The 113,803-nt window shown below is 66.0% G+C and carries 115 protein-coding genes and 1 pseudogene (1 of these 116 cut by a window edge); 78 read left to right on the forward strand and 38 right to left on the reverse strand.

Annotation, left to right across the window (positions count from 1 at the left end; all coding sequences use genetic code 11):
* The first annotated feature begins 147 nt into the window (after positions 1–147).
* The 5 genes from rplJ (at position 148) to ACGFK1_RS05665 (ending at position 5,417) form a co-directional block, all read left to right on the forward strand.
* On the forward strand, positions 148–720 hold the full coding sequence (rplJ, locus tag ACGFK1_RS05645) for a 50S ribosomal protein L10 (protein WP_393426900.1): 573 nt from the start codon (positions 148–150) through the stop codon (positions 718–720).
* 44 nt (positions 721–764) lie between these two features.
* Positions 765–1,157 (forward strand): 50S ribosomal protein L7/L12, encoded by a 393-nt coding sequence (rplL, locus tag ACGFK1_RS05650; RefSeq protein WP_067804221.1) that lies wholly within the window; start codon positions 765–767, stop codon positions 1,155–1,157.
* A gap of 226 nt (positions 1,158–1,383) precedes the next feature.
* Entirely contained in the window at positions 1,384–2,463 is a 1,080-nt protein-coding gene (locus ACGFK1_RS05655) for an ABC transporter ATP-binding protein (RefSeq protein WP_393426903.1), read from the forward strand.
* Positions 2,464–2,466: 3 nt separating this feature from the next.
* Positions 2,467–4,647, forward strand: coding sequence for a molybdopterin-dependent oxidoreductase (locus ACGFK1_RS05660; protein ID WP_393426906.1), 2,181 nt, complete (start codon positions 2,467–2,469; stop codon positions 4,645–4,647).
* 2 nt (positions 4,648–4,649) lie between these two features.
* Positions 4,650–5,417: an SDR family NAD(P)-dependent oxidoreductase gene (locus ACGFK1_RS05665; RefSeq protein WP_393426909.1), complete on the forward strand. Its 768-nt coding sequence runs from the start codon at positions 4,650–4,652 to the stop codon at positions 5,415–5,417.
* A gap of 3 nt (positions 5,418–5,420) precedes the next feature.
* Here ACGFK1_RS05665 and ACGFK1_RS05670 read toward each other — a convergent pair whose 3' ends face one another.
* A complete protein-coding gene (locus tag ACGFK1_RS05670; protein WP_393426912.1) occupies positions 5,421–8,873 on the reverse strand; it encodes a protein kinase in 3,453 nt (1,150 codons plus the stop codon).
* A gap of 162 nt (positions 8,874–9,035) precedes the next feature.
* Here ACGFK1_RS05670 and ACGFK1_RS05675 point away from each other — a divergent pair, with 162 nt between their 5' ends.
* From ACGFK1_RS05675 to ACGFK1_RS05695, 5 genes are all read left to right on the forward strand, one after another.
* Entirely contained in the window at positions 9,036–10,724 is a 1,689-nt protein-coding gene (locus ACGFK1_RS05675) for an alpha/beta hydrolase (RefSeq protein ID WP_393426915.1), read from the forward strand.
* An 80-nt stretch (positions 10,725–10,804) separates the two neighbouring features.
* On the forward strand, positions 10,805–12,496 hold the full coding sequence (locus ACGFK1_RS05680) for an alpha/beta hydrolase (protein WP_393426918.1): 1,692 nt from the start codon (positions 10,805–10,807) through the stop codon (positions 12,494–12,496).
* Positions 12,497–12,876: 380 nt separating this feature from the next.
* Positions 12,877–16,362, forward strand: a complete 3,486-nt coding sequence (locus ACGFK1_RS05685; protein ID WP_393426921.1) for a DNA-directed RNA polymerase subunit beta — start codon at positions 12,877–12,879, stop codon at positions 16,360–16,362.
* 62 nt (positions 16,363–16,424) lie between these two features.
* On the forward strand, positions 16,425–20,378 hold the full coding sequence (locus ACGFK1_RS05690) for a DNA-directed RNA polymerase subunit beta' (RefSeq protein ID WP_393426924.1): 3,954 nt from the start codon (positions 16,425–16,427) through the stop codon (positions 20,376–20,378).
* 107 nt (positions 20,379–20,485) lie between these two features.
* Positions 20,486–21,451: a calcium/sodium antiporter gene (locus tag ACGFK1_RS05695; RefSeq protein WP_393426927.1), complete on the forward strand. Its 966-nt coding sequence runs from the start codon at positions 20,486–20,488 to the stop codon at positions 21,449–21,451.
* 12 nt (positions 21,452–21,463) lie between these two features.
* On the opposite strand, the gene ACGFK1_RS05700 is transcribed toward ACGFK1_RS05695, so the two are convergent.
* Together ACGFK1_RS05700 and ACGFK1_RS05705 are read right to left on the reverse strand one after the other, a co-directional pair.
* Positions 21,464–22,402, reverse strand: coding sequence for an NmrA family NAD(P)-binding protein (locus ACGFK1_RS05700; protein WP_393426930.1), 939 nt, complete (start codon positions 22,400–22,402; stop codon positions 21,464–21,466).
* 16 nt (positions 22,403–22,418) lie between these two features.
* The gene (locus tag ACGFK1_RS05705) at positions 22,419–23,399 is read right to left on the reverse strand and encodes a zinc-dependent alcohol dehydrogenase family protein (protein WP_393426932.1); all 981 of its coding nucleotides are present in this window, start codon (positions 23,397–23,399) and stop codon (positions 22,419–22,421) included.
* Positions 23,400–23,512: 113 nt separating this feature from the next.
* On the opposite strand from ACGFK1_RS05705, the gene ACGFK1_RS05710 reads away from it, so the two are divergent.
* The 7 genes from ACGFK1_RS05710 (at position 23,513) to ACGFK1_RS05740 (ending at position 30,268) form a co-directional block, all read left to right on the forward strand.
* Positions 23,513–24,088, forward strand: a complete 576-nt coding sequence (locus tag ACGFK1_RS05710) for a TetR/AcrR family transcriptional regulator (RefSeq protein WP_393426935.1) — start codon at positions 23,513–23,515, stop codon at positions 24,086–24,088.
* Between the two features lie 59 nt (positions 24,089–24,147).
* Positions 24,148–24,900 (forward strand): deoxyribonuclease IV, encoded by a 753-nt coding sequence (locus ACGFK1_RS05715; protein ID WP_393426938.1) that lies wholly within the window; start codon positions 24,148–24,150, stop codon positions 24,898–24,900.
* A gap of 78 nt (positions 24,901–24,978) precedes the next feature.
* Entirely contained in the window at positions 24,979–26,088 is a 1,110-nt protein-coding gene (locus ACGFK1_RS05720) for a phosphatase PAP2 family protein (RefSeq protein ID WP_393426941.1), read from the forward strand.
* 9 nt (positions 26,089–26,097) lie between these two features.
* Positions 26,098–27,726, forward strand: coding sequence for an acyl-CoA dehydrogenase family protein (locus ACGFK1_RS05725; protein ID WP_393426944.1), 1,629 nt, complete (start codon positions 26,098–26,100; stop codon positions 27,724–27,726).
* A gap of 88 nt (positions 27,727–27,814) precedes the next feature.
* On the forward strand, positions 27,815–28,753 hold the full coding sequence (locus ACGFK1_RS05730; RefSeq protein WP_393426947.1) for a crotonase/enoyl-CoA hydratase family protein: 939 nt from the start codon (positions 27,815–27,817) through the stop codon (positions 28,751–28,753).
* 4 nt (positions 28,754–28,757) lie between these two features.
* A complete protein-coding gene (locus tag ACGFK1_RS05735) occupies positions 28,758–29,489 on the forward strand; it encodes a PaaX family transcriptional regulator C-terminal domain-containing protein (protein ID WP_393426949.1) in 732 nt (243 codons plus the stop codon).
* On the forward strand, positions 29,486–30,268 hold the full coding sequence (locus tag ACGFK1_RS05740; protein WP_393426952.1) for a crotonase/enoyl-CoA hydratase family protein: 783 nt from the start codon (positions 29,486–29,488) through the stop codon (positions 30,266–30,268). Before ACGFK1_RS05735 ends, ACGFK1_RS05740 begins: the two co-directional genes overlap by 4 nt.
* Positions 30,269–30,282: 14 nt before the next feature.
* Here the strand turns inward: ACGFK1_RS05740 and ACGFK1_RS05745 are convergent, their stop codons facing one another.
* Positions 30,283–30,687 (reverse strand): DUF3060 domain-containing protein, encoded by a 405-nt coding sequence (locus ACGFK1_RS05745; protein WP_393426955.1) that lies wholly within the window; start codon positions 30,685–30,687, stop codon positions 30,283–30,285.
* A 1-nt stretch (position 30,688) separates the two neighbouring features.
* A complete protein-coding gene (locus tag ACGFK1_RS05750; RefSeq protein WP_393426957.1) occupies positions 30,689–31,063 on the reverse strand; it encodes a DUF3060 domain-containing protein in 375 nt (124 codons plus the stop codon).
* Between the two features lie 87 nt (positions 31,064–31,150).
* On the opposite strand from ACGFK1_RS05750, the gene ACGFK1_RS05755 reads away from it, so the two are divergent.
* The 9 genes from ACGFK1_RS05755 to ACGFK1_RS05795 all read left to right on the forward strand — a co-directional run bounded on the left by ACGFK1_RS05755 (position 31,151) and on the right by ACGFK1_RS05795 (position 39,456).
* The gene (locus ACGFK1_RS05755; RefSeq protein WP_393426960.1) at positions 31,151–31,693 is read left to right on the forward strand and encodes a DUF3558 domain-containing protein; all 543 of its coding nucleotides are present in this window, start codon (positions 31,151–31,153) and stop codon (positions 31,691–31,693) included.
* A 2-nt stretch (positions 31,694–31,695) separates the two neighbouring features.
* A complete protein-coding gene (locus tag ACGFK1_RS05760; protein WP_393426963.1) occupies positions 31,696–32,232 on the forward strand; it encodes a DUF3558 domain-containing protein in 537 nt (178 codons plus the stop codon).
* A gap of 58 nt (positions 32,233–32,290) precedes the next feature.
* On the forward strand, positions 32,291–32,878 hold the full coding sequence (locus ACGFK1_RS05765; RefSeq protein ID WP_393426966.1) for a TetR/AcrR family transcriptional regulator: 588 nt from the start codon (positions 32,291–32,293) through the stop codon (positions 32,876–32,878).
* Between the two features lie 412 nt (positions 32,879–33,290).
* A complete protein-coding gene (rpsL, locus tag ACGFK1_RS05770) occupies positions 33,291–33,665 on the forward strand; it encodes a 30S ribosomal protein S12 (protein WP_007167812.1) in 375 nt (124 codons plus the stop codon).
* Entirely contained in the window at positions 33,665–34,135 is a 471-nt protein-coding gene (gene rpsG, locus ACGFK1_RS05775) for a 30S ribosomal protein S7 (protein ID WP_066986953.1), read from the forward strand. The genes rpsL and rpsG overlap by 1 nt, the downstream gene beginning before the upstream one ends.
* A gap of 72 nt (positions 34,136–34,207) precedes the next feature.
* On the forward strand, positions 34,208–36,313 hold the full coding sequence (gene fusA / locus ACGFK1_RS05780; RefSeq protein WP_393426976.1) for an elongation factor G: 2,106 nt from the start codon (positions 34,208–34,210) through the stop codon (positions 36,311–36,313).
* A gap of 89 nt (positions 36,314–36,402) precedes the next feature.
* On the forward strand, positions 36,403–37,593 hold the full coding sequence (gene tuf, locus ACGFK1_RS05785) for an elongation factor Tu (RefSeq protein ID WP_393426979.1): 1,191 nt from the start codon (positions 36,403–36,405) through the stop codon (positions 37,591–37,593).
* Between the two features lie 127 nt (positions 37,594–37,720).
* Positions 37,721–38,488: a hypothetical protein gene (locus tag ACGFK1_RS05790; RefSeq protein WP_393426982.1), complete on the forward strand. Its 768-nt coding sequence runs from the start codon at positions 37,721–37,723 to the stop codon at positions 38,486–38,488.
* A gap of 32 nt (positions 38,489–38,520) precedes the next feature.
* Complete coding sequence (locus ACGFK1_RS05795; RefSeq protein ID WP_393426985.1) at positions 38,521–39,456, forward strand: cutinase family protein; 936 nt, start codon at positions 38,521–38,523, stop codon at positions 39,454–39,456.
* 239 nt (positions 39,457–39,695) lie between these two features.
* Here ACGFK1_RS05795 and ACGFK1_RS05800 read toward each other — a convergent pair whose 3' ends face one another.
* The 3 genes and pseudogenes from ACGFK1_RS05800 to ACGFK1_RS05810 form a co-directional block, all read right to left on the reverse strand.
* Positions 39,696–39,983 (reverse strand): hypothetical protein, encoded by a 288-nt coding sequence (locus tag ACGFK1_RS05800; RefSeq protein WP_393427899.1) that lies wholly within the window; start codon positions 39,981–39,983, stop codon positions 39,696–39,698.
* A gap of 189 nt (positions 39,984–40,172) precedes the next feature.
* Positions 40,173–40,391: a hypothetical protein gene (locus tag ACGFK1_RS05805; protein ID WP_393427900.1), complete on the reverse strand. Its 219-nt coding sequence runs from the start codon at positions 40,389–40,391 to the stop codon at positions 40,173–40,175.
* Positions 40,392–40,395: 4 nt separating this feature from the next.
* Positions 40,396–40,515: pseudogene (locus ACGFK1_RS05810) on the reverse strand (hypothetical protein); the annotation flags it as partial.
* A gap of 133 nt (positions 40,516–40,648) precedes the next feature.
* On the opposite strand from ACGFK1_RS05810, the gene ACGFK1_RS05815 reads away from it, so the two are divergent.
* From ACGFK1_RS05815 to ACGFK1_RS05830, 4 genes are all read left to right on the forward strand, one after another.
* Complete coding sequence (locus ACGFK1_RS05815) at positions 40,649–41,482, forward strand: SHOCT domain-containing protein (protein WP_393426988.1); 834 nt, start codon at positions 40,649–40,651, stop codon at positions 41,480–41,482.
* Between the two features lie 49 nt (positions 41,483–41,531).
* Positions 41,532–42,974, forward strand: a complete 1,443-nt coding sequence (locus tag ACGFK1_RS05820) for a basic amino acid/polyamine antiporter (RefSeq protein ID WP_393426991.1) — start codon at positions 41,532–41,534, stop codon at positions 42,972–42,974.
* A gap of 26 nt (positions 42,975–43,000) precedes the next feature.
* Positions 43,001–44,242 carry an arginine deiminase gene (locus tag ACGFK1_RS05825; protein ID WP_393426994.1) on the forward strand — a complete coding sequence of 414 codons (1,242 nt, stop codon included), beginning with the start codon at positions 43,001–43,003 and terminating at the stop codon, positions 44,240–44,242.
* An 87-nt stretch (positions 44,243–44,329) separates the two neighbouring features.
* The gene (locus tag ACGFK1_RS05830; RefSeq protein ID WP_393427861.1) at positions 44,330–45,163 is read left to right on the forward strand and encodes a mycofactocin-coupled SDR family oxidoreductase; all 834 of its coding nucleotides are present in this window, start codon (positions 44,330–44,332) and stop codon (positions 45,161–45,163) included.
* 51 nt (positions 45,164–45,214) lie between these two features.
* Here ACGFK1_RS05830 and ACGFK1_RS05835 read toward each other — a convergent pair whose 3' ends face one another.
* Genes ACGFK1_RS05835 through ddaH form a run of 4 tightly spaced genes read right to left on the reverse strand, consistent with a single transcriptional unit; the run spans position 45,215 to position 49,705 of the window.
* Entirely contained in the window at positions 45,215–46,096 is an 882-nt protein-coding gene (locus ACGFK1_RS05835) for a universal stress protein (RefSeq protein WP_393426997.1), read from the reverse strand.
* Positions 46,093–47,628: an amino acid permease gene (locus ACGFK1_RS05840; protein ID WP_393427000.1), complete on the reverse strand. Its 1,536-nt coding sequence runs from the start codon at positions 47,626–47,628 to the stop codon at positions 46,093–46,095. Before ACGFK1_RS05840 ends, ACGFK1_RS05835 begins: the two co-directional genes overlap by 4 nt.
* A gap of 17 nt (positions 47,629–47,645) precedes the next feature.
* On the reverse strand, positions 47,646–48,920 hold the full coding sequence (gene rocD, locus ACGFK1_RS05845; protein WP_393427002.1) for an ornithine--oxo-acid transaminase: 1,275 nt from the start codon (positions 48,918–48,920) through the stop codon (positions 47,646–47,648).
* Positions 48,893–49,705, reverse strand: coding sequence for a dimethylargininase (gene ddaH, locus ACGFK1_RS05850; protein ID WP_393427005.1), 813 nt, complete (start codon positions 49,703–49,705; stop codon positions 48,893–48,895). The genes rocD and ddaH overlap by 28 nt, the downstream gene beginning before the upstream one ends.
* 116 nt (positions 49,706–49,821) lie before the next feature.
* Between ddaH and ACGFK1_RS05855 the strand changes: the two genes are divergently transcribed.
* Together ACGFK1_RS05855 and ACGFK1_RS05860 are read left to right on the forward strand one after the other, a co-directional pair.
* A complete protein-coding gene (locus ACGFK1_RS05855) occupies positions 49,822–50,268 on the forward strand; it encodes an Lrp/AsnC family transcriptional regulator (RefSeq protein WP_393427007.1) in 447 nt (148 codons plus the stop codon).
* Between the two features lie 157 nt (positions 50,269–50,425).
* Positions 50,426–51,601, forward strand: a complete 1,176-nt coding sequence (locus ACGFK1_RS05860) for an NAD(P)/FAD-dependent oxidoreductase (RefSeq protein ID WP_393427010.1) — start codon at positions 50,426–50,428, stop codon at positions 51,599–51,601.
* Here ACGFK1_RS05860 and ACGFK1_RS05865 read toward each other — a convergent pair.
* From ACGFK1_RS05865 to mftR, 3 genes are read right to left on the reverse strand one after another with little or no spacing between them, the layout of a single operon-like run.
* The gene (locus ACGFK1_RS05865) at positions 51,598–52,890 is read right to left on the reverse strand and encodes a VOC family protein (protein ID WP_393427013.1); all 1,293 of its coding nucleotides are present in this window, start codon (positions 52,888–52,890) and stop codon (positions 51,598–51,600) included. The two genes, ACGFK1_RS05860 and ACGFK1_RS05865, sit on opposite strands and share 4 nt — an antisense overlap.
* Positions 52,887–53,408 (reverse strand): RNA polymerase sigma factor, encoded by a 522-nt coding sequence (locus ACGFK1_RS05870; RefSeq protein WP_393427016.1) that lies wholly within the window; start codon positions 53,406–53,408, stop codon positions 52,887–52,889. Before ACGFK1_RS05870 ends, ACGFK1_RS05865 begins: the two co-directional genes overlap by 4 nt.
* A 43-nt stretch (positions 53,409–53,451) precedes the next feature.
* Positions 53,452–54,102, reverse strand: a complete 651-nt coding sequence (gene mftR / locus ACGFK1_RS05875; protein WP_393427019.1) for a mycofactocin system transcriptional regulator — start codon at positions 54,100–54,102, stop codon at positions 53,452–53,454.
* Between the two features lie 65 nt (positions 54,103–54,167).
* Here mftR and mftA point away from each other — a divergent pair, with 65 nt between their 5' ends.
* The 7 genes from mftA (at position 54,168) to mftG (ending at position 60,667) form a co-directional block, all read left to right on the forward strand.
* Positions 54,168–54,260, forward strand: coding sequence for a mycofactocin precursor MftA (mftA, locus tag ACGFK1_RS05880; RefSeq protein WP_192722083.1), 93 nt, complete (start codon positions 54,168–54,170; stop codon positions 54,258–54,260).
* Positions 54,245–54,550: a mycofactocin biosynthesis chaperone MftB gene (gene mftB, locus ACGFK1_RS05885; RefSeq protein WP_393427023.1), complete on the forward strand. Its 306-nt coding sequence runs from the start codon at positions 54,245–54,247 to the stop codon at positions 54,548–54,550. Before mftA ends, mftB begins: the two co-directional genes overlap by 16 nt.
* A complete protein-coding gene (gene mftC, locus ACGFK1_RS05890) occupies positions 54,547–55,716 on the forward strand; it encodes a mycofactocin radical SAM maturase (protein WP_393427026.1) in 1,170 nt (389 codons plus the stop codon). Before mftB ends, mftC begins: the two co-directional genes overlap by 4 nt.
* A gap of 3 nt (positions 55,717–55,719) precedes the next feature.
* Positions 55,720–56,913: a pre-mycofactocin synthase MftD gene (gene mftD / locus ACGFK1_RS05895; RefSeq protein WP_393427029.1), complete on the forward strand. Its 1,194-nt coding sequence runs from the start codon at positions 55,720–55,722 to the stop codon at positions 56,911–56,913.
* A gap of 136 nt (positions 56,914–57,049) precedes the next feature.
* Positions 57,050–57,793, forward strand: coding sequence for a mycofactocin biosynthesis peptidyl-dipeptidase MftE (mftE, locus tag ACGFK1_RS05900; protein WP_393427032.1), 744 nt, complete (start codon positions 57,050–57,052; stop codon positions 57,791–57,793).
* Positions 57,790–59,202 carry a mycofactocin biosynthesis glycosyltransferase MftF gene (gene mftF / locus ACGFK1_RS05905; protein ID WP_393427035.1) on the forward strand — a complete coding sequence of 471 codons (1,413 nt, stop codon included), beginning with the start codon at positions 57,790–57,792 and terminating at the stop codon, positions 59,200–59,202. The genes mftE and mftF overlap by 4 nt, the downstream gene beginning before the upstream one ends.
* A 7-nt stretch (positions 59,203–59,209) precedes the next feature.
* Positions 59,210–60,667 (forward strand): mycofactocin system GMC family oxidoreductase MftG, encoded by a 1,458-nt coding sequence (gene mftG / locus ACGFK1_RS05910; RefSeq protein WP_393427038.1) that lies wholly within the window; start codon positions 59,210–59,212, stop codon positions 60,665–60,667.
* Here mftG and ACGFK1_RS05915 read toward each other — a convergent pair.
* Positions 60,648–62,219 carry an MFS transporter gene (locus tag ACGFK1_RS05915; protein ID WP_393427041.1) on the reverse strand — a complete coding sequence of 524 codons (1,572 nt, stop codon included), beginning with the start codon at positions 62,217–62,219 and terminating at the stop codon, positions 60,648–60,650. The two genes, mftG and ACGFK1_RS05915, sit on opposite strands and share 20 nt — an antisense overlap.
* Positions 62,220–62,314: 95 nt before the next feature.
* Between ACGFK1_RS05915 and ACGFK1_RS05920 the strand changes: the two genes are divergently transcribed.
* Positions 62,315–62,944, forward strand: coding sequence for a TetR/AcrR family transcriptional regulator (locus tag ACGFK1_RS05920; RefSeq protein ID WP_393427044.1), 630 nt, complete (start codon positions 62,315–62,317; stop codon positions 62,942–62,944).
* Here ACGFK1_RS05920 and ACGFK1_RS05925 read toward each other — a convergent pair.
* Complete coding sequence (locus ACGFK1_RS05925) at positions 62,929–64,179, reverse strand: cytochrome P450 (RefSeq protein WP_393427047.1); 1,251 nt, start codon at positions 64,177–64,179, stop codon at positions 62,929–62,931. The two genes, ACGFK1_RS05920 and ACGFK1_RS05925, sit on opposite strands and share 16 nt — an antisense overlap.
* Positions 64,180–64,346: 167 nt before the next feature.
* Here ACGFK1_RS05925 and ACGFK1_RS05930 point away from each other — a divergent pair, with 167 nt between their 5' ends.
* The 13 genes from ACGFK1_RS05930 to rpsQ all read left to right on the forward strand — a co-directional run bounded on the left by ACGFK1_RS05930 (position 64,347) and on the right by rpsQ (position 72,307).
* On the forward strand, positions 64,347–65,879 hold the full coding sequence (locus tag ACGFK1_RS05930) for a carboxylesterase/lipase family protein (protein WP_393427862.1): 1,533 nt from the start codon (positions 64,347–64,349) through the stop codon (positions 65,877–65,879).
* 5 nt (positions 65,880–65,884) lie between these two features.
* Positions 65,885–66,241 (forward strand): YybH family protein, encoded by a 357-nt coding sequence (locus ACGFK1_RS05935; protein ID WP_393427050.1) that lies wholly within the window; start codon positions 65,885–65,887, stop codon positions 66,239–66,241.
* Positions 66,242–66,757: 516 nt separating this feature from the next.
* A complete protein-coding gene (gene rpsJ / locus ACGFK1_RS05940) occupies positions 66,758–67,063 on the forward strand; it encodes a 30S ribosomal protein S10 (protein WP_003883485.1) in 306 nt (101 codons plus the stop codon).
* A gap of 14 nt (positions 67,064–67,077) precedes the next feature.
* Positions 67,078–67,731 (forward strand): 50S ribosomal protein L3, encoded by a 654-nt coding sequence (rplC, locus tag ACGFK1_RS05945; protein ID WP_101948332.1) that lies wholly within the window; start codon positions 67,078–67,080, stop codon positions 67,729–67,731.
* A complete protein-coding gene (gene rplD, locus ACGFK1_RS05950) occupies positions 67,731–68,387 on the forward strand; it encodes a 50S ribosomal protein L4 (RefSeq protein WP_393427079.1) in 657 nt (218 codons plus the stop codon). The genes rplC and rplD overlap by 1 nt, the downstream gene beginning before the upstream one ends.
* A complete protein-coding gene (rplW, locus tag ACGFK1_RS05955; RefSeq protein ID WP_393427082.1) occupies positions 68,387–68,689 on the forward strand; it encodes a 50S ribosomal protein L23 in 303 nt (100 codons plus the stop codon). The genes rplD and rplW overlap by 1 nt, the downstream gene beginning before the upstream one ends.
* 39 nt (positions 68,690–68,728) lie before the next feature.
* Positions 68,729–69,571 carry a 50S ribosomal protein L2 gene (rplB, locus tag ACGFK1_RS05960; protein WP_393427085.1) on the forward strand — a complete coding sequence of 281 codons (843 nt, stop codon included), beginning with the start codon at positions 68,729–68,731 and terminating at the stop codon, positions 69,569–69,571.
* 11 nt (positions 69,572–69,582) lie between these two features.
* Positions 69,583–69,864, forward strand: coding sequence for a 30S ribosomal protein S19 (gene rpsS, locus ACGFK1_RS05965; RefSeq protein WP_010908582.1), 282 nt, complete (start codon positions 69,583–69,585; stop codon positions 69,862–69,864).
* 31 nt (positions 69,865–69,895) lie between these two features.
* Positions 69,896–70,456, forward strand: coding sequence for a 50S ribosomal protein L22 (gene rplV, locus ACGFK1_RS05970; RefSeq protein ID WP_393427089.1), 561 nt, complete (start codon positions 69,896–69,898; stop codon positions 70,454–70,456).
* Positions 70,456–71,343 (forward strand): 30S ribosomal protein S3, encoded by an 888-nt coding sequence (rpsC, locus tag ACGFK1_RS05975; protein WP_393427092.1) that lies wholly within the window; start codon positions 70,456–70,458, stop codon positions 71,341–71,343. Before rplV ends, rpsC begins: the two co-directional genes overlap by 1 nt.
* A 3-nt stretch (positions 71,344–71,346) precedes the next feature.
* Positions 71,347–71,763 (forward strand): 50S ribosomal protein L16, encoded by a 417-nt coding sequence (gene rplP, locus ACGFK1_RS05980; protein ID WP_067804081.1) that lies wholly within the window; start codon positions 71,347–71,349, stop codon positions 71,761–71,763.
* A complete protein-coding gene (gene rpmC / locus ACGFK1_RS05985; RefSeq protein WP_067804078.1) occupies positions 71,763–71,996 on the forward strand; it encodes a 50S ribosomal protein L29 in 234 nt (77 codons plus the stop codon). The genes rplP and rpmC overlap by 1 nt, the downstream gene beginning before the upstream one ends.
* Before the next feature lie 2 nt (positions 71,997–71,998).
* Positions 71,999–72,307, forward strand: a complete 309-nt coding sequence (gene rpsQ / locus ACGFK1_RS05990; RefSeq protein ID WP_393427096.1) for a 30S ribosomal protein S17 — start codon at positions 71,999–72,001, stop codon at positions 72,305–72,307.
* 57 nt (positions 72,308–72,364) lie between these two features.
* Here rpsQ and zwf read toward each other — a convergent pair whose 3' ends face one another.
* The 4 genes from zwf to ACGFK1_RS06010 form a co-directional block, all read right to left on the reverse strand.
* Positions 72,365–73,870 carry a glucose-6-phosphate dehydrogenase gene (gene zwf, locus ACGFK1_RS05995; protein ID WP_393427099.1) on the reverse strand — a complete coding sequence of 502 codons (1,506 nt, stop codon included), beginning with the start codon at positions 73,868–73,870 and terminating at the stop codon, positions 72,365–72,367.
* Between the two features lie 49 nt (positions 73,871–73,919).
* On the reverse strand, positions 73,920–74,408 hold the full coding sequence (locus tag ACGFK1_RS06000; protein WP_393427102.1) for a nitroreductase/quinone reductase family protein: 489 nt from the start codon (positions 74,406–74,408) through the stop codon (positions 73,920–73,922).
* A 13-nt stretch (positions 74,409–74,421) separates the two neighbouring features.
* Entirely contained in the window at positions 74,422–74,742 is a 321-nt protein-coding gene (locus tag ACGFK1_RS06005; protein WP_393427104.1) for an antibiotic biosynthesis monooxygenase family protein, read from the reverse strand.
* A 63-nt stretch (positions 74,743–74,805) separates the two neighbouring features.
* Positions 74,806–75,510, reverse strand: a complete 705-nt coding sequence (locus tag ACGFK1_RS06010) for a TetR/AcrR family transcriptional regulator (protein ID WP_393427107.1) — start codon at positions 75,508–75,510, stop codon at positions 74,806–74,808.
* 56 nt (positions 75,511–75,566) lie between these two features.
* Between ACGFK1_RS06010 and ACGFK1_RS06015 the strand changes: the two genes are divergently transcribed.
* From ACGFK1_RS06015 to rplO, 14 genes are all read left to right on the forward strand, one after another.
* Complete coding sequence (locus ACGFK1_RS06015; RefSeq protein ID WP_393427110.1) at positions 75,567–76,226, forward strand: DUF2306 domain-containing protein; 660 nt, start codon at positions 75,567–75,569, stop codon at positions 76,224–76,226.
* Positions 76,227–76,235: 9 nt separating this feature from the next.
* The gene (locus ACGFK1_RS06020; RefSeq protein WP_393427113.1) at positions 76,236–78,587 is read left to right on the forward strand and encodes an arylsulfatase; all 2,352 of its coding nucleotides are present in this window, start codon (positions 76,236–76,238) and stop codon (positions 78,585–78,587) included.
* The gene (locus ACGFK1_RS06025; protein WP_393427116.1) at positions 78,587–79,276 is read left to right on the forward strand and encodes a hypothetical protein; all 690 of its coding nucleotides are present in this window, start codon (positions 78,587–78,589) and stop codon (positions 79,274–79,276) included. Before ACGFK1_RS06020 ends, ACGFK1_RS06025 begins: the two co-directional genes overlap by 1 nt.
* Before the next feature lie 47 nt (positions 79,277–79,323).
* Positions 79,324–80,169, forward strand: a complete 846-nt coding sequence (locus ACGFK1_RS06030; protein WP_393427863.1) for a formylglycine-generating enzyme family protein — start codon at positions 79,324–79,326, stop codon at positions 80,167–80,169.
* A 246-nt stretch (positions 80,170–80,415) separates the two neighbouring features.
* Positions 80,416–80,784 carry a 50S ribosomal protein L14 gene (gene rplN / locus ACGFK1_RS06035; protein WP_015305035.1) on the forward strand — a complete coding sequence of 123 codons (369 nt, stop codon included), beginning with the start codon at positions 80,416–80,418 and terminating at the stop codon, positions 80,782–80,784.
* Positions 80,785–81,102: a 50S ribosomal protein L24 gene (rplX, locus tag ACGFK1_RS06040; protein ID WP_393427120.1), complete on the forward strand. Its 318-nt coding sequence runs from the start codon at positions 80,785–80,787 to the stop codon at positions 81,100–81,102.
* Positions 81,102–81,665 (forward strand): 50S ribosomal protein L5, encoded by a 564-nt coding sequence (rplE, locus tag ACGFK1_RS06045; protein WP_393427123.1) that lies wholly within the window; start codon positions 81,102–81,104, stop codon positions 81,663–81,665. Before rplX ends, rplE begins: the two co-directional genes overlap by 1 nt.
* Before the next feature lie 4 nt (positions 81,666–81,669).
* Entirely contained in the window at positions 81,670–81,855 is a 186-nt protein-coding gene (locus ACGFK1_RS06050; protein WP_067804051.1) for a type Z 30S ribosomal protein S14, read from the forward strand.
* Between the two features lie 140 nt (positions 81,856–81,995).
* Positions 81,996–82,394, forward strand: a complete 399-nt coding sequence (gene rpsH / locus ACGFK1_RS06055; protein WP_393427127.1) for a 30S ribosomal protein S8 — start codon at positions 81,996–81,998, stop codon at positions 82,392–82,394.
* Between the two features lie 13 nt (positions 82,395–82,407).
* Entirely contained in the window at positions 82,408–82,947 is a 540-nt protein-coding gene (gene rplF, locus ACGFK1_RS06060; RefSeq protein WP_393427130.1) for a 50S ribosomal protein L6, read from the forward strand.
* Positions 82,948–82,985: 38 nt separating this feature from the next.
* A complete protein-coding gene (rplR, locus tag ACGFK1_RS06065; RefSeq protein WP_393427864.1) occupies positions 82,986–83,354 on the forward strand; it encodes a 50S ribosomal protein L18 in 369 nt (122 codons plus the stop codon).
* Between the two features lie 25 nt (positions 83,355–83,379).
* A complete protein-coding gene (gene rpsE / locus ACGFK1_RS06070; RefSeq protein WP_393427133.1) occupies positions 83,380–84,045 on the forward strand; it encodes a 30S ribosomal protein S5 in 666 nt (221 codons plus the stop codon).
* Between the two features lie 2 nt (positions 84,046–84,047).
* Positions 84,048–84,227: a 50S ribosomal protein L30 gene (gene rpmD / locus ACGFK1_RS06075; protein ID WP_067804035.1), complete on the forward strand. Its 180-nt coding sequence runs from the start codon at positions 84,048–84,050 to the stop codon at positions 84,225–84,227.
* 2 nt (positions 84,228–84,229) lie between these two features.
* Positions 84,230–84,670: a 50S ribosomal protein L15 gene (gene rplO / locus ACGFK1_RS06080; protein WP_393427137.1), complete on the forward strand. Its 441-nt coding sequence runs from the start codon at positions 84,230–84,232 to the stop codon at positions 84,668–84,670.
* Positions 84,671–84,716: 46 nt separating this feature from the next.
* On the opposite strand, the gene ACGFK1_RS06085 is transcribed toward rplO, so the two are convergent.
* Positions 84,717–85,058, reverse strand: coding sequence for a PE-PGRS family protein (locus tag ACGFK1_RS06085; RefSeq protein ID WP_232004649.1), 342 nt, complete (start codon positions 85,056–85,058; stop codon positions 84,717–84,719).
* Positions 85,059–85,123: 65 nt separating this feature from the next.
* Entirely contained in the window at positions 85,124–86,056 is a 933-nt protein-coding gene (locus ACGFK1_RS06090; protein WP_393427140.1) for an LLM class flavin-dependent oxidoreductase, read from the reverse strand.
* A 95-nt stretch (positions 86,057–86,151) separates the two neighbouring features.
* On the opposite strand from ACGFK1_RS06090, the gene sppA reads away from it, so the two are divergent.
* Entirely contained in the window at positions 86,152–87,948 is a 1,797-nt protein-coding gene (gene sppA, locus ACGFK1_RS06095) for a signal peptide peptidase SppA (protein WP_393427143.1), read from the forward strand.
* Positions 87,949–88,120: 172 nt separating this feature from the next.
* Positions 88,121–89,497, forward strand: a complete 1,377-nt coding sequence (locus ACGFK1_RS06100; protein WP_393427146.1) for an MFS transporter — start codon at positions 88,121–88,123, stop codon at positions 89,495–89,497.
* 54 nt (positions 89,498–89,551) lie between these two features.
* On the opposite strand, the gene ACGFK1_RS06105 is transcribed toward ACGFK1_RS06100, so the two are convergent.
* A complete protein-coding gene (locus tag ACGFK1_RS06105; RefSeq protein WP_393427149.1) occupies positions 89,552–90,808 on the reverse strand; it encodes an aspartate aminotransferase family protein in 1,257 nt (418 codons plus the stop codon).
* A 90-nt stretch (positions 90,809–90,898) separates the two neighbouring features.
* Here ACGFK1_RS06105 and ACGFK1_RS06110 point away from each other — a divergent pair, with 90 nt between their 5' ends.
* Positions 90,899–92,365: an NAD-dependent succinate-semialdehyde dehydrogenase gene (locus ACGFK1_RS06110; RefSeq protein WP_393427152.1), complete on the forward strand. Its 1,467-nt coding sequence runs from the start codon at positions 90,899–90,901 to the stop codon at positions 92,363–92,365.
* 4 nt (positions 92,366–92,369) lie between these two features.
* On the opposite strand, the gene ACGFK1_RS06115 is transcribed toward ACGFK1_RS06110, so the two are convergent.
* Together ACGFK1_RS06115 and ACGFK1_RS06120 are read right to left on the reverse strand one after the other, a co-directional pair.
* On the reverse strand, positions 92,370–93,050 hold the full coding sequence (locus ACGFK1_RS06115; protein ID WP_393427155.1) for a GntR family transcriptional regulator: 681 nt from the start codon (positions 93,048–93,050) through the stop codon (positions 92,370–92,372).
* On the reverse strand, positions 93,047–93,766 hold the full coding sequence (locus ACGFK1_RS06120; RefSeq protein ID WP_393427158.1) for a maleate cis-trans isomerase: 720 nt from the start codon (positions 93,764–93,766) through the stop codon (positions 93,047–93,049). Before ACGFK1_RS06120 ends, ACGFK1_RS06115 begins: the two co-directional genes overlap by 4 nt.
* Positions 93,767–93,813: 47 nt before the next feature.
* Between ACGFK1_RS06120 and ACGFK1_RS06125 the strand changes: the two genes are divergently transcribed.
* Positions 93,814–96,681, forward strand: a complete 2,868-nt coding sequence (locus tag ACGFK1_RS06125) for an FAD-binding and (Fe-S)-binding domain-containing protein (RefSeq protein WP_393427161.1) — start codon at positions 93,814–93,816, stop codon at positions 96,679–96,681.
* Here the strand turns inward: ACGFK1_RS06125 and ACGFK1_RS06130 are convergent.
* From ACGFK1_RS06130 to ACGFK1_RS06145, 4 genes are read right to left on the reverse strand one after another with little or no spacing between them, the layout of a single operon-like run.
* Positions 96,664–97,842 (reverse strand): M20 family metallopeptidase, encoded by a 1,179-nt coding sequence (locus tag ACGFK1_RS06130; protein WP_393427164.1) that lies wholly within the window; start codon positions 97,840–97,842, stop codon positions 96,664–96,666. The genes ACGFK1_RS06125 and ACGFK1_RS06130 overlap by 18 nt on opposite strands.
* Positions 97,843–97,847: 5 nt before the next feature.
* Positions 97,848–99,047 (reverse strand): PLP-dependent aminotransferase family protein, encoded by a 1,200-nt coding sequence (locus ACGFK1_RS06135; protein ID WP_393427167.1) that lies wholly within the window; start codon positions 99,045–99,047, stop codon positions 97,848–97,850.
* A 4-nt stretch (positions 99,048–99,051) separates the two neighbouring features.
* A complete protein-coding gene (locus tag ACGFK1_RS06140) occupies positions 99,052–100,221 on the reverse strand; it encodes a M24 family metallopeptidase (RefSeq protein WP_393427170.1) in 1,170 nt (389 codons plus the stop codon).
* On the reverse strand, positions 100,218–100,940 hold the full coding sequence (locus ACGFK1_RS06145) for an Asp/Glu racemase (protein ID WP_393427173.1): 723 nt from the start codon (positions 100,938–100,940) through the stop codon (positions 100,218–100,220). Before ACGFK1_RS06145 ends, ACGFK1_RS06140 begins: the two co-directional genes overlap by 4 nt.
* 86 nt (positions 100,941–101,026) lie before the next feature.
* On the opposite strand from ACGFK1_RS06145, the gene ACGFK1_RS06150 reads away from it, so the two are divergent.
* Genes ACGFK1_RS06150 through ACGFK1_RS06170 form a run of 5 tightly spaced genes read left to right on the forward strand, consistent with a single transcriptional unit; the run spans position 101,027 to position 105,929 of the window.
* Positions 101,027–102,001 (forward strand): D-2-hydroxyacid dehydrogenase, encoded by a 975-nt coding sequence (locus ACGFK1_RS06150; RefSeq protein WP_393427176.1) that lies wholly within the window; start codon positions 101,027–101,029, stop codon positions 101,999–102,001.
* A complete protein-coding gene (locus ACGFK1_RS06155) occupies positions 101,998–103,410 on the forward strand; it encodes an amidase (protein WP_393427179.1) in 1,413 nt (470 codons plus the stop codon). The genes ACGFK1_RS06150 and ACGFK1_RS06155 overlap by 4 nt, the downstream gene beginning before the upstream one ends.
* Positions 103,407–103,907, forward strand: a complete 501-nt coding sequence (locus ACGFK1_RS06160) for a DUF3830 family protein (RefSeq protein ID WP_393427182.1) — start codon at positions 103,407–103,409, stop codon at positions 103,905–103,907. The genes ACGFK1_RS06155 and ACGFK1_RS06160 overlap by 4 nt, the downstream gene beginning before the upstream one ends.
* A 49-nt stretch (positions 103,908–103,956) precedes the next feature.
* Positions 103,957–104,721, forward strand: coding sequence for an SDR family NAD(P)-dependent oxidoreductase (locus ACGFK1_RS06165; RefSeq protein ID WP_393427185.1), 765 nt, complete (start codon positions 103,957–103,959; stop codon positions 104,719–104,721).
* On the forward strand, positions 104,718–105,929 hold the full coding sequence (locus ACGFK1_RS06170; protein ID WP_393427188.1) for a zinc-binding dehydrogenase: 1,212 nt from the start codon (positions 104,718–104,720) through the stop codon (positions 105,927–105,929). Before ACGFK1_RS06165 ends, ACGFK1_RS06170 begins: the two co-directional genes overlap by 4 nt.
* 25 nt (positions 105,930–105,954) lie before the next feature.
* Here ACGFK1_RS06170 and ACGFK1_RS06175 read toward each other — a convergent pair whose 3' ends face one another.
* Positions 105,955–106,800 (reverse strand): helix-turn-helix transcriptional regulator, encoded by an 846-nt coding sequence (locus tag ACGFK1_RS06175; RefSeq protein WP_393427191.1) that lies wholly within the window; start codon positions 106,798–106,800, stop codon positions 105,955–105,957.
* Positions 106,801–106,874: 74 nt separating this feature from the next.
* Between ACGFK1_RS06175 and ACGFK1_RS06180 the strand changes: the two genes are divergently transcribed.
* A complete protein-coding gene (locus ACGFK1_RS06180; RefSeq protein ID WP_393427194.1) occupies positions 106,875–107,549 on the forward strand; it encodes a class I SAM-dependent methyltransferase in 675 nt (224 codons plus the stop codon).
* On the opposite strand, the gene ACGFK1_RS06185 is transcribed toward ACGFK1_RS06180, so the two are convergent.
* The 4 genes from ACGFK1_RS06185 to ACGFK1_RS06200 form a co-directional block, all read right to left on the reverse strand.
* Entirely contained in the window at positions 107,546–107,704 is a 159-nt protein-coding gene (locus ACGFK1_RS06185; RefSeq protein WP_393427197.1) for a hypothetical protein, read from the reverse strand. The two genes, ACGFK1_RS06180 and ACGFK1_RS06185, sit on opposite strands and share 4 nt — an antisense overlap.
* Entirely contained in the window at positions 107,701–107,973 is a 273-nt protein-coding gene (locus ACGFK1_RS06190) for a hypothetical protein (protein ID WP_393427200.1), read from the reverse strand. The genes ACGFK1_RS06185 and ACGFK1_RS06190 overlap by 4 nt, the downstream gene beginning before the upstream one ends.
* 152 nt (positions 107,974–108,125) lie before the next feature.
* A complete protein-coding gene (locus ACGFK1_RS06195) occupies positions 108,126–108,782 on the reverse strand; it encodes an L-fuculose-phosphate aldolase (RefSeq protein WP_393427203.1) in 657 nt (218 codons plus the stop codon).
* Complete coding sequence (locus ACGFK1_RS06200; protein ID WP_393427206.1) at positions 108,779–109,753, reverse strand: NAD(P)-dependent oxidoreductase; 975 nt, start codon at positions 109,751–109,753, stop codon at positions 108,779–108,781. The genes ACGFK1_RS06195 and ACGFK1_RS06200 overlap by 4 nt, the downstream gene beginning before the upstream one ends.
* 30 nt (positions 109,754–109,783) lie before the next feature.
* Here ACGFK1_RS06200 and ACGFK1_RS06205 point away from each other — a divergent pair, with 30 nt between their 5' ends.
* Complete coding sequence (locus ACGFK1_RS06205; protein ID WP_393427209.1) at positions 109,784–111,109, forward strand: FGGY-family carbohydrate kinase; 1,326 nt, start codon at positions 109,784–109,786, stop codon at positions 111,107–111,109.
* 1 nt (position 111,110) lies between these two features.
* On the opposite strand, the gene ACGFK1_RS06210 is transcribed toward ACGFK1_RS06205, so the two are convergent.
* The 3 genes from ACGFK1_RS06210 to ACGFK1_RS06220 all read right to left on the reverse strand — a co-directional run.
* The gene (locus ACGFK1_RS06210; RefSeq protein WP_393427212.1) at positions 111,111–112,010 is read right to left on the reverse strand and encodes a class I SAM-dependent methyltransferase; all 900 of its coding nucleotides are present in this window, start codon (positions 112,008–112,010) and stop codon (positions 111,111–111,113) included.
* Between the two features lie 69 nt (positions 112,011–112,079).
* Positions 112,080–112,979, reverse strand: a complete 900-nt coding sequence (locus tag ACGFK1_RS06215) for a class I SAM-dependent methyltransferase (RefSeq protein ID WP_393427215.1) — start codon at positions 112,977–112,979, stop codon at positions 112,080–112,082.
* 8 nt (positions 112,980–112,987) lie between these two features.
* Positions 112,988–113,803, reverse strand: the 3' portion of a protein-coding gene (locus ACGFK1_RS06220) for a class I SAM-dependent methyltransferase (protein ID WP_393427218.1). It continues 87 nt past the right edge of the window; 816 of the gene's 903 nt are visible here — the last part of the coding sequence; the start codon falls outside the window, past its right edge; the stop codon is at positions 112,988–112,990.

Genomic DNA, 113,803 nt, shown 5'->3' on the forward strand with positions numbered 1-113,803 from the left:
GTCCGGGATTTCCCGGCGGCCCACGCAGGAGGACGAGGCTAGTGCTATTGGTGCGCCCCGACCTGTCTGCGTCGGGGCGTTCGTCGTTTCCTGGCCACCTCCGGTCTCAGGCGGGACAACCCGATACCCACCACGAGGAGGCAATGCATGGCCAAGGCTGACAAGGCCACCGCGGTCGCCGACATCGCCGAGCAGTTCAAGGACTCGACGGCCACCCTGGTCACCGAGTACCGCGGGCTGACCGTCGCCAACCTCAAAGACCTGCGCCGCTCGCTCGGTGACTCCGCTACCTACACGGTTGCCAAGAACACGCTGGTCAAGCGTGCCGCGGCGGAAGCGGGCATCGACGGGCTCGACGAACTGTTCGTCGGTCCGACCGCGATCGCGTTCGTCAAGGGCGAGGCCGTCGACGCCGCCAAGGCGCTGAAGACCTTCGCCAAGGACAACAAGGCGCTGGTCATCAAGGGCGGCTACATGGACGGCCGCGCGCTGTCCGTTTCCGAGGTCGAGGAGATCGCCGACCTGGAGTCGCGTGAGGTGCTGTTGGCCAAGCTGGCCGGCGCGATGAAGGCGAACCTGTCGAAGGCGGCTGGCCTGTTCACCGCCCAGCAGGCGCAGGCAGCCCGGCTGTTCGCGGCGCTGCAAGAGAAGAAGGCCGCCGAGGCGCCCGCCGAAGCCGCACCCGAGAGCACGGCGCCGTCCGACGACGCTGCCGAATAGACCGACCACCAACCCATACGTAAGTAAGTAAGGAAGGACCAATCATGGCCAAGCTGTCCACCGATGACCTGCTCGATGCGTTCAAGGAGCTGACGCTGCTCGAGCTTTCTGAGTTCGTCAAGAAGTTCGAGGAGACCTTCGATGTCACCGCCGCCGCGCCGGTCGCCGTCGCGGCCGCCGCTCCCGCCGCCGGTGGCGCTGCCGCCGAGGCCGCCGAGGAGCAGTCGGAGTTCGACGTCATCCTCGAGGGTGCCGGCGACAAGAAGATCGGCGTCATCAAGGTTGTCCGCGAGATCGTTTCCGGCCTTGGCCTCAAGGAGGCCAAGGACCTGGTCGACAGCGCTCCCAAGCCGCTGCTCGAGAAGGTCGCCAAGGAGGCTGCCGAGGAGGCGAAGGCCAAGCTCGAGGCCGCTGGCGCGACGGTCACCGTCAAGTAGGGCAAACCCCGTCGGCTGAACCGACGAAAACCGTCAGATGTGGGGCGGATCTGGCAAACAGGTCCGCCCCACATCCGTGTTCAGGCCACATCTAGTGTTTGTCTAGGGACGGTCACAATGTGACGACAGACGAGTGTCGTGGTCAAAAGGCGTAAGCTACAGTGACTCAAGCCACAGGCCGGAGCCGTGTGGCTGGGCGGCTGGATACTTGGCGGAAGGATTGCGCGTGGGCATCGGAATTCAAGTTGAGGGACTCACCAAGTCCTTCGGAGCCCAGCGAATTTGGGAAGACGTCACGATGGAGATTCCGGCCGGTGAGGTCAGCGTCCTCCTCGGGCCGTCGGGTACCGGTAAGTCCGTGTTCTTGAAGTCCCTGATCGGCCTGCTGCGTCCGGAACGCGGCAAGATCATCGTCGACGGCACCAACATCATCGAGTGCTCGGCCAAGGAGCTTTACGAGATCCGCACGCTGTTCGGCGTCATGTTTCAGGACGGCGCGCTGTTCGGCTCGATGAGCCTGTACGACAACACCGCTTTCCCCTTGCGTGAGCACACCAAGAAGAAGGAAAGCGAAATCCGCAACATCGTCATGGAGAAGCTCGAGCTGGTCGGCTTGGGCGGTGACGAGAACAAGTTCCCCGGCGAGATCTCCGGCGGTATGCGCAAGCGCGCCGGCCTGGCCCGCTCGCTGGTGCTCGACCCGCAGATCATCCTCTGCGACGAGCCGGACTCGGGTCTGGATCCGGTGCGTACGGCGTATCTGAGCCAGCTGTTGATCGACATCAATGCGCAGATCGACTGCACGATTCTGATCGTCACGCACAACATCAACATCGCCCGCACAGTCCCGGACAACATGGGCATGCTGTTCCGCAAGCACCTGGTCATGTTCGGTCCCCGCGAGGTGCTGCTGACCAGTGACGAGCCCGTCGTCCGGCAGTTCCTCAACGGCCGCCGCATCGGCCCGATCGGGATGTCCGAGGAGAAGGACGAGTCGACGATGGCCGAAGAGCAGGCCATGGTCGACGCCGGCCATCACGACGGCGGTGTCGAGGAGATCGAGGGCGTGCCGCCGCAGATCCAGGCGACACCCGGTATGCCGGAACGTCAGGCCGTGGCCCGCAGGCAGGCACGGGTGCGCGAGCTGATGAACACCCTGCCGCCCAAGGCGCAGGAGGCGATCCGCGACGACCTCGAGGGCACCCACAAATACTCGACGTCCGAGTTCGGCAACGAGCCGACGGCGCGGCACCGCAACATCGACGACGACGCTCCCACCGGCGCGATTCCGCGGGTCGAGAGGTAACCGTTGACGGCAGAGCAACGAACCACGTTCTGCCGTATCTGCGAGCCGCTGTGCGGCATGATCGCGACCGTCGACGACGGCCGGTTGGTGGCGCTGCGCCCCGACAAGGACCACCCGCTCTCCGCCGGATTCGCCTGCCAGAAGGGCATCGCGTTCACCGACGTCGTCAATGATCCCGACCGCGTCACGACGCCGCTGCGCCGAAAGCCCGGCGGCGGCTTCGAACCCGTCACCTGGGACGAGGCGATGACCGACATCGCCGCCAGGCTGACCGACATCCACAGCAGGCACGGCGCGGGCAGCATCGGCTGGTATTACGGTAATCCCGGGGCGTTCAGCTATTCGCACACCCTGGGCCTGAACGTGTTCATGCTCGCCTTCGGCTCTCGACTCCATGTCTTCACGGCAGGATCGCAGGACGTCAACAACCGCTTCGTGGCCAGTCAGATGTTGTACGGCTCTCCGCTGGCGCTGCCGGTGCCCGACATCCTGCGCACGGATCTGCTCGTGGTCATCGGCGCGAATCCGGTTGTCTCGCACGGCAGCGTGCTGACAGTGCCGCGGATCAAGGACCGAATGCACGACATCGTCAAGCGCGGCGGCCGGGTCGTCGTGATCGATCCGCGCAAGACTGAGACCGCGGCGCAGTTCGAGTGGTTGGGCATCGTTCCCGACGGCGACGCCTTCCTGCTGCTGTCGCTGCTACATGTGCTGTTCGACGAGAATCTCGTCGACCGCGCGGCGCTGGACCGGCAGGCCGACGGGGTGGCGTGGCTCGAGCAGTTGGCCGCAGAGTTCAGTCCCGAGGCCACCGCATCGCGCACCGGCATCGACCCCGACACCGCACGCTCACTGGCCCGCGATCTGGCCAGCACGCCGCGGGCCGCGGTGTACGGCCGAGTCGGCACCAGCACCGGCGAAAGCGGCACGCTCACAACGTATTTGCTCGATGCGGTGAATCTGGCCGCAGGCAACATGGACCGTCCGGGTGGCAGCATGTTCGGCACCTTCGGTATGCCGGGGGAGCGGTGGGCGATGAAGGCCGTTGGCGCGCTGCTGCGAACGATGTACACCCGCAGGCGGTCGCGGATCGGTGGCTTCCCTTCGGTGCTGCTGTCCGAACCTGCCGGCGTGATGGCCAAGGAGATCACCACGCCGGGCCGCGGCCAGGTACGGGCATTGTTCGTCAGCGCAGGCAATCCCGTGCTGTCGGTGCCCAACGGCAACGAACTGGAGACAGCGCTGGAGTCCTTGGAGTTGATGGTCGGGATCGACCTCTACGTCAACGAGACACTTGCGCATTGTGATTACGTGTTGCCCGCCGCGACGATGTACGAACGCGACGACTTCCCGCTGCCGTTCCAGACGTTGCAGCCGACACCGTTCCGCCAGGCCACCGAGGCCGTCGTCGCCCCGGTGGGGCAGGCCCGCACCGAATGGCAGGTGATCGATGACCTGACCCAACGGATGTGGCGTCGCACCCCGGGCTTGGTTGCGATGGCCGCAGCACGAAAAGTGTTGGCGCTGTTCGGTGTTCAACTCGCACCCAGGCTGCTGGTGGACATCGTCATCCGGCTTGGCGAAGGTGGGGACCTCTTCGGGCTGCGCCGTGGTGGGCTGACCTTCACCAGGCTGGCGGCCGAGTATCCGCACGGCAAGGTGCTGGCGCGCAACCTGCGCGACGGCATGCTGCGCAGGGTTGTCGTGTACCGCGGTTCTCGGGTGCGACTGCAGCACGACGCGATCGCAACTGAGGTCGCGGCGCTGTCGAGCAGACGGGTCCCTGACGGCTATCCCATGCGACTGATCGGTATGCGCGAAACACGTTCGGAGAACTCGTGGATGCACAACTCGCCGCTGCTGATGCGCGGCGAGCGCACCCAGGCGGCGCGCATGCACGTCGACGACGCCGTCGCGGCCGACATCGCCGACGGCGACCGGGTGCGGATCGCGTCGCCGCACGGCGAGATCGAACTGCCCGTCGTCGTCACCAAGGACATCGTCGCGGGCGTCGTCGCCGTACCCCACGGCTGGGGCCACAAGGGCACCGGCGGCTGGCAGCTCGCCAACGGTGCGGGCGGCGCCAACGTCAATCAGCTGATGTCCAGCGCGCCAGAGGATTTGGAGAAGCTCGCGGGTATGGCCCGGCTGACCGGCGTCCCGGTGCGGGTCGATCGCGCGTAGCCATGGCCGCCGGACGTCTTGACGGAAAATCCACGGTGGTCACGGGTGCGGCGTTCGGCATCGGCCGGGCGACCGCCGAGGCCTTCGCCCGCGAGGGCGCACGCCTGGTGGTGACCGATCTTCAGGAGCGGCCGCTGCTGGCCCTCGCCGACGAGTTGCGCGGCCACGGCGCGGAAGTCGAGACGGTCGTCGGGGATGTCTCGGTCGAGGCGGATGCGCGGCGGATGATCGGCGCCGCGGTCGATCGCTTCGGCCGCCTCGACGTGGTGGTCGCCAACGCGGGAATCATCCCGCTGGGGGACGTGACCGAGATGACGAGCGCCGACTGGGACAACGTGATGGCCGTCGACGGCCGCGGCATGTTCCTCACCTGTAAGTTCACCATCGAGGCGATGACAGCAGCGGGCGGTGGCGCCATCGTCTGCCTTTCGTCGATTTCCGGAGTGGCCGGGCAGAAGCGGCAGGCGGCCTACGGCCCCGCCAAGTTCGTCGCCGCCGGGCTGACCAAACATCTGGCGGTCGAATGGGCCGACCGCGGTATCAGGGTCAACGCCGTTGCCCCCGGGACGATCCGCACCGAGCGCGTCAAGCAACTCCGTGACGAACCGGGCGGCGCGCAATATCTCGCGCAGATCGAGCGGATGCACCCGATGGGCCGCATCGGCGAGCCAGCAGAGGTCGCCAGCGCCATTGTCTTCCTGGCCTCCGACGACGCCTCGTTCATCACTGGCGTGGTGCTGCCGGTCGACGGCGGGTACCTCGCGCAGTAACTGTCAGATGCGTTGGGCGACAGCTGCTTCGACGGCCCGGTCGAGGAAGTCCGGTGGGACGTCCTGCCATTCGGTCCGCCACCGGCCGGACCGCTGATCGGTCTGCAGTTCGGACAGCGTGGTCGCTACGTACGGGCCGCCGTCGACCAGGTAGCGCAGCATCCGCAACTGTGCGCACTGCGCAGCGACGGCCGCGATGGTGGCCTTCGCTTCGTCGACGCGGCCCGCCGCCGACAAGCTCGCACCCAGCAGGCGGCGCGCGCGCAGCAGCGCCTGCGGCCGGTTGGGTGATGACGTCCGATCGACCCACTCCTGCGCCCACCGGCAGGCCCGCTGCTTGGAGTCCTGATCGTCGGCGGCCATCAGTACCCGGATCGCAGACGCCTCTTCGAACTGGACGGTGATCTCGTCGATGGCGTCGACGGGCCGGCGGCGGTGCTCGTAGGAGGTTGGCGGCCACGGGTCGGCGTCGGGCAGCGGCGCAAGGCCGAGTCGGGTGCGCTCGTGTTCGGCCATCGCCCGCAGTCGGGGTAGCGAAAGCGTCCGCGCGATACGGACGGCCTCGTCCAGACGTTGCGCCGCCGCGTGCCGGTCACCTTGTAGCGTCTTGATCCTGGCCGCGATGACGTAGCGCGCGATCTTGAAGTCGACCGAGCCGCCCTCGGGGCCGAGTTTGTAGCCTTCCTCCAGCAGCCGGTCGGCTTCCTCGAGATCGCCACGCTCGTAGAGCAATTCGCCGAGCGCCGAGCTCGCCAACCGCGCCGTGTAGGAATGACTTCCGCCGGACCGTTTCGCGATCTTGAGCGCCTTGCGGAAACAGGCTTCCGCGGTGGGAATGTCGAGCATCAACCGGTGCGCGAGCCCGGTGTAGCACAGGCCGTGAACCAGGTTGAAACTGTCGCCCTTACGCTCGGCGTACGGCGCGGCCCACGCCTGGATCCGGTTCACTTCGTCGAGGTTGTAGTGATATGCCGCGGCGAAGGTCGAGACGGTGGCGGCCACGCCGACGGCGAAGGGGCGCTGACTGTCTCGTCGCGCCAAGCACGGCGCGATGTGCTCGTCGATGCCGGCAAGCCGGTCGGAGCGCAGATCGGCCACCCCGCGCACCACACCGGCCTCCGCCCGCAGATCCGCGATCTCGTCGTCACCGAAGCCGGACTTGGTCAGCCCGGCATCCATCAGTTCGAGTGCCTGGTTGGCCGCAGGCACCCGGTGCAGCACGATGTTGGCCCATGCCAGCGCGAGCTGCAGCCGCGGATCGGTTCGCACGACGGCGGCAGGCAGCTTGCCGACCAACCCGATCAGCGTCGACATCTGTGATTTCGCCACCAGATCGATGCCGTCGTTTTCGACCAGCTGCACCGCCCGCGCATCGTCACCGGCCGCCAGCGCGTGATCGACTGCCTCACTGACCAAGTGGTGCTCGGCGAACCACGTCGACGCCACCTGGTGCAGGCGGGCCATCCGTCTCGGATCATCGCGACCCAGTCGGTGCCGCAGGAAGTCACCGAACAGCTGGTGGTAGCGGAACCATTGGTCGTCGAGCCGACGCAGGAACAGGTCTCGCTCCTCGACTTGCTCCAGCATCGCTTGCCCGTCCGGCACGCCGGACAACGCCGCCGCCAGGTCCCCGCAGATCCGCTCGGTGACCGACGTGGCGAGCAGGAAGTCGAGCATCGACGGTTCGAGGGTGTCGAGCACGTTTTCGGCGAGGAACTCGCTGATCGCGTGGTGGCGGCCGGTCATCGTGCCGATCAGTTGGACCGGATCGTCGCGGCCGCGCAGCGACAGCGTCGCCAGCTGCAGCGCGGCGACCCAGCCGTCGGTCTTCGCCGTGAGTTCCTCGACGTCGGTGCGGTCGAGATCCAGCCCACCAAGCTCGATCAGGAAGTTCTCCGATTCGGTCACGTCGAAACGCAGTGCGGTGGCGTCGATTTCGACCAGCTCGTCCTTCATCCGCATCCGGCTCATGGGCAGGCCGCTCTGACTGCGGCTGGTTACCACGACGGACAGGTCATCGGGGGCGTAGACGAGCAGATACAGCAGGGCCGCGATGGTGGCCGGGTCGGTGACCCTGTGCCAGTCGTCGATCACCAGTGTCATCGGGGTGCCGCCCTGATGGATCTCGTTGATCAGCGAGGTCAGCACGTAGCGTTCGGCTTCGTCGCCGTGCTCTTCCAGCACTTCGCCCAATTCGCTTGCCAGCGTTGGCGTTACCGTGCGGATGGCCTCGATCAGATGTGACAGGAACCAGACCACGTTGTTGTCGTCATGGTCCACGGTCAGCCATGCCACGGCCACGCCCTCGGCGGCCAGTTGCTTGGCCCACTGTGCGGCCAGTGTGCTCTTGCCGAAGCCGGTCGGGCCGTGGATCACCGTGAGCTTCTTGTGCCGGCCGGCCCGCAACACGTCGATCAGCCGGGCCCGTTGAACCAACTCCTTCGTCGACACCGGCAGCTGAAACCGGGTGGCCGGTGCGGGCGGGGTCAGTGCGCGCGCCGGATAGCTCGGCGTGCGCGGCGACCGCGCCGGGTTGTACCGGATGGTCGGGGCGGGTGCAGGCACCGGCATGTCGTCGACGGGTAAGCCGTGTCGCCGCTGCACCTCTCGCAACTGCTCCCCGAAGGCTTCGGCTGTCGGAGGTCGGTCCTCGATCTTCCGCGACATGGCCTGCTCGATCACCGCGCATACGTCGATGGGCAGACCGGAGTCACGCAGGCTCGGCATCGGGTGTCGGGTGATCCGGAGGAACTGGGCGACCATCTGCTCGCCCTTGCGGCGCTCGAACACCGCGTGACCCGTGCCCGCGCAGAACAAGGTCGCGGCCAAGCTGTACACATCGGAGGTGGCATCGGGTTGCTCGCCGAGCAGCACCTCCGGCGCCGTGTACGCCGGCGATCCCATCACCGCGCCGTCACCGGTCTGGAATCCGCCGACGATGCGGGCGATTCCGAAATCCGTCAGCGCCGGTTCGCCGTACTCGCTGAGCAGAATGTTGGCGGGTTTGACGTCGCGGTGCAGGGTTTCGCGCCGGTGGGCGGTTTCCAGTGCACCCGCGACCTTCACGCCGAGGTGCAGTGCGTCGGCCCACCCCAGCGGTCCGTTGTCGTGGATCTTGTCCTCCAGCGAACCGTGCGGGTGGTACTGCATCACGATGAACGGCCTGCCGGTGGCGGTGGTCCCGACCTGGAAGATGGTCACGATGTGCGGATGCCCGGACAGCTTGCCCATCGCGACCTGTTCGCGCACGAACCGCTCCAGGTTGTCGGACTCGAGATCTGCGGTGAGCACCTTGACCGCGACGATGCGATCGAGTTCGGGCTGACTGCACCGGTAAACGACGCCGAACCCGCCGCGGCCGATCTCCTGGGGATCGGAGAAACCGGCAGCCGTCAACTCCGCCGGCACTCCGGCGTGCACATCCCCCTGCGTCGGCAGCGGGTCGCTGGTGACCATCGGTCGTCTCGGTATCGCCGGCGCCATGACGTCGCCATGGCCTCTGAGCTGAGCATAAACCGATCCGACCCGGCCCGAACGCGGATGAGTGTCGGCCGATGGCCCAACCGGATCTCGAATAAACGGGCCCGTCACCTGACAACACCCGTTACCTTTTGCGCGGTGAAGCAGTTCTGGGCGTGGTTGGTCGCGGTGATGATCAGCGCAGGGGTGGTTGCGGCAATGGCCGCGGGCGCCGGCGTGGCGTCCGCCGACGACACGACTGGTTCGGACGCCGCGGGGACCACATCGTCGGAGTCGACGAAACCGAAAGAGAGCGAAGCGGGTTCGGATACCTCCAGCGGCAGCCTCAAATCGGACCCGGTAGCGGAGAAGCCGAAGAAGGACGACGAAGCGCCCGACGTTACCGAGCACGGCGATGACCCAGAGCCCATCGACGAGTCGTCGGCGCCACGGTCCGGGGCAAAGTCGCCAGCCAACAAGAAGGCGACAGAATCCGGCGCCGCGAAGAAATCGGTGCGGAAGCCGGCCAAGCCGACGGCTGCCGAAAAGGCGGCGCAGGAACCGGCGATCGAGAAGGCCGAGACCGAGGAGCCGGCCGTGGTGGCCGGGCCCGCGGCCGACGAGGCGCCCGCTGTCGTGCCGGTCGCGCGCATCGAGCCGAAGACCCGCGCGCCCGCGACCAGCGCGGTGGCGCTGGCGGCACCGGTCGCCGCGCAGATCACCTCGACCGCGGACGCTTCGCCGCTGTCCGGGCTGATCAGCGCGATCGGCACGATCGTGTTCAACCTGTACGGCGCCGCGATCCGGCTGTTCGGCGGGCCACCGATCCTTCCGGTGAACAGCACAGTCACGGTGCGCAGTTCGACGCTGCGGCTCGACTGCGGGTGCGGCCGCGACGACTCGATGGAAGTGCCCGCCGACTGGTATGTGCCTGACACCGCCACGCCGCCGACGCGACTGATCTATCTGCAGCACGGCTTCCTCGCCGCGGGGCCGTGGTACAGCCACACCGCCGCCACCCTCGCCGAGCAGACCAACAGCATTGTGGTCACGCCGTCGATCACGTCGAACTTCTTCGCGTCCGACGCCTGCTGGCTCGGTGCGCCGCCGATGCAGGAAGCGGTGGCGAATCTGTTCGAGGTCGACAACACCGCGCTGGCCGACAGCGCGCTCGCGGCCGGCTATACCGGCCCGATTCCGGATCGGGTCGTGCTTGTCGGTCACTCCCTCGGAGGTGGGCTCGTCGCAGGGACCGCCGGCTCCATGGTCGACAACGAGACCATCGACCCGCTGGCCGGGGTGGTGATGCTCGACGGCGTCGGCCTCGACGATTCGATGGCGGCGTCGCTTGACAAAGTCCCCGACGACATTCCGATCTATCAACTCGCCGCGCCCAGGTACTTCTGGAACCAGTTCGGCGTCGGTACCGACGCCCTGCTGCAGGCGCGGCCGGGCGAATTCATCGGCGTCACACTGGTCGGCGGGTCACACGTCGATTCGATGCGTGGCGGCAACCCGCTCATCCAGTTCTCGCAACAACTCGTCTCGGGGTTCTCCAAGCCCAAGAACGTGGCGGCGGCCCAGATCCTGATGGTCGGCTGGGTCAATGACATGTTCGCTGGAAATTGGGAAGAAGGCGTTTATCTCGACCGCGGCGAACGGTTGGTCCTCGACACACCGGCGGGGCGGGCCACGTTGGTCGACCTGCCCAACTCGCTCACCAAGCCGTTCATCTTGAACCCGCTGCAGGTATTCGTGCCGCTGGGAGATGTTTTTTTCACCTTCGAGCCGACCTGCGCCGCGCGGTCGGTGCCCGCCACCAACTGTCCGGGATCGCTGGCCGCGTGACAACCTAAGCGCTTCGGATAAACAGTCCGGTGCGGCCGCCGCGTGGGCTAGAGTTTGCTGAGGTCGCGACGGGAGACAGCATGATCGATCGGTTGTTGCCCTGGATGGCGGCGGGCATTCTCGGTGCGGGTCTGCTGACGGCGACGGTGGCCGGGGCGGGTATCGCGGTTGCCGACGACGCGACGACGTCGGGCGCCACCAAGCAGACGTCCGCTGAGCCATCGAATCCGACTGTGAGGCAACGGGATTCGAAAACGGACAGCACGAAGAAGCCTCGCAGGAACCACGTCGAAAAGGCACGTGGCGGCGACCAACCGTCCACGAAGCCCGCCGACGATGACAACTCGTCGGCCGGCGCAGCCCATGGTGCGAGCGCGGACCCAACGCCCGACCCGACATCGACCGACCAGGCGACACCCAAGAAGAAGCGCGATAACGACGCCACCGAATTACAGAAGTCCAAGAAGTCAGATCAGCGGGACAGGCCCGCTGCTGTCGCGGCAGACGCGAAGAAGACACTCGACAACGCCGATGCCGAGGTTGCCGACACTCCTGCGCAGGAGGCGTCGACGGTGTTGACCGCCGCAGCGGCCGTGCCGGTGCAGACAACTGTCGCAGAGCCGACGGCCAAGCAATCGCCGGTTTCGACGACACCCGTGGCGGCGCCGACCCAGCCCACCCTCACGTCCGGGATCACGAACGTGATCAACGCCGTCGGCAACCTGGTCTTCAACGTGCTGGCGCTGGTGACCAATCTGGCCGCCGGACCGCCGGTCCTCCCGCCGGGCAGCACGGTCACCGTACGTCGCTCGACACTCGACGTCGGTGGCAAAACGGTGACCGCGGACTGGTACTTCCCGAACGAGTCCGAGCCGGCGACCGGGCTCATCTATTTACAGCACGGCGCCTTCGCCGTCGGTTCCATGTACAGCTACACCGCGGCGGACCTCGCCGAGCAGACGAACAGCATCGTCGTCGCTCCCACGATGTCGACCAACGGATACGCACCCGACGGCATGTGGCTGGGTGGCGCCCCGCTGCAAATGGCCGTTGCCGACCTGTTCGAAGGGGACCGCGATGCGTTGACGGCGAGCGCAAGTGCCGCCGCCGGCCATCCGGTGACGCTGCCCCAGCAGTTCGTGCTCGCCGGACACTCCCTCGGCGGCGGCTTCGTCACCGCCACTGCGGCCGATCTCGCCGGCGACAAGGCGGCCCAAGATCTGGCCGGTGTCATCCTGTTCGACCCCGTGGCACCCGCAGGTCAAGACGGCGTGCTGGCCACGGCCTTTGGGGACCTGCCCGACGACCTGCCGGTATTGCTCATCGGTTCACCCCCATCCTCCTGGAACGAGTTGGGGGCGGCGGCCAACGCCTTGGTGGCCGCACGGCCGGGCGAATTCGTCGGGGTGATCCTGGACGGCGGCTCACACGGAGACGCCTCGCAGGGTGGGAATCCCCTGATCCAGCTGATATTGAAGGTGGCCACCGGCGTGCCTAGGGCGGAGAACGTCGCGGCCGCCCAGACACTCGCTTCGGGCTGGATCAGCGACATGTTCGCGGGCACGCAACACGGCGCCTACGCCGCGCCCGGCGACGTGTTTGACATCGACACTCCCGCGGGAACCGCGACGGCGTACGCGCTGCCCGACACCTACCATCGGCCGTCGCCTTTCCAGGTGCTGCTGTCTGCACTCGTCGATTTCTTCACGGCGTCAATGGGCAACGGCACGTCGACCGGCGTCGCCGACGTCCCCGCGCAAAGCCGGATTTAACGGAAAACTCCACACCAACACGGCGTTATCTCTTGACGGAAGGAGGCAAACGAGCCAATCTGTTGGGCAGCAATGTATGGATGGGTTAGAGGTATCGAGTCGCCAGCCAGCGCCCGGTGACTTCTGCATGCAGTGGTTGAGGAATATGCCGTCCTGCGGTACTGTTGGACGTTGCGCTGGCTGCATCCTGCCCACCTAAACCCGCACCTGACACCGATGTCCTAGCCTGAGCCCCGCTCAGTGATCTAGTCGCGTGCCGTTTGTTCGGGAGTTTGTGGTCGTGAGAGGCCAGCCGAACCGACGCAGATAGCGACCAAGGACAGGCCACTCAATCCCTTGTGGTCACCGAACCGTCGCATGAGGTGCTGGAAGGATGCATCTTGGCAGGGTCCCGCCAATCCAAGTCAGCTGTAGCTAATCCCAATAACTCCGTCCCAGGCGCACCAAACCGAGTCTCTTTCGCAAAGCTCCGTGAACCACTTGAGGTTCCAGGGCTGCTCGACATCCAGACCGAGTCCTTCGACTGGTTGGTCGGCTCGGACTCCTGGCGCGAGAAGGCCAAGGCGCGCGGGGACGTCAGCCCCGTCGGCGGCCTCGAAGAGGTGCTGGCGGAGTTGTCGCCGATCGAGGACTTCTCCGGCTCGATGTCGCTGTCGTTCTCCGATCCGCGCTTCGACGAGGTGAAGGCCCCGGTCGACGAGTGCAAAGACAAGGACATGACGTACGCGGCTCCGCTGTTCGTCACGGCCGAGTTCATCAACAACAACACCGGTGAGATCAAGAGCCAGACGGTCTTCATGGGCGACTTCCCGATGATGACCGAGAAGGGCACCTTCATCATCAACGGCACCGAGCGTGTCGTCGTGTCTCAGCTGGTCCGCTCGCCCGGTGTGTACTTCGACGAGACCATCGACAAGTCCACCGAGAAGACGCTGCACAGCGTCAAGGTGATCCCCGGCCGCGGTGCGTGGCTGGAGTTCGACGTCGACAAGCGCGACACCGTCGGTGTCCGCATCGACCGCAAGCGCCGTCAGCCGGTCACCGTGCTGCTCAAGGCGCTCGGCTGGACCAACGAGCAGATCACGGAGCGGTTCGGCTTCTCCGAGATCATGATGGGCACGCTGGAGAAGGACAACACCGCAGGCACCGACGAGGCGCTGCTGGACATCTACCGCAAGCTGCGGCCGGGCGAACCGCCCACCAAGGAGTCTGCGCAGACCCTGCTGGAGAACCTGTTCTTCAAGGAGAAGCGCTACGACCTGGCCAGGGTGGGTCGCTACAAGGTCAACAAGAAGCTCGGCCTGAACACCGACAAGCCCATCACGTCGTCGACGCTCACTGAAGAGGACGTCGTCGCCACCATCGAGTACCTGGTGCGCCTGCACGAAGGTCAGACCACGATGACCGTCCCCGGCGGCGTCGAGGTCCCGGTGGAGACCGACGACATCGACCACTTCGGCAATCGTCGCCTGCGTACCGTCGGCGAGCTGATCCAGAACCAGATCCGGGTCGGCCTTTCGCGTATGGAACGCGTCGTGCGCGAGCGGATGACCACTCAGGACGTCGAGGCGATCACGCCGCAGACCTTGATCAACATCCGTCCCGTCGTGGCGGCCATCAAGGAGTTCTTCGGCACCAGCCAGCTGAGCCAGTTCATGGACCAGAACAACCCGCTGTCGGGTCTGACCCACAAGCGTCGCCTGTCGGCGCTGGGCCCGGGCGGTCTGTCCCGTGAGCGCGCCGGCCTGGAGGTCCGCGACGTGCACTCGAGCCACTACGGCCGGATGTGCCCGATCGAGACGCCGGAAGGCCCGAACATCGGCCTTATCGGTTCGTTGGCGACGTACGCGCGGGTGAACCCGTTCGGGTTCATCGAGACGCCATACCGCAAGGTGGTCGACGGTGTGATCACCGACCAGATCGACTATCTGACTGCCGACGAGGAGGACCGCCACGTCGTGGCGCAGGCCAACTCGCCGACCGACGCTTCAGGCCGATTCGTCGAGGATCGCGTGCTGGTGCGCCGGAAGGGTGGCGAGGTCGAGTTCGTCTCGGCGACCGAGGTCGACTACATGGACGTCTCGCCGCGCCAGATGGTGTCGGTCGCGACGGCGATGATTCCGTTCCTCGAGCACGACGACGCCAACCGTGCCCTGATGGGTGCCAACATGCAGCGCCAGGCGGTTCCGCTGGTGCGCAGCGAGGCCCCGCTGGTCGGCACCGGTATGGAGTTGCGCGCCGCGATCGACGCGGGCGATGTCGTGGTCGCCGACAAGGCAGGCGTCATCGAAGAGGTGTCCGCCGACTACGTCACCGTGATGGCCGACGACGGCACCCGGCACACCTACCGGATGCGCAAGTTCGCCCGGTCCAACCACGGCACCTGCGCCAACCAGCGTCCGATCGTGGACGCCGGGCAGCGTGTCGAGGCGGGCCAGGTCATCGCCGACGGCCCCTGCACCGAGAACGGTGAGATGGCGCTCGGCAAGAACCTGCTCGTGGCGATCATGCCGTGGGAGGGCCACAACTACGAGGACGCGATCATCCTGTCCAACCGCCTGGTTGAGGAGGACGTGCTCACCTCGATTCACATCGAGGAGCACGAGATCGATGCCCGCGACACCAAGCTGGGCGCCGAGGAGATCACCAGGGACATCCCGAACGTCTCCGATGAGGTGCTGGCCGATCTCGACGAGCGCGGCATCGTCCGCATCGGTGCCGAGGTCCGCGACGGCGACATCCTGGTCGGCAAGGTCACCCCGAAGGGTGAGACCGAGCTGACCCCTGAGGAGCGGCTGCTCCGCGCGATCTTCGGTGAGAAGGCCCGCGAGGTCCGCGACACGTCGCTGAAGGTGCCGCACGGTGAGTCCGGCAAGGTCATCGGCATCCGGGTGTTCTCCCGCGAGGACGACGACGAGCTGCCGGCCGGCGTCAACGAGTTGGTGCGCGTCTACGTCGCGCAGAAGCGCAAGATCTCCGACGGCGACAAGCTGGCCGGACGCCACGGCAACAAGGGCGTCATCGGCAAGATCCTGCCCGTCGAGGACATGCCGTTCCTTCCCGACGGCACGCCGGTCGACATCATCCTGAACACCCACGGTGTGCCGCGACGGATGAACATCGGCCAGATCTTGGAGACCCACCTCGGGTGGGCCGCCAAGGCCGGCTGGAAGATCGACGGTTCGCCGGAGTGGGCTGCCAACCTGCCCGAGGAGATGCTGGAGGTCGAGCCGAACAGCATCGTCTCGACGCCGGTGTTCGACGGTGCGCGCGAAGCCGAGCTTCAGGGTCTGCTGGCGTCGACGTTGCCGAGCCGCGACGGCGAGACGCTGGTCGACGAGGACGGCAAGGCGAAGCTGTTCGACGGTCGCAGTGGCGAGCCGTTCCCGTACCCGGTGACGGTTGGCTACATGTACATCCTCAAGCTGCACCACCTGGTGGACGACAAGATCCACGCCCGCTCCACTGGCCCGTACTCGATGATCACCCAGCAGCCGCTGGGCGGTAAGGCGCAGTTCGGTGGCCAGCGGTTCGGGGAGATGGAGTGCTGGGCCATGCAGGCCTACGGCGCGGCGTACACGCTGCAGGAGCTGTTGACCATCAAGTCCGACGACACCGTCGGCCGGGTCAAGGTGTACGAGGCGATCGTCAAGGGCGAGAACATCCCCGAGCCGGGCATTCCGGAGTCGTTCAAGGTGCTTCTCAAGGAGTTGCAGTCGCTGTGCCTGAACGTCGAGGTGCTGTCTTCGGATGGTGCCGCGATCGAGATGCGTGACGGCGACGACGAGGACCTGGAGCGCGCTGCCGCGAACCTGGGAATCAACCTGTCGCGCAACGAATCTGCGTCTGTTGAGGATCTTGCTTGATTTTGGGTGAACTCCTCCTTGCTGTTATTGGTTTCTAATCCCGAAAGGGGAAAGGGAGTTACGTGCTAGACGTCAACTTCTTCGATGAGCTCCGGATCGGTCTTGCCACCGCCGACGACATCCGTAACTGGTCGTTCGGTGAGGTCAAGAAGCCGGAAACCATCAACTACCGCACACTGAAGCCGGAGAAGGACGGCCTGTTCTGCGAGAAGATCTTCGGACCGACTCGCGACTGGGAGTGCTACTGCGGCAAGTACAAGCGCGTCCGCTTCAAGGGCATCATCTGCGAGCGCTGCGGCGTCGAGGTGACGCGTGCCAAGGTGCGTCGCGAGCGGATGGGTCACATCGAGCTGGCCGCGCCGGTCACCCACATCTGGTACTTCAAGGGCGTTCCGTCGCGCCTGGGTTACCTGCTGGACCTGGCGCCGAAGGATCTCGAGAAGATCATCTACTTCGCCGCGTACGTGATCACGTCCGTGGACGAGGAGATGCGCCACAACGAGCTGTCCACGCTCGAGGCCGAGATGGCCGTGGAGCGCAAGGCCGTTGAGGATCAGCGCGACGCCGACCTGGAGGCTCGGGCGCAGAAGCTCGAAGCCGACATGAAGGAGCTCGAGGACGAGGGCGCCAAGTCCGACGTCAAGCGCAAGGTGCGTGACGGCGGCGAGCGCGAGATGCGTCAGCTCCGCGACCGGGCCCAGCGCGAGCTGGACCGGCTCGAGGAGATCTGGAACACCTTCACCAAGCTGGCTCCCAAGCAGCTGATCGTCGACGAGGTGCTCTACCGCGAGCTCGTCGACCGCTACGGCGAGTACTTCACCGGCGCCATGGGCGCGGAGTCGATCAAGAAGCTCATCGAGACCTTCGACATCGACGCCGAGGCCGAGTCGCTGCGCGACACCATCCGTAACGGCAAGGGCCAGAAGAAGCTTCGTGCTCTCAAGCGGCTCAAGGTCGTCGCGGCCTTCCAGCAGTCGAGCAACTCGCCGCTGGGCATGGTGCTCGACGCGGTTCCGGTGATCCCGCCGGAGCTTCGCCCCATGGTGCAGCTCGACGGTGGCCGCTTCGCCACCAGCGACCTCAACGACCTGTACCGCCGCGTCATCAACCGCAACAACCGGCTCAAGAGGCTGATCGACCTCGGCGCGCCCGAGATCATCGTCAACAACGAGAAGCGCATGCTTCAGGAGTCGGTGGACGCGCTGTTCGACAACGGCCGTCGCGGCCGTCCGGTCACCGGGCCGGGCAACCGTCCGCTGAAGTCGCTGTCCGATCTGCTGAAGGGAAAGCAGGGCCGGTTCCGTCAGAACCTGCTCGGCAAGCGTGTCGACTACTCCGGCCGTTCGGTCATCGTGGTCGGCCCGCAGCTCAAGCTGCACCAGTGCGGTCTGCCCAAGCTGATGGCGCTCGAGCTGTTCAAGCCGTTCGTGATGAAGCGTCTTGTCGATTTGAACCACGCGCAGAACATCAAGAGCGCCAAGCGGATGGTGGAGCGTCAGCGTCCGCAGGTGTGGGATGTGCTGGAAGAGGTCATCGGCGAGCACCCGGTGCTGCTGAACCGCGCACCGACGCTGCACCGCCTGGGCATCCAGGCCTTCGAGCCGCAGCTGGTGGAGGGCAAGGCAATTCAGCTGCACCCGCTGGTGTGTGAAGCGTTCAACGCCGACTTCGACGGTGACCAGATGGCCGTGCACCTTCCGCTGAGTGCGGAGGCGCAGGCCGAGGCTCGCATCTTGATGCTGTCCTCGAACAACATCCTGTCGCCTGCGTCGGGTCGTCCGCTGGCCATGCCGCGTCTGGACATGGTGACCGGGTTGTACTACCTGACCACCATGATCGACGGCGACACCGGCGAATTCACCCCTGCCGCAAAGGATCAGCCGGAGACGGGCGTGTACAGCTCGCCCGCCGAGGCCATCATGGCGATGGACCGCGGCGCGCTTTCGGTGCGCTCCAAGATCCGGGTGCGGCTGACCCAGTTGCGTCCGCCCGCCGACATCGAGGCCGAGTTGTTCGGCGACGAGGGTTGGAAGCCGGGTGACGCGTGGACTGCCGAGACCACGCTGGGCCGGGTGCTGTTCAACGAGTTGCTCCCGGTTGGGTATCCGTTCGTCAACGAGCAGATGCACAAGAAGGTGCAGGCCCGGATCGTCAACGATCTTGCCGAGCGCTACCCGATGATCGTGGTCGCGCAGACCGTCGACAAGCTGAAGGACGCCGGCTTCTACTGGGCCACCCGTTCGGGTGTCACGGTCTCGATGGCCGACGTCATCGTGCCGCCGGAGAAGCAGGAGATCCTCGAGCGCTACGAGGCCGAAGCCGACCGGATCGAAAAGCAGTACCAGCGTGGTGCTCTCAACCATGAGGAGCGCAACGGTGAGCTGGTGAAGATCTGGCAGAAGGCCACCGAAGAGGTCGGTGAGGCGCTGCGGTCGCACTACCCGGCAGACAACCCGATCATCACGATCGTGGACTCCGGCGCGACGGGTAACTTCACCCAGACGCGAACGCTCGCAGGCATGAAGGGTCTGGTGACCAACCCGAAGGGTGAGTTCATCCCGCGCCCGATCAAGTCCTCGTTCCGTGAGGGCCTGACGGTGCTGGAGTACTTCATCAACACCCACGGCGCCCGAAAGGGTCTGGCGGACACCGCACTTCGTACCGCCGACTCGGGCTACCTGACCCGTCGTCTCGTCGACGTGTCGCAGGACGTCATCGTTCGCGAGACCGACTGCGAGACCGAGCGCGGCATCACGGTCACCCTGGCCGAGTTGGGCGCCGACGGATTGGTGCGCGATCAGCACATCGAGACGTCTGCCTACGCGCGCACGTTGGCCACCGATGCCGTCGACGCCAAGGGCAACGTGATCGTCGAGCGTGGTCACGACCTGGGTGACCCGGCCATCGAGGCACTGCTGGCCGCGGGCATTACCGACGTCAAGGTCCGCTCCGTGCTGACCTGCGCCACGGGCACCGGTGTGTGCGCGATGTGCTACGGCCGTTCGATGGCGACGGGCAAGCTCGTCGACATCGGCGAGGCGGTCGGCATCGTCGCCGCGCAGTCCATCGGTGAGCCCGGCACGCAGCTGACCATGCGTACGTTCCACCAGGGTGGCGTCACCGGCGGTGGCGACATCGTCGGTGGTCTGCCGCGCGTGCAGGAACTGTTCGAGGCCCGCGTGCCGCGCGACAAGGCGCCGATCGCCGACGTCACCGGTCGGGTGCGCCTCGAAGAGGGCGAACGCTTCTACAAGATCACCATCGTCCCCGACGATGGCGGCGAAGAAGTGGTGTACGACAAGCTGTCTCGTCGTCAGCGCCTGAAGGTGTTCAAGCACGAGGACGGCACCGAGCGGCTGCTGTCCGACGGCGACCACGTCGAGGTCGGCCAGCAGTTGATGGAAGGCTCCGCGGACCCGCACGAGGTGCTGCGTGTCCAGGGCCCCCGCGAGGTGCAGATCCACCTCGTCAAGGAGGTTCAGGAGGTCTACCGCGCTCAGGGCGTGTCGATCCACGACAAGCACATCGAGGTGATCGTCCGGCAGATGCTGCGTCGCGTCACGATCATCGACTCGGGCTCGACGGAGTTCCTGCCCGGCTCGCTGACCGAACGTGGCGAGTTCGAGACCGAGAACCGTCGGGTGGTTGCCGAGGGCGGTGAGCCCGCGGCGGGTCGTCCGGTGCTGATGGGTATCACGAAGGCGTCGCTGGCCACCGACTCGTGGCTGTCGGCGGCGTCGTTCCAGGAGACCACTCGCGTGCTGACCGATGCGGCGATCAACTGCCGCAGCGACAAGCTGCAGGGTCTGAAGGAGAACGTGATCATCGGCAAGTTGATCCCGGCAGGCACCGGCATCAACCGCTACCGCAACATCCAGGTGCAGCCGACCGAAGAGGCGCGGGCCGCCGCGTACACGATCCCGTCCTACGAGGATCAGTACTACAGCCCCGACTTCGGCCAGGCCACCGGTGCCGCGGTGCCGTTGGACGACTACGGCTACTCGGACTATCGGTAAGCAATACGAAGAAGCCCCCGCCTCGTGCGGGGGCTTTTTCGTTGGCGAGTGTGGACTTATGACACGTCCGCGCGCGAAATGCGTGATATAAGTCCACACTCGACGAGGTGTGGGCGAATGCGGCGTGGTTCCTTGTGGGGTTGGCCGCGCTGGTCGTCGGCGCGGAGACAATGGTGCGCGGCGGCGCACGTGTCGCCGCGCGCTTCGGCATCAGCCCGATCGTCATCGGCCTGACCGTGGTGTCGATCGGCACGAGTATGCCCGAGCTTGCCGTGGGCGTGGTCGCGGCGCTCGAAGACAACGGTGCGCTGGCGGTCGGCAACATCACGGGTACCAACGTCGTCAACCTGTTGCTCGTGCTCGGGCTGAGTGCGTTGCTCGTGCCGCTGAGCCTGCAGATCCGCACGCTGCGGTTCGAGTTGCCGGTGATAGCCGCCGCGGCCGCGCTGCTGTGGCTGCTGGCGGCCGACGGTGTGCTTTCGCGATTCGACGGCCTCGTGATGACTGTCGGCGCGGTCGTCTACACGATCGCGGTGGTGCGGGCCGCCCGGCGGGAGAGTCGCATTGCCACAACCGAATTCATCGAGGCCTATCCGACATCGAGGCCGGCGCAACGCACCGGGTTACACGTCGGCATGACGGTGGTAGGCATTGTGATCATCGTGTTGGGCGCCGAACGACTTGTCGACGCGGCCGTCGGCCTCGCACGCGGGTTCGGGGTATCGGATGCGTTGATCGGGCTCACAGTGGTCGCCATCGGGACCTCCGCTCCCGAGTCGGCCACCACCGTGGTGTCCACACTGCGCGGTGAGCGTGACATCGCCGTCGGAAATCTACTCGGCAGCAGCATCTACAACATTCTGTTGATCCTCGGCGTCACCTGCCTGGTGCCTGCGCACGGTCTGACGCTGCCACGTGAAATGGTGCGCGTCGACATCCCGATCATGGTGGCGGTTGCCTTCGTCTGCGTTCCGCTTTTCGTATCGGGACGGCGGGTCAACCGTTTCGAGGGCGGCGCGATGGTGTGTGGGTATGTGGCGTTCCTGGTTTTCCTGCTCGTGACGCAGATGTGACGGCCAAGGCCGCTAGATGGGTTGACGTTCGCGAGCTTTGAAGCTGTCGAGGTTGGCTTCGAGGAACTCGCGCATGGTGACCGGCTCGCGGCCGATGAGCGCGGCGAGCGCGTCAGGATCGGCGGGCAGCGTACGCCCAGCCGTCGCAACCGTGTGCCCGACAGCGGATATGTGTTGTGCCATGGCGACATTGACCACGTCTTGGCCGGCCGACCGGGCCAACTGCTCGAGGTCGTAGCGCCATTGCTCCTGCGTGACGGGTTGGAAGCGAACACGCGCACCGGTGAGTTCGGTGAGCAAGTCGGTGATGTCACCATGGCTGTACGACTGGGACCCCTTCGCGTAGTAAACGGATTCGGCGAATCGCTCGGGATGCAGCAGCGCCGCAAGCCCCAACTCGGCGGCGTCGCGGCCACTGATCCATGCGACTTCGCCGGGGCCGAACGAGTTGCGGATGAGCCCGTGCTCTCGAATGGAATTGCCGTGCAGGACGGCGAGATTCTCGTGGAACAACGCCGCGACGCGCAGGATCCGCAGATCGAGGCCTGCCCACTGCAGAATCTCCTCCGCCAGCCACTGCGCGCGACCCAGACCGCTGAGGCTCGTGGGTTGGGCTGGACCCATCGACATCACGACCGTGCGGGGTTGCCATCCCAACTCACGGACGGCCGAGGCGTAGTTGGCCGCCGCCGGGATGACGCCGGCGTCGATCGGATACGTGAAGTACGCGAGGTCTACATCGGCCAACGCGGGCAACAGCATTCGGCGGTCGTGCAGATCCCCGATGACGATCTCGGCACCGAGCCCGGCGAGCCGGTCGGTGCGCTCGCTGAGGGTCCGTGCCAGTACCCGCACCGGTTGGCCGTGCTCTCGCAGCCGCCGCACCAAGTACTCGCCTGTGTTGCCGTGGCGCCCCGTCGCGCCGGTTAACAGAATCGGGTTGTCTGCCATGTATCTCGTCTCCGTGTCAGTCGAACGTGAACAGAACCTTGCCGCCCCGTTGGGTGGTTTGGGCGTGCTCGAAGGCCTTGCGGTAGTCACTCAGCTGATAAGTCGCCTCAACCGGCACCGTCAGCGCGCCATCGGCCACCAAACCGGTGAGATAGGAAAGCGTCTCGACCACTTCGTGTCGCGGCGCTTGCGCGTACCAGTTGCCGAGCCAGAAGCCGGTGAAGTGAACCTCTTTGGTGAAGAGGGCGGCCGACGACGGCCCGGTCGGCGCGGCTGTCAACGAGCCATACGTCACGGCGGTGCCGCCGAACTTCAGCGCGCCGATCAGATCGGAGGCCAGGGTGCCGCCGAGCGGATCCAGGACCAGCCCGAGTTGTCGGCCGTCGAGTTCGCGGTCGATGTCGGCGGCCAGCGTCGGACCACTGACGAGGACGACGTCGCCGCCGGCGCGGCGGATTTCGGCTGCGGCCTCATCACGGCGCACCACGTTCAGTGTCTTCAGTCCGCGCCGCTTGGCCAGCGCCACCACCAGGCGACCGACGGCCGAGTTGGCCGCGGTTTGTCCGACCCAGTCGCCGACCTTCAGATCGGCGCGCTCCAGCAGCAGATGCGCGGTGGGCGGGTTGATGGTCACCATCGCCAACTGCAGCGGATCGGCGTCGGGTGCCTCGACGACGTCGTTCTCGTTGACCACGACCTGCTCCGACCAGGTGCCGTATTCGTATGTGGGAAGCAGGATCACCCGCTTACCGATGATGCCGCTGTCGACTTCGGTTCCGGCGGCCGTCACGATGCCGACGCCCTCCGCGCCGACGGTCGCAGGCAGGTGCGGGCGTACGAGGTATCTGCCTTCGATGAGCAGTAGATCGGAAGGGTTGATGGCGGCGGCCTCCAGACGGACCGATACTTCGCCGGGCCCAGGCGCCGCTTCGCTGCTGTCCGCTAGGTGGACGGATTTGTCGGGCTGCCCGAACTCGGTCAGGACAAGATGGCGCATAGGACCCTCCCTGCTTGGATGCCACGCTCAAAGTACACCGATCGGTATCCATAGTGCTAGACCGAGTGTATTTACCCATATTTGGGAATGTACCGATCGGTATACTTACGGCCATGACCAGCGAGGCCTCGACGCGCGGCGGGGGTAGGGGAGCGCGGGAGCGTCTGGCGTCTGCCGCCGCCAAGCTGTTCTATCGCAACGGCATCAACGCCACCGGAGTCGAGGCGGTCATCCAACACGCGAACGTGTCGAAAAGGACCCTCTATCAACATTTCTCGAGTAAGACCGAGCTCGTCGAAAACTATTTGCGGGCACTTGACGAGTCGGGCACACCGATGGAGCGCCCACTGGGCCGTTCGGACCTGAGCCCCCGCGAGCGATTGTTGGCCATCTTCGACGTGCCGCCGCTGGAACGATTCCGTGGCTGCCCGTTCCACAACGCCGCGGTCGAGTCGGCGGGCGCGTGGGCCACCATCGACGATTTGGTCCGCGCGCACAAGCGGCGGTTCACCGAGCGGCTGATCGCGGTGGCCGACGAAGCCGGCGCCCGCGACCCCTACGCGCTCGGCAACCAGTTGATGGTCCTGTTCGAAGGCGCGACGGCATTGGCGACGTCGCTCAACGACACCGCCGCGCTGCTGCACGCTCGATCGGCGGCCGCGCAATTGATCGACGACGCCCTTCGGTGAGGTCACCCTCGACCCAAGTGGGCCCCGCCGACGTCGGACGTCCTCACTAGACTCGAACCGTGCTTATCGGTTCGCATGTTCACGGAGATGACCCCTTGGCCGACGCCGCGGCCGACGGTGCGGAAGTGGTGCAGTTCTTCCTCGGCAACCCGCAGAGCTGGAAGAAGCCCAAACCGCGCGAGGACGCCGAAGTCTTGAAGGCATCGAGCATGCCGTTATACGTTCATGCGCCCTACCTGATCAACGTGGCCTCGGCCAACAACCGGGTGCGCATCCCGTCGCGCAAGATCCTGCAGGCCACCTGTGATGCGGCCTCCCAGATCAACGCGACCGCGGTGATCGTGCACGGCGGGCATGCCGACGACAACGACTGGGAGGCGGGCTTCGAGCGCTGGCGCAAGGCGCTGGACTATCTCGAAACGGATGTGCCGGTTTATCTGGAGAACACCGCGGGCGGTGACCATGCGATGGCCAGGCACTTCGATACCATCGCCCGGCTCTGGGACCACATCGGCGACAAGGGCATCGGCTTCTGCCTCGACACCTGCCACGCATGGGCCGCAGGCGAAAAACTCATCGACGCGGTCGAGCGAATCATGAGCATCACCGGCCGAATCGACCTGGTGCACTGCAATGACTCTCGCGACGCCGCCGGTTCGGGCGCCGACCGGCACGCGAACTTCGGCTCCGGACAGATCGATCCTGAGCTGTTGGTCGCAGTCGTCAAGGCCGCCGACGCACCGGTCATCTGCGAAACCGCTGACGAGGGACGCAAGGACGACATCGCGTTTCTGCGCGAACACCTGGACTGATTGTTTCCAAAGGCACGTTTCGGTTACCGAACGGTCACCTAACCTGCGGTGTCGTCTTGGTGAACTACGCTCGATTGAGTGTCGGCAGTCGATGACTCGCCAATTGACTTGGTCCGCCCACAGGAAGCGGACCGTTCGCGCAACCGCCGGCTGACCATCCTCCGCCGCACCGCCGTTGCGGCATGGGCCGTCTTCATCGTCTATCGAACGATCACAACGGGTTTCGCGTTCAACCGCGAACTGGTGCTGCTCTACATCTGCACCGGTCTGCTGGCAGCCAGCATCGGTCAGGGCCGTCGCATGCTGCTGGTCATCCGCGACTGGCTGCCATTCGCGCTGGTGCTCGTCGCGTATGACCTGAGCAGGGGAGCGGCGACGCTGCTCGGACGGCCAACGATGTGGCACTGGCAGGTCGATGCGGATCGCTGGCTGTTCTTCGGGACCGTGCCGACGGTGTGGCTGCAGGAGCGCCTCAAGCAGCCCTTGCCGCCCTGGTGGGAGATCGTGATCAGCACGGTCTACATGTCGTTCTTCATCCTTCCGTACATCGTCGCCGCGGTGCTGTGGCTACGTGACCGCGATGAATGGAAGGCGTTCGTCCGCTTGTTCGTCGGGTTGTCGTTCACGGCGCTGCTGATCTATGCGCTGCTGCCCGCGGCGCCGCCGTGGGCGGCGGCCAGGTGCACCGCATCCGACGTCGACGGCGGGCCGGCAGGGCCCCAGTGCATGTTCCGCCCGGCCCGAGGCGTTCCCGACGGAGGGCTGCTCGGCGCGATGCACACGACGCAGAACGGCGCCAACGATTGGGTCGAGCGAATCGTCGGCCGAGGCTGGGGCAAGCTCAACCTGCAGACGGCCAGCGCGTTGATCGACCAGGGCCAGGCCAGCGTCAACCTGGTGGCGGCGATTCCGTCGCTGCACGCCGGTTTGACCGCCGCGATCGCGGCGTTCCTGTGGACCAGAGTCGCGCGCACGTGGCGTCTACTTCTCGTGGCCTACGTCCTGGTGATGGCGTTCACGCTGGTGTACACCGCCGAGCACTATGTGGTCGACATCCTGCTCGGCTGGCTGCTGGCCGCCGTGGTGGTGGCCCTGCTGCGGTGGTACGAATCGTGGCGAAGACGGTCGGCCGACGGGCCCCCCGCCGATGAGTGTTACAACTCTTGTGCGACTGTCGTGAAACTGTAATATGAAGGCATGCCAGACACGCACGTCGTCACCAACCAGGTCCCGACCCTGGAGAACCACAACCCCGCGACATCACCGGTCCTCACCGAAGCGCTGATCCGCGAGGGCGGCGAGTGGGGCCTCGAGGAAGTCACCGAGCTCGGGGCGCTCTCCGGCAGCACGCAGGCGGTGCGGTGGGGCGAACTGGCCGACCGCAACCAGCCGATCCTGCACACCCATGACGGCTACGGTTACCGCGTCGACGAGGTCGAGTTCGACCCCGCGTACCACGAACTGATGGGGGCGGCGATTCGCCATGGCCTGCACGGTGCGCCGTGGGCCGACGAGCGGCCGGGCGCCCATGTCGTGCGCGCCGCCAAGATGTCGGCGTGGACGCCGGAACCCGGCCACGTATGCCCGATCTCGATGACGTACGCCGTCGTGCCCGCGCTGCGCCACAACCCGGAACTGGCCGCGGTGTACGAACCACTGCTCACCAGTCGCGAATACGACCCCGAGTTGAAGGTGCCCGCCACCAAGGTGGGCATCACCGCGGGCATGTCGATGACCGAGAAGCAGGGCGGATCCGACGTGCGCGCCGGCACCACGCAGGCCACGCCGAATGGCGACGGCAGCTACTCGCTGCGCGGGCACAAGTGGTTCACGTCGGCGCCGATGTGCGACATCTTCCTGGTACTGGCGCAAGCTCCCGGCGGCCTTTCGTGCTTCTTCCTGCCGCGGATCCTGCCCGACGGCAGCCGCAACCGGATGTTCCTGCAGCGGCTCAAGGACAAGCTCGGCAACCACGCAAACGCCTCCAGCGAGGTCGAATACGACGGCGCCACTGCATGGCTCGTCGGCGAGGAGGGCCGCGGCGTGCCGACCATCATCGAGATGGTCAACCTCACCCGACTCGACTGCACGCTGGGCAGCGCCACCAGCATGCGCAGCGGCCTGACCCGCGCCATCCACCACACGCAACATCGAAAGGTGTTCGGCGAGTACCTGATTGACCAGCCGTTGATGCGTAATGTGCTGGCCGACCTCGCGGTAGAGGCGGAGGCCGCGACCATCGTCGCGATGCGGATGGCGGGTGCCACCGACGCCGCGGTGCGAGGCGATCAACGCGAGACGCTGCTGCGTCGCATCGGCCTGGCGGCCAGCAAGTACTGGGTGTGCAAGCGCGCCACCCCGCATGCCGCCGAAGCGATGGAATGCCTCGGCGGAAACGGCTACGTCGAAGAGTCCGGCATGCCGCGCCTGTACCGGGAGGCGCCGTTGATGGGAATCTGGGAGGGCTCCGGCAACGTCAGCGCGCTGGACACGTTGCGCGCCATGGCAACTCGGCCCGAGTGCGTGGACGTGCTGTTCGACGAGCTGGCCAGGACAGCAGGGCAGGATCCGCGCCTGGATGCTCATGCGGCCGCGCTGAAGCCCGCCTTGGCTGATCTCGAGACAATTCAATACCGCGCCCGCAAGATCGCCGAGGACATCAGCCTGGCGCTGCAGGGCTCGCTGCTGGTGCGCCACGGCCACCCCGCCGTCGCGGAGGCGTTTTTGGCCACCCGGATGGGCGGGGCGTGGGGCGGCGCGTTCGGGACCATGCCGACGGGGCTGGATCTCGCGCCGATCCTCGAGCGTGCGATGGTCAAGGGATGATTTCTCTCGGCGAGCAGACGCAAAACTGCCTCTTTTTCGGGATTTTTGGGCAGGTTTGCGTCTGCTCGCGAGGGAAGAGGACCACGCTATGACGCACGCCATCAGGCCGGTCGATTTCGACAACTTGAAGACTATGACCTACGAGGTCACCGATCGGGTTGCGCGCATCACCTTCAACCGGCCCGAGAAGGGCAACGCGATAGTCGCCGACACACCGCTGGAACTGTCGGCGCTCGTCGAACGCGCCGACCTGGACCCCAACGTGCACGTGATCCTGGTTTCCGGTCGCGGCGAAGGCTTTTGCGCGGGATTCGACCTGTCGGCGTACGCCGAGGGCTCGTCGTCGGCGGGCGGCGGCAGCCCGTACAAGGACACCGTGCTTTCCGGTAAGACGCAAGCGATCAACCATCTGCCCGATCAGCCATGGGACCCGATGATCGACTACCAGATGATGAGTCGATTCGTCCGCGGCTTCTCCAGTTTGATGCACGCCGACAAACCCACGGTCGTGAAGATCCACGGTTACTGCGTCGCAGGCGGCACCGACATCGCATTGCACGCCGACCAGGTCATCGCGGCCGCAGACGCCAAGATCGGCTATCCGCCGACACGCGTCTGGGGTGTGCCAGCGGCGGGCATGTGGGCGCATCGTCTCGGCGATCAGCGGGCCAAACGCCTTCTGCTGACCGGTGATAGCATCACCGGCGCGCAGGCCGCCGAATGGGGACTCGCGGTCGAGGCGCCGGATCCGAAACACCTCGACGAGCGCACGGAGCGACTGGTCGAACGCATCGCGGCGGTCCCGATCAACCAGCTCATCATGGTCAAGCTGGCGATGAACTCGGCGCTGTACAACCAGGGCACGGCCAACAGCGCGATGATCTCCACGGTCTTCGACGGCATCGCTCGGCACACGCCCGAGGGACACGCGTTCGTCGCGCAGTCCCGTGCGCACGGATTCAGGGAGGCGGTCCGCCAGCGCGACGAACCGTTCGGCGATCACGGCCGGAAGGCGTCGGGAGTCTAAGGCGATGCCCAGCCTTTCGCGGATGACGGCCCGGTCGGTGGTATTGAGCGTGCTGCTCGGCGCGCACCCGGCCTGGGCTACCGCGAGCGAGCTCATCAGGCTGACAGCTGATTTCGACATCCGCGAGCCGACGGTGCGGGTCGCGTTGACCAGGATGGTGAGCGCCGGTGACCTGGTGCGATCCCAGGATGGTTACCGGTTGTCCGATCGACTGCTGGCGCGCCAACGCCGCCAGGACGACGCGATCAATCCGCGGCCGCGCACCTGGGACGGTACCTGGACCACGCTGGTGATCACCAGCATCGGCATCGACGCCAAAACCCGCGCGACGCTGCGGACCACACTGCAGGACAAGCGGTTTGCCGAACTGCGGGAGGGGGTCTGGCTGCGGCCCAACAATCTGGACATCGAGTTGGGAGCCGAGGTGCTGGACCGGGTGCGGGTGCTGCAGTCTCGCGATGACGCACCCGCCGAGCTTGCCGCCCAGTTGTGGGACCTTCCGCGATGGGTGCGCATCGGCAGGGAGCTGTTGGACGAAATGGCAGGCACCGCGGACATTCCCGGCCGATTCGTCGCTGCGGCCGCCATGGTGCGTCACCTGCTGACGGATCCGGTGCTACCCCAGGAGCTCTTGCCTCAACACTGGCCCGGTCACGCCCTGCGGACGGCCTACATGAATTTCGCCGCCGAACTGGTCGCGCGGCGCGACGGTATCGAATTGATGGAGGCGACGTGACGAGTGGTGCGGCGGGCTCAGGTGGCGTACGGGTCGAACGCAGTGGGCCCGTCACCACGGTGATCATGAACCGGCCGGAGGCGCGTAACGCCGTCAACGGCGCCGCCGCGGCAGAGTTGTACGAGGCGTTCAACGCGTTCGACAGGGACGATTCGGCGTCGGTCGCGGTGCTGTGGGGTGACAACGGAACATTCTGCGCCGGAGCCGATCTCAAGGCGATGGGCACGCCAGAGGCCAACCAGGTGCATCGAACCGGCCCGGGTCCGATGGGTCCGAGCCGGATGGTGCTGTCGAAGCCGGTGATCGCCGCGGTGAGCGGCTACGCCGTCGCGGGCGGGCTCGAGTTGGCGATCTGGTGTGACTTGCGTGTCGTCGAGGAGGACGCCGTCTTCGGCGTGTTCTGCCGGCGGTGGGGCGTGCCACTGATCGACGGGGGAACAGTTCGACTGCCGCGACTGATCGGCCACAGCAGGGCGATGGACATGATCCTCACAGGCCGCGCAGTGGATGCGCAGGAGGCCTTGGTGATGGGTCTCGCCAACCGCGTGGTGCCCAAAGGTGAAGCGCGCCAACGCGCCGAGGAGCTCGCCGCCGAACTCGCCAACTTGCCCCAGCAGTGCATGCGGTCCGACCGGCTGTCGGCATTGAACCAATGGGGTTCCTCAGAAGCAGACGCCATGGATTTCGAATTCGCAAGCATCTCGCGCGTGGCGGCCGAATCCTTAGCCGGCGCAGCACGATTCGCAGATGGCGCCGGACGGCACGGCGCGAAAGCCTAGCCTTATCAGCCTTCTCAGCCCTTGCTGATCTTGTTGTTCGACCCCGTGTCGTTGATCTTCGGGTCGCCGTCGGAGTAGGTGACGATGTTGTTGAGGCCGACGACGGACAACTCCTTGTCGACCTTCTCGAAGGTGATCTTGTTGTCGGCGCCGCCGATGTTCACGTTGGCGCAGGTGCCTTTGACCGTCAGGGTGTTGTTCGAGCCCCCGACGTTCAGCGACTTTCCGTCGGCGCAGTCGAGTTCGCCGGTGGTCCCGAATGACCCGTAGTTGATGGTGTTGCCGATCTCGACCTGCGCGCCCGATGAGCCCGCGGTCGCCGTCGGTGAGGTGGTGTCCTTGCTTTCCGACCCGCAGGCCGTCAGGCCGAATGCGGCCGCGGCGAAAGCGCAACAGGCGATGACGGGCGCGACGCGCATGTCAGGCAGGCACCCGATCGATGCGGTTGACCATGCCCAGTTCCCGGCCGCGGTCCCACACGACCGGATCCCCGCTCTTGTAGAACACTGTCTGCTCGCTGCCGTACACGATCACGTTGTCGACGATGTTGTCGGCGATGACGACGTTCGAGGAACCTTGCATCGTCACCGCCCAGCAGCTGCCGAGTGCGTAGATGGTGTTGGACGTGCCGTTGACGAACAGCGTCGACTGATTGCAGTCGATGGTCTGGTTGATGCCCTGTCCGGTGATGTGCGTGTCGTTCGCTGCTTGGGCCGCTGGCGCGCCGAGGCCGACCGCGACCGGGAACGTCAGCGCACATGCCGCCAGTGACCGACCCACCACCTTCGATGTCATGCACGGAGCCTACGACGGGCGTCGGCGCTCGGGACAGTGGTTCGCATGAGTCGCCTTCGTTGACGCTGCTGGGTAGCGTGATGGCCGATGCGTTGGCGTGCCCGTTATTTTGCCGCGGTCGCCGTTGCCGCGGTCACAGCGGTGGTGGCCGTCGCGGGGTGTTCGCAGACCGTCAACGGAAGCGCGCTTCGGGCGCACGCCGACGTGCCTGATCCCAACCGCAGCTACGGGTATGTCGACGACCGGTGCGGCCTGTTGGTCGACGGTTCCATTCAGCAGACGCTCGGCGCCGACCACATCGTGCGGCCGTACAGCGGAGCGGTCTGCCAGTACGTGCTCGCGCGCGGATCGAGAATCGTCGACGTCACGTTCTCGTGGTACGAGACCGGCACCCTCGACCGCGAACGGGCGCTGGCCTTACAGCGCGGCGCCACCCTCACCGACAAGGTCGTCGAACGGCATCAGGCATTCCTTGCCCGTCGCGACACCGTCGGGGCAGCGTGCTCGGCCACCGCGGCGGCAGGCACCGGGGTGCTCAGTTGGTGGGTCCAGTTCCGCGGCGAACACAGCGGCGACCCGTGCACGGACGCCGAAAAACTGCTCACCGCCACGCTGCAGTCGGACTTGTGATCGTGACCGCTGGAAGGCAGTTCTCGGCGTGCGTTGCCGCGCTAGCCGTCGCGGCGCTGGCGGTCGGTTGCGGTCCGGCGGATCCGCCCGCGGCGTCCGCCCCGCCATCGGCACCGCCGCCCAGCGGTGGGTTCCGCAGCGCGGACTGCAACGGCGTCACCGACGCCGACGTCACCAAGGCCGTCGGCTCCTCGATGTTCACCAAGGCGGTGGTCAGCGATGCCGGATGCTTCTGGCAGGAGAACACCGTGCTCGGCACCTTCGGCCAGGGCATGGGCATTTCGACGTGGTGGTATCGCGGCAGTGACATGGACACCGAGCGGACGCTGGAGCAGCAGGCGGGTCGCACGCTGACCGAGTTGTCCGTCGACGGCAACAAGGGTTTCAAGGCCTACGACGACAACGCCTGCAGTATCTATGTCGCCAAAGGCGGCGATGTCATCACCTGGTCGATCCAGACGATGAATCCGGCGATGCTGCCCGATCTGTGCACGATCACTGGCCAACTCGCCGAGCTCAGTCAAGAGCGCGTCAACTGAACCCCGGGAAACTAGAGGTGTTAGTTTTGCCTGATCAGTTCGACGGAAGGATGGCGGCATGGCGGCTCCGCAGGCAGCGAGCGGCCGACGCCACGCCCGGCTCAGCCGCGACTCGATCGTCAACGCAGCGCTGACGTTCCTCGACCGTGAGGGCTGGGACGCGCTGACCATCAACGCGCTGGCCACCCAGTTGGGCACCAAGGGCCCGTCGCTGTACAACCACGTCCAGAGCCTGGAGGATCTGCGTCGCTCGGTGCGGATGCGGGTGGTCGGCGACATCATCGAGATGCTCAACACCGTCGGCGAGGGTCGGACCCGCGATGATGCGGTGACGGTGATGGCCAGCGCCTACCGCAGCTACGCCCATCACCATCCTGGCCGCTATTCGGCGTTCACCCGGATGCCGCTGGGCGGGGACGATCCGGAGTTCACCGACGCGACGAGGGCGGCCGCCGCCCCGGTCATCTCGGTGCTGGCCTCCTACGGCCTGGACGGCGAGGCGGCGTTCTACGCAGCGCTCGAGTTCTGGTCGGCGATGCACGGGTTCGTGCTACTGGAGATGACCGGCGCGATGAGCGGGATCGACACGGACGCCGTGTTCACCGACATGGTGATGCGGTTGGCGGCAGGCATGGAAAGGCGATGAGCGCTTGCGCGAAGAGCGAAAGGCAACGATGAGCGCTTGCGCGAAGAGCGAAAGGCAACGATGAGCGCTTGCGCGAAGAGCGCTTGTGCGAAGAGGCGCGTAGGGCAGGGGACCTGACCTGCGGTTAGGTGGTCTAGCGGTATTGGTCCGCTTCTCGCGCGAGCGCCCGTCGGCGGTTTGGATGGGCTGCGCCAATCCTGGTATCGTGGACGATCGTGCCTGGCAGATAAGGCGCTTGTCGACGTGAAACTCACAAGCATGCCTGCACGCCGGGCCAATTCGCGTGTCCACGAAGCCTAGAGAAAATCTACGCGGCGGGCGCATGCGACACACCCGATCGCGGGGTACGTGAACGGGACATAACAGCAGTACAGAGACTTAAAGAAGAAGAAGCAACACAGAAAGCCGGTAGATGCCAACCATTCAGCAGCTGGTCCGCAAGGGTCGCCGCGACAAGATCGCCAAGGTCAAGACCGCGGCCCTCAAGGGCAGCCCGCAGCGTCGCGGAGTGTGCACCCGCGTGTACACCACCACCCCGAAGAAGCCGAACTCGGCGCTTCGCAAGGTCGCGCGCGTCAAGCTGACCAGCCAGGTTGAGGTCACCGCCTACATCCCCGGCGAGGGGCACAACCTGCAGGAGCACTCGATGGTGCTGGTGCGCGGCGGTCGTGTGAAGGACCTGCCAGGTGTGCGTTACAAGATCATCCGCGGTTCGCTCGACACCCAGGGTGTGAAGAACCGCAAGCAAGCCCGCAGCCGCTACGGCGCCAAGAAGGAGAAGAGCTGATGCCGCGCAAGGGCCCCGCACCCAAGCGTCCGTTGGTCAACGATCCTGTCTACGGGTCGCAGTTGGTCACCCAACTGGTCAACAAAGTTCTCCTGCAAGGGAAGAAATCGCTGGCCGAACGCATTGTTTATGGTGCGCTCGAACAGGCTCGGGACAAGACCGGCACCGATCCTGTGGTCACGTTGAAGCGCGCTCTCGACAACGTCAAGCCCGCACTCGAGGTCCGCAGCCGCCGCGTCGGCGGTGCGACCTACCAGGTTCCCGTCGAGGTGCGCGCCGACCGTTCCACCACGCTGGCCCTGCGTTGGCTGGTCAGCTTCTCGCGGCAGCGCCGGGAGAAGACCATGGTCGAGCGCCTGGCGAACGAGATCCTCGACGCCAGCAACGGCCTGGGCGCCTCCGTCAAGCGGCGTGAGGACACCCACAAGATGGCCGAGGCAAACCGCGCCTTCGCGCACTACCGCTGGTGATTCAGTCGCCCGCGGCAATGCAGCCGCTGGCGTAAAGACAACAGCAACGATCAAGCGAAAGAGAAGACTTCTGTGGCACAGAAGGACGTGCTTACCGACCTGAGCAAGGTCCGCAACTTCGGCATCATGGCCCACATCGATGCCGGCAAGACCACCACGACCGAGCGCATCCTCTACTACACCGGCATCACGTACAAGATCGGTGAAGTCCACGACGGCGCCGCCACCATGGACTGGATGGAGCAGGAGCAGGAGCGTGGTATCACCATCACCTCCGCTGCGACGACGACGTTCTGGAAAGACAACCAGCTCAACATCATCGACACCCCGGGACACGTGGACTTCACCGTCGAGGTGGAGCGCAACCTGCGCGTGCTCGACGGAGCCGTTGCCGTGTTCGACGGCAAGGAGGGCGTCGAGCCGCAGTCCGAGCAGGTGTGGCGCCAGGCCGACAAGTACGACGTCCCACGCATCTGCTTCGTCAACAAGATGGACAAGATCGGCGCCGACTTCTACTTCTCCGTGCGCACCATGGAGGAACGCCTTGGCGCCAACGCGGTTCCGATCCAGTTGCCGATCGGTGCAGAGGGCGACTTCGAGGGCATCGTTGACCTGGTCGAGATGAACGCCAAGGTGTGGCGGGGCGAGACCAAGCTCGGTGAGACCTACGAGACCATCGAGATCCCGGCCGATCTGCAGGAGCAGGCCGACGAGTACCGCACCAAGCTGCTCGAGACGGTGGCCGAGACCGATGAGGCGCTGCTGGAGAAGTACCTTGGCGGAGAAGAGCTTTCGATCGAGGAGATCAAGGGCGCAATTCGCAAGCTGACGATTGCCAGCGAGATCTATCCCGTGCTGTGCGGCAGCGCATTCAAGAACAAAGGCGTGCAGCCGATGCTCGATGCGGTTGTCGACTACCTGCCGTCGCCGCTGGACGTGCCGGCTGCCACCGGTCATCTGCCGGGCAAGGAGGACGACGAGGTGGTGCGTCACGCCACCACCGACGAGCCGTTCGCGGCGCTGGCGTTCAAGATCGCCACGCACCCGTTCTTCGGCAAGCTGACCTACATCCGGGTGTACTCGGGCACGGTCGATTCCGGCTCGCAGGTCATCAACGCGACCAAGGGCAAGAAGGAGCGGCTCGGCAAGCTGTTCCAGATGCACTCCAACAAGGAGAACCCGGTTGAGAGGGCCTCAGCGGGGCACATCTACGCGGTCATCGGCCTGAAGGACACCACTACCGGTGACACCCTGTCGGATTCGAACCAGCAGGTTGTGCTCGAGTCGATGACCTTCCCGGATCCGGTGATCGAGGTGGCCATCGAGCCCAAGACCAAGAGCGACCAGGAGAAGCTGGGCACCGCGATCCAGAAACTGGCCGAGGAGGACCCGACCTTCAAGGTGCACCTGGACCAGGAGACCGGCCAGACCGTCATCGGCGGCATGGGCGAGCTTCACCTGGACATCCTGGTGGACCGCATGAAGCGCGAATTCAAGGTCGAGGCCAACGTCGGCAAGCCGCAGGTGGCCTACAAGGAAACCATCAAGCGGCCGGTGCAGAACGTTGAGTACACCCACAAGAAGCAGACGGGTGGTTCTGGTCAGTTCGCGAAGGTCATCATCAACCTCGACCCCTTCACCGGCGAGGACGGTGCCACCTACGAGTTCGAGAACAAGGTCACCGGTGGCCGTATCCCGCGCGAGTACATCCCGTCGGTGGATGCCGGTGCGCAGGACGCCATGCAGTACGGCGTGCTCGCCGGCTACCCGCTGGTGAACTTGAAGGTGACACTGCTCGACGGTGCCTACCACGAGGTCGACTCGTCGGAGATGGCGTTCAAGGTCGCCGGCTCGCAGGTCCTGAAAAAGGCTGCGGGACAAGCACAACCGGTGATCCTGGAGCCGATCATGGCCGTCGAGGTGACCACGCCCGAGGACTACATGGGCGATGTGATCGGCGACCTGAACTCCCGCCGTGGTCAGATCCAGGCCATGGAGGAGCGGGCAGGTGCACGCGTCGTCAAGGCGCATGTGCCGCTGTCGGAGATGTTCGGCTACGTCGGAGACCTTCGGTCGAAGACCCAGGGCCGGGCGAACTACTCCATGGTGTTCGACTCGTACGCCGAAGTTCCAGCGAACGTGTCGAAGGAGATCATCGCAAAGGCGACAGGTCAGTAATCTGACCCGTCGTCACCGCGGCGAACCACAACTGCAAAGATCAACACTGCTTTACAACAAGCACCAACACAGTCCAGGAGGACAACACAGTGGCGAAGGCGAAGTTCGAGCGGACGAAGCCGCACGTCAACATCGGGACCATTGGTCACGTTGACCACGGCAAGACGACGCTGACCGCAGCAATCACCAAGGTTCTGCACGACAAGTACCCGGAGTTGAACGAGTCGCGCGCATTCGACCAGATCGACAATGCGCCTGAGGAGCGTCAGCGCGGCATCACGATCAATATCTCCCACGTGGAGTACCAGACCGAGAAGCGTCACTACGCGCACGTCGACGCCCCCGGTCACGCCGACTACATCAAGAACATGATCACCGGTGCCGCCCAGATGGACGGCGCCATCCTGGTGGTTGCCGCGACCGATGGCCCGATGCCGCAGACCCGCGAGCACGTGCTGCTGGCTCGCCAGGTCGGTGTGCCCTACATCCTGGTCGCCCTGAACAAGGCCGACGCGGTCGACGACGAGGAGCTCATCGAGCTCGTCGAGATGGAGGTCCGCGAGCTGCTGGCCGCCCAGGAGTTCGACGAGGAGGCTCCGGTCATCCGCGTTTCGGCGCTCAAGGCGCTCGAGGGTGACGAGAAGTGGGTCAAGTCCGTCGAGGAGCTGATGGACGCCGTCGACGAGTCGATCCCGGACCCGGTTCGCGAGACCGACAAGCCGTTCCTGATGCCCGTCGAGGATGTCTTCACGATCACCGGCCGCGGCACCGTGGTCACCGGTCGTGTCGAGCGCGGCGTGATCAACGTGAACGAGGAAGTCGAGATCGTCGGCATCCGCCCCGACACCACCAAGACCACGGTCACCGGTGTCGAGATGTTCCGCAAGCTGCTCGACCAGGGTCAGGCCGGTGACAACGTCGGTCTGCTGCTGCGCGGTATCAAGCGTGAGGACGTCGAGCGCGGCCAGGTCGTCGTGAAGCCCGGCACCACCACGCCGCACACCGACTTCGAGGGTCAGGTCTACATCCTGTCCAAGGACGAGGGTGGCCGGCACACGCCGTTCTTCAACAACTACCGTCCGCAGTTCTACTTCCGCACCACCGACGTGACGGGTGTGGTGACACTGCCGGAGGGCACCGAGATGGTGATGCCCGGTGACAACACCGACATCTCCGTCAAGCTGATCCAGCCCGTCGCCATGGACGAGGGCCTGCGCTTCGCGATCCGCGAGGGCGGCCGTACCGTCGGCGCCGGCCGGGTCACGAAGATCATCAAGTGATCTGAGATTCTGCTGCGAAGCGGCGCTCACCTTCGGGTGGGCGCCGCTTTCGTATGCGCACATGCTGACCGCCGGAGACGGGTGCGCCACCTTACTGGACATCGTGAGTTAACAACTGAGCCTCGGCGTGGCCACGGTCGTCAACGCCGCTCCGGCACTCGCAGGAGCAGCGGTCGGTGGCAGCGGCGTGAGCACGGCCGTAGAAGCGGGTGTCCCGATCGGTGGGTTGGCGGTCGGAGGCGCGGCGGTCAATCCGGCCGTCGGCGTCAATCCGGCGCTTGGTGGCATCGGAGGCCTCGGTGCCGCTCTCGGTGGTCCGAACCTCAACGGAGCGACCGCAGGTGGGTCGGCGATTCCGGTCGCGGTCGGTGGCATAGCGACCGAGGTGGCGGCGGCCGTCGACGCGGCCAACCTGGGGCCGACGGGCAACGTCGCTGCGGGCGGCCCGAATTCCGCCGGCGGCGGCACCACTGGAACGGCCACTGGCGGTGGGGCGACGACCGACCAGGACGGCGGCAATGCGAGCGCCCTCGGCGGCGCAGGCGGCGACGCCAGAAGCGGCAGTGTCACCAGCGGCAGGTCCACCGGTAGCGCCACCAGCGGGCGCGCAACCGGCGGCACGGCCATCGGTGGCAATGCCACCACCAGCGTGTCAGGCGTCGGATCCGGCAATCTGTCGAACAACCACTTGAGCACGAACACCTCGAGCGGCAACGGCAACTCCGGCAGCACCAGCACCGGCGGGACCAACGACGGCAGCAGCAACAGCGGCGGGGAGCCGACAAGAAAGGGATCCATAGTCCGCGCTGGGCCGTCGACCGTACCGTCGGCGGCCCACCGCCCCATCTGGGGGCGTGTAACGAACGCGGCGAACGAGGCGATGAATTGCGCGTAGGCCCTGGCAGGGGCCGAGAAGGGTTGGGGTTCATGTTTCGTCGTGTCACGACTGTTGCCTGCGCCACCGCGGTCGCCGGTGCTGCGTTCGTCGGTCTGTCGACTGCCGCCGCCTCCGCGGATCCCGCGTGCCCCGACGTGCACTGGATCGGCGCCGCCGGATCCGGCGAACGCACGGGTACCGACCTGACCACCTACAACGGCATGGGCAGAGTGGTCAACGAATCGCTCAATGACCTGTCGACGCGACTCCAACACGACGGCCGGACCATGACCGCTGAGGCGGTCGATTATCCGGCGGTGCCGGTGCCCGACGAGAACGGTGGCGTCGGTGCCTGGCTCGGCTTCATGGGCAGTGTCGACACTGGCGCGAAGGCGCTCGGCGACCAGTACGCGAGTTTCGTCGCGCAGTGCCCAGCCTCGAAAGTCGTGCTGGCCGGCTACTCGCAGGGCGCGATGGTCGTCCACCGGAACCTGCAGGCGCTGACCGCAAGCCCGAACTTGGCAGCGGTGCTGCTGATCGCCGACGGCGACCGCCGACCGGACGACCCGACCCTCAACTTGGGCACCGCCAGCGGCATCCCGGAGCGCGGCAAGGGTGTCGCGCAGGATTGGCCGATTCTCGCGCATGCACCCGCACCGCTGGCACCAGAAATCGGCGCCCGCACCATCAGCGTCTGCAATTTGAACGACGCGGTCTGCGACTACACCGAAGACGCCGACGACTCGGCACCGGCATACGCCCGGCGGGTCGCGGTGCACACCAGCTATGGAGTCGGTCAGACCCAGGACCTGCCGTGGACCGGTCCGCTGTACTTCCTGCTCGGGCCTGCCCCTCAACCGGCGACTTCTGTTGTCCCGGATACTCGCGCGGTCAACAACACCACCACCCCGGCGGGCAGCAACAGCGCCGCGAGTACCACCACGATGGCGTCGACGGCGCCTGCTGGCGACATCCCTGCGCGCTGAAGCATTTCGAGCACCGTTCCTGACACCGCGACGCCGACTCCGCCAGCGTCACCAAAGCGGTGAGCGTCACGCCTGCGGCCTCACCCGCGCGCTCAGGTCGCACGACCGCCTGGGTTGCGACCGCCGCGAACGCATAGGCCAGTCAACGTCACGGCCGCGGCAACCGTCGTCACGCCCATCACGACTACCGGTGGCCTGTTCGCAGCGAGCCGCCCGGCCAGCACACCGCCCAGCGCGGCTCACACAGACGGCCCGAGGAACGCGAAACCCGCGGTCAGCGGATCGAGTCCGCGCATCTGTTGCAGATACATCGTTGACAAGAAGATCGTCACGCCGTAGGCGATGTTGGCCACGGTGCCCGCGACGACAAGGGTGGTGAACCGCGCAGTGCGCATGAGCGACAGATCGACCAGTGGCCACCGAACCCGGGTCTCGACGACAACGAACACGACCAGCGCCGCAACAGCACAACCGAAGGCCACGATCGTCGACGCCGACAGCCAACCCCACGTCGGAGCTCCGATCAAATGTCAACGTGAACAAGCCGATTCCGACGGTGATGAGCGCCAACCCGGCAAGATCGATACGACGCGGCGCCGCCTCGTCGAAGGATTCGGTGATCGAACGCGAGCCGATCGCCAGCACAACGAAACTCAGCGGCACATTCAGCCAGAAAATCCACCGCCAGCCGGCCGTCTCGGTGAGCAGCCCACCGATCAGCGGACCCGCCGCAGGCCCAAACCCGCTATGCCATAAGCCAACCCGATCGCGTGGCTGGCGCGCGCCGACGGGAAGGCGTTCGTCAGCACGCTCACAGACACCGGAAATATCAGCGCCGCGCCGATTCCCTGCAGCGCGCGGAACGCGATCACCAGCGTCGCGGTGGCGGCCGAAGATGTCGCCGATCCGGCCTGCGGGTACCATGAACGCGCCAAGGGCCAGCATGTAAACGCTGATCACCCATTGCAGATCCGATGCGGTGGTGTTGAGGTCGAGCGCCATTCGCGGCAACGCAAGATTCATGGTGAAGTAATCGATTTGCACGCAGAAGAGCGCCATCGACACCGCCGCGAGGATCCACCGGTAACGCACAGGTGCTTCCGTCGCGGTCACGGCCCGACGATACGGCTCGCAACGACCCGAATGGCGCTAATCTGACACGCGAGGCTGGCAAACGACAGGAGCGTGGCAGATGTTGGCGCGGTACATCAAGTCCCAGATCATGGTGCTCATCTGCGGCGGCCTCGTCGGCCCCATCTTTTTGGCCGTCTACTTCGCCACGGGCCAAAGCGTCTACTTGAAGTGGATGTTCTGGGTCGGGCTGCTGATCACCGCCGCCGACGTGCTCATCGCGTTGGCGCTGGCGAATTTCGGCGCAAAGTCCGCCGCCAAGACTGCGGCCCTCGAACAGAGCGGCGTGCTGGCGCTGGCGCAGGTCGTCGGCATCCATGAGACCGGCACCCGCATCAACGAGCAGCCGTTGGTGAAGATCGACCTGCAGATCTCCGGTCCCGGCATCGCGCCGTTCGCGACCCAGGACCGGGTGATCGCGTCGATCGCTCGGCTGCCGATGATCACCAGCCGCAAGTTGGTCGCACTCGTCGATCCCGCCACCAACGAATACCAAATCGATTGGGAGCGAAGCGCATTGGTGGCCGGTGTGATGCCAGCGAACTTCACGATCGCCGAGGACAACACGACCTACGACCTCAGTGGCCAGGCCGGTCCGCTGATGGAAATCCTGCAGATCCTCAAGGCCAACGGTATCGGGCTCAACAACATGATCGATCTTCGCGCGAACCCTGCGGCCCGCGCGCAGGTGCAGGCCGTGGTCCGGCGTGCTGCCGAACCCCAACAAGCGCCCGCGGCGCAGGCACCCGCGCCTGCCGGGGCGCCCTCGTATGCCGCTGCGCCCGAGCCGACCACGGCGCAGCGCCTTCAGGAACTGGAAACGCTGCGGGCCACCGGTGCCATCTCCGACGACGAGTACAACGCGAAACGTCAGCAGATCCTGTCCGACCTTTAACCGGAATTCGCAATGCGGCCCACCCGCCGTCGCATAGGCTTCTTGCGACGTGACGGCTACGGAGCAACCCGAAAAGGTAACTGAGAAGGTCAGTCTCCCCACACTGACCGCGATGGTCGTCGGCTCGATGGTCGGAGCCGGAGTGTTCCTGCTGCCTCACCGGTTCGGTGTGGTGACCGGCGTCCTCGGTGCGGTCATCGCTTGGACCATCGCGGGCACTGGAATGTTGATGCTTGCCTTCGTGTTTCAGCGGTTGGCGATGCGCAAGCCGAACCTCGACGCGGGCATCTTCGCCTACGCCAAGGCTGGATTCGGCGACTACATCGGCTTCAACTCGGCGATCGGCTACTGGGCGTCGGCCTGCGCGGGTAACACCTTCTACTGGGTGCTGATCACGGCGACCATGAGCGCGCTGGTGCCAGGATTCGGCGACGGCGACACCGTACTCGCGGTGATCGTTTCCGCGGTGGGCGTGTGGCTGTTCGCCCTGCTCGTGATGCGGGGCGTCAAGGACGCCGCGGTGATCAATTACATCGTCACTATTGCCAAGGTCGTGCCGATTCTGGTGTTCATCGTGATCGCGATCGTCGCGTTCCAGGCCGGCACATTTGCCGACAACTTCTGGGGCGACAAGGAATACACCTCTTCCTCGGTGTGGGACCAAGCCGTCGGCACGATGCTGATCACGGTATTCGTGTTTCAAGGCATCGAGGGCGCGAGCGTGTACTCGCGGATGGCGCGCAAGCGAGAGGACGTAGGCCGGGCAACGGTCATCGGTTTTCTGGGTGTTCTCAGCGTCTTCGCGTTGGTGACATTGGTGTCATACGGCGTAATGGGCCAGGGCGAACTGGCCGGTATCAGCCAACCTTCCATGGCGTCCGTCCTCGAATCCGTGGTGGGCCCCTGGGGGTCGATCTTCATCCGTGTCGGTGTCATCGTGTCGGTGCTGGGCGCCTACCTCGCATGGACATTGATGGCCGCCGAGGTTCTGTACATCCCCGCCAAGACCGATGACATGCCGCGATTCCTGGCTCGCAACAACCGGCACGGCGCGCCTGCGACCGCACTCATCATGGCTGGCGGCTTCGTCACTCTGTTGCTCATCGCTCTGTTGTTTTCGGCTGACGCGCTCAACTTCATGCTGGACCTGACCGCCGCGCTGGCGCTGATCCCGTACTTCCTGGCGGCCGCCTACGCGCTGAAGCTGACAATCACTCGGGACACCTACGACGACGGAAAGTCGCTTGTACCAGACATGATCGTCGCCGGTGTGGCGACGGCATACACGGTGTTTCTGGTCTACGCGGCCGGTATGGACAAGCTCTTGTTGTCGTGCATCTTGTACGCACCGGCGGCCGCGCTGTACTTCAAGGCGCGCCGGGAACGCGGACTACGGGTGTTCAGGCCCGCCGAGGCGGTGCTGTTCGTCCTGATCGTCATCGGCGCCATCGCGGGTGTGGTGTCCCTGGCAACTGGGGCGATCGAAATCTAGTGGTGCTGACTGAGGAAGGAACGACGGTGACGAATACCTCTGCGGCCTATGGCGTTCACTCTGAAGTCGGCAAGCTACGCAAGGTCCTGGTGTGCTCACCAGGGCTCGCGCATGAACGGCTCACCCCGACCAATTGTGACGACCTGTTGTTCGACGACGTGCTCTGGGTGCAGAACGCCCGTCGAGACCACTTCGATTTCATCGACAAGATGCGCGAACGCGATGTCGAGGTCGTTGAACTGCACGATGTGCTCACCGAGACGATGCAGGATCCCGCCGCTAAGGCATGGCTGCTCGATCGCAAGATCGTACCGAACGAGGTGGGGCTCGGGCTTGTCGACGACACCCGCGGCTACCTGGACTCACTTGCGCCCCGCCAGCTCGCGGAGCTGCTGATCGGCGGAATGTCGACCCGCGACCTGCCCGCCGAACTGCGGTCGGGTTACCGATCGTTGGCGCGCGAAAGCACCGGTGTCACAGAGTATTTGATGCCGCCGCTGCCCAACACGCTGTACACCAGGGACACCACCTGCTGGATATACGGGGGCCTGACGCTCAACCCGTTGTTCTGGCCTGCGCGACACGACGAGACGCTGCTGATGAAGACGATCTATGAGTTCCATCCCGACTTTGTCGGTTCGAAGGTGTGGTGGGGTGATCCCGAAAAGCAGTGGGGCATGGCCACCTTCGAAGGCGGCGACGTGCTGGTCCCCGGCAACGGTGTGGTCATCATCGGGATGAGCGAACGCACGTCGCGCCAGGCGATCACGCAAGTGGCATCGAGGCTGTTCGCCGAGGAGGCGGCGACGCAGGTGATTGTCGCGGGTATGCCGAAGCTGAGGGCGGCGATGCATCTCGACACCATCTTCACCTTCGCCGACCGCGATGTCGTGACCATCTATCCCGGCATTGTGGATGCGCTTCAGACCTTCACGCTGCACCCCAGTGACAACGACATCAGCGTCGAGGTGGTCGAGGCCACCAAACCGTTCGTCGAAGTCGTGGCCGCCGCGCTCGGCTTCGGCAAGTTACGGGTGGTCGAAACCGGCGGGACCGCGTACGACTCGGAGCGCCAACAGTGGGACAGCGGCAACAACCTGGTCGCCGTCGAACCGGGCGTGGTGTTCGCCTACGACCGCAACACCCATACCAACACGCTGCTGCGCAGGGCGGGGATCGAGGTGGTCACCATCGTGGGCGCCGAACTCGGACGCGGGCGCGGCGGCGGCCATTGCATGACCTGTCCGCTGATCCGGGACCCCGCCTGACAGCCGTACTAGAACACGTTCCAGTTCGCTGTTAGCCTGGTCCGCGGGCTCGTGAAAGGAGCAGCGGTGACAGGAGCGAACGGCGGCCTGGAAGGACGAGTGGCCTTCATCACGGGGGCGGCGCGCGGCCAGGGCCGGGCGCATGCGATTCGGTTGGCCACCGAGGGCGCCGACATCATCGCGATCGACGTCTGCGGCCCGATCTCGGAGACCATCAGCTATCCGCTGGCCACGTCGGACGAATTGGCCGAAACAGTGGCTGCGGTGGAAGCCACCGGCCGTAAGGTGCTGGCCCGCGAGGTCGACATCCGCGACCTGCCCGCGCTACAGCAGGCCGTCGCCGACGGTGTCGAGCAGTTCGGCCGCCTCGATATCGTCGTCCCCAACGCCGGGGTGCTGAGCTGGGGCCGGATGTTCGAGATGTCCGAAGAGCAGTGGGACACCGTCATCGACGTCAACCTCAACGGCACGTGGCGGACCATCAGGGCGGCGGTGCCCGCGATGATCGAAGCGGGCAACGGCGGATCGATCATCGTGGTCAGTTCGTCGGCGGGCCTGAAGGCAACTCCCGGCAACGGACACTACTCGGCGTCGAAGCACGGCTTGGTGGCGCTGACGAACGCGTTGGCGATCGAAGTGGGGGAGTACGGGATTCGAGTCAACTCCATTCATCCGTACTCGATCGACACGCCGATGGTCGAGAAGGAAGCGATGATGGCGATCTTCGCCAAGTATCCGCAGTACCTGCACAGCTTCGCGCCGATGCCTTACCACCCGGTGAATCACGAGGGCAAGAAGGGGTTGCAGGAATTCATGACGGCCGAGGAGGTGTCGGACGTCGTGGCGTGGCTGGCCGGTGACGGCTCCAGGACCATCTCGGGCAGTCAGATCGCCGTCGATCGCGGCACCATGAAGTACTAGCGGTGTTGTAGCGGCCGACTCCTCATCTGGCCGTGCCGGCCAGCATCGTCGTCAGCCGGGCAGCACAAGCACCGGAACAGGGCTGTGCCGCAGGATCTTCGAGCCGCGCGAACCCAGGAACACCCTCGCAATTCCGCCAACGGGCGACGTGCCGATCGCGAGTAGATCACCGTCCTGCCAGTCGGCCGCGTCCAGCGCCTCGTCCCAACCGTTGCCGGTAACCACTTGCAAATCCACATCCGCACCGACCACGCGGTCGGTTTTCAACTGCGCCAGGGTTTCTCGAGCGTGTGACGCCAACTGCTCCAGGATCGACTCTTCGGCGCTCAGCCCGACTTCCGGCGGGTACATGGTGCGGCCGCGTATTGCGAATGTGATGACCCGCATCGGTACGTTGAGCCGCTCACCCAACGCGGCAACGCGTTTGACCACGTGCAAAGTTTCCGGCGTGCCGGGATACGCCGCCGTGATCCTGCTCAGACTGCCGTTTTTTGCGCCACGGTAGCCTCGGGGGGCGATGGCCATGGGCACCGGTGACGAGTGCAGCAGTCGGTCGGCCGTCGATCCGACCACCACCTGGCCGAGACTGCCGCCGGACGCAGAGCCAAGCACGAGTACCTCTGGTGTAAGTTCGGCCGCCGCCTCCAACAGTCCGCCCGACGCGGACCGGTGGGCCACCTTGTGGTAGGCGACGTCGACGCCATCGGCGATGGCACCGATGTACTCCTGGGCCTGCTTGGCCGAGTTGGCGGCCAATTGTTCGGCATATTGCGCATATTCGGCGTCGATGCGGCCCAGCGACGGGGTCATCCACGGTCGCGGTACGACAGTGACGATCACCAGAGTCGTGTTGAGTGTCTTGGCGGCTTCGGCAGCCAAACACAGCGGCGCGCGGCCGCCTTTGCCTGCCAGATAGCCGACCACGACAGTCATTGGTGTTCCTTCGGCGGCGAGACGAAGTGGTGATCCTTCGGCGCATCGACGAACATGACGTCGTCGTCACCCGGCACGGCGGTCGGGATATAGCCGTCTGCCCCACCGGCATTGAGCGCGCTGTGGTGGCGGCCCCAGATCAAGTAGAACAGCAGCACGGCGCCGACACAGCCACCGAATACCAACCACGTCTCCCAACGCAGCCCGGACAGTATCCACACGCACGCGGCGACGGCCAGAACCGGCGTCACGGGATAGCCAGGAACCTTGAACGGCCGCTCCAGATTCGGCTCGCGCACCCGCAGGATGATCACGCCGATCGACACCACGCTGAAGGCGACCAGCGTGCCGATCGATACCGCATCCAGCAGCCAGTTCAACGGGATGAACCCGGCGAGGATCGCCGTGACGACCGCGACGATGATCGTGTTGTTCACCGGGGTCATCGTCCGCGGATTCACCTTGGCGAACATCGAGGGCAGCAGCCCGTCGCGGCCCATCGCGAACAAGATCCGGGTCTGGCCGTACAGCACGACCAGCGTCACGGAAAAGATCGAAATCACCGCGCCCGCAGCCAGAATCGTGCTCGCCCAGGTGCCACCGGTGATGTTCTCGAGAATCACCGACAGCCCGGCTTCGGCCTGCGCGTCCGAACCGAACTCGGCGGCATCCTGGGTGCCGAGGCCTGCGAACGCCACCAGGATGTAGAAGCTGGTGACGATGATGAGCGCGGCGATGATGGCGCGCGGCATGGTCTTCTGCGGATTCTTGACTTCGTCGCCGGCCGTCGATACCGCGTCGAGGCCGATGAACGAGAAGAAGATCATGCTTGCCGCCGCGGTCACACCCGTGAAGCCCTTGTCCCAGAACCCGTGGAAGTGGTCGGCATTGAACGCGGTCAGCGCGATGACGATGAACATCGCCAGCACGCCCAGCTTGATGATCACCATGATGCTGTTGACGAGCGCCGACTCGCTGGCACCGCGGATCAGCAGTAGCGCGCACATGAAGATCAGCAGCACGGCAGGCAGGTTCACGACGCCGGGGGCCGAGTCCCACGGCGCCGCCGTGAGCGCCTGCGGCAACTGCCAGCCGAACAGGTTGTCCATCAACTTGTTGACATAGCCGCTCCAGCCCACGGCGACCGCCGAGATCGAAACGCCGTATTCAAGGAGCAGGCACGCCGCGACACCCATCGCGACGAACTCGCCGAGTGTCGTGTACGCGTAGGAATAGGTCGAGCCCGATACCGGTACCGAGGACGCCATCTCGGCATAACAGAGTGCCGACAGCCCGGCGGCGATCGCGGCGATGAGGAACGAGATGAGCACCGCGGGTCCCGCCTCGGGCACCGCCGCCGACAGCACGAAGAAGATGCCGGTGCCCACCGTCGCGCCAACGCCGAACATCGTCAGCTGGAAGGTGCCGATACTTCGTTTCAGGTGATCGGAGGCGCCGTGTGCGACCGGCGCGCCTGCAACAGGCCTGCGGCGCAGTAGTTGTTCGGAGAGGCTCTGTGATGGAGCGGTCATGGCGCCTCCTGTGGTGCTTACATTGAACTACCGGTCAAGTGTGAACCCGACTCGGCCAAAACATCGGCGAACTGAGCAATCGCCCAATCGATTTCCTCGGCGGTGATGACCAGCGGCGGAGCGAACCGCAGCGTCGACCCATGGGTGTCCTTGACCAATACGAAGCGGTCAGCCAGTCTCTTGCTGATCTGTTTGCCTGTGGCCAGCGACGGATCGATGTCGACGCCCGCCCACAGGCCCTTTCCGCGCACCGCGACCACGCCGTGCCCAATCAGCGCGCGCAGCCGGGTGTGCAGCCGTTCACCGAGTTCGGCTGCGCGGGACTGGAATTCGCCACGCGCCAGCATTCCGACCACAGTCGTCGCGACTGCCGCGGCCAACGGGTTGCCGCCGAAGGTCGAGCCGTGTTCGCCAGGGTGCAGCACCCCGAGGATGTCGCGGTTCGCCACCACCGCCGATACCGGAACCACGCCGCCGCCAAGGGCCTTGCCGAGCAGATACATGTCGGGCACCACTGCCCAGTGGTCGCAGGCGAACGTCCGTCCGGTGCGGGCCAACCCGGACTGGATCTCATCAGCGATCATCAGCACATTGCGCTCGGTGCACAAGGCGCGCACGCGCGGCAGGTAGTCGTCGGGTGGCACGATGATGCCCGCCTCACCCTGGATGGGTTCGATCAGCACCGCGACCGTGTCGTTGTCGATGGCCGCGGCCAGCGAGTCGGCGTCACCGAACGGCACCGCACGAAAGCCGGGCGTGTAGGGGCCGAAGCCGCGGCGCGCGGTCTCGTCATCGGAGAAGCTGATGATGGTGGTGGTGCGGCCGTGGAAGTTGTTGCGAGCGACGACGATATTGCCTTTGTCGGCCGGCACGCCCTTGACGTCGTGACCCCATTTGCGGGCCACCTTGATACCGCTTTCGACGGCCTCGGCGCCGCTGTTCATCGGGAGTACCATCTGCTTGCCGCACAGCGCGGCCAGCGCCTCGCAGAACGGCCCGAGCCGGTCGGAGAAAAAGGCTCGGCTGACCAGGGTCACGGCGTCGAGTTGCGCGTGCGCCGCGGCGACGATCTCTGGGTGGCGATGTCCGAAGTTCACTGCCGAGTACGCGGCAAGGCAGTCCAGGTAGCGGCGGCCTTCCACGTCGGTGATCCATGCGCCTTCGGCGCTGGCGGCCACCACCAGAAGTGGCGAATAGTTATGGGCGACATAGTGATCGTCGAGGGCGATGGCCGCGTCGGTGGCCGTCGCGGAATCCAGGATCGTCACGGATGTACCTCCAGGGTGCAACATTTGACGGAACCCCCACCCTTGAGCAGTTCGGACAGATCGACACCGACAGGCCGGAACCCGGCTGAGCGCAGTTGCTCGGCGAACCCGGTTGCTGCGGAGGGCATCACCACATTCAGTCCGTCGGACACGACGTTCAGACCAAGCACATCGGCGTCGATGTCGGCGACTTCGATTGCGTCGGGAAACAATTCGAGCAGCGTCGTGCGCGCCTCGGCGCTGAACGCCCGCGGGTAGTACGCGATGGTGGTGTCGTCGAGCACGGCCAGCGCAGTGTCGAGATGGTAGAACCGCGGATCGACCAATTCCAGGCTCACGACCGGCATCTGCACGTGCGCCGCGATCTCGGCGTGGGCCTCGGGTTCGGTGCGGAAGCCATACCCCGCCAACACGATCGAGCCGACGACGAGCAGGTCACCTTGGCCTTCATTGACGTGGCGCGTTTCGGCGGGCTGGAAGCCGTGGCGTGTCATCCACTCGGCGTAGGCGGCCGACTCACCTGCGCGCTGCGGGTAGGCGAACCTGGCGACCACGGCCCTGCCGTTCACCAACAGACCGCCGTTGGCGGCGTAGACCATGTCGGGTAGGCCGGGGACCGGCTCGACCAACTCCACCGTGTGGCCGAGTTCCTTGTACGTCTGCCGCAGCGTCTCCCATTGATTCAGCGCGACATGGGTGTCGACGGCTGTCGAGGTGTCCATCCATGGGTTGATGGCGTAGTCGACGGCGAAGAAGGTCGGCGCCGTCATGGCGTAGTGGCGAGGGCGCGCCCTGCGCGAAATCGTCATGATTAAACGGTATGAGTTCGCGATTTTGCAATCAATCGCCGTCCATTGCGTGTTGACCAGCGATCTATTGTGTGAAACTCGAAAGGGCGTCAGTTTGTTGTGCGGAGGTGGTGAGTGTGGAACGGTTGGACGACACCGACGAGCGCATTCTCGCTGAATTGGCCGAGGATGCCCGTGCCACCTACGCCGAAATCGGTCAGCGCGTGAACCTGTCCGCGCCCGCCGTGAAGCGGCGGGTCGACCGCATGCTGGACAACGGGGTCATCCGCGGCTTCACCACTGTCGTGGACCGCAACGCCCTCGGCTGGAACACCGAGGCCTACGTGCAGGTGTTCCGGCACGGCACCATCGCCCCCGACGAGTTGCGGAAGGCATGGATCGACATACCCGAGGTGGTCAGTGCCGCCACGGTCACCGGCACCGCCGACGCGATCCTGCACGTGCTGGCCCGCGATATGCGCCATCTCGAGGAGGCGCTCGAGCGGATCCGCTCCGCAGCCGACGTCGAGCGCAGCGAAAGCATCGTGGTGCTCACCAACATCATCGACAGGATGCGGGGCTAAGAGCTCAATCGCAGGGTGGCGGACACAACGGTACGGGCATCGTGTAAGAACTGCGCATGACTACCCGAGGACGATCCCGCGTGAGGATCGCAGCGAGGACCGGGCGGGGACCGGTGGGCCCACGCCCGCAGGGCAGGGGACGAGGGGGAGTCGAGCTATGAGCATCAGTGGCGGCATCGTGATCATCGGCGGCGGGTTGGCCGCCGCGCGCACCGCCGAGCAGTTGCGCCGCTCGCAGTACACGGGGCCCATCACCATCGTCAGCGACGAGGACCACCTGCCCTACGACCGGCCGCCGCTGTCCAAGGAAGTGCTGCGCGCCGAGACCGATGACGTCACCCTCAAGCCTGCTGAGTTCTACGCCGAGCAGAACATCACGCTGCTACTCGGCAACGGTGCCCGTTCGGTGGACACAGAAGCGAAAACGGTGACGCTCGCCGACGGCAGCACGTTGCCCTATGACGAGGTGGTCATCGCTACGGGGTTGGTGCCCAAGCGGATTCCGTCGTTTCCCGACCTTGCCGGCATCCATGTGCTACGTAACTTCGATGAGAGCCTGAAGCTTCGCAAGGAGGCCGACACCGCCCGCACTGCCGTCGTGGTCGGTGCGGGCTTCATCGGCTGCGAGGTGGCGGCCAGCCTGCGTAAGCTCGGCGTTGACGTCGTCCTGGTGGAGCCGCAACCCGCGCCGTTGGCGTCGGTGCTCGGCGAGCAGATCGGTGAGCTGGTGGCGCGGCTGCACCGCGCTGAGGGTGTCGACGTGCGCTGCGGCGTCGGGGTGGCCGATGTGCGCGGTACCGAGAAGGTCGAGAAAGTCAGGCTCAGCGACGGCGCCGAACTCGATGCGGACATCGTCGTCGTCGGCATCGGCTCACAGCCCGCAACCTCGTGGCTGGAGGGTACCGGCATCGAGGTCGACAACGGTGTCGTCTGCGACGAGAAGGGGCGCGCCAGCGCGCCGCACGTGTGGGCGATCGGCGACGTGGCCTCCTGGCGCCATCCGGTCGGACATCAAGTGCGCGTTGAGCATTGGAGCAATGTCGCCGATCAAGCCCGTGTTCTGGTGCCTGCGATGCTGGGTCAGGATGCGCCGTCGGCTGTCTCGGTGCCGTACTTCTGGAGCGATCAGTACGACGTCAAGATCCAATGTCTCGGCGAACCGGAGGCCACCGACATCGTGCACGTCGTCGAGGACGACGGCCGCAAGTTCCTGGCCTTCTATGAGCGCGACGGTGTGGTCGCGGGTGTCGTCGGCGGCGGCATGCCGGGCAAGGTGATGAAGGTGCGTTCCAAGATCGCCGGTGGCGCGCCGATCGCCGACGTGCTCGGCTAGAACTCGCCGAGGTAGAAGCGCGAGCCCTGGTCGTCGGCGCACTGCGCGGACTTGCCGTACGGCTGCTGCGACGGTTCGTCGATGACGGTGCCGCCCGCCTCGCGAACCCGGGCCACGGCGGCGTCGACGTCGTCGACCGTCCACATCGGCACCGTCACCGCAGCGGCGCTACCGCCTGCGACGCCCGCCATCGGATGGGTCTGCGAAACGCCCCAACCGTCCTCGATGCGGCCGGGCTCGAACGTCCAGTGCAGCACCCGGCTGTAGAACGCCCTGAAGGACGTCGAATCGGGCACCTCGTAGGTGATGTACGAAAGTTCGCCTGGCCCAGAACCATTCAGCGCAGGACGGGGGACCCCAGGGTTCGGTTGGAAGACGGCGAACGAGGCGCCCTGCGAATCGGTGGCACCGCACAGCGTGCCGAAGTCGAACTGCTCGAGTTCGTCGACCGTGCCGCCGCCGTCGACGATCGCCTGCCGAGCGCCCGCGAGGTCGGCCACCGCGTAGGCGCAAAACAGGGTCGGCGCGACGTCGACGGAGTAGATCCCGATGCGCTGCGTGGTGTTGGTGACCTGATGAGTCTGCGGGTCGTAGCTCCAGCCAAGCACGTGGCCGTAGAACGCCGCGGCGCGATCGGCATCCGGTGTCCACACCGACACATAGCCTGCGTCGCCGTGCTGGATCTGCACCGGCACGCCGGTGACCGGCCCACTGAGCATCCATCGATGCCCGAACGGATCGACGATGGTCGCGTTGCGCGCGCCGTGGTTCTCGTAGGGCTCGCGCTGCACCTGCGCCCCACGCTCGCGGGCACGTTCCAGTGTCGCGTCGGTATCAGCGATGTGCAGCATCAGGCTCACTGAAGTGGCTTGCGGAGTTGGCGCTTTCAGCCCCAGTTCGGGGTATTCGTCGGCGAGGTAGAGCACGCCGTCGCCGATGTTCAACTCGGCATGCCCGATGCGGCCGTCCGCCATTTCGAACGGTTCACCGGCGACCGCCGCCTCGAATACGTCGATGTACCAGGCGATGGCCGCCCTGGCATCGGCGACAGACAGGTACGGCAGTGCTGCGGGCCGCGGAGGAGCGGGCTTGACAGCGGGTTCGTTGAGCTCGGCGATGGCGGTGTCGGTGCCGCTCATGACAACTCCTTGCATCTGATCGGGTTGGGCCTCAAAGAAACTCATCGCGGATTCCAGTCGGGCGCGCAGCCGGGCCGCGAACGCCGGATCGGGCGCAACCGGAAGCTCGTCGCCGTGGAGCACAGTCAGCGGATCGTGGCTGTTGTTCATGACTGCCCTCCTTCCGCCTCTGGGTAATGCGATCTGAACGCCCGCCGTGCCCGCACCAACAGCGCCTCGGTGGCGTGCACGGTGCGGCCGATCAGCTCGGCGCACTCTGGCACCGAGCAGTCGTCCATGTAGCGCAGCGCCAATACCGTGCGGTGTTGCTCGGAAAGCCTGGCCAACACGCCTTCGGCGACGATGCGGTCAAGGGCAGCGTCCCAGTCATCGGCCGGGACGGGCTCGGGCAGTTCGGCCACCGGCACGCTGAACCGGTCCTGCCTGCGCCGGTAATGGTCGGCAAGCTTGTGCCGCGCGACGCCGAGCAGCCACGGCACGCTGATCGCCTGCGGCGTCGTCCTGCGCGCGGCATCCACCGCCGCCAGGAACGTCTCGGATGTCAGATCTTCGGCCGTTCCGCGGTCGCCGCAGCGTCTGACGAAGTAGCCGTACACCACCGGCAGCGCATCGTCGTACAACGCCAGCAGGGCATGCGCAGCGTCGGTGCCACTCGGTTCGGCGCTCACACCCGTATCGTCGCCGCGCGGGCGCCAACTCCGACGCGGGAATTCAAGAATTCTTTCCGCGGCCGATGTCGTCGAGCGCGGACAACCCGGCGCTGACGGTATCGAACGCACGGCCAAGCGCCTCCGGCAGCGAAACCGACTCGTCGGCCAGCCAGTTCTCATACGCGGACAGCGCAACGCCGAGCATGGTCCACGCCACCGTCTGCGGCACGATGTCTGCCGCCTTGGCGCCGGTACGCTGCGCGACGAACGTGGCGACGACGGCTCGCCAGCCGGCGTACATTGTCATCGAATATGCCTGCAGGGCAGCGGTTTCCAGGATGACCCGCATCCGTTGTCGGTGCCTTGCGGTCTCCTGCTCGTCGAAGCTGTTGAACGCCAGGAGCGCGGTGCGCAGTGCCTCGCCGATCGGAACACCTGGCTCCAGTTCGTTGAGCAGATCGCGCATGTGGTCCAGGTGGGCATCGAAGTCGCCCCATGGCAACGCGTTCTTCGACGGGTAGTAGCGAAACAGCGTGCGTCGGGCGATACCGGAGGCTTCGGCGACGTCGTCCACGCTCACGTCGTCGAACCCGCGGGCAGCGAACAGATCGATGGCCACGTTGGAGATGTGGTCGGTGGTCGTGGAGCGCCGTCGGCCCACCCGGTGTCCCGAACTCCGCCTCGCCACCACCCCGCCCTTCCATTTCGGCACTCGATGCCATATTCTTGCGATCTCGATCACAATTGTCGACCACTGTGACTGGAAAGGTGCGGTTGATGGAACCGAATCAGCAGGTTGAGGCCGAAGAGCTCGTCACCGAGACGCTGGTCGAAGAGGTGTCGATCGACGGGATGTGCGGGGTCTACTGACCGTGGCGACGCCTGCCGCGGCGTTCGATCCGGATCTGCGCTGGCGCCTGCATCGTCAGGTGGCGGTGCGGCCCGAGTCGTTCGGTGCGCTGCTCTATCACTTCGGCACGCGCAAGCTGTCGTTTCTGAAGAACCGGACGATCGTCGAGGTGGTCAACTCTCTTGACGACCATCCCGACGCTCGTTCGGCGTGCCGGGCTGCGGGGATCGATGACTCGCAACAGGCGCCCTATCTGCACGCGCTCGGCGTACTGGCCGAGTCCAAGATGCTCGTATCGGGAGAAGCATGACGTCTGTCGCGCCTGTGCCGCGCTTGGTCGAACAGTTCGAACGTGGGCTCGACGCGCCGATCTGCCTGACGTGGGAGCTCACCTACGCCTGCAATCTGGCGTGTGTGCACTGCCTGTCCTCGTCGGGTAAACGCGACCCCCGCGAACTGACCACCCAGCAGTGCAAGGACATCATCGACGAGCTCGAGCGGATGCAGGTGTTCTATGTCAACATCGGCGGCGGCGAGCCGACTGTGCGGTCCGACTTCTGGGAGCTCGTCGACTACGCCACCGCGCATCACGTCGGTGTGAAGTTCTCCACCAACGGCGTGCGGATCACCCCCGAGGTGGCAAAGCGGCTTGCCGCAAGCGATTACGTCGATGTGCAGATCTCCCTGGACGGTGCCACCGCTGAGGTCAACGACGCTGTGCGTGGCCGTGGTTCGTTCGCAATGGCCACCCGCGCGCTGCAGAACCTTGCCGATGCCGGTTTCACCGACGCCAAGATTTCGGTTGTCGTCACACGACAGAATGTCGACCAGCTTGACGACTTCGCCGCTCTGGCAGCACGTTACGGCGCGACGCTGCGGATCACTCGGTTGCGTCCGTCCGGCCGCGGCGCCGACGTGTGGGATGAACTGCATCCGACCGCTGAACAACAGGTGCAGCTGTACGACTGGCTGGTCGCCAAGGGTGACCGGGTGCTCACCGGCGACTCGTTCTTCCACCTGTCGGGCCTTGGTGAGCCGGGAGCGCTCGCCGGACTCAACCTCTGCGGCGCCGGCCGGGTGGTCTGTCTGATTGATCCGGTCGGTGACGTGTACGCCTGTCCGTTCGCCATTCATGATCGGTTCTTGGCCGGAAACATCTTGGTGGATGGCGGTTTTCAGAATGTCTGGAAAGACGCGCCGCTGTTCCGCGAGCTGCGTGAGCCGCAGTCGGCGGGTGCGTGCAGCAGCTGCGGGCACTATGACAGCTGCCGGGGCGGCTGCATGGCCGCCAAGTTCTTCACCGGTCTGCCACTCGACGGGCCGGACCCCGAATGCGTGCAGGGCTACGGCGCGCCTGCGCTCGCCCGAGACCGGGTGAAGCCCAAGTCCAGTGTCGACCATTCACGAAGCGCACCGGTGATGTTGAAACTGCTGACCAAACCACCGGCGCGCCTCTGCAACGAAAGTCCGGTGTGAGTCATGGCGCGCGACCAATGGTTCGAAACGGTGGCGTTCTGCCAGCAGGCAGCGAAGAAGCGGCTACCGAAATCGGTGTACAGCTCACTGGTGGCGGCCAGTGAGCGAGGAGTGACGGTCGCCGACAACGTCGACGCGTTCGCCGAGCTCGGTTTCGCGCCTCACGTGATCGGTGCGCTCGAGAAGCGAGATCTCGCCACAACCGTGATGGGACAAGAGATTTCGCTGCCCGTACTGATCTCGCCGACCGGTGTGCAAGCGGTCCATCCAGACGGTGAGGTCGCCGTCGCACGTGCCGCTGCGGCGCGCGGCACCGCGATGGGCCTTTCGTCGTTCGCCAGCAAGCCGATCGAAGAGGTGATCGCCGCCAACCCGAAGTTGTTCTTCCAGGTGTATTGGCTCGGCGGTCGTGACGCGATCGCGGCGCGGGTTCAGCGTGCGCGGGAGGCGGGTGCCGTCGGTCTGATCGTGACCACCGACTGGAGTTTCTCGCACGGCCGGGACTGGGGTAGCCCCAAGATCCCCGAGGAGATGGACCTGCGGACCACCGTGCGCATGCTGCCGGAGGGTTTGACCCGTCCGCGCTGGTTCTACCAGTGGGCCAAGACCATGCGGCCGCCGAACCTGCGGGTGCCCAACCAGGCGGCCAGGGGAGAGGCCGGGCCGCCGTTCTTCGCTGCATACGGCGAGTGGATGGGAACGCCCCCGCCCACCTGGGAGGACATCGCGTGGCTTCGTGAATTGTGGGGTGGGCCGTTCATGCTCAAGGGTGTGATGCGCGTCGATGACGCCAAACGCGCTGTGGACGCTGGGGTTTCGTCGATCTCGGTGTCCAACCACGGTGGTAACAACCTGGACGGCACGCCTGCGTCAATTCGGGCACTGCCTGCGATCGCCGAAGCGGTCGGCGACGAGGTGGAGGTGCTGCTGGACGGCGGTATCCGCCGTGGCAGCGACGTGGTCAAGGCACTGGCGCTCGGTGCGCGGGCCGTCATGATCGGGCGGGCATACCTGTGGGGCCTGGCTGCCAACGGTCAAGCCGGGGTTGAGAACGTGCTCGACGTCCTGCGGGGCGGCATCGATTCGGCACTGATGGGTCTGGGCCGCGCGTCGGTCCACGATCTTGTTGCCGGCGACGTGCTGGTCCCGCCGGAGTTCGCTCGAACGCTCGGTGTCCCCCCGACGTCCGACTCCTGAGCGGGCAAAATCGGTTCGGGGTCAAATGGCCTGGTACAGGCGTGGCGCAGGGGACTGGCGGGGCTGGGCTTCGCCGTCGGGGGAAAATCCACGGAAATCAATTGCTGCGCATGCGCCAACAATTGGCGCACGCCAGTTGAATTCGGCCTACCATCGGCGGGTGGCTTTCCTCACCGAGCTCGCGAACTCAGCGTCGAGGCAGCTTCAGGGCACGTTGCCCGCGTTGATCATCCCGGTCGGTTCGGTGGAACAGCATGGACCCCACCTCCCGCTGGACACCGATACGCGCATCGCCACCGCCGTCGCTCGTTCGGTTGCTGGCCAACTACCCCGAACGGATGAATGCAACTGGGCGTTGGCTCCCGCGATCGGTTACGGGGCGAGCGGAGAGCATCAAGGCTTCGCAGGCACGGTGTCCATCGGCACGTCAGCACTGCGATTGCTGCTGGTGGAGTTCGGCCGTTCCGCCTCGCAATGGGCCTCGCGGCTGGTGTTCGTCAACGGCCACGGCGGAAACGTCGAGGCGCTCGCGGCCGCGGTGGCTTTGCTCCGATACGAGGGTCGCGACGCGGCCTGGTGCTCGTGTACATCGAAGAACGCGGACGCGCACGCGGGCCACACCGAAACCTCTGTAATGCTACATATTTCGCCAGCCGACGTGCGGGCCGAAGAGCTGCTCGCCGGCAACCGCGAGCCGCTGGCTCAGTTGATGCCGCAACTACGGCAGGGCGGTGTCGCTGCCGTCAGCGAACTCGGTGTGCTCGGCGACCCGACGACCGCCACGGCGCAGGAAGGTGAACGGATCCTCACCGAGATGGTGGACGCGTGTTTGCAGCGCATCATCCGGTGGGCGCCGGGCCGCGACGGGATGTTGACATGACAGGGCCGCGCTTGCCCGACGGCTTCGCCGTCCAGGTCGATCGCCGGGTGAAGGTGCTCGGTGAGGGCTCCGCACTTCTCGGCGGCTCACCCACCAGACTGCTGCGGCTCGCGCCGGCCGCGCAGACGATGCTCAACGGCGGCAGGCTAGAGGTCCATGACGCGGTCAGCGCACAACTCGCGCGCACTTTGCTCGACGCGACCGTCGCCCATCCGCGGCCGGCAAGCGGCCCATCGCACCGCGATGTGACAGTGGTTATCCCCGTGCGGAACAACACATCTGGCTTACTGCGCCTGGTCGGCACGCTGCGTGGAATGCGCGTGGTGGTAGTGGACGACGGGTCCATGACGCCGGTGCAGCAGAGCGACTTCGCCGACATGCACTGCGACATCCAAGTGCTGCGACACACCCGCAGCAAGGGGCCCGCCGCGGCGCGTAACACCGGCCTGGCCGCATGCAGCACTGACTTCGTGGCGTTCCTGGACTCTGACGTGGTGCCCCGACGTGGGTGGCTCGAAGCGCTCCTCGGGCACTTCTGTGATCCCGCCGTCGCTCTCGTCGCACCGCGAATCGTGAGCCTGCGACAAGCCGACAACCTGGTCGCGCGTTACGAGGCGGTTCGTTCGTCGCTCGACCTGGGATTGCGTGAGGCTCCGGTGGTGCCCTACGGGACCGTGTCCTATGTGCCGAGCGCTGCCATCATCTGCCGGCGCTCGGTGCTGAAGGAATTGGGCGGCTTCGACGAGACACTCAAGTCAGGTGAAGACGTCGACCTGTGCTGGCGTTTCATCGAAGCAGGTGCCAGGCTGCGCTACGAACCGATCGCGCTCGTCGCGCACGATCACCGCACGCAGGTACGAGACTGGTTCATACGCAAGGCGTTCTATGGTGAATCGGCCGCACCGCTGTCGATCCGACACCCCGGCAAGACGGCGCCGCTGGTGATTTCCGGATGGACGCTGGTGGTGTGGATCCTGCTCGCGATGGGTTCGGGAGTCGGGTACCTGGCGTCGTTGATCGTCGCGGCGATCACCGGCCGTCGCATCGCCAACTCACTGAGCACCGTCGAGACCGAACCAAGGGAAGTCGCGGTGGTCGCCGCGCACGGCCTGTGGTCCGCCGCTTTGCAGTTGGCTTCTGCGATCTGTCGACACTACTGGCCCCTCGCGATGATCGCCGCGCTCCTGTCCCGGCGGTGTCGGCAGGTGGTGCTCGTGGCGGCCGTCATCGACGGCGTCGTCGATTGGATCACCCGCAACGGCAACGTCGATGACGACACCAAGCGGATCAGCCTGCTGACCTACGTCCTGCTCAAGCGCCTTGACGATATCGCCTATGGCGTCGGACTGTGGACCGGGGTGGTCCGCGAACGGCACGCAGGCGCCCTGAAACCGCAGATCCGGACCTGACGCGCCGTTGCACCTGAACTCTTCTGTTCCACGCGTCCACAGCGATGTTCTCGTCATCGGTGCCGGCAGCGCTGGATCCGTTCTCGCCGAGCGCCTTTCCGCCGACGAGCGATGCCGGGTAACCGTTGTCGAAGCCGGCCCTGGACCTTCGGACCCGCAAGTCTCCACCCAGATCAGCGACGGCCTGCGACTGCCGATCGGACACGCCAGTTCGGTGGTGCGCCGCTACCCGACCACCCTGACCGATGCGCCCAAACGCCATGCCCAGATCATGCGCGGAGCGGTGGTCGGCGGATCAGGCGCGGTGAACGGTGGCTATTTCTGTCGGGGGCTGCCGACGGATTTCGACGGCTGGCGGCTTCCCGGCTGGACCTGGTCCGACGTGCTGCCGCACTTCCGCACGATTGAAACCGACCTCGATTTCAACACCGCGTTGCACGGTTCGGAAGGGCCGATCCTCGTTCGACGTGTATCCGAATTCGACGGCTGCACAGCGGCTTTCGTGCAGGCCACGAGTGACGCGGGGTTTCGGTGGCTCCCCGATCTGAACGGTGCTACGGCTGAGGAGTCGTTGCCGACAGGCGTCGGGGCAGTGCCTCTGAACATCAACGGCGGGACCCGAGTCGGCCCAGGTGGTGCCTATCTGAAGCCTGCGATGGGCCGGACGAACCTCACGCTGTTGACCAACACGCGCGCCAGGCGGGTGCGAATGGCCGGCGGCAGGGCCGTCGGTGTGGAGTGTGTCGGACCGGAGGGCGCATTTCAGCTGACCGCTGACCGAGTCGTGCTGTCGGCCGGTGCGATCGGTTCAGCCCAATTGCTGATGCTGTCCGGTGTGGGGTCGCAGCCGGTGCTGCAGGTGGCGGGGATACCGGTGGTCGCAGATCTTCCCGTCGGCCTGGCGTGCGTGGACCATCCGGAACTCGTGCTGCCTGTGCACTGGTCGGGGACCCACGGACTGCCGCCGCTGGAGGCCGTCCTGACCACCGACTGTCTCGAGATCCGGCCTTACACAGCCGGTTTCGGCGCGATGATCAGCGGCCGCAAGAACGATCCCGCCGACCGACCGCACATCGGCGTCGCGTTGATGCAACCGCAGTCCCGTGGCCGTGTTGCGCTGGCCTCCGCCGACCCGGACACGCCACCCGTCATCGAGCATCGCTACGACAGTGAACCGGCAGACGTCGCCAAGCTGGAAACGGGCGCGGAGCTGGCTCGCGAACTAGCAAGGGCCACAGCCAAGGTGGGCCGGTTTTCGTGGTCCACTTCCCAGCATCTGGCGAGAACCGCACCTATGGGCGTCGATGAGGATTCCGTCGTCGACCCGCGGTGCCGAGTCCACGGCATCGACAACTTATGGGTGGTCGACGGATCGGTGCTGCCTGCGATCACCAGCCGGGGACCGCACGCAACGATTGTGATGCTTGGTCACCGCGCGGCCGAGTTCATCGCCGCTGCCGCCTGAGGAACTGGAACTGTTGACCGTCACGGCCCGGCGACCACACGGCGACGAAGGCGGCCGCCACCCACAAGCTGATCGACATCACCAGCAGCGAGAGGTCCATCGACTGTATGAATGCGGACTCTGCGAGATTCGCCAGCCGTGCTCCCTGCGGACCCAGTCGGTCCGCGACGGCCAATGCATTGGCCAGTGACTCGAGCGCCTGATCACGAACCTGTTCGGGAAATCCGGTCAGCCCTGGCGCAAGAACGTTGTGATATTGCGCCGCAAGAACGGAACCAGCGACTGCGATCCCTACGGCGGCGCCGACCTCGCGGGTGGTGTCGTTGACCGCCGAAGCGACGCCCTGCTTCTCGTTGGGCACCGCGTTCATGATCGCCGAAGTCGTTGGCGCGACGCATAACCCGATTCCGGTGCTGGTGATCAACAAGGGCCAAGCGAGATCCAGATAACTCGATCCGGCATCGAGGAAGCGCATGCTGAAAAGCCCGATTCCGATCAGGAACAACCCCGAAGCCACCGCCACCCGCAGTCCGATCTTCGGCAGGTAGAGATGCAGCGTGGCGCCAAGCGCCATGATCGGCACCGCCAACGGCGTGAGAGCGAATGCGGTCTGCAGCGCGCTGTAGCCGAGAATCAACTGCATGAATTGCATTTCGACGAAGAAGAATCCGAAGTTGGCGAAGAAGAGAAAGGTGATGCCGATCGCGCCGACGGCGAAATCGGGTCTGCGGAACAGTCGAACGTCGAGCAGTGGATGTCCACGCCGTAGTTCGACCACCGCGAAGACGGCGGCCAACGCCACCCCTGCACCCATGCAGCCCCACACGATCGGGTGCGTCCAACCGCGCACCGGCGCCTCCACGACTCCGAACACGAACACCGCGACGGCACCGCCGATCAGAGCGGCGCCCACCCAGTCGATTGGTGTCGCGGTCTCGTCTCGCGACGAGGCGATACTGCACGTGCAGATGAACAGAACGACGCTGGCCGCGGTGAAGCCGTAGAAGATCGACTCCCACGAAAAGAACTTCAGTAGCAGCCCGGTGCCCATGAAACCGAAGACGGCGCCCGAGCTTGCGACGCCCGCCCAGATGCCAACGGCCTTGTTGCGCTCGGACTTCGGGAATGCGGCGGTCAATAGTGACAACGTCGCGGGCATGATGAACGCCGCCCCGGCACCCGCGGCCGCCCGCGCCACGATGATTTGGACGGGACTGTCGAAGATGGTCGGTGACAGCGAGGCGATGGCGAAGATGGTCAGCCCCGCCAGCAGCGCGCCGCGCCTGCCGTATCGATCGCCGATAGCGCCGGCGGGCAGCAGCACGCAGGCGAGCACCAAGGTGTAGCCGTCGACAATCCACGTCAGCTGTGTCTGGGTAGCCGAAGTCTGCACCGCGATATCCGGCAACGCGGCATTGAGCGCAACCATCGACGCGATCACCAACAACACGTCGAGGGCGGCGACCGTCAACAGCCAGATGCGCGCGCGGTGGGACAGGGAGGCGACGCTACCGGGGATATCCTGGTCGGATCGAGCGAGGGTGTCGACCATATGGGTCGTCTCCTTTGGTGGAATGTTTTTGAGACTAACAGTCTCGTTACGAGACCGATAGTCTTGTCTTCCCCTTCGGAGGTGTTGTAAACGAGATGACGGCGACAAGCAGTGATCCTCGGCCCGCGCGATCGCGCGCGCGGTTACTCGACGCCGCGACCGCTCTGTTGCGGGCGGGAGGCCCGAGCGCGGTCACGATCGACGCCGTCACCCGTAGCGCCAACGTAGCGAGGGCGACGCTGTATCGCCACTTCGGTAGTGCCAACGATCTTTTGGCGGCGGCGTTCGTGAGCCTGCTGCAGCCCGCGCCGATGCCGCCTGCTGAGGGCACCCTGCGCGATGACCTGATCGCGGTGGTGGTGGGGTGGGCGGACTCCATCGCCGAGGTGCCCGCGATGCTCACCGCGATGACATGGCTTGCGTCAGGGCCGGACGCCGTCTCGACCGATGTGGGTCAAGTCGACTCCGAGGCCGTCGGCACCCTGCGCTCGCGGATCATCCAGTTGTATTCAGCGCCGTTTCAAGCGCTGTTCGACAGCCCGCAGGCCGCCGCGGAACTCGAGGAGGTGGACCTGGTTCAAGCGATCGCGCTGTTGATCGGACCGCTGGTCCTCGGCCGACTCTCCACGTTCGCCGACTTCGACTACCGCCGCTGTGCCGAGGCGGCTGTCGACGGGTTCCTGGCCACCCACACCAAGAAACGGCGAAATCACTTGACCGAGTAGCGAATCGGCAGGTGTTTTAGACCGCCGACGAACGTGGTCGCGGAAAGCTCTGGCTTGCCTGCCAATTCGATGGACTCCAGCCGGGGAATCAGTTCGGTGAAGAGGCTGTTCATTTCCATCCGCGCCAACGCCGCCCCCAGGCAGAAGTGCACACCATAGCCGAATGACACGTGTCGGTTCGGGTCGCGGCCGACGTCGAAGCGGAACGGATCGGAGAACACCTCCTCGTCCCGATTGCCCGAAACGTAAGCCAGGTAGACGGATTCCCCTTTCGCGATCGGCACTCCACGAACGACCGTGTCTCGGGCCGCCGTCCGCATGAATTCCTTGACCGGGGTGGCCCAGCGGATCATTTCCTCGACCGCGGTCGGCATCAGGTCCATGTTCTCCCGCAACCGGTCGAGTTCGCCGGGATTCTCGATCAGCGCAAGCAGCCCTCCTGACATCGCGTCCTTGGTGGTGTCGTGACCGGCGCTCGCGATGATCACGTAGTAGGACAGTGTGTCCATGTCGGACATGTAGTCACCGTCGATGCGGCCGTTGGCGATCGCCGACGCCAGGTCTTCTGTGGGATTGGCCCGGCGCGAGGCCGTCAGCGCCGAGAAGTAATTGAAGAAATCGGCGAGCACGGCCAGCAGGTCCTCCGTCGAACCGCCGCGCTGATGTTCCTCGTCGTCGCCGCCGAACATCTCCTGGGTCAGCTTCATCATGCGGGGGAAGTCGTCCTCGGGCAGGCCGAGGAGCGAAAGTATCACGTACAGAGGGAAGTTGACCGCGACATCCTCGACGAAGTCGCATTCTTGCCCGATGTCGCGCATGGTGTCGACATAGCGCTTCGCCAGTTCATCCACCCGAACCTTCAGGTCCCGCATCGCCTTCGGGCGAAACCAGTCGGCGCCGATGGCGCGGACTTTGCGATGGTGAGGGTCGTCCATGTGGATCAGCGTGCGGATGCCCATGCCGGCTTCCTGTTGTGCTTTGAGCACATCGTCGGCCTCGGCCCTTGCGAGCAGGGGTCGAGGCTCGGACAGCCAGAGTTCGTTGTCGCGCTCGATGGCCATGATGTCGGCGTGCTTGGTGATCGCCCAGAACGGCCGGTAGGGCGGGTTGTCCACCCAGGCGACCGGATTGTTCGCCCGCAGATGGGTCAGCGCCGCGTGCAGTCGCGCGTCGTCGGCATAGCCCTTGGGATCGGCTAGTACCTTCGCGGCGTCATCCATCGTCGGCGTGCTCATTCGGGCTCCTCACTGCCGTGCTGCGGCGGAACTTGACGGGTGTCAAGTTCGGAGTCTATGTGACGCGGACCACCTGTGGGAAGGGGGGTGGTCTTCCGCCGCCACTAGGCTTCAATTCTGTGGCCCCCGGATCGTTTCATCGCCTGTTGGCGCTCGCCTTCAGCGTGATGCTTGCGGTCGGATGCGGCCGCGGCGAGACTGAGCCGCCGAAGATCGCTCAGCCATCGGATCCGGCGGTGGTGCAGACGGCCGCGGGCGCGGTGCGCGGTGTCGTCGCTCCCGATCATCGGCTGTTCGCCGGAATTCCTTACGCCGCTCCGCCCACCGGTGCGTTGCGATGGCGACCGCCTGCGCCGGCCCACGCTTGGCAAGGTGTGCGCGACGCCACCCGCTTCGGCCCGAGATGTCTGCAGGACCCCGGCGGCGATCCGGAATTCGGGCGGCAGACCGACGAGGACTGTCTGACGCTCAACGTGTGGACACCGCCGGCGAACAGGGGCGACGAGAAGCTGCCGGTAATGGTGTGGATCCACGGCGGTGCGTTCATCAACGGAAGCGCCGGCGTCTACGACTCGCGCTGGCTGGCCGACCGCGGCGACATGATCGTGGTCACCGTGAACTACCGGCTGGGCGCGATGGGCTTTTTGGCGCATCCGGCGCTCGGGGCCGCAGGCGACGTCGGCAACTACGGCCTTGCGGACCAGCAGGCGGCGCTGCGGTGGGTGCGCGACAACGTCGCCGACTTCGGCGGTGATCCGGAGAAGGTGACGCTGTCGGGCGAGTCGGCGGGCGGTATGTCGGTCTGCGACCACCTGGTGGCCCCGGATTCGGCAGGATTGTTTCGGGCGGCGATCATCCAGAGTGCGCCCTGTCAGGCCCAGCTTGCGCTGCCCGCCGCGGAGCAGGCCAGCATCGACTACGCGGCCCAACTGGGTTGTGGCGACATGCAATTGGCCGCGCAGTGCCTACGCGCGTTGCCTGCGGGCAAGCTCCGGGAACCGGTCTGGTACTACCGCATCGGTGCCGACGCGCTAAGCGGCCCGGTGATCGGTACCTCGCGGTTGCCGATCGACCCGATGGCCGCCCTCGCTGAGGGTCGTGCCGCCCGAGTGCCGGTGTTGATCGGCAGCAACCGCGATGAGTTCACGTTGTTCGTCGCGCTGCAGTACCTGCGGAAGGGGGAATACAGCGCGGGCCAGTATCCGCAACTGCTCGGTGAGACGTTCGGTGCAGCCGCCGCCGCGGTCGAAGCCCGCTATCCGCTTCAGCGATACAACTCTGTGCCCCTTGCCTATTCGGCGGCCGTCACCGACGGGGTGTTCGCCTGTCCGACCGCTCGGATGAGCGACGCGCTGGCACGGACGGGATCGGTATACGCGTACGAGTTCAACGACCGAGATGCGCCGACGCCCGAGCCGATGCGCAAGCTGCCGTTCCCGGTGGGGGCGAGCCATTCGCTGGAATTGCGGTATCTGTTCGACGTCGGCGGCGCCCCGCCGCTGAACGCCGCCCAGCAGGCGCTGTCCGACCAGATGATCGACTACTGGGCACATTTCGTCCGCACCGGCGAACCCGGTGGGCAATGGCCCGCGTTCGGCGGCGACAAAAAGCGGTTGTCGTTTCAGGCGGGCACAAGCACCGTGACCGCCGACTTCGACGACGCTCACCAGTGCGCGTTCTGGGCAAGCGTGAAAGGTTGACCGCCATGCCGACTCCGGACCCGAATGGCTACGCCGAAGCGTGGGTGCGGGCCTGGAACGCGCATGACATCGAAGCGGTGCTCGCGCACTTTCGCGACGACGTGGTGTTCACCTCGCCGGTGGCGGCGCGCGTCGTGCCCGACAGCAGGGGAGTGGTGCGCGGCAAGTCGGCACTACGGGAGTACTGGACGGCGGCGTTGGCCATGCAGCCGGACCTCTCGTTCGAGGTGGTCGGCGTGTATCGCGGCGAGTCGACGTTGGTGATCAACTACCGCAACCATCGTGGTGAACTGGTCAACGAGGTGTTGACCTTCGACGATGACGGCTTCGTCCGCGAAGGCCACGGCACATATCTGGGTTAGCCCGCTGGATGTCGCGGCGGCGGCGTTCGCGTCCGCCGAGACTGCGGGGAGATCGCGTTTCTGAGGCGAATCGCGATCTGTGCGCAGTTTCGGCGGGTGTCGCCATCGGGCTGCGGCCCGACGTTCGACGGCCGATCGGTGGTGGTCGACGCGGCTATGCCCGGCTACCTTACTCTGCAGTAAGAAGGCCGCCCGTTTGGCGTGGCCAGGGATTTGGCTGACGTCGCGTTTTAGGGCATACTGTTCGGGTTGCCTTGAGCCGGGTTCGCCTGGCCGGGGGCATACGACCAGCGCCCGAACGGGCGCATCCGGTACCCACCTCGATCGCGACGATTTCCGCCGCGGCTGAGTGTGCGTGAGGGCGACACACCCGACCGCGGGGACCGGTGGACCACAGACAGATAAACAGCGGCGGCATACCAGCGCGAAGCGAGTGCGCCGGACGGAAGCGGCCCCGACAGGGGCCCTGTGAACACGGCCCCGACAGGGGCCCTGTAGGAGTGAGGTAGGAGAAGCGTGGCGGGACAGAAGATCCGCATCAGGCTCAAGGCCTACGACCACGAGGCGATCGACGCCTCGGCGCGCAAGATCGTGGAGACGGTCACCCGTACCGGCGCCAGCGTGGTCGGTCCTGTGCCGCTGCCGACTGAGAAGAACGTGTACTGCGTCATCCGGTCCCCGCATAAGTACAAGGACTCGCGGGAGCACTTCGAGATGCGTACGCACAAGCGACTGATCGACATCCTCGACCCGACGCCGAAGACCGTTGACGCGCTGATGCGCATCGATCTGCCGGCCAGCGTCGACGTCAATATCCAGTAGGAGAAACCCGAACGATGGCTAGAAAAGGCATTCTGGGCACCAAGCTGGGCATGACGCAGGTGTTCGACGAGAACAACCGGGTCGTTCCGGTCACAGTCGTCAAGGCTGGGCCCAACGTCGTGACCCGCATCCGTACGCCCGAGCGCGACGGTTACTCCGCTGTGCAACTGGCCTACGGCGAGATCAGCCCGCGCAAGGTGAACAAGCCGGTCACCGGTCAGTACGCCGCAGCGGGCGTCAACCCCCGCCGCCACCTCGCCGAGTTGCGGCTCGACGACGAGGCCGCCGCAAGCGAATACGAGGTTGGTCAGGAACTGACCGCCGAGATCTTCGCCGACGGCACTTACGTCGACGTGACGGGCACCAGCAAGGGCAAGGGTTACGCGGGCACCATGAAGCGTCACGGTTTCCGCGGCCAGGGCGCCAGCCACGGCGCCCAGGCGGTGCACCGCCGTCCGGGTTCCATCGGTGGCTGCGCCACCCCGGGCCGGGTGTTCAAGGGCACGCGCATGTCGGGCCGGATGGGTAACGACCGCGTGACGACGCAGAACCTGTTGGTGCACAAGGTCGATGCCGAGAACGGCGTGCTGCTGATCAAGGGCGCTATCCCCGGTCGTACCGGTGGACTGGTCGTGGTCCGCAGCGCAATCAAGCGAGGCGAAAAGTAATGGCTACCAGTAAAATTGACGTCCACACCCCGGCTGGCAAGAAGGACGGCTCGATCGAGCTGCCCGCCGAGCTGTTCGACGTCGAGCCGAACATCGCGCTGATGCATCAGGTTGTCGAGGCGCAGCTGGCCGCCAAGCGGCAGGGCACCCACGCGACCAAGACGCGCGGCGACGTCCGCGGCGGCGGCAAGAAGCCGTACCGCCAGAAGGGCACCGGTCGCGCCCGCCAGGGTTCGACGCGTGCACCGCAGTTCACCGGCGGTGGCACCGTGCACGGTCCGCAGCCGCGTGACTACAGCCAGCGCACGCCCAAGAAGATGATCGCCGCCGCACTGCGCGGGGCGCTGTCTGACCGGGCTCGTAACGGCCGCATTCACGCCGTCACCGAACTCGTCGAGGGTCAGACCCCGTCGACCAAGAGCGCCAAGGCGTTCCTGGCCACTCTGACCGAGAACAAGCAGGTGCTGGTGGTGATCGGCCGCGCCGACCAGACCGGCACGCTGAGCGTGCGCAACCTGCCCGGTGTCCATGTGCTCGAACCCGGTCAACTCAACACCTACGACGTGCTGAAGGCCGACGACGTGGTGTTCAGCGTCGAGGCGCTGAATGCTTACATCCGCGCGAACTCCAAGACTGCCGAGGAGGTTTCGGCCTAATGGCGACCGTGACTGACCCCCGCGACATCATCCTGGCTCCGGTCATCTCCGAGAAGTCGTACGGGCTGATCGAGGACAACGTGTACACGTTCGTCGTGCACCCCGACTCGAACAAGACGCAGATCAAGATCGCAATCGAGAAGATCTTCAAGGTCAAGGTCGCGTCGGTGAACACCGCGAACCGGCAGGGCAAGCGCAAGCGCACCCGCGCCGGCTTCGGTAAGCGCAAGGACACCAAGCGCGCCATCGTGACGTTGGCCGCGGGAAGCAAGCCGATCGACCTGTTCGGAGCACCGGCCTGATCTCGGGGCCGCCTGGAAGCTAGAGAGACCTAGAGAATCATGGGAATTCGCAAGTACAAGCCGACGACCCCGGGTCGTCGCGGTGCCAGCGTCTCCGATTTCGCGGAGATCACTCGCGACCATCCGGAGAAGTCGCTGGTTCGGCCGCTGCACGGCAAGGGTGGCCGCAACGCGCACGGTCGGATCACCACCCGGCACAAGGGCGGTGGCCACAAGCGTGCCTACCGCGTGATCGACTTCCGTCGGCACGATAAGGACGGCGTCGACGCCAAGGTCGCACACATCGAGTACGACCCGAACCGCACCGCGAACATCGCGCTGCTGCATTACCTGGACGGCGAGAAGCGGTACATCATTGCTCCGCAAGGCCTTTCGCAGGGTGATGTGGTGGAGTCCGGCGCCAACGCCGACATCAAGCCCGGCAACAACCTGCCGCTGCGCAACATCCCGTCCGGCACCGTGATCCACGCTGTGGAGCTGCGGCCCGGCGGCGGTGCGAAGCTGGCCCGGTCGGCCGGATCCAGCATCCAGTTGCTCGGCAAGGAAGGCACGTACGCGTCGCTGCGTATGCCCTCCGGTGAGATCCGTCGCGTCGACGTGCGCTGCCGCGCCACCGTCGGCGAGGTCGGCAATGCCGAGCAGGCCAACATCAACTGGGGTAAAGCCGGCCGGATGCGGTGGAAGGGCAAGCGCCCCACCGTTCGTGGTGTGGTGATGAACCCCGTCGACCACCCGCACGGCGGCGGCGAGGGCAAGACCTCCGGTGGCCGTCACCCGGTCAGCCCATGGGGTAAGCCCGAGGGCCGTACCCGCAAGGCCAACAAGCCAAGCGACAAGCTCATCGTCCGACGCCGGCGCACCGGCAAGAAGCACCACCGGTAGGAGATAAGCCGATGCCACGCAGTCTCAAGAAGGGTCCGTTCGTCGACGACCATCTGCTCAAGAAGGTCGACGTCCAGAACGAGAAGAACACCAAGCAGGTCATCAAGACCTGGTCGCGGCGTTCGACCATCATCCCCGACTTCATCGGGCACACCTTCGCGGTGCACGACGGCCGCAAGCATGTCCCGGTGTTCGTCACCGAGGCGATGGTCGGGCACAAGCTCGGCGAGTTCGCGCCCACCCGTACGTTCAAGGGTCACATCAAGGACGACCGGAAAGCGAAGCGGCGATGAGCGCTTGCGCGAAGAGCAGAGGTAGAAGCTAATGACTTCCGTTGAAACTTATCCGTCTGCGGTTGCGAAGGCGCGCTTCGTGCGTGTCTCGGCGACCAAGGCGCGCCGGGTCATCGACCTGGTGCGCGGCAAGAGCGTCGAGCAAGCTCTCGACATCCTGCGGTGGGCGCCGCAGGCCGCCAGCGAGCCGGTCGCCAAGGTGATCGCCAGCGCTGCGGCCAACGCGCAGAACAACGAGGGGCTGGATCCGTCCACCCTGGTGGTCGCCACCGTCTATGCCGACGAAGGCCCGACCGCCAAGCGCATCCGGCCGCGGGCGCAGGGGCGTGCGTTCCGAATCCGCAAGCGCACCAGCCACATCACGGTGATCGTGGAAAGCAGGCCGTCGCGCGAGGACCGGGGTGGCCGGTCGGCGAGCGCAGCCCGCGCCCGTCGCGCCGAGGGCAGTAAGGCCGCCGCCAAGAAGGCACCGGCAACCAAGGCAGCTGCCGAGGCGCCCGCCAAGAAGGCTCCGGCCAAGAAGGCCGCCACGAAGGCGCCCGCCAAGAAGACCGCAGAAGCTTCTGCCGAAGCGAAGGAGGGCTCGGAGTAGTGGGCCAGAAAATCAATCCCCACGGCTTCCGACTCGGTATTACCACCGACTGGAAGTCCCGGTGGTACGCCGACAAGCAGTACAAGGACTACGTCAAGGAAGACGTGGCGATCCGCCGACTGCTGGCAACGGGTCTGGAGCGCGCCGGCATCGCCGACGTGGAGATCGAAAGGACTCGCGACAGAGTCCGTGTTGATATCCACACCGCGCGTCCCGGCATCGTGATCGGCCGCCGCGGCACCGAGGCCGACCGTATCCGTGCCGACCTGGAGAAGTTGACCGGTAAGCAGGTTCAGCTGAACATCCTCGAGGTGAAGAATCCCGAGTCGCAGGCGCAGTTGGTGGCTCAGGGTGTGGCAGAACAGCTTTCGAACCGCGTGGCGTTCCGTCGCGCGATGCGCAAGGCCATCCAGTCGGCGATGCGTCAGCCCAACGTGAAGGGCATCCGGGTGCAGTGCTCGGGCCGCCTCGGCGGCGCCGAGATGAGCCGTTCGGAGTTCTACCGCGAGGGCCGGGTGCCGCTGCACACGCTGCGCGCAGACATCGACTACGGCCTCTACGAGGCGAAGACGACCTTTGGCCGCATCGGTGTGAAGGTCTGGATCTACAAGGGCGACATCGTCGGCGGCAAGCGTGAGGCGACTGCGACAGTGCCGTCGGGCGCCGATCGTCCCCGCCGCGAGCGCCCGTCGGGCACCCGTCCGCGTCGTAGCGGCGCGTCGGGTACCACCGCGACGAGCACCGATGCCGGTCGTGCCGCCTCCGGCGACGAAGCGGGCCGCGCCGCCACGGGCACCGAAGATGCGCCTGCCGTCGCCGAGGCGACCGGCGCGACCGAGGCCGCTGCTGCAGAAGCCGCACCGACCACGGAGAATACGGAGAGCTGAATCATGTTGATTCCCCGCAAGGTCAAGCACCGTAAGCAACACCACCCCCGGCAGCGTGGCATCGCCAGCGGCGGGACGTCGGTGAGCTTCGGTGACTACGGCATCCAGGCGCTGGAGCATGCCTACATCACCAACCGGCAGATCGAGTCCGCTCGTATCGCCATCAACCGGCACATCAAGCGTGGCGGCAAGGTGTGGATCAACATCTTCCCTGACCGTCCGCTGACCAAGAAGCCCGCCGAGACCCGTATGGGTTCGGGTAAGGGTTCGCCGGAGTGGTGGGTCGCCAACGTGAAGCCCGGCCGGGTGCTGTTCGAGCTGAGCTACCCCGATGAGAAGACCGCGCGGGATGCGTTGACCCGCGCGATCCACAAGTTGCCGATCAAGGCACGCATCGTGACTCGAGAGGATCATTTCTGATGGCAGTGGGAGTGACTCCTGGCGAACTTCGCGAACTGACTGACGACGAGTTGAAGGACAAGCTGCGCGAGTCCAAGGAAGAGCTGTTCAATCTGCGCTTCCAGATGGCGACCGGTCAGCTCGCCAACAACCGTCGGCTTCGGACGGTGCGTCAGGAAATTGCGCGCGTGTACACAGTGCTGCGCGAACGTGAGTTGGGCCTGGCTTCCGGGCCCGCGGGTGAGGAATCGTAAAAATGGCAGATAGCACTGGAAAAGAGCCAGGCCCCAAGCACACTCCGCGTCAGGAGAAGCCGCGCGGTCGACGCAAGACCGCAATCGGCTACGTGGTGTCGGACAAGATGCAGAAGACCATCGTGGTTGAGCTGGAAGACCGTAAGAGCCATCCGCTCTATGGCAAGATCATCCGCACCACTTCGAAGGTCAAGGCGCACGACGAAAACGGTGAAGCCGGTGTCGGCGACCGCGTCTCGCTGATGGAGACCCGTCCACTGTCGGCCACCAAGCGCTGGCGGCTGGTCGAGATCCTCGAACGGGCCAAGTAATTTCTCGCTCGCGAGATCGAAGCCCCTGGCTTGGCCGGGGGCTTCTCTCGTTCGGCCTCAGTGATCGTTCCTCGCCTCGCGCCATCCCCGCTCGAACGGGAGTCGCCACGCATTCGGCGCGATCAGTTGGTGAATTGCGTTGGGCCCCCATGTGCCCGGCTGGTATGACTTGGCCGGCGGCGGGTCGGCGAGCAGGTCCGCCGACCGCTCCCACAGCGACTCGATGCCCTCGGCGGTGGTGAACAGGGTGTGGTCGCCGCGCATCGCGTCGAGCATCAGCCGTTCGTAGGCCTCCAACACATCGGTGATGGAGTCGACCTCCTGCGTCGAGAACTGCATGGACAGCTTGTCCAGTTTCATACCGGGGCCCGGGCGCTTGCCGTAGAACGACAGCGATACCTTCGAGTCCTCGGCGAGGTCGAAGGTGAGGTGGTCGGGGCCCTGCGCGCCGACGCCGGAACCCGGCGCGAACATCGTGCGTGGCGCCTCCTTGAAGGCAACGGAGATGATGCGCATGCCCTCGGCCATCCGCTTGCCCGTGCGCAGGTAGATCGGCACGCCGGCCCAGCGCCAGTTGTCAATGCACACTTTCAGCGCGATGAACGTCTCGGTATCGGAATCCCTTGCCACACCGTCTAATTCGCGGTAACCCATGAACTGTCCGCGAACCACGTTCTTCGGGTCGACCGGCAGCATCGACCGAAACACTTTGTTCTTCTCCTCGCTGATGGCGCGCGGCTCCAACGCGGTCGGCGGCTCCATCACGACGAAGGCCATCACCTGAAACAGATGAGTGACGACCATGTCCTTGTATGCGCCTGTGCTCTCGTAGAAGTGCGCCCGTTCGTCGAGGCCGAGCGTCTCGGGGATGTCGATCTGGATGTGGTCGATGAAGTTGCGATTCCAGATCGGCTCGAACAGACCGTTCGCGAAACGGAACGCCAAAATGTTCAGTGCCGCTTCTTTGCCGAGGAAGTGGTCGATGCGGAAAATCTGATCCTCGCGAAACGTTTCGTGCACGAAGTCGTTGAGCGCCACGGCGCTGGCAAGGTCGGTGCCGAACGGTTTCTCCATCACCACGCGCGATCGGTCGACCAGATTCGCGTCCCGCAGCGTCTCGATCACCGCGTGCGCGGCCTTCGGCGGCACGGACAGGTAGTGCAGGCGACGCACCCCGTGGCCGAGTTTCCCCTCGGCCTTCTCGACCGCGAGGGCCAGCGCCTCAGGGCCCGCGCTCTGCGGTACGTAGGTGACCGTTTCGGCGAACCGGCCCCACTGCTGGTCGCTGAGCTTGTGGGTGCCGAACTGTTCGATTGCCGACTTGGCCACCTCGAGGAACTCGTCCAGGGTGAGGTCTTCCAGCGAGGTGGCGACGATCTCGATGTGAGGCGCCAACTCGGACTGGTCCAGATACGCCAGGCCGGGGATCAGCTTTCGTCTCGCCAGATCGCCTGTCGCGCCGAAAAGAACGACCACGTGCGGATCGACCGCAACGTCCTCGTGCCGATACGGGCGCGAGCCCGGCGCGGGGTAGGAGATGGTCTGTGGCTTGCTGGTCGTCACTTTGGGCATACTCCCACCGCCGCGCTGTCGTTGCACGCTTGTCTCAACCCTAACTTTGCACGACGTGCCGCAGCCTAAACACGGGATGCCTTTGCGCTGCTCGGACGAACTCGGCGTCGCTTGAATCCATGTCGACGTCGAGGTACGGCAGGACGAAGAAGTGCCGGAACACCCGGACGATCGGCCGCGGAATGCCGGGTGGGCCTGCCTGCAAGCTGACGCGAAGGATCGGCCCGGCTTCTTCGGCGGCCAGTTCGATGGCGCGAATCTGGTCGGTGCGCTCGCTGCGGCGCAATTCCGCGCGCCCATCGGCGGCGCGAAGGTTGCGTACCCAATTGACCTCACCGTAGGACGCGACCAGATACTCGTCGCCGGCGTGCGGGAACACGACCAGAGGAACGCTCACGGGTCGGCCGGTCCTTCGGCCGCGCACGGTCAACACGGCGAACGTCCCGATGCTGACGCCGGCACGGACAAGCGTGCGCATCACGGCGTTGTTGAATCGGACAAAGATGTTGACGCGGTACGGTTTTGGCATTGTTATTCCGCGGTTATTCCGCGCTGACTTCCAGGGCGACTCGGTAGATCGCGGGATGAGCGGCGACGGCGAACTCACGCACGGAACGCTGCGCGCTCTGCTGGAAGTACTCCTGCGAGGTCGCCGCGTGTAACGCTTCTGCACTTTCCCACTCGGCGACATTAACCAGTTGATATCGAGTGTCCGGGCTCAGCGCGCTGTGAAGTCGCAGTGACCGGAAACCGGGTTGTCTGCTCAAAAAGGCGGCGCGCTCCTGCCAGCCCCTGACGAATTCGTCGACCTCATCGCGACGGATCTCGAAGATGTTGATCAGCGTGATCGGTTCACTGTCCATACATCTATGACGCATCACGGCAGCCAGACATGACAAGTGGGTCACGTGCTAACGGCGCGCAGTTCACCTCTGATCGGTGAGTCTGGCCGCGATGCCGTCGAGAAGCATTCCGAGGCCCGACCGGAACTCGGCGAGGTGGTCGGCGTCGGGGTCGGCGAACACGTCCGCGGCGACAGCGGCCGCCAGCGCAGGGAACCGGTCGCCGCTCAACAGGCGTCGAAGCAGGGTGGAGTAGTCCGGGCCTTGTTCGGCCGCTTCGATGTCCAACGCCGCGGCGCCGCGGACGTAGTGCAGGACGGCCAGCACTGCCGCCAGCTTGTCCCGTTCGGTGAGCCCAGTGGCGGCCAGTGCGGCCAGCCCCGCATCCAGCCATGCCAGTTGTCCTGGATCCAGAGGAGGGCCCGCCGCCGCGGTCTGCAGCACCCACGGATGGCGATGGTATACGTCCCACAGTCCGCTGGCCCAATCATCAAGCGCACCATGCCAATCCGACGGATCGGCGGGCGTCGGTGGGGCATCCGGAGCGGTCGACAACATGAACGTCAACAACTCGTCCTTGTTGGCGACGTGGCGGTACAGCGACATGGTTCCGCATCCCAGCCTCTCGGCCAGCCTGGCCATCGACAACGCAGCCAAACCCTCTTGCTCGACCAACTCGATCGCGGCCGCGACGATGGTCTCCCGGTTCAAGCCGCGACCGCGGCGCCTCGATGGCGCTTCACGCCAGAGGATCTCCAGCGCCCTCGGCAGCGGCTCGTCGGTCGTCATCGCACCCCAGCCTAAACGCTGCAGGCGCGATGTGCGTATGCAGTACGCTTTTGCGTATGACATACGCATCACGCGCCTTGGCCGTGCTTGTCGTCGTTTTTCTGGCGTATTCGCTGCCGCCCTATGTCACCGGTGGCACCCGGGTACCCGCGACATTCGTGCTGCATTACCCGTTGCTGGTTGCACACGTGATGCTGGCCGGCGTCGCAATGGTGTGCGCGCCGGCCCAGATCTGGCCGGGACTGCGCGCCGCCAGACCCGTGCTGCACCGCCGGGTCGGACGGATCTACGTGTACACCGCGGTCCCGGCGGCGCTGTGCGCCACGGTGATCGGGGCGGCCACCCCGTTCGGCCCGTTCCTCGCCGTCAGCAATGTGGTGTTGGCGTCGCTGTGGCTTTGGTTCACGGTCAACGGCTACGTCGCTGCGCGACAACGCCGGTTCGCGCAGCATCGGCGAGACATGATCCGCAGCGCGACTCTGGCGTTGTCGGTCATCACCAACCGGATCTGGACGCCGGCGCTGGTGATCGCATGTCAACCGTTGCGGGACAGTGTGTTTGGTGGCGACGAACAACACTTCGTGTGGTTCACGGCGGGCGTGGGGGCGTGGCTGGGCTGGTCGATTCCGCTCTTCGTAGTGCAGCGGTGGTTGCACCGGCAATCGGTAACGGCGCGGTCGTCAATTCCCGAGTTAACGGACGCGCGGCGGGTGTAATCTCCGGGCGTGGCGACGGAATTCAACGGCAGAATCGAACTCGACATCCGGGATTCCGAGCCGGACTGGGGCCCGTACGCGGCGCCGACGGCGCCGAAAGATGCACCCAACGTGCTGTACCTGGTGTGGGATGACACCGGCATCGCGACATGGGACTGCTTCGGCGGGCTTGTCGAGATGCCGACGATGGCCCGCATCGCGCAGCGCGGTGTGCGGCTGTCGCAGTTCCACACCACGGCACTGTGCTCGCCGACGAGGGCGTCGCTGCTCACCGGGCGCAACCCGACCACCGTCGGCATGGCCACCATCGAGGAGTTCACCGACGGCTTCCCCGGATGCAACGGGCGGATTCCCGACGACACCGCATTGCTGTCCGAGGTTCTCGTCGAAAACGGATACAACACCTACTGCGTCGGCAAGTGGCATCTCACTCCGCTGGAAGAGTCCAATCTGGCTGCCACCAAACGACATTGGCCCCTGTCCCGGGGGTTCGAGCGGTTCTACGGGTTCATGGGCGGCGAGACCGATCAGTGGTATCCCGAGCTCGTCTACGACAACCATCCCGTCGCACCGCCCGGAACCCCGGCAGACGGCTACCACCTGTCCAAAGACCTCGCCGACAAGACAATCGAGTTCATCCGCGACAGCAAGGTGATCGCACCCGACAAGCCGTGGTTCTCCTACGTGTGCCCGGGGGCCGGCCACGCTCCGCACCACGTTTTCAAGGAATGGGCCGACAAGTACGCGGGCAAGTTCGACATGGGTTACGAGCGCTACCGCGAAGTGGTCCTGGACAACCAGAAGAGGTTGGGCATCGTTCCGCCCGACACCGAGCTTTCACCGATCAACCCGTATCTGGATGTCAAGGGCCCCAACGGTGAAGCGTGGCCGCCGCAGGACACCGTCCGGCCGTGGGATTCACTGACCGATGACGAGAAGCGGTTGTTCGCGCGGATGGCCGAGGTGTTCGCGGGCTTCCTGTCCTACACCGACGCACAGATCGGGCGCATCCTCGATTATCTGGAGGAGTCGGGCCAACTGGACAACACCATCATCGTTGTCATCTCCGACAACGGCGCCAGCGGCGAGGGCGGTCCCAACGGCTCAGTGAACGAGGTCAAGTTCTTCAACGGCTACATCGACAGCGTCGAGGAGAGCCTGAAGTTGATCGACAACCTCGGCGGGCCGGAGACGTACAACCACTATCCGATCGGTTGGGCGATGGCGTTCAACACGCCGTACAAACTGTTCAAGCGGTACGCCTCGCACGAAGGGGGCATCGCCGACACCGCAATCATCTCGTGGCCCAAGGGAATAGCGGCACACGGAGATGTGCGGGACAACTACATCAACGTCTGTGACATCACGCCGACGGTGTACGACCTGCTCAACATCACGCCTCCGGCGACGGTCCGCGGAATTCCGCAGAAGCCGTTGGACGGAGCGAGTTTCAAACTGGCGCTGGAAGATCCGATGGCGCCGACCGGTAAAGAAACGCAGTTCTACGCGATGCTGGGTACCCGCGGCATCTGGCACAAGGGCTGGTTTGCGAACACCGTCCACGCGGCATCGCCTGCCGGTTGGTCGAACTTCGACAAGGACCGCTGGGAGCTGTTCCACATCGAGGAGGACCGCAGCCAGTGCCATGATCTGGCCGCCGAAAACCCGGAGAAGTTGGAAGAACTCCAAAAACTGTGGTTCAGCGAGGCCGACAAGTACAACGGCCTGCCGCTGGCAGACCTGAACATCATCGAGACGATGACCCGGTATCGGCCCTACCTGTCGGGCACCCGTGAGTCGTACACGTACTACCCCGGCACGGCCGACGTCGGCATGGGTGCCGCCGTCGAGATACAAGGGCGGTCATTCGCGATCATCGCCGAGGTGACCGTCGACACCACCGGCGCCGAGGGGGTGATCATCAAACACGGCGGCGCGCACGGCGGACACGTGCTGTTGATCCAGGACGGGCGGCTGCACTACATCTACAACTTCCTCGGCGAACAGGAGCAGACGGTGTCGTCGGCGGACGCGGTGCCAATGGGCAGGCACACGTTCGGCGTCGCGTTCACCCGCACCGGGACCGTGGACGGTAGTCACACGCCGCTTGGCGATGTCGGGCTCTACATCGACAACGCCGAAGTCGCGTCGATGTCCGGCATGAAGATCCATCCGGGAACGTTCGGGCTGGCAGGTGCCAGCCTCAGCGTCGGGAAGAACACCGGATCGCCCGTTTCGCGGACCTACAAGGCGCCGTTCCCGATCACAGGTGGCAGCATCACACAGGTGAATGTTGACGTCTCCGGCAAGCCGTACGTGGACTTGGAACGCGAGTTCGCGCGGGCTTTCGCGAAAGACTGATGAAGCGCATCGGACTGACGACGCTGGCGCTGGCCTGCCTGTTGGCGGCGTGCGCGCGGACCGCCGACGGTGTGCCCGTTGCCGAACCGGGTGGCCCGGCAGCGGTGGTGCCGTCGTCACCGTCCACCACGACCGCGCCGACCCCGCAGACGGAATCCTCCTTCGGCGTGGTGCCCACCACGCGCGTACCCGTACCTGCCAACAGCGTCGTGTGCTCCCAGACGATCGAACCGAGTGTTCGGATGACCGCCGAAGTCGACGACCCGCACGCGCCGAGGATCACCGTGGGCGTCCCCGACAAGTGGTCCATGGCCGCGGGCACCGGCGATGTCGGCGGCGAGTTGCGTGGTCCCGGTGGGATGGAGGCGACGGTCACGATCGCGGCCACCCAACTGGAACCGGGCGAGGCCTTCAGGAAGTACGCCGACGACCTGATGGCCGAATCGTCCGTCAGCTCCGTCAGCGTGATCCCGGGCGATCTGTGCGGTTACAGCGGTCAGAAACTGATGGGCGCGTGGTCGGAAACGACGCAGAACGCCCTCGTGTACGAGGACCGCATCGCCCACATCTGGACCAACGGGAACAACGACTATCTGGTCGCCGTGCACGTGCAGGCGCCGCCGGGAACGCCGGGCTTCGATTCGGCCGCGGCGCTGCTCACCGAGGACTTCGAGATCCTCATACCGTGACAGCACCGCTCACCGGGCTCGTCGCGCTTCCGGGCGGGTCATTCCGGATGGGCTCGACACAGTTCTATCCGGAAGAGGCGCCGGTGCACACCGCGACCGTCGGCGCCTTCGCCGTCGAACGCCATCTGGTGACCAACGCCCAGTTCGCGGTGTTCGTCGCCGAAACCGGTTACGTCACCGTCGCCGAGCAGACCCCCGACCCGGCGTGTTATCCGGGGGCCTCGCCGCACGACCTCATCCCCGGTTCGCTGGTGTTCCGCCCGACCAGCGGCCCGGTGGACCTGCGCGATTGGCGGCAGTGGTGGCACTGGGTGCCCGGCGCCGACTGGCGGCATCCGTTCGGCCCCGACAGCGACATCGAGGACCGACTCGAGCACCCGGTCGTGCAGATCGCCTATCCCGACGCGGCCGCCTACGCCCGCTGGGCGGGCCGCCGGCTGCCGACCGAAGCCGAATGGGAGTACGCCGCGCGCGGTGGCACCTCAACGACGTACCCGTGGGGTGACGTCGCCGCGCCCCAGGGTCAGCTGATGGCCAACACATGGCAGGGCCGGTTCCCGTATCGAAACGACGGGGCGCTGGGCTGGGTCGGCACGTCGCCGGTCGGCACATTCCCGCCGAACGCGTTCGGCTTGGTCGACATGATCGGCAATGTGTGGGAGTGGACCACGACCCAATTCTCGGTGCATCACCGGCTGGACAGGCCCGTGGAATCGTGTTGTGGCCCAACGAGTCCTGACCCGACGGTGGCCCAGACACTCAAGGGCGGGTCGCACCTGTGCGCACCGGAGTACTGCCACAGGTACCGGGCGGCGGCGCGGTCACCGCAGACCCAGGACAGCGCGACCACGCACATCGGGTTCCGCTGCGTGGCGGAAGTCTCTGCCAACTAGGCTGCAATTCCTGGCCCGCACACCTCCGGCGTACGGATCCCGGGCTGACGGCCGAACCGGGCGAGCGCGGCCAGGTGACCAGCGGCGATTTGGTTCCTCGCAGGCCGTCACCTAGAATCAAACGGTTGCCTTGGGCAGACCTCGGATCTCCATCAGGAAGTCCCTGCGTGCCCTTAGGTGACGGCAAGACCGCGCACGTCAGGTCGGCATCTGCCGTGCACACAATAACCAGGTCGAGGAGATCGAGTGATTCAGCAGGAATCGCGGCTGAAGGTCGCCGACAACACGGGCGCCAAGGAGATCTTGTGCATCCGCGTGCTCGGCGGCTCGTCGCGGCGCTACGCCGGCATCGGCGACATCATCGTGGCCACCGTCAAGGACGCCATCCCCGGTGGCAACGTCAAGCGCGGTGAGGTGGTCAAGGCCGTGGTCGTGCGCACCGTCAAGGAGCGCCGCCGCGCCGACGGCAGCTACATCAAGTTCGACGAGAACGCCGCCGTCATCATCAAGGCCGACAACGACCCGCGTGGCACGCGCATCTTCGGCCCGGTCGGCCGCGAACTGCGCGAGAAGCGCTTCATGAAGATCGTCTCGCTCGCCCCGGAGGTGTTGTAGATGAACGTCCACAAGGGCGACACGGTGCTCGTCATCTCGGGCAAGGACAAGGGCGCCAAGGGCAAGGTCCTGGTGGCCTACCCCGATCGCGAGAAGGTGCTCGTTGAAGGTGTGAACCGGATCAAGAAGCACACCCCCGTTTCCCGCACCGAGCGCGGAGCCTCCTCCGGCGGCATCGTCACTCAGGAGGCGCCGATTCACGTGTCCAACGTGATGCTGCTCGACTCCGACGGCAAGCCCACCCGCGTCGGCTTTCGCCGCGACGAAGAGACCGGCAAGAAGGTCCGCGTCGCCAAGACCAATGGCAAGGACATCTGATGACCACGGCTGAGAAGACCCTTCCCCGGCTGAAGCAGCGCTACCGCGAAGAGATCCGCGACGCACTGGCAAAAGAGTTCGACTACGCCAACGTCATGCAGATCCCCGGCGTGGTCAAGGTCGTCGTGAACATGGGTGTCGGCGACGCCGCCCGCGACGCCAAGCTGATCAACGGCGCAGTCAACGATCTCGCGCTGATCACCGGCCAGAAGCCGGAGATCCGCAAGGCCCGCAAGTCCATCGCGCAGTTCAAGCTTCGTGAGGGCATGCCGATCGGCGCGCGGGTCACGCTGCGCGGCGACCGGATGTGGGAGTTCCTCGACCGGCTGATCTCGATCGCACTGCCGCGTATCCGCGACTTCCGCGGCCTGTCGCCCAAGCAGTTCGACGGCACCGGCAACTACACCTTCGGCCTCAACGAGCAGTCGATGTTCCACGAGATCGATGTGGACTCCATCGACCGCCCCCGCGGCATGGACATCACCGTCGTCACCTCGGCGACCAACGACGACGAAGGACGAGCGCTGCTGCGGGCACTCGGCTTCCCCTTCAAGGAGAACTGAACAGATGGCAAAGAAGGCTCTGGTCAACAAGGCCAACAAGAAGCCCAAGTTCAAGGTGCGCGCGTACACGCGCTGCAGCAAGTGCGGTCGTCCGCACGCGGTTTACCGCAAGTTCGGGCTGTGCCGCATCTGCCTGCGCGAGATGGCGCATGCGGGCGAACTGCCCGGCGTCCAGAAGTCCAGCTGGTAATCCAGCACTACTACCAACAAAGTTGCGGTAGGCCCCCCCAGGAATGGACACAGTGGGAACCGCCGCGAGGAAGGTGAACCGGCTGTCATGACCGCGATGACGACGATGCCGAGCGCAGCGACGAGGAGGAGCAGCGCCCGATGACTATGACGGACCCGATCGCAGACTTCTTGACACGTCTGCGCAACGCCAATTCGGCGTACCACGACGAGGTGACCCTGCCGCACAGCAAGATCAAGGCCAACATCGCCGAGATCCTCAAGGCGGAGGGCTACATCTCGGACTACCACACCGAGGATGCCCGCGTTGGCAAGTCGCTTGTGGTGCAACTGAAGTACGGCCCCAGCCGTGAACGCAGCATCGCGGGTCTGCGCCGGGTGTCCAAGCCCGGTCTGCGGGTCTACGCGAAATCCACCAACCTGCCCCGGGTGTTGGGTGGCCTCGGCGTGGCGATCATCTCCACGTCGTCGGGTCTGCTCACCGACCGTCAGGCAGCACGACAGGGCGTGGGCGGCGAAGTCCTCGCTTACGTCTGGTAGGGGAGTCATAGAGATGTCGCGTATTGGAAAGCAACCGGTCCCGGTGCCGTCCGGGGTCGACGTAACGATTGACGGCCAGAACGTGTCGGTCAAGGGCCCGAAGGGCACGTTGGAGATGGCGGTCGCCGAGCCGATCACGGTGTCGCGCAACGACGATGGCGCCATCGTGGTGAACCGGCCCGACGACGAGCGGCGTAGCCGGTCGCTGCACGGGCTGTCCCGCACGCTGGTGGCCAACCTGGTGACCGGTGTGACCGAGGGCTACACCATCAAGATGGAGATCTTCGGCGTCGGCTACCGCGTGGTGGCCAAGGGTAGTGACCTCGAGTTCGCCCTGGGCTACAGCCACCCGGTGCTGATCAACGCTCCTGAGGGCGTCACCTTCGCGGTGGAGACGCCGACGAAGTTCTCGATCTCAGGTATCGACAAGCAGAAGGTCGGCCAGATCGCGGCCAACATCCGCCGCCTGCGGAAGAGCGACCCCTACAAGGGCAAGGGCATCCGCTACGAGGGTGAGCAGATCCGCCGCAAGGTCGGAAAGACAGGTAAGTAGACATGGCTGCTAAGACTGAGGGCACGGTCCGTAAGCCGGTGGGCCAGAACGTTTCTGCGACTCGGCGGGTCGCGCGGCTGCGTCGGCACGCCCGGCTCCGCAAGAAGATCGAGGGCACGGCCACCACGCCGCGTCTGGTGGTCAACCGCTCGGCGCGGCACATCCACGTCCAATTGGTGGACGACCTCACCGGCACCACGGTGGCCGCGGCGTCGTCGATCGAGGCCGATGTGCGCGCTGTCGAAGGTGACAAGAAGGCGCACAGTGTGCGGGTCGGTCAGCTGATCGCCGAGCGCGCGAAGGCCAAGGGCATCGAGCAGGTCGTGTTCGACCGCGGTGGTTACACCTACGGTGGCCGCATCGCGGCGCTCGCCGACGCGGCGCGAGAAGGCGGGCTGAAGTTCTAATGACGTTCAACGGAAGGATTGCATGATGGCCGAGCAGGCAAACGCCGGCGGGCCGACGGACGGCCGCGGACAGCGCGGCGATCGTGACGGCCGGGGTCGTCGTGACGACCGTGGTGGCCGTGGCGGCCGCGACGGCGGCGAGAAGAGCAACTACCTCGAGCGCGTCGTCGCGATCAACCGCGTCTCCAAGGTCGTCAAGGGCGGTCGGCGGTTCAGCTTCACCGCGCTGGTGATCGTCGGTGACGGCAACGGCATGGTCGGTGTCGGCTACGGCAAGGCCAAGGAAGTTCCGGCCGCCATCGCCAAGGGAGTCGAAGAGGCTCGCAAGGGCTTCTTCCGGGTCCCGCTGATCGGCGGCACCATCACGCACCCGGTGCAGGGTGAGGCTGCCGCGGGTGTGGTCATGCTGCGCCCGGCGAGCCCCGGTACCGGTGTGATCGCCGGTGGCGCGGCCCGTGCGGTGCTGGAATGCGCTGGCGTCCATGACATTTTGGCCAAGTCGTTGGGTAGTGACAACGCGATCAACGTGGTGCACGCCACCGTTGCCGCGCTCAAGATGTTGCAGCGCCCCGAAGAGGTCGCTGCCCGGCGCGGCCTGCCGATCGAAGACGTCGCGCCTCCGAGCATGCTGCGGCAGCGGCGCGAAGCCGACGCGCTTGCCGCGGCGGCCGCACGTGAAGGGTCGGGATAACCATGGCAGAGCTCAAGATCACCCAGGTGCGCAGCACAATCGGTGCGCGCTGGAAGGCCCGCGAAAGCCTGCGGACGCTGGGGCTGCGGAAGATCCGTCAGTCAGTCGTCCGTGAGGACAACGCGCAGACGCGCGGTCTGATCAAGGCCGTGCATCACCTCGTCGAGGTTGAAGAGGTTTAGCGATGACTATCAAACTCCATGACCTGAAGCCGGCGCCCGGCTCGAAGACCGCCAAGACCCGCGTGGGTCGTGGTGAGGGCTCCAAGGGCAAGACCGCCGGTCGCGGCACCAAGGGCACCAAGGCCCGCAAGAACGTTCCCGCGACGTTCGAGGGTGGCCAGATGCCGATCCACATGCGGTTGCCGAAGCTGAAGGGCTTCCGCAACCGGTTCCGCACCTCCTATGAGGTCGTCAACGTAGGCGACATCAACAAGCTGTTCCCCAACGGCGGCGACGTCGGTGTGGACGAGTTGGTGGCCGCCGGTGCGGTGCGCAAGAACTCGTTGGTGAAGGTTCTCGGTGACGGCAAGCTGACCGTCAAGGTCAATCTCACCGCGCACAAGTTCAGCGGCAGAGCTCGCGAGAAGATCACCTCTGCAGGCGGATCCGCGACCGAACTGTAGTTTCGCGAACGAACGCGAAGGCCCCCGCACGCGGGGGCCTTTTGCGTTACTGGCCCCAGTTGAAGCAGCCGACACCGGGGACGCAGCCGCCGCCACCTGACGGTCCACCGTGGCCGCACGCGCCTGCGGCAGTGCACCCGCCGCCGCCAAGCGGCCCACCACCGCCGCACGTGCCGTCGGCGGTGCATCCACTGCCACCGCCTGCGTCGCCGCTACCGCAGACCCCGTTGTAGCAGCCGTCGCCGCCAGGGCTTTCGGGCGCGAACTGCGTGATCGATGTGCTTGTCAACGCCGCGATGGACTCTGCGGCAGCCACCGGTGCGGCGGCGATCGCCGTCGCGGCCGCACCCGCCATGACCAGCGGGGCGAGAAATTTCAGTTTCGCCATCATGCCTCCGGTTTACCACCAAGATCACAAACTTAAAACAGCTAATTTTCAGCAAAAGCTGTGCATCAGCTGAGCTGCGGAATCACTTCCGCAGCAAGCCGTTCCAGCTGCTCACGATCTTCAACGACGTTCTCGCCGACCGGGTTCAACAGGATCATCTCGGCCCCGGCGTCGATGACCTCGCGTAGCCCACGGACCACGTCGTCGACGGTGCCGGACACCGGAACGTCCCCGAGTCGGGAGGCGAGGGCGTCACCGTAGATGCGGTGCAGACCTGCGAGCACCCGCTGCCGTGCGCGGGCCGCGTCGTCGTCGACGGTCAGATAGACGCGCTTGGCGATCCTGAACCGTGTTGGGTCCTTGTGTTGTTCGTCGAGTTCCCGGCGGACGACTCTGACAGCCTCGGTGAAACTCGCGGTGGTCGACGAGCCGGCGCCCATGAACGCGTCACCCAGGCGCACCCCGCGGGCCAACGCCTTGGGAGCGCCGCCACCGAACCAAAGTGGCGGATGCGGCCGCTGCACCGGCTTCGGTTGGATCACCAGGCCATCGACATCGCGGAACCGGCCGTGAAACGTCACGGTTGGCTCCTCGGACCAGGCCGCCTTCATCAGCTCGAGACCCTCGGAGAAGTAGCTGACGAATGTGTCCTTCGCCACGCCGAACGCGGGGAACGGCCTGGAGTTCCCGCCGTGCCCGACACCCACGTCCAACCGGCCGTGGCTGAGCTGGTCGGCGGCGGTGATGGCCGCCGCAAGTTGGAGTGGATCGTGCACGGAGGTGATGAGCACGGCGACACCGAGCCGTAACCGGGTGGTGTGCGCCGCGGCCCACGACAGCAACTGCAGGGGAGCGAGAGACGGTGCGGGCCCGACGATTTGCTCGAGCGTCCAGCCGCCCTCGAACCCGAGCTCTTCGGCCCGCTTCAAAAAATCGCTTGTGCCCTCGGCGTCGAAGCCGTCGGCTGCCCGCTGAGGGATCGAGATCGAAAACTTCACGTGTCTACCGTAGGCGGGTGGCGGAATTGTCACACGACTCGGCGGATGTCCGATGACCCCGATGACTGGGCGCCGTGCGTCGGTACGCTCGAAACATGTTTGCCTTCCTGTCCGGTATTCCCGGCGCCGACGATCTGCGCAACCTGGTCAAGCGGGTGGACACCGCGAGGCACCACGGTGTGCCGAGCGGATGTGTGCTCGAACTCGATCTACAGGCGATGCCCCAGGAGACCGGTGGTTTCGATCCGTTCGCGATGATTGTCAGCGGCGGCAAGCCGTTGGTGTTGCGCGAAGCCGTCGCGGCCATCCATCGCGCGGCCGATGACCCCCGTGTCGTGGGTCTGATCGCGCGGGTGCAGATCCCGGCGGCCGCCCCTGGTCCGGTGCAGGAGTTGCGTGACGCCATCGTCGCGTTCAGCGATGTGAAACCGTCGTTGGCGTGGGCGGAGACGTACCCCGGCACGCTGTCGTACTACCTGGCGTCGGCCTTTCGCGAGGTGTGGATGCAGCCGTCGGGCACGGTCGGTCTGGTCGGTTTCGCCACCAATGCGCTGTTCTTGCGCGATGCACTCGACAAAGCGGGCATCGAGGCGCAATTCATCGCGCGTGGCGAATACAAGTCGGCGGCAAACCTTTTCACGCAGGACCGCTACACCGACGCACACCGCGAAGCCGACAGCAGGCTGATCGAGAGCCTGCACGGCCAGGTGCTGAAGGCAGTCGCCGACGCGCGGCACCTTGACGCGGCCGAAGTCGACGCGCTCGCCGACAGGGCGCCGCTGCTGCGCGACGACGCGGTCACGGGACGTCTGGTCGACCGCATCGGCTTCCGCGACGAGGCCTACGCGCGCATCGGCGAACTCGTTGGCGCGCCGGGCATCTCGCCGGAGACGGGGGACGCCGATTCCGACGACGCGCCGCCGAGGCTGTACCTGTCGCGGTATGCACGGGCCACGGCGGCGCGGCCCACACCGCCTACGCCGCCGATCCCCGGCCGCAAGCCGAAACCCAAGATCGCGGTTGTCACGCTGCACGGTCCGATCGTCAGCGGGCGCGGCGGCCCGCACGTACTACCGCTCGGCAGTTCCAGCGCCGGAGGCGACACGATTGCCGCGGCGTTGCGTGAGGCGGCCGCCGCCGATGACGTGTCGGCGATCGTGCTGCGGGTGGACAGCCCCGGTGGTTCGGTGACCGGTTCGGAAACCGTTTGGCGCCAAGTGAATCGGGTTCGCGACAGCGGTAAGCCAATCGTCGCGTCGATGGGTGCGGTGGCGGCGTCCGGTGGCTATTACGTGTCGATGTCGGCCGATGCGATCGTCGCGAATCCCGGCACCATCACCGGTTCGATCGGTGTGGTGACCGGCAAGCTGGTCGCCCGCGAGCTCAAGGACCGTCTCGGCGTCGGGTCCGATGCGGTGCGCACCAACGCCAACGCCGATGCGTGGTCGATCAACCAGCCGTTCACCGACGAGCAGCACGCGCATGTCACGGCCGAGGCCGACTTGTTCTACACCGACTTCGTCGAGCGGGTTGCCAAGGGCAGGAAGATGACGGTCGAGGCGGTCGATGCGATCGCCCGCGGCCGGGTGTGGACGGGTGTCGATGCGTTGGAGCGCGGCCTCGTCGACGAACTCGGCGGGCTTCGCGCCGCCGTCACCCGGGCCAAGGTGCTGGCCGGGCTCGAGCCGGATGCAGAGGTCCGGGTGGTCAGCTACCCGGGTTCCTCGCTGATGGACATGTTGCGGCCCAAGGCGTCGTCGCAGCCTGCTGCGGCGTCGCTGCCGGAGGCGGTCGGTGCGCTCGTGGGGCGCTCCGTCGCAGGCATGCTCAACCAGGCCGAGCGTTCGGCGACCGGCGTCAGCGCGCTCTGGCTCGGCGAATACCGCTTCTAACCACCGCAGGAATTCGTTTCGCCCCGCGCATGCGGGGATTTGGGTGCAACAGACCCTTGCTGTTCCTCTATACCCTGGTTAATCTTCGGATTGTCAACAAAACTACGACCTGATCCTGCATATGACGTGAGCGCCGGGCGGGGCAGTGTCGACTGGTACGAGGAGCACCCCAATGGCTTCCGAACAACCCGCCGCCGTCGCGACCGTCGATCCACCCCCTGAAGTGGTGCGAAAGGCGATAGCCGCGTCCGCGATCGGCAACGCGACCGAATGGTTCGACTACGGTATCTACGCATATGGCGTGACCTACATATCCGCGGCGATCTTCACGGGGGAGGCCGCGACGCAGCTGGCCCTCGCGACGTTCGCCATCTCGTTTTTGGTCCGGCCGCTCGGTGGCCTGGTCTGGGGCCCGCTCGGTGACCGGATCGGCCGCAAGCGTGTGCTGGCGCTGACCATCCTGATGATGGCGGGCGCCACGCTCTGCGTCGGCTTGGTGCCGACGTATGCCGCGATCGGCATCTGGGCGCCGATCCTGCTCGTGTTGCTGCGGATGATTCAAGGCTTCTCCACTGGAGGCGAATATGGCGGCGCGGCAACGTTTATGGCGGAGTACGCGCCATGCCGCAGGCGCGGTTTCCTCGGCAGCTTCCTCGAGGTCGGCACGCTTGCAGGCTTCTCGCTCGGTGCGTTGCTGATGCTCGGCTTTTCGCTTCTGCTCGGCGACGACCAGATGCATGCCTGGGGCTGGCGGCTGCCCTTCCTGGTGGCCGCCCCGCTCGGCCTTGTCGGCGTCTACCTACGGACCCGGCTGGAGGACACCCCGATCTTCCGCGAGTTGGAGGCGAAAGGCGAAAAGGAGGAGCAAACCGGAACCCAGTTCAGGGACCTGCTCGCCCGCTACTGGCGACCGATCTTGCAGCTCGGTGGTCTGGTCGTAGCGCTCAACGTGGTGAACTACACGCTGTTGGCGTATATGCCGACGTACCTGGAGAACGAGATCGGCCTTTCGGCCAATCAGTCGCTGGTGGTGCCGATCATCGGCATGCTCACGATGATGGTGTTCCTGCCCCTTGCGGGACATCACTCCGATCGGATCGGGCGCAAACCTGTGTGGTGGTTCTCGCTGGCCGGGTTGTTCGTCGCGGGCGTGCCGATGTTTCTGCTGATGGGCACGGGCCTGGCCGGCGCGGTGATCGGCTTCGCCGTACTCGGCCTGCTCTACCTACCGCAGTTGGCGACGATCTCGGCGACGTTCCCGGCCATGTTCCCGACCCATGTGCGGTACGCGGGCATGGCGATCGCGTACAACGTTTCCACTTCGCTCTTCGGCGGCACCGCGCCCGCCGTCAACGAGTGGTTGATCGGTAAGACCGGCGATGGGCTGATACCCGCCTATTACATGATGGGTGCGTGCGTGATCGGCGCGCTCGCCCTGATAAAGGTCCCCGAGACCACGAGATGCCCGATCAACGGACGCGAGACCCCCGGCACCGCAAAGGCGCCGCCACAGCTCGATTACGTGGCACAACAGCCAACCCCCGCCTGACACAGCGAAAAGTCCGGCCTCCCTTGATATTTCAAGGAGGCCGGGCTTTCGCGCTCAGTTCGGGACCACCGCGCTGACCGCGTCGGCCCAGATGCCGACTGCCTCGTCGATCTGATCCGGATCAACCACGAGCGCCGGGATGAACCGCACAACCTGGCCCCAGGCTCCGCACGTCAAGAGCAAGAGTCCGCGACGCGCCGCCTCCTGCTGGGCGGCGGTGGCTGTCACCGGATCGGGTCGGCCGTCGGCGTCGCGAAACTCGTTGCCGATCATCAGGCCGAGGCCACGCACGTCGGTGATCCGGTCGTGCTTGTCCGCAACCGTCTGCAGGGCGTCCTTGAGCTGTGCGCCGCGCTCCGCGGAGTTCTCAACGAGGCCCTCGTCCTGGATGACGTCCAGTGTCGCCACCGCGGCCGCACATGCCACCGCGTTGGCGCCGTAGGTGCCACCCTGCGATCCCGGCCACGCCTTGGCCATCAGTTCGGCCGACGCCGCGATCCCGGACAGTGGGAACCCCGATGCCAATCCCTTGGCCGTCACCAGGATGTCAGGCCGCACGTTGAAATGATCGTGTCCCCAGAACTTTCCGGTCCGGCCGAAGCCCGTCTGCACCTCGTCGAGCACGAGCACGATGCCGTACTCGTCGGCACGTTGACGCAGCCCCGCGAGGAAACGCTCGTTGGCGGGCACGTAACCGCCTTCGCCGAGCACCGGTTCGACGAAGAACGCCGCGGTGTCGGCCGGTGCGCTGAGGGTCTGCAGGACGTAATCCAACTGGGCGAGCGCGAAATCGGTCGCTTGCTCCACCGGCCACCCGTAGTGCGTCGGATCCGGGAACGGCGCGACCTGCACTCCCGCCATCAATGGTGAGAAGCCCGAACGGAACTTGGTGCCGGACGTGGTCATCGAACCGGCCGCGACGGTGCGACCGTGGAAGCCGCCGTGGAACACGATGACATTGGGCCTGCCGGTGGCCTGGCGGCTGAGCCGAAGCGCGGCCTCGATCGCCTCGCTGCCGGAGTTGGCGAAGAACATCCTGTCCAGCCCGGGTGGGAGCACCTCGCCCAACCGCTCGACGAGCGTGAGCAGCGGGCGGTGCATGACGGTGGTGTACTGCGCGTGGATCAGCGTGCCGACTTGCCGCTGCGCGGCTTCGACCACCCGCGGGTGGCAGTGGCCGGTGCTGGTCACCCCGATGCCCGCCGTGAAATCGAGGTATCGGCGGTCGTCCTCGTCGTAGAGCAGAACTCCTTCGCCGCGAGCGGCGAGTACCCCGGTTGCTTGTTTGAGGACCTGTGAAAGCTCAGCCACGCCCTTCCCCTTGCCTGTCGACGGGTAGATTGTCAACAATCAGGTTATCCGACTGCGCAGGCACAGCCTAGGGCCGACGAAGGGGTATTCGTGAACGAGCGCAACGAGGCAAGGGTCGTCGACACCGTCGAAAAGCGACTGTTCATCGACGGCAAGTGGACGGACGCGGAAAACGGGCGCACCTTTGATGTCGTCGACCCCGCGACCGGCAAGACGTTGTGCGCGGTGGCGGACGCCACGCCTGAGGACGGTCGGGCCGCACTCGATGCCGCCGTCGCCGCGCAGCCAGCATTCGCCGCGACCACGCCCCGCGCCCGCGCCGACATGCTCACCAGGGCATTCGAGTTGCTGCACGAACGAATCGACGACCTGGCCCTGTTGATGACGCTGGAGATGGGTAAGCCGCTCGCCGAAGCCCGAGGCGAAATTACTTATGCTGCAGAGTTTTTCCGGCATTTCGCCGGCGAGGCCGTGCGGATAGACGGCGGCTACCAGACCGCCCCCGCCGGTGGCGCACGCTTCCTGGTCACCCGGCAGCCGGTGGGGCCGTGTCTGCTGATCACACCGTGGAACTTCCCGATGGCGATGGGCACCCGCAAGCTCGGTCCTGCAATCGCCGCGGGATGCACCAGCGTCATCAAGCCGGCTCCACAGACACCGCTTTCAATGCTGGCTTTGATGGACATCTTGGTTGAGGCGGGCGTGCCTGCGGGCGCGGTCAACTGCATCACCGCCACGAATGCCGGCGCGGTGATGGAGCCGCTGATCCGCTCTGGCCTGGCCCGCAAGCTGTCGTTCACCGGGTCCACCAATGTCGGCCGGTTGCTGCTCGAGCAGTGCGCGCAAAGAGTCCTGCGGACCTCACTCGAGTTGGGCGGTAATGCGCCGTTCATCGTGTTCGAGGACGCCGATCTGGATGAGGCGGTCGAGGGAGCGATCGCCGCCAAGATGCGCAACATGGGCGAGGCCTGCACGGCCGCCAACCGAATGTATGTGCAGTCCTCGGTGATCGACGAGTTCGGCCAGCGCCTGGCCAAGCGCATGGCGGTGCTGTCGGTCGGTCGCGGCACCGAACCCGGCGTGAATGTCGGGCCGCTGATCGATGAGGCCGGGCTGCGGAAAGTCGAGTCACTGGTCGCCGACGCCGTCGAACGCGGCGCCACCGTGTTGACCGGGGGAAGGGCGCCGGGCGGCGACGGCTACTTCTATCCGCCCACGGTGCTGACCGGGGTGCCGCGCGACGCGAAGATGGCCGATCAGGAGATCTTCGGTCCTGTCGCCCCGCTCACGCCGTTCGAATCGGAGGCCGAGGTGATCGCCGCGGCCAACGACACCGAATACGGGCTTGTCTCTTACGTTTTCACCAACGACCTGCGTCGCGCACTTCGGGTGGCCGAGGCGCTGGAGACCGGGATGGTCGGGCTCAATCAGGGCGTCGTGTCAAATCCCGCGGCGCCGTTCGGCGGTGTCAAGGAGTCCGGCCTCGGCCGCGAAGGCGGTGCCGTTGGCATCGACGAGTTCCTCGAGACCAAGTACATCGGCATCGCGATGAGGTGATTGATTACCTGCCCGGCTGTTCGACACCGTCGACCAGCGGCCCACTGGCGCTCAGCCGCGCGACGGCATCGTCCATGTGCGCGATCAAGAGCCGATCGGTGAGTTCGCGATCGCCTGCGCGGATCGCATTCGCCAGGGCGCGGTGTTCCTCGCCGCGGACCTCGGAGATGGCGTAGGTCTCGTCGAGGCAGTGGATGCACATCCGCGTCTCGGTGATGAAGGTCTGGTGCATGCGCGACAGCCGCGGGCTACGGGCCAGTTGCAGAAGGCGCTCGTGGAACGCGATGTCGAGTTCGCTCACCTCGGCGGGTGATTTGGCGGCCATCATCTGTTCGACGATCACCAACAGTGCGTCGCCCGCGGCGACGTGGTCGCCGTCGATGATCTTGCGAGCCGCGGCGCGTTCGATCGCCTCGCGCGCCAGATACATGTCGCGGATGTCGTCGGCGGTCATGTGGATGACGAAGAGCCCGCGGTTGCGGATGGACAGCAGCAGCCCCTCCTGGGTGAGGCGCGACATCGCCTCGCGTACCGGTCCCCGACTCACCCCGAATTTGCGCGCGAGCTCCGCCTCGCCTAGCTGGGCACCGGGTTTGAGTTCACCGTGGCCGATGGCCTGGCGCAGTTTGTCGGCGATGATCGCAGGCGTCGACTCCTGCGCAAGCAGCCCGATGAAGCCCGTCATTTTCGGTCTCCGAACAACGCGCCCAATGTGGGCAGTGGCGGCACGGGCCCGAGCAGTTCGAGGCCTTTCCAGACCGTGACCTGGTTGGCGGTGAGAACCGGTTTGCCCACTGCCGCTTCGAGTTTGTCGACGATCGCCAGCGTGTGCATCGCGGTGTCCGGAACGAGTACGGCCTCGGCATCGGGGTGATCGGCCGCGGTCACCATCGCCACCACGCGGTCAGGCTCCAGCGTGCCCACTTCGGCGGCGGTGTAGATGCCATGGCTGCCCATCGACACCACCTCCGCGCCTCCCGCAGTGAGGAACGCGACGAAATGCTGGGCCACGTCGTCGGGATAGGACGCCGCAATCGCCACCCGCCGGATGCCGAGGTGGCGAAGGGCGTCGACGAACGCGATCGAGGTGGAGGATGCCGGCACGCCCGCCGCCGCGGCGACGGCCGAAGCCTGGTCTCTGGCGCCCTGCGGGCCGAAGACGAAGCTGCCCGAGGTGCATGCCCACATCACGGCGTCCGGCTTTTCGCCGGCGAGTTGGGCCGCGCCGTTGGCCAGTCGGGTGTCGCTGCCAAGGTCGAGTAGAGCGTCGACGCGGTGTGCGTCCTCGCCGACCGAGGTGATCACCACCGGTAGCCGGACCGCGCCATCGATCCGGGCCTCGAGCGCGGGGAAGTCGTCTTCAGCGCTGTGGCCGGGGTACAGCAAGCCCACTGTCACCATGAATATCTCCCTGGCTGATCGTCACCCATATCGGTAGATTGTCAACAATGTTAACGCGCGCGGAGTACGACGTCAGGCGGGTTGCCACGGAGCTCCGCAAACAGGTTCGCGGCTCGGTGAGCGATGACGCGGGCAGCAGAGGCCTGTACGCGGTCGACGGATCCAACTACCGCGTGGTGCCGGACCTGGTGGTGGTGCCTGCCGACCAGGAAGACCTTGCTGTGGCGGTGGCGCTGACCGCGGCGTCGGGCGCACCCGTGACGCTGCGGGGCGGCGGTACCTCGATGGCGGGCAATGCGATCGGCGGTGTAGTGATCGACGCCTCACGCCACGTCAACCGCATTCTCGATTTCGACGCGGCCGCCGGGACCGCGGTCGTGGAGCCCGGCGTCGTGCTGACCGACCTGCTGGCCGCCGCCCGCCCGCACGGCCTCGCGTTCGGGGCCGACCCCTCGTCGGCCAGCCGGGCGACGATCGGCGGGATGATCGCGAACAACGCGTGCGGCGCTCACTCTGTGGCGTGGGGAACCACTGCCGACAACATGAGGTCACTGGATCTGCTGCTCGCGGACGGCACGCGGTGCACGGTCGACTCGACCGGTGCTCGCGAGGATCTCGCGCGCAGGCCGGGCCGCGAGGGCGAAGTGCATCGACAGCTACAGGCCTTCGTCGATGCGCACGAACTGGTCATCCGCCGCCGGTTCGGCAGGTTCACCCGGCAGATCTCCGGCTACGCGTTGCACCGGTTGTTGCCCGAGCACGGCTACGACGTCGCCGGGTTGTTGTGCGGCAGCGAAGGCGGTTTCGCTGCCACTCTGCAGGCGACGGTCGCGCTGACCCCGACACCGACGGCGCGAGTGTTGTGCGTGCTCGGCTTCGGTGACTCCATCACGTCCGCGGAATGTGTCCCGGTAATTCTCGCGCACAGTCCGCTGACCATGGAGTCGATCAACGTCGACCTGATCGACCGGTTACCCGGCGACGTCCGCCGCGCCGCCACCGCGGCAGGGCTGCCTGCCGGGCGGGCGTGGCTGCTGGTGGAGATGGGTGGCGAGGACCGAGCGGGCGCGGTACTAGCCGCTGAGAAAATGCTTGAGGCGCTGCGTGATTCGGGCTCACCGGCGACCGCAGCGCTGGTCACCGACCCCGGCGCACAGGCCGTGCTGTGGCGTTGCCGCACTGATGCCGCCGGGCTTGCCACCCGCCGCGCCGACGGCGCCGAGGCATGGGGCGGCTGGGAGGACGCGGCGGTTCCGCCCGAACTGCTCGCCGACTATCTGCGCGGCCTTGACGACCTGATGGGGCGGCACGGACTGGCCGGCGCGTACTACGGCCATTTCGGCGAAGGCTGCATGCACATGCGGATCGACTTCGATCTCCTGAGCAGCACGGGCCTGACGGTCTACCGTACGTTCGTCGAGCAGGCCACCGACCTCGTTGTGTCGCTTGGCGGTTCGGTGTCGGGCGAGCACGGTGACGGCCGCGCCCGCTCCGAGTTGCTCGGCCGGATGTATGGCACCGACGGGCTGGCACTGCTCGCCGAGATGAAAGGCATCTGGGATCCGGGCCGGGTGATGAATCCCGGCATCATCGTCGATCCACCCCCGTTCGACGCTGCGATCAGGCATCAGGGTGCGGCGAAGGACCGAAAATTGTTGACGCTGTTCGCTTATCCCGACGACAACCACGATTTCGCCCAGGCGCAGCGGCGCTGCGTCGGCATCGGCAAGTGCAGGCAGTCCTCCGGCGGTGTGATGTGCCCGAGCTACCAGGCCACCCGCGAGGAGATGCATTCCACGCGCGGACGCGCGCATCTGCTCTGGGAGATGCTGGAGGGCGATCTGGTGACCGACGGGTGGCGCTCGACCGAAGTGCGCGACGCCCTGGATCTGTGCCTGTCGTGCAAGGGCTGCCTGTCGGATTGCCCGGTGAACGTCGACATGGCCACGTACAAGGCCGAATTCACCCACCACCACTACGCGGGCCGGCCGTGGGCACGGCCGCTGTCGCACTGGTCGATGGGCTGGCTGCCGGCATCGTCGCGGCTCGCGTCGATGGCACCCCGGCTGGTCAACCGGGTGGCGCGGATGCCGCTGACGAAACGGTTGGGCGGCATCGCCGACGAACGTGAGATTCCGGTCTTCGCCGCGCAGACCTTCACGTCGTGGTTCGCCGGGCGCGCCGTCAGCGCGCCCGCCACGCGGGGCAGCGTGGTGCTGTGGCCGGATACCTTCACCAATCACCTTGCGCCCGAGGTGGGTCGTGCGGCAGTCGAGGTGCTGGAGGCGGCCGGCTATCGGGTGGTGCTTCCCGACGGACCGGTGTGCTGCGGGCTGACGTGGATCTCCACCGGGCAACTGGGTGTGGCGAAGCGACGGCTCACGCGGTCACTTGCGCGGCTGGCGCCACACCTGACCGCCGGTGTGCCGATCGTGGGATTGGAGCCGAGCTGCCTGGCCGTGCTGCGCCGTGACGCGCCCGAGCTTCTGCCCGACGACTCGCGCGCGGCCGCGTTGGCGGCCTTGGCGTTCACCTTCGCGGAGTTCCTCAATCGTTCGGATTGGCAACCGCCGCAGGTCGGTACGGACGCCCTGGTGCAGACCCACTGTCATCAGCACGCCGTGCTCGGTTTCGACGCCGACCGCGCGCTGATGGCGAAGGCGGGCATCAACGCCGCCGTGCCCGATTCTGGATGTTGCGGGCTAGCAGGCAATTTCGGCTTCGAACGTGGACACTACGAGGTTTCCCTTGCGGTGGGTGAGCGGGTGCTGCTGCCTGCCGTTCGGGCGGCCGCGCCCGACACGGCGATCGTCGCCGATGGTTTCAGCTGCCGGACCCAGATCGCGCAGGGCACGCCGCGGCGCGCCGTGCATTTGGCCCAGTTGCTCGCCGACGGACTAGCCGAGAAGCCGTAGCGCCGACAGCACATAGGCGCGCGCGGCGACCATCAACTCCTCGATCGCCACGGATTCGTCGGGGCGGTGGGCCTGTTCACTGACCGACCCCGGCCCGAACACCACCACGGGCACGCCGAGATCGCGAGCGACGAATCCGCCGTCGCACGCGGCCGTCCAGCCGCCCGGCGGAAGTCCTGGCCCGCCGGCGTCGGCGAGCGCGGTGTCAACGGTCGCGGCCAGCGCGCAGTCGGCGGGTGTCTCGAAGGCAGGCATCTCCATCGGCATCGTGACGTCGACGGTCAGGCCCCGTTCGGGCAGTCCTAGGCCGGACAGCCGGTCGCGCACGTCGGCCAGCACGGTGGCGATCGATTCGCCGGGCAGTAGCCTGCGATCGGCGACCACCACACATTCGGCGGGCACGATCGACCCGCTGGTGCCGCCGTTGATCTGCCCGACACTCCAGGTCGCGGGCCCAAGCAGCGGGTGCGGCCGCTGCGCGAGTTCGCGGTGCATGCGTTCAATCTCTGCGACCACGGCGGCCGCGCCGTAGATCGCGTTCGCGCCGTCAGCGGGATTGCCTGCGTGACAGGCTGTTCCGTGAATCTGGATCCGCAGGTAGCAGGCACCGCGGGCGCCGATCACGGTCTGAAGGTCCGTGGGCTCCGCAGTGATGCAGCCGAGGAACCGAGTCGATGCCGATCCGATGTACGCACGGATGCCCGCGCCGATCTCTTCCTCGTCGATCAGTGCGGTCAGTTCGACGGGGCCGGTCAATGCGGCCCCGCGCAACGCCGCCATCGCGCAAAGTGCCGCAGCCAGTCCGCCTTTCATGTCGGATGCGCCGCGGCCATAGATGCGGCCGTTCTCGACGGCGCCACCGAACGGATCCTTCGTCCAACCTTCGCCGACCGGCACGACGTCGGTGTGGCCGAGCAGCAGCAAGCCCGGACCCGGTCCGCCGGTGAGGGTGATCTGGAGATTGTCCCGGCCAGCTTGGACCGGCACCTGACACACCTCGAGCCCGAGTTCGGCGGCCGCCGCAGCCAGCACCGCGACTGTCGCCGCCTCTTCACCGGGCGGATTCTCGCCTGCCGCCTGTACCAGTGATCGGGTCAGCGTTACCAGTGCGGCCTCGTCGATCTTGTCCAGTACGGCACGTTCGGCGCTCGACACGGACACCGCGGTCAGCCCTTGGTCAGAGCGTCGACGGCCCGACGGAGTCGGGCGACCCCCTCGTGGATGCGGTCGGGCGGCGTGGAGGCGAAGCACATCCGCAGCGCGTCGGTGAATCGTCCCGACGGTGAGAACGCCGAGCCGGGAATGAACGCAACGCCTTCGGCCAGCGCGGGCTCGAAAAGGGCTGTGGTGTCGACGTTGTCGAGGGTGATCCAACAGAAGAAGCCGCCCTCGGGGTCGGTCCAGCGTGCCATGTCGCCGAGATGCTCGCGCAACGCAGCATGCATGGCCTCCTTGCGTCGTTTGTACTCCGCCTGTTGTGTCACCAGGTGATCGTCCAGATGGCCGCCGACAAGGAAGCCTGTCAGCAGCCGTTGCGCGGGCAGGTTGGTGCAGGTGTCCATGGCTTGTTTGGCGTTGATCAGTAGCGGCTGCAACTCCGGCACCGTGTCGACCCAGCCGACGCGCAGGCCCGGCGCGACGATCTTGGAGAAGGTGCGCACCGAGAACACCAGCGGGTCGCCCCCGCCGAGCTCCCGCAGCGTCGGCAGCGGCTCACCCGCGAAGCGCAGCATCCCGTATGGGTCGTCGTCGATCACCATTGCGCCCCACGACCTGGCGAGCTCCAGCAGCCGTAACCGGCGTGGCAGCGACAGCGTGACGCCGGACGGGTTCTGAAACGTCGGAATGGTGTAGATGGCCTTGGGTTTCCGGCCGGCTTCGCCGACCAGACGCTCGAGCGCGTCGACGTCCATGCCGTCGTCGTCGACGGGGATCTCCAGAAGTTGCGCTCCGTACGACAACGCGGTCGCACTGCCGTTGGTGTACGTCGGGGACTCAACCGTCACGAGATCGCCGGGATCCACGAAGACCTTGCAGAACAGGTCGAGGCCCTGCATGCCTCCGGCGGTGATGGTCAGCCTGTCCGCGGTGGTTTCGTCGCTGGTACCGCGCAGCATCTCGAGCAGTGCGGCGTGTAGAGGTGGATCGCCCTCAGTCGCGGCATAGTCATAGGCGTCGGGGGCGCTCAGCTCGAGCGACGCGATCCCCGCGAGGATCTCCGACGGCACCGCCTCGGCTGCCGGTGAACCCATCGCCAGCCGCACCACGTCGTGGCTCTGCTTGTGCAGCAGCGAGGTGCTGGAGTCGATGACCGACCCGACGAGGCCCGCCGCACGCGCGGCATAGGGAAGTGTCGACAGCGTCACTGACTTATCTCCAAACCGTGAGTTCTGCAGGCAGATTCGTCAACCGTTCCACGCTGGTCTCGGTGACCACCACCGACTCGGACATCTCGTACCCGAAGCCGTCGGTCCACATGCCAGGGATGATGTGCAGCGCCATCCCTGCGGCCAGCACGGTGGTCTCGCCCGGTCGCAGGCTGATGGTGTGCTCGCCCCAGTCGGGGGGATAGCCGATGCCGATCGAATACCCAAGGCGCGAACCCTTTTCCATGCCGTGCGAGCGGATGACCGCATCGAACGCTGCGTGCACGGTGTGGCCGTCGACGCCGGGGCGGATCGCGGCCAGGGTGGCGTTCATTGCCTCGGCGATGACTTTCGCGGTTTCGGTGAGCGGTTGCGGCGGGTCGCCGAGCATCACCGTCCTGGCCAGCGGTGCGTGGTAGCGGCCATAAGCGCCCGCCAGTTCGATGGTGGTGGCTTCGCCAGTCTGGAAGGGCCGGTCGGTCCACGTCAGATGCGGGGCTCCGGCGGCGGCGCCCGTCGGCAGCATCGGCACGATGGCGGGGTAGTCGCCGCCGTATTCTCCGGTGCCGCTGGCCTGTGCCGCCATGATTTCGGCGACCACATCGCACTGGCGGCGGCCTGGCCGCACGCTTTCGCATGCGGTGCGCATCGCGTGTTCGACGATGGTGCCCGCGATCCGCATCTGTTCGACCTCGTAGGGCGATTTGATCACCCGTACCCAGTTCACCAGCTCCGCCGAGTCGACGAGATGGCTGTCGGGCAGCCCACGCTCCAACGCGAAATAAGCACGGGGAGAAAAGAAGTGTGCGTCAGCTTCCACGCCGATCAGTTCAGCGTCGGGCACGATCGACCGGATCGCGGAGGCGACCCAGTCGAACGGGTGCACGTCCCGGCGGTGCACCAGATCCTCCGGGTAACCGTGGATCCGGTCGTCGGGCAGATTGCAGGTGTAGCCGGCCCCCGCGGCATCCTGCGCCCGTGCGAACAGGTGCGGTTGGCCGTCGGCGGGGACCAGCAGGCACTGCGGCGTGTAGAACGACCACGCGTTGTAGCCGGCCAGATAGAACAGGTTCGCCGGATCGGACACGACGAGCGCGCCAAATGCCTTCTGCGCCATGGCTTCCTGGACTCGTTGCAGTCGGCCCGCGTACTCCGCGGCGGTGGCCCCGGTCATGAGTTCAGCAGCCGTTGACCCGGACCGACCGCCTTGCGGCCGATGACGGCCAGCGCCGACCACATGGTGACCTGATTGGCCGTCAGCACCGGCTTGCCGAGCTCGGCCTCCAGCGGTGCGATGACGTCGTAGGTCGGCAGGTTGGTGCAGCTGATGAAGACGGCTTGGGCGTCATCGGTATCGGTGTCACGGACCAGGGCGGCGGTGACGTCGTAGGGCACCGTCCAGATGTCGGAGGTCAACCCGAGCCCCGAGGCCGAGACAACCTGAACACCCGCCTCGGCGAGAAAGACGGTAAGGCCCGCGGTCAGGTCGGCGGTGTAGGGCGTGACGGTGGCGATCCTGGTGACGTCGAGATGCCGGAGCGCGGCGAGCAGCGCACCGCTGGTGGTGACCGCGGCAGGCGCGCCGGCGGCGATCATCGCGGACACCAGTGCCGCCTCGCCCGCGAGCCCGCCCACGAAGCTGCCAGACGTGCACGCGTAGGCGGCCACCAGCGGCGACACGGCGATGGTGTCGGTGACGCCGACCGCGACCACGTCGGGATCGGAAATGTGCACCGCCATCTCCGTGGTCACGGCCAACGGGGCATAGGGCATGCGGGTGATGTGCAGGCTGACGTCATCGGGCACCCAGCGCCACAGTTCGCGATCGAGTGCCAGATCGAAAGGGGCAACAACAGCGATCCCGGTCTGGTCGAGCGGCGGGGAGTCGTCCATGGCCCCAGTCTGGGTGCGCATCCCGCCGAAGGCAAGCCGATTGTTGACAATCGGACGGTTCGATTCCTAGCCTCGAACGTGTGCCGATGACCCGCCCAGTTGTGGCCGTGCTGTGCGAACAGGCCACCGACAGGCCGCCCGGGCTCGACGACCTCGACGTCGACTTCCGCTACTGCGCCGCCGAAGGCCTCGCCGACGCCATTCGGGGCGCCCGCGGGTTGCTGCTGTGGGACTTCTTCTCCACCGCCGTCTCCTCTGTATGGGACAACGCGGACAGCCTCGAGTGGATTCACATCACCTCCGCGGGCGTCGACACCCTGCTCTTCGATGAGCTCAGGGAGTCCGACGTGGTGGTCACCAACGCGCGGGGCGTCTTCGACAGGCCCCTTGCCGAGTATGTGCTCGGCGCGGTGATCGCCCACGCGAAGGACAGCCGCACCAGCTTCGACCTCCAGCGTCGACACCAGTGGCGGCACCGCGAGACGCGACGCATCACCGGCGCCACCGCCTTGATCGTCGGCACGGGAGGGATCGGCCGTGAGATCGCGAAGCTGCTGCGCGCGGCCGGGCTGGTAGTCCGCGGCGCCGGCCGCCGCGCCGTTGCCGACGACCCCGACTTCGGCGACGTGATCTGCAGCGACAACCTGGCCGCCGAGGCCGGCTGGTGCGACCACCTCATCCTCGCCGCGCCGCTGACGGCGCAGACTCGCGGCCTGGTGAACGCCGCTGTGCTGGATGCGATGAAACCCGATGCACACCTGGTCAACATCGCCCGCGGCCCGATGGTCGACGAGGCGGCGCTGCTTTCCGCGTTGACCGAACGACGCATCGGCGGCGCGACGCTCGACGTCTTCGACACCGAGCCGCTGCCGCCGGAGCATCCGCTGTGGGATGCGCCCAATGTGACCATCACCGCGCACATGTCCGCCGACGTGGTCGGCTGGCGGGACACGCTGGCGGCCCAGTTTGCGATCAACGTCCGCCGCTGGCTCGCCGGCGAACCGCTGCTCAACGTGGTGGACAAGAAGCTGGGCTACATCTCGACAGGCGTGAGCCGATGATCCCGGAGGCCGTCGAACTCGTCGAAGGCTATCGGCGCAAAACCCTGTCGCCGGTGGAGGTCACTGCGGCCGCGCTGGCTGCGATCGATGCGTACGACGCTGAAGTGAATGCGTTCGTGTTGGTGGATTCCGAGGGTGCGCTCGCGGCCGCCAAGCAGTCGGAGGCGCGTTGGCATGCGGGCGAGCCGCTCGGCCCCGGCGACGGCGTGCCGACGTCGATCAAGGACGCGCTGTGGACCCGCGGTTGGCCAACGCTGCGGGGCAGCACCCTGATCGACGCCGCGGGACCGTGGGAGGAGGACGCGCCGTGCGTGGCGAGGCTGCGCGAGACCGGCGCGGTTCTCCTCGGCAAGACCACGACACCGGAGTACTCGTGGAAGGGCGTCACCGATTCGCCCCGCTACGGGGCGACCGGCAATCCGTGGGATCCCACGAAAACATCGGGCGGATCCAGCGGCGGTAGCGCGTCGGCCGTCGGCCTCGGCATGGGCCCGTGGTCGGTGGGGACCGATGGCGGTGGTTCGGTGCGGATCCCGGCAGCGTTCACGGGCACGGTCGCGCTCAAGCCGACATATGGATTGATACCGCTATATCCACCAAGCCCTTTCGGGACGTTGTCGCATGCCGGCCCGATGACGAGAACCGTGCGCGATGCCGCAGCGCTGCTCGACGTGATATGTGGATTCGACGCCCGCGACTGGTCGGCGATGCCGACACCGCCGACGTCGTTTCTGCACGGCCTCGACGACGGTGTCGCGGGGCTGCGCATCGGCTACTCACCCGATTTGGGCTTCGTACGCAACGATCCCGAGGTGTCGGCCGCGGTGCGCGCCGCCGTGGACACCCTTGCCGGTCTCGGCGCCGAAGTGGACGAAGTCGATCCGGGGTTCGCCGATCCGGTGGAGGCGTTCCACGTGCTGTGGTTCTCGGGTGAGGCCAAGGTGCTGCAGGCCTACGGCGATATCCGGGAAGCGTGGGCTGACCGGGTGGACGCCGGGTTGCGACGGACCGCGGCGATCGGCGCGAGCTATTCGGCGTCGGACTACCTCGACGCGACCGCGGTGCGGATGGAGCTGGGGTCGAGGATGGGGCGGTTCCACCAGACCTACGACGTGTTGGTCACCCCGACGCTTCCGCTGGCCGCTTTCCCGGTGGGCGGTGACGTGCCGGACGGCTGGCCGTCGCCGGACTGGACGAGCTGGACGCCGTACACCTATCCGTTCAATCTGACCCAGCAGCCCGGCCTCAGCGTGCCGTGCGGCTTCACCTCCGCCGGACTGCCGATCGGGCTGCAGATCGTCGGCCCCCGGCACGCCGATGCGATGGTGCTGCGCGTCGGCCAAGCCTACGAGTCCGCCACCGATTGGCACCGACGGATACCGACACTTCTTGACGAGGAGGCTCGATGAGCAGACTGATCACTGTTTCGTTGGACAAGCGCAGCGTGAGCTGTGTGGCCCGGATGCTCGACGACCAGGCGCCGCGCACCTGCGCGGCCGTGTGGGACGCGCTGCCGCTTTCGGCGCCCGTGTTCCACGGTAAGTACGCCCGCAACGAGATCTACACGCTGTTACCGGTTTTCGCGCCCCTCGACCCGGGCAAGGAGAACACCACGATCACGCCGATTCCCGGCGATTTGTGCTGGTTCTCCTTCGACTCGGACGACCTCGGCAATCCCGCGTACGGGTACGAGAACACCACGGGCACCGGGACCACAGGCGCGATCATCGATCTCGCCCTGTTCTACGGCCGCAACAATCTGCTGATCAACGGTGATCAAGGCTGGGTGCCAGGGAATGTGTTCGGCGAGGTCGTCGAGGGACTCGACGATATGGCCGCGGCTTGTCAGGACCTGTGGATGGGCGGTGTGCGCGGCGAGACATTGAGTTTCAGTCGCCGCGACTGATTCCGGCGAAACGCGTGCCATGACGGGCCTGTCGGGCCAGCCTTGAGTTGTGGCTTTCGTAGCGGCGGGCAAACGGGTGTTGATCACCGGTGCCTCGTCTGGGATCGGCGCCGCGCTGGCTCGCGCACTGGCGGGTGACGGGGCGGTGGTCGGGTTGATCGCCCGCAGGCGTGACCGGCTCGCCGAAGTGCTGGCGGACTGCCGGACGACGTCCCCGGACTCGAAGATGTGGGTGGCCGACCTCGCCGACGACGCAGGCCCACTAGGACTACAGGTCTGGGACGCCATGGGCGGCATCGATGTCCTGGTCAACAATGCGGCAGTGCCCAAGCGCCGGGCTGTGACGGCGTTGACCCCCGATGAGGTGGAAGCCATCATGCGGGTGAACTTCTTCGCGCCGATGCGGTTGGCACTTGCGCTGCTGCCTCGCATGGTGGACCGAGGCGAGGGCCTCATCGTCAACGTGTCCAGCGTCGGCGGCAGGCTGGGGATCGTCCACGAAGGTGCTTACTGTGCAAGCAAATTCGCCCTGTGTGGATGGAGTGAGTCGATGGCCGTCGATTTGCACGGTACGGGAGTATCGGTGAAGCTCATCGAACCCGGGCCCGTCGACACCGAGATCTGGAACCAGCCCGACAACGATGATCCCGTCTACGACGGTCCGAAGTTCAGCGCGGAGGAAGTCGCCGAAGGCATCATCGCGGCGTTGAGCAGCGACGGCTTCGAACATTACGTGCCCGACATGAAGGCCGTGGTCGACCTCAAAAACGCAGACATCGACACCTACATCGACGGAGCGGCGGGGATGGCATGAGGGCGTTGGTCTTTGGTGTGCCGCCCGAACCCGTCGAGGTGCCCGATGCGCTGTCCCGATCGCCTGTCGCCCTGCGCGATGTTGCCGATCCTGTTCCGTTGCACGAAGATTGGGTGATCGCAAAGCCCCGGCTGACCGGTATCTGCGGTTCGGACTCCAAGCAGATCCTGCTTGACTTCGGTGAGGACGATGTCGACAACGCGATGGCCGCCTTCTGTTCGTTTCCGCAAGTGATGGGTCACGAGGTCGTCGCCGACGTGGTTTCGCTGGGGCCTTGCGCGCGCGGCCTCGAGGTCGGGCAGCGGGTCGCGCTCAACCCGTGGCTGTCGTGTGGTCCTCGCGGGATCCAACCCGCCTGTCCGGCATGCGAAGTCGGGGACTACAGCCTGTGCTGGAATTTCACCGACGGTGACATCAAGCCGGGCATTCACACGGGTGTGTCGGCAGACGTGACCGGTGGCTACGCCGAGTTGATGCCTGCTCACGACAGCATGCTGTTCGCGGTGCCGGACGCGGTGCCTGACGAAGTCGCGGTGTTCGCCGACCCCTTCTCGGTGTCGCTGCACGCAGTCACCAGGCATCCGCCGCCGGCGTCGGGCCGAGTCGTGGTGTACGGGGCGGGCTCGCTTGGCCTGTGTGCACTTTCGGTGCTACGGGCGCTGTATCCGCAAGTCGCGGTCGCCGTGGTCGCGCGGTTCGACGCTCAGGCGGAGTTAGCCCGACGCTTCGGTGCCGATCTCGTGCTGCGCCACGAGCCTCGGTTGGCGGTCATCGAGGAACTCGTGGCGTGGGGCGGCGGACGGCTTCGGCACCCGCTGCAGGGCCTGCCGATGGCGTATCCCGGCGCGGTCGACGTCGTCTACGACACCGTCGGTAAGCCGGAGACATTCGAGGTCGGCGTGCGCGTACTCAAGGCGCGCGGGACACTGGTGAAGGCCGGTGTGCATGCGCCGGGGAGGTGGGAGTGGAGTCCGCTGTACTTCAAAGAGATCAACTGGGTGGGCTCCAACGCGTTCGGCGTCGAAGAGGTCGATGGCCGCCGCCAACATGCCATCCAGCACTATCTCGACCTGGTCATCGACGGACGAATCAGCCTGCGCCCCATGCTGACTCACTCATTCCGGCTCGACCAGTGGCGCGATGCGTTCCTGGCGATAGCAGATCAGGGGGAGTCCGGCGCCGTGAAGGTGGCCTTCGACTTCCGCTAGGAGTCGCTGATTTCGTCCTGCTGCGCTAAGCCGACCGACCGCGCCAGTCCCGCGGCGACGTACCGTGCGCGCGGCGGAACTGCCTGCTGAAATAGCCGGGATCCGACATGCCGAGGCGTCGAGCGATTTCCGCCACGGAAAGGTCTGTATCGGTCAGCAAGCTGCGGGCCTCCGCCATCCGGCGTTCGATGATCCACCCCTGCACGGTGCGCCCGGTGCGGCGGCGCACGACAGTGGTCAGATGTCCAGGCGTGACGCCGAGTTCGCTTGCGACGTCGCGCAGCGACAGCGGCTCGCCGCGGTGCCGGTCGATCGCTGAAAACACCTCGGCCAGCAGTGGTTCGCCGCTGCGCCGCAAATCACCGACCACATCATCTGCCAGGCGTGCGACGTCGATCAGCAGCAGGGTGAGATGCGCGAGCGCGGCCTGACGGTAGCCGTCCTTGCGTTCCGCCAGTTCGGTTTCGATCGATGCGATGGCCGCGGACCACAGCGGTTGGCGTGCGGCAGGCACCGTCAGCTGCAACAGTCCACTCGATTTGCCATGCATGAACGGGAACAGCAATGGGTGCGCGCGCCACGACGGCCATGGCGAGCGCCCGTCGTCGAGCGCCGCCGGATCGAAGAACACGCCCAGCCCGCTGTCTCGTTCAGGTACCTGGTTCGGGTTGACGGCCGCACCCGGCGCGACCACGTACACCACACCGGCCGCTTGCGCGTACCACAGCACCGGGAATTCGTGGATGTGCACTCGATCCTCGAGGATGCCATCGGCTCTGATCACCGACACCGGGGGTGTGTCGGAGTCGGCCAGGTACTGGTAGACCGGCACCCCGTCGCGCAGACGCACCAACCGGGAAGGTGGAAGCATGTAGCCAAAGATAGTCCCTTTTTTGTCGACGATCACCCAACACCGCTGTGCCGCAGCGGACAATGATCAAGACCATGACACAACATCGTCCACATACGGCGAGTCGCCAACATGACTACATCCCCGCGTTCGGCAAAGATGCGCTGCTCCCGTTCTACGACCTGTTGACCATGACGTTGCGTATGGGCCGCAACTACGACGCGCTGGTCGCCCAGGCCGACGTCGTCGACGGGCTACGCGTGCTCGAGATCGGCTGCGGAACCGGAAGCGTCACTACCCGCATCAAGCGGGCCGCGCCTGGCGCCGACGTCGTCGGCACCGACCCAGACCCCCTTGCGCTGGCCAGGTCGCAACGAAAAGCGCGTCGCCTCAGCGGTATCCGATTCGAGCGCGCGTATGCCCAGCAGCTTCCGTTCGCGGACGGCGAATTCGACCGGGTGCTGTCGTCGATGATGCTGCACCACCTCGACGACGACACGAAGGCCGCCGCGGCAGCAGAGTCCTTCCGGGTGTTGCGCGCCGGTGGCTCCGTGCACGTGCTCGATGTCGGCGGCGCGATGACCGCCGGCGACGGCTTCGCGGCGCGGCGCATGCTGCGCAGCCAGCACCTGGCGGGCAGCCTCGGCGATGCGATCCCGAGGCTGCTGCGCTCGGTCGGATTCGACGCCAGCGTGGTGGCCTCGCGACCGCACCCCTTCGTCGGCAGGCTGACCTTCTACCGCGGCGTCCGCCCGATCCAGGGCACTTAACGCGACTCGGCGAGCTTCCTGACTCGGTCGTCGACCGCGCGACCGGTCTTCCTGCTCGCGGTAACGGCAGCCCGGGCTGCGGCTTTGCGGACGGCGAGGCTGCGCACGATCGTCGTCGTTTCGAGGCTCGAACTGCGCTTCGGTGCCGCCGTCATGCACTCTCCTCATCATCGGAGTCGCCGAGTGCTACATGCTCGGCCACCACCTGCACGATTTCGGAATCGCTCCGCGTTGCCAGTCTAGAACCCATCAGTATGTCGAGCATCCTCCAGCCGACTTCGGCTTCGGCGTCGCCAGCGCTGAACGTGCGCTCGTATGCCCAAGTGGTTCGTCGCCAGAATTCACTTCGCCGGTCTGCGTTATTCCTCTGCTGCCAGGTGACGATGACCCCGATCGCAGCGACGAGCCCGACAACCAGCGTCACCCATGCTTGTGCTGGCACAACGTAAGCCCCTTCTCTTGAGCGTCAGAGGCAGGCTATTGCGGGGGTCTGACATCGCACGAGCGACCACTTTTGTACAGAAATGCGCGGCGTGTCGCGTGCAAACACGGTCGCTCGCGCGGAAGGTGGGCGAGCTATAGCGGGTTCTGCCGCAGGTAACCGTACACCGCGCCGAAGTTGCGGTTGACCTCGTCGGGGATCGGCACCGCGCCGCCGAGAGTCCTTGCCCCCCATACGATCTGAGCGGTCCGCTCGACCAGCGCCGTCACGTGCAGCACCTTGTCGGGCCGCGGCCCGACCGCCACCAACCCGTGATTGGCGATCAACGCGGCGGCCCGGCCGTCCAACGCCTTGACCGCGTTGGTGCCGACGTCCGGCGTGCCCGACGCGGCGTATTCGGCGCAGCGGATCTCGCCCCCGCAATAGACCGCGAACTCGTCGACGGCGGCCGGTATCGGTTGGTGGGCGACCGCGAACATGGTGGCCCACACCGGATGGCTGTGGATCACGCTGCCGATGTCGTCGAAAGCGTGGTAACAGGACAGGTGCAACTGCATCTCCGACGACGGCGCCCTGCCGTCCTTGGCCTGCACCACGGTGCCGTCGGGGTCGACCACCACCAGGTCGTCCAGCACCATGTCGGCATAGTTCACCGACGACGGGGTGATGACGAGGTTGCCGTCCTGCTTGCGGGCCGAGATGTTGCCCGCCGTGCCCTCGACCAGTCCGCGCCGCAACATGTCCTTAGCGGCGGCAAGTACGGCATCCGCTGCGTTCTCGACGAACCTCATCGCAGCACCTCCGGGTTGACGATATGGGTCGGCGTGCGTCCTGACAGCAGCGCATCGAGGTCATCGGCGACCATCTGTGCCTGTCGCGCCTCAGTGTTCCACGTCGCTCCGCCGATGTGCGGTGTCAGCACGACGTTCGGCATACCGGCCAGCGGATGGTCGGTGGGCAACCATTCCCCGGCGAAATGGTCCAGTCCGGCCGCGACCACCTTGCCGCTGCGCAACGCGTCGACCAGCGCATCAGTGTCGTGCAACTGCGCCCGTGCAGTGTTGAGGAAGACCACGCCGTCCCGCATCGCGTCGAACTGTGCGGCGCCGATCAAGCCGGCCGTCTCGTCGGTCACCGGCGCGTGCAGCGAGACGATGTCCGCCCCGGCGAGCAGGTCGTCGAGATCGTGGGTGGCGTCGTCGTTGTAGGGGTCGTAGGCGATCACGTTGACACCCAGCCCTTCCAGTCGCCACTTCAACGCCCTCGCGACCGCGCCGAAGCCGACCAGGCCCGCGGTCCGTCCGGCCACCTCCCATGCCCGGAACCGCTGGTAGGGGATCGTGCCGTCGCGAAACGCCTGACCTGCCCTGACGTCTGCATCGGCGGTGAGCACGTGCCGGGTGGCCGCGAACAGCAACGCGAGCGTCATCTCGGCGACCGCGTCGGCGTTGCGTCCAGGGGTGTACAGCACCGGCACGCCCGCGGCCGTGGCGCCCGCGACGTCGACGTTGTTGGGGTCCCCGCGGGTCGACGCCACGGCACGCAGGGGCAAATCGAACACCGGGCCGGACACCGAATCGCTTTCGACCACTAGCACATTCGCGTTCTCCGCCGACGCGCGTTCGGCCAACTGCCCGGCGCTGTATATCCGCAGCGGCGTCTGGTCGATCCACGGGTCGTAGATCACCTCGCCCAGTTGCCGCAGCTTCGCGAAACCATCACCGCGCAGCGGGGCCGTTACAAGCGCTCGAAGTTCCGTCACGACTGATCATGCTGGCGTACGGTGACGCGCGTGTCAGCCAAAGACGTGACAATCGGCATCGACGTCGGCAGCACCGCCGTCAAAGCCGTTGTCGCCGACGAGTTCGGCCGGGTGGTGGCAAGAACACGGGTCCCGCATCGGCTGTTGATTCCCGCGCCTGACCGCCTCGAGCACGACGCCGACGAGGCATGGCGCAGGGGACCGCTGGCGGCACTGGCAGAGCTGAACAGGCCCGACGCCAAGGCTGTGGCGGTCACGGCGATGGTGCCGTCGTTGACCGCCGTCGACGACGTCGGCACGCCGCTGACTCCGGGACTGCTGTATGGCGACAGCAGAGGCAGGGCGGCCGGTGTCGCCGCCGAGTCATTCCTGTCCGGCGAATCGGTCGAGTTCTTGCGCTGGACCGCGCATGCGGCGCCCGCCGCAAAGGGCTACTGGCCCGCGACCGCGGTGGCCAATCACGCGCTCGCGGGCGAGGCGGTCGTCGACGCGGCCACAGCGAGCACGGCGTATCCGTTGTTCGACGGCACCGCTTGGAGCGAGGATCTGTGCGCGGACTGTGGCGCGACGGCCGACCGCATGCCCGAGGTTGTGCCGCCGAGCGCGGTCGTCGGTCGACTGCCGGGCTCCGATGCCGTGCTCGCTGCGGGCTCGGTCGACGCGTTGTGCGAACAACTTGTCGCCGGTGCGGACCGGGAGGGCGATGTGGTCGTGCTGTGCGGCACGACGCTGATCGTATGGATCACCATCCCCGAGTACCGCGACGTGCCCGGCCTGTGGACCGTGCCGCACAGTACGTCGGGCAAGTTTCAGATCGGCGGACCGAGCAACGCCGGCGGCTTGTTCCTCAATTGGGTGAACAACATCGTTGCACAGGACAGTTCGGCTGTGCGTCCGCAGCATGTTCCGGTCTGGTTGCCGCATGTGCGTGGTGAGCGGGTGCCGTACCACGACCCCGATCGGCGTGCCGTTCTTGCCGGCTTGGACCTGACTCACGGCGGGGCCGCGGTGCGCCGCGCGGGCTATGAGGCGTCGGGCTTCGTTGTGCGCCAACTGATCGAACTCAGCGGCGCGTCACCCGTGAGGATCGTGGCGACCGGCGGCGGCACCCGTATCGTGCCCTGGATGCAGGCACTGGCCGATGCTACCGGCCTGCCCGTCGAAGTGGCCGCCGTGCCCGAAGGCGCGGCGTTGGGCGCTGCGTTCATCGCGAGGGTAGCGGCGGGACTCGAGACGTCGATCACCGGCGCCGCCGGGTGGGCATCGACGGAACGTGTGGTCGAACCCGACCCGTTGTGGGATGGCCCGGTGCAGCAGCGCTACGTACGCTTCCTCGAAATGTGCAGGCGGGGTTGAATCAGCGCTTCACCGCACTGACATAGTTGAGGTTGGCGAAGAACCCGATCGTTTCGTTCTCCGGGAACTCGAAACCGTTGGCGGCGTACGCCTCCCGCATCGACTGAACGGTCACCTCCCAGCCAAGTGCGGCCAGGTAATCTGTGACGTGGTTGCGTTCGCCCTGATAGATCAGCTCGCGCATCTCGATGTCCTGGCCGTACTTCTTCAGCCGCTCGGCGATCTGCTCGGACCGTTCGTCGGAGAACATCGTCATGTCGGGTATGTGCTCGGTCGCGACGCGACTGCCAGGCGCGCTGAGCTCGTTGATCCGATCGAACAGCAGATCTTGGGCCTCCGGCGGCAGGTAGATGAGCAACCCTTCGGCTATCCACGCGGTGGAAACATTGGGATCGAACCCATTCTCCAGCAGTGCCTTTGGCCAGTCGTTGCGTAGGTCGATCGGGATCGTGCGGCGATCCGCCTTCGGCTTGGCGTCCAGTTCGGCCAGCGTCCGGGTCTTGAAGTCGATGACCTCAGGCTGGTCCAGTTCGTACACCGCCGTCCCGTCGGGCCAATCCAGCCGATAGGCCCGCGCGTCCAGACCGGCGGCGAGGATCACCGCCTGGCGCACGCCCGCCGCGGCGGCGTCGGTGAACAGCTTGTCGAACCAGCGGGTGCGCACGGTCATGCCTTCTGCGGCCCGGCGCAGGTTGAACTCCGGATCGACGTCCTCGAACACGACGTCACCGTCGAGTGCGCGGACGAAGAAGTCCACCCCGACTGCGCGCACCAGTGGTTCGGCGAACGGATCGTCGATCAGGCCCTCCCTGTTGGACAGCGCTCGCTGCGCGGCCACCATCGTGGCGGTCGCGCCGACGCTGGAGGCCAGGTCCCAGGAATCACCATCTGTACGTGCCATGTCTCCTACTTCAGGGTTGCGGTGATGAGTTCGGCGTCGGCGAGCACTTGGCTGCAGATAGCAGTGCTTTCAGTCGAGGATCGCCGAGAGATAACCGGAGTCGCCCGCCAGCTCGGTGAGTTCGTCCTCGGGATACTGGAAGCCGTTGATTTCAAACGCTTTTCGTGACGAAATGATGGTCACCTTCCACTGCTTGGACGTCAAGTACACGCCGGCCGGGGTGCGGTCATCTGTGTAGAACAACTCCGCGAGGTCGAGATTTGATCCCATGCGACGCGACCGCTCGCTGAGCTTGTCGGTCCACTCATTCGGCGAGCCCGCAAAATCCATGTGCTCGGTCGCCAGCCGGCTACCGGGCGCGCTCAGCGCGGTGATGTTGTCGAACAATCGGTCTTGCGCGTCGGGCGGCAGGTAGATGAGCAACCCTTCGGCGATCCACGCGGTTGGGCGGCTCGGATCGAATCCGCTGTCCCGTAGCGCCGTCGGCCAGTCGTCCCGCAGATCGATGGCGACGGTGCGGCGCTCGGCCGTTGGTTCGGCGCCCATCGCGGCCAGTGTTGCAGTCTTGAATTCGAGAACCTGTGGCTGGTCGATCTCGTACACCACCGTTGCGCGTGGCCACGCTAGCCGGTAGGCGCGCGTGTCCAGTCCGGACGCGAGAATGACGGCCTGTCGTATCCCGGCCGAGGTGGCGCCGACGAAGAAGTCGTCGAAAAACCGTGTGCGGACCGCGATCTGCTCACACATCTGTTGGCGGTTGAGCACCGGATCGTCGCCGTATTCGAGCTTGCCGTCGGCCAGTCGGTTCAGGTGCTCGACACCGACCGCCTTGACCAAGGCATCGGCGAACGGATCGAAAATGAGTGGATCGGGTTGCTTGGATGCCAGCGCACGCGATGCGGCCACCCCCGTCGCCGTCGCACCCACGCTTGACGCCAGATCCCAAGTGTCTCCATCAGTTCGGGCCATGCGCTCTCCTACTTTCGTGTCGCGATGACGGCCAGCGATGTGCTGAGCGGCAACACATCGTCGGTGACGGGAAACTCGCGGCCGTAACCCGCGAACACCTCAGGCCGCGTCCTGCTGGACACCTGCCAACCGTGCGCGCTCAGATATTCGCCGACGTGGGCGCGCTCGCCGGCGTAGAACAGTTGCGACAGGTCGACGTCGAAGCCGTGCTCACGCCACTGGCCGCCCAACTTCTTGGTCCGCTCGGCCACCGCGGCACCGGAATCCGGGTGGTATTCGGTGGCCAGTCGGCTGCCGGGCGCGCTGAGGGCGGTGATGTTGTCGAACAACCGGTCCTGGGCGTCCGGCGGCAGGTAGATGAGCAGGCCTTCGGCGCTCCAGGCGGTCGGTTGCGTCGCATCGAACCCGTTGGCGCGCAGCGCCGCAGGCCAGTCGTCGCGCAGGTCGATGGCGACGGTGCGGCGTTCGGCCGTCGGCTTCGCGCCGATCGACGTCATTGTCTTGGTCTTGAACTCGATCACCTGTGGCTGGTCGATCTCGTAGACGGTGGTGCCCGCGGCCCACGGCAAGCGGTAGGCCCGCGCGTCTAACCCGGCCGCCAGGATCACCGCTTGCTTGATTCCTGACGCTGCCGAGTCGACGAAGAAGTCATCGAAGAACTTCGTCCGCACCGCGATCACGGTGGCCATCAGTCGAGGGCCGTCGCCGGCCAGGTCGGTCAGCGCGATCTCGCCGTCGACCAGCCGGGTGAAGAACTCGACGCCGACCGCGCGCACCAAGTCGGCCGCGAACGGGTCGACGACCAACGGTTCGGGTTCCCGGCT

Source organism: Mycobacterium sp. NPDC048908 (assembly GCF_043197955.1).
In the GTDB taxonomy this organism is placed as follows: domain Bacteria; phylum Actinomycetota; class Actinomycetes; order Mycobacteriales; family Mycobacteriaceae; genus Mycobacterium.

What these genes read in the sequence shown, in the direction of transcription:
- rplJ (WP_393426900.1), top strand. Translation starts at nt 148, where the DNA reads ATGGCCAAGGCTGACAAGGCCACCGCGGTCGCCGACATCGCCGAGCAG.
- rplL (WP_067804221.1), top strand. Translation starts at nt 765, where the DNA reads ATGGCCAAGCTGTCCACCGATGACCTGCTCGATGCGTTCAAGGAGCTG.
- ACGFK1_RS05665 (WP_393426909.1), top strand. Translation starts at nt 4,650, where the DNA reads ATGGCCGCCGGACGTCTTGACGGAAAATCCACGGTGGTCACGGGTGCG.
- ACGFK1_RS05670 (WP_393426912.1), bottom strand. Translation starts at nt 8,873, where the DNA reads ATGGTCACCAGCGACCCGCTGCCGACGCAGGGGGATGTGCACGCCGGA.
- ACGFK1_RS05680 (WP_393426918.1), top strand. Translation starts at nt 10,805, where the DNA reads ATGATCGATCGGTTGTTGCCCTGGATGGCGGCGGGCATTCTCGGTGCG.
- ACGFK1_RS05700 (WP_393426930.1), bottom strand. Translation starts at nt 22,402, where the DNA reads ATGGCAGACAACCCGATTCTGTTAACCGGCGCGACGGGGCGCCACGGC.
- ACGFK1_RS05705 (WP_393426932.1), bottom strand. Translation starts at nt 23,399, where the DNA reads ATGCGCCATCTTGTCCTGACCGAGTTCGGGCAGCCCGACAAATCCGTC.
- ACGFK1_RS05710 (WP_393426935.1), top strand. Translation starts at nt 23,513, where the DNA reads ATGACCAGCGAGGCCTCGACGCGCGGCGGGGGTAGGGGAGCGCGGGAG.
- ACGFK1_RS05725 (WP_393426944.1), top strand. Translation starts at nt 26,098, where the DNA reads ATGCCAGACACGCACGTCGTCACCAACCAGGTCCCGACCCTGGAGAAC.
- ACGFK1_RS05730 (WP_393426947.1), top strand. Translation starts at nt 27,815, where the DNA reads ATGACGCACGCCATCAGGCCGGTCGATTTCGACAACTTGAAGACTATG.
- ACGFK1_RS05735 (WP_393426949.1), top strand. Translation starts at nt 28,758, where the DNA reads ATGCCCAGCCTTTCGCGGATGACGGCCCGGTCGGTGGTATTGAGCGTG.
- ACGFK1_RS05745 (WP_393426955.1), bottom strand. Translation starts at nt 30,687, where the DNA reads ATGCGCGTCGCGCCCGTCATCGCCTGTTGCGCTTTCGCCGCGGCCGCA.
- ACGFK1_RS05750 (WP_393426957.1), bottom strand. Translation starts at nt 31,063, where the DNA reads ATGACATCGAAGGTGGTGGGTCGGTCACTGGCGGCATGTGCGCTGACG.
- ACGFK1_RS05755 (WP_393426960.1), top strand. Translation starts at nt 31,151, where the DNA reads ATGCGTTGGCGTGCCCGTTATTTTGCCGCGGTCGCCGTTGCCGCGGTC.
- ACGFK1_RS05765 (WP_393426966.1), top strand. Translation starts at nt 32,291, where the DNA reads ATGGCGGCTCCGCAGGCAGCGAGCGGCCGACGCCACGCCCGGCTCAGC.
- rpsL (WP_007167812.1), top strand. Translation starts at nt 33,291, where the DNA reads ATGCCAACCATTCAGCAGCTGGTCCGCAAGGGTCGCCGCGACAAGATC.
- rpsG (WP_066986953.1), top strand. Translation starts at nt 33,665, where the DNA reads ATGCCGCGCAAGGGCCCCGCACCCAAGCGTCCGTTGGTCAACGATCCT.
- ACGFK1_RS05795 (WP_393426985.1), top strand. Translation starts at nt 38,521, where the DNA reads ATGTTTCGTCGTGTCACGACTGTTGCCTGCGCCACCGCGGTCGCCGGT.
- ACGFK1_RS05815 (WP_393426988.1), top strand. Translation starts at nt 40,649, where the DNA reads ATGTTGGCGCGGTACATCAAGTCCCAGATCATGGTGCTCATCTGCGGC.
- ACGFK1_RS05835 (WP_393426997.1), bottom strand. Translation starts at nt 46,096, where the DNA reads ATGACTGTCGTGGTCGGCTATCTGGCAGGCAAAGGCGGCCGCGCGCCG.
- ACGFK1_RS05840 (WP_393427000.1), bottom strand. Translation starts at nt 47,628, where the DNA reads ATGACCGCTCCATCACAGAGCCTCTCCGAACAACTACTGCGCCGCAGG.
- rocD (WP_393427002.1), bottom strand. Translation starts at nt 48,920, where the DNA reads ATGTTGCACCCTGGAGGTACATCCGTGACGATCCTGGATTCCGCGACG.
- ddaH (WP_393427005.1), bottom strand. Translation starts at nt 49,705, where the DNA reads ATGACGATTTCGCGCAGGGCGCGCCCTCGCCACTACGCCATGACGGCG.
- ACGFK1_RS05860 (WP_393427010.1), top strand. Translation starts at nt 50,426, where the DNA reads ATGAGCATCAGTGGCGGCATCGTGATCATCGGCGGCGGGTTGGCCGCC.
- ACGFK1_RS05865 (WP_393427013.1), bottom strand. Translation starts at nt 52,890, where the DNA reads ATGAACAACAGCCACGATCCGCTGACTGTGCTCCACGGCGACGAGCTT.
- mftA (WP_192722083.1), top strand. Translation starts at nt 54,168, where the DNA reads ATGGAACCGAATCAGCAGGTTGAGGCCGAAGAGCTCGTCACCGAGACG.
- mftC (WP_393427026.1), top strand. Translation starts at nt 54,547, where the DNA reads ATGACGTCTGTCGCGCCTGTGCCGCGCTTGGTCGAACAGTTCGAACGT.
- mftD (WP_393427029.1), top strand. Translation starts at nt 55,720, where the DNA reads ATGGCGCGCGACCAATGGTTCGAAACGGTGGCGTTCTGCCAGCAGGCA.
- mftF (WP_393427035.1), top strand. Translation starts at nt 57,790, where the DNA reads ATGACAGGGCCGCGCTTGCCCGACGGCTTCGCCGTCCAGGTCGATCGC.
- ACGFK1_RS05915 (WP_393427041.1), bottom strand. Translation starts at nt 62,219, where the DNA reads ATGGTCGACACCCTCGCTCGATCCGACCAGGATATCCCCGGTAGCGTC.
- ACGFK1_RS05920 (WP_393427044.1), top strand. Translation starts at nt 62,315, where the DNA reads ATGACGGCGACAAGCAGTGATCCTCGGCCCGCGCGATCGCGCGCGCGG.
- ACGFK1_RS05925 (WP_393427047.1), bottom strand. Translation starts at nt 64,179, where the DNA reads ATGAGCACGCCGACGATGGATGACGCCGCGAAGGTACTAGCCGATCCC.
- ACGFK1_RS05930 (WP_393427862.1), top strand. Translation starts at nt 64,347, where the DNA reads ATGCTTGCGGTCGGATGCGGCCGCGGCGAGACTGAGCCGCCGAAGATC.
- ACGFK1_RS05935 (WP_393427050.1), top strand. Translation starts at nt 65,885, where the DNA reads ATGCCGACTCCGGACCCGAATGGCTACGCCGAAGCGTGGGTGCGGGCC.
- rplC (WP_101948332.1), top strand. Translation starts at nt 67,078, where the DNA reads ATGGCTAGAAAAGGCATTCTGGGCACCAAGCTGGGCATGACGCAGGTG.
- rplD (WP_393427079.1), top strand. Translation starts at nt 67,731, where the DNA reads ATGGCTACCAGTAAAATTGACGTCCACACCCCGGCTGGCAAGAAGGAC.
- rplW (WP_393427082.1), top strand. Translation starts at nt 68,387, where the DNA reads ATGGCGACCGTGACTGACCCCCGCGACATCATCCTGGCTCCGGTCATC.
- rplB (WP_393427085.1), top strand. Translation starts at nt 68,729, where the DNA reads ATGGGAATTCGCAAGTACAAGCCGACGACCCCGGGTCGTCGCGGTGCC.
- rpsS (WP_010908582.1), top strand. Translation starts at nt 69,583, where the DNA reads ATGCCACGCAGTCTCAAGAAGGGTCCGTTCGTCGACGACCATCTGCTC.
- rplV (WP_393427089.1), top strand. Translation starts at nt 69,896, where the DNA reads ATGACTTCCGTTGAAACTTATCCGTCTGCGGTTGCGAAGGCGCGCTTC.
- rplP (WP_067804081.1), top strand. Translation starts at nt 71,347, where the DNA reads ATGTTGATTCCCCGCAAGGTCAAGCACCGTAAGCAACACCACCCCCGG.
- rpmC (WP_067804078.1), top strand. Translation starts at nt 71,763, where the DNA reads ATGGCAGTGGGAGTGACTCCTGGCGAACTTCGCGAACTGACTGACGAC.
- rpsQ (WP_393427096.1), top strand. Translation starts at nt 71,999, where the DNA reads ATGGCAGATAGCACTGGAAAAGAGCCAGGCCCCAAGCACACTCCGCGT.
- ACGFK1_RS06000 (WP_393427102.1), bottom strand. Translation starts at nt 74,408, where the DNA reads ATGCCAAAACCGTACCGCGTCAACATCTTTGTCCGATTCAACAACGCC.
- ACGFK1_RS06005 (WP_393427104.1), bottom strand. Translation starts at nt 74,742, where the DNA reads ATGGACAGTGAACCGATCACGCTGATCAACATCTTCGAGATCCGTCGC.
- ACGFK1_RS06010 (WP_393427107.1), bottom strand. Translation starts at nt 75,510, where the DNA reads ATGACGACCGACGAGCCGCTGCCGAGGGCGCTGGAGATCCTCTGGCGT.
- ACGFK1_RS06015 (WP_393427110.1), top strand. Translation starts at nt 75,567, where the DNA reads ATGACATACGCATCACGCGCCTTGGCCGTGCTTGTCGTCGTTTTTCTG.
- ACGFK1_RS06025 (WP_393427116.1), top strand. Translation starts at nt 78,587, where the DNA reads ATGAAGCGCATCGGACTGACGACGCTGGCGCTGGCCTGCCTGTTGGCG.
- ACGFK1_RS06030 (WP_393427863.1), top strand. Translation starts at nt 79,324, where the DNA reads ATGGGCTCGACACAGTTCTATCCGGAAGAGGCGCCGGTGCACACCGCG.
- rplX (WP_393427120.1), top strand. Translation starts at nt 80,785, where the DNA reads ATGAACGTCCACAAGGGCGACACGGTGCTCGTCATCTCGGGCAAGGAC.
- rplE (WP_393427123.1), top strand. Translation starts at nt 81,102, where the DNA reads ATGACCACGGCTGAGAAGACCCTTCCCCGGCTGAAGCAGCGCTACCGC.
- ACGFK1_RS06050 (WP_067804051.1), top strand. Translation starts at nt 81,670, where the DNA reads ATGGCAAAGAAGGCTCTGGTCAACAAGGCCAACAAGAAGCCCAAGTTC.
- rpsH (WP_393427127.1), top strand. Translation starts at nt 81,996, where the DNA reads ATGACTATGACGGACCCGATCGCAGACTTCTTGACACGTCTGCGCAAC.
- rplF (WP_393427130.1), top strand. Translation starts at nt 82,408, where the DNA reads ATGTCGCGTATTGGAAAGCAACCGGTCCCGGTGCCGTCCGGGGTCGAC.
- rpsE (WP_393427133.1), top strand. Translation starts at nt 83,380, where the DNA reads ATGGCCGAGCAGGCAAACGCCGGCGGGCCGACGGACGGCCGCGGACAG.
- rpmD (WP_067804035.1), top strand. Translation starts at nt 84,048, where the DNA reads ATGGCAGAGCTCAAGATCACCCAGGTGCGCAGCACAATCGGTGCGCGC.
- rplO (WP_393427137.1), top strand. Translation starts at nt 84,230, where the DNA reads ATGACTATCAAACTCCATGACCTGAAGCCGGCGCCCGGCTCGAAGACC.
- ACGFK1_RS06085 (WP_232004649.1), bottom strand. Translation starts at nt 85,058, where the DNA reads ATGGCGAAACTGAAATTTCTCGCCCCGCTGGTCATGGCGGGTGCGGCC.
- sppA (WP_393427143.1), top strand. Translation starts at nt 86,152, where the DNA reads ATGTTTGCCTTCCTGTCCGGTATTCCCGGCGCCGACGATCTGCGCAAC.
- ACGFK1_RS06100 (WP_393427146.1), top strand. Translation starts at nt 88,121, where the DNA reads ATGGCTTCCGAACAACCCGCCGCCGTCGCGACCGTCGATCCACCCCCT.
- ACGFK1_RS06115 (WP_393427155.1), bottom strand. Translation starts at nt 93,050, where the DNA reads ATGACGGGCTTCATCGGGCTGCTTGCGCAGGAGTCGACGCCTGCGATC.
- ACGFK1_RS06120 (WP_393427158.1), bottom strand. Translation starts at nt 93,766, where the DNA reads ATGGTGACAGTGGGCTTGCTGTACCCCGGCCACAGCGCTGAAGACGAC.
- ACGFK1_RS06125 (WP_393427161.1), top strand. Translation starts at nt 93,814, where the DNA reads ATGTTAACGCGCGCGGAGTACGACGTCAGGCGGGTTGCCACGGAGCTC.
- ACGFK1_RS06140 (WP_393427170.1), bottom strand. Translation starts at nt 100,221, where the DNA reads ATGACCGGGGCCACCGCCGCGGAGTACGCGGGCCGACTGCAACGAGTC.
- ACGFK1_RS06145 (WP_393427173.1), bottom strand. Translation starts at nt 100,940, where the DNA reads ATGGACGACTCCCCGCCGCTCGACCAGACCGGGATCGCTGTTGTTGCC.
- ACGFK1_RS06150 (WP_393427176.1), top strand. Translation starts at nt 101,027, where the DNA reads ATGACCCGCCCAGTTGTGGCCGTGCTGTGCGAACAGGCCACCGACAGG.
- ACGFK1_RS06155 (WP_393427179.1), top strand. Translation starts at nt 101,998, where the DNA reads ATGATCCCGGAGGCCGTCGAACTCGTCGAAGGCTATCGGCGCAAAACC.
- ACGFK1_RS06160 (WP_393427182.1), top strand. Translation starts at nt 103,407, where the DNA reads ATGAGCAGACTGATCACTGTTTCGTTGGACAAGCGCAGCGTGAGCTGT.
- ACGFK1_RS06170 (WP_393427188.1), top strand. Translation starts at nt 104,718, where the DNA reads ATGAGGGCGTTGGTCTTTGGTGTGCCGCCCGAACCCGTCGAGGTGCCC.
- ACGFK1_RS06175 (WP_393427191.1), bottom strand. Translation starts at nt 106,800, where the DNA reads ATGCTTCCACCTTCCCGGTTGGTGCGTCTGCGCGACGGGGTGCCGGTC.
- ACGFK1_RS06180 (WP_393427194.1), top strand. Translation starts at nt 106,875, where the DNA reads ATGACACAACATCGTCCACATACGGCGAGTCGCCAACATGACTACATC.
- ACGFK1_RS06185 (WP_393427197.1), bottom strand. Translation starts at nt 107,704, where the DNA reads ATGACGGCGGCACCGAAGCGCAGTTCGAGCCTCGAAACGACGACGATC.
- ACGFK1_RS06195 (WP_393427203.1), bottom strand. Translation starts at nt 108,782, where the DNA reads ATGAGGTTCGTCGAGAACGCAGCGGATGCCGTACTTGCCGCCGCTAAG.
- ACGFK1_RS06210 (WP_393427212.1), bottom strand. Translation starts at nt 112,010, where the DNA reads ATGGCACGTACAGATGGTGATTCCTGGGACCTGGCCTCCAGCGTCGGC.
- ACGFK1_RS06215 (WP_393427215.1), bottom strand. Translation starts at nt 112,979, where the DNA reads ATGGCCCGAACTGATGGAGACACTTGGGATCTGGCGTCAAGCGTGGGT.